Source organism: Pseudomonas sp. B14(2022), from assembly GCF_012030485.1.
In the GTDB taxonomy this organism is placed as follows: domain Bacteria; phylum Pseudomonadota; class Gammaproteobacteria; order Pseudomonadales; family Pseudomonadaceae; genus Aquipseudomonas.
In genome coordinates this window covers 343098-455523 of sequence record NZ_JAAUVM010000002.1, presented here as the reverse complement: position 1 = coordinate 455523, position 112426 = coordinate 343098, and the positions used below count along the sequence as shown (strand labels likewise).

At 54.4% G+C, this 112426-nt stretch carries 112 protein-coding genes and 6 pseudogenes (2 of these 118 only partly in view); 47 read left to right on the top strand and 71 right to left on the bottom strand.

What is annotated here, in order from left to right:
* On the bottom strand, positions 1-73 hold the 5' end (the start) of the coding sequence (gene mobH, locus HCF10_RS05625; RefSeq protein ID WP_167655018.1) for a MobH family relaxase. Its footprint begins 1655 nt before the window's first position; only the first 73 of its 1728 coding nucleotides appear in the window; its start codon is at positions 71-73; its stop codon lies off the left edge, out of view.
* Between the two features lie 222 nt (positions 74-295).
* Here mobH and HCF10_RS05620 point away from each other — a divergent pair, with 222 nt between their 5' ends.
* Positions 296-493, top strand: a complete 198-nt coding sequence (locus tag HCF10_RS05620) for a DUF7740 domain-containing protein (RefSeq protein WP_007901093.1) — start codon at positions 296-298, stop codon at positions 491-493.
* A 132-nt stretch (positions 494-625) separates the two neighbouring features.
* On the opposite strand, the gene HCF10_RS05615 is transcribed toward HCF10_RS05620, so the two are convergent.
* Positions 626-1585 carry an ArdC family protein gene (locus HCF10_RS05615; RefSeq protein ID WP_167655017.1) on the bottom strand — a complete coding sequence of 320 codons (960 nt, stop codon included), beginning with the start codon at positions 1583-1585 and terminating at the stop codon, positions 626-628.
* 130 nt (positions 1586-1715) lie between these two features.
* On the bottom strand, positions 1716-2045 hold the full coding sequence (locus HCF10_RS05610; protein ID WP_167655016.1) for a hypothetical protein: 330 nt from the start codon (positions 2043-2045) through the stop codon (positions 1716-1718).
* Positions 2046-2501: 456 nt separating this feature from the next.
* Here HCF10_RS05610 and HCF10_RS05605 point away from each other — a divergent pair, with 456 nt between their 5' ends.
* Positions 2502-2909, top strand: a complete 408-nt coding sequence (locus tag HCF10_RS05605) for a DUF3742 family protein (RefSeq protein WP_167655015.1) — start codon at positions 2502-2504, stop codon at positions 2907-2909.
* On the opposite strand, the gene HCF10_RS05600 is transcribed toward HCF10_RS05605, so the two are convergent.
* The 5 genes from HCF10_RS05600 to HCF10_RS05580 form a co-directional block, all read right to left on the bottom strand.
* Positions 2902-4440, bottom strand: a complete 1539-nt coding sequence (locus HCF10_RS05600) for a conjugal transfer protein TraG N-terminal domain-containing protein (RefSeq protein WP_167655014.1) — start codon at positions 4438-4440, stop codon at positions 2902-2904. The two genes, HCF10_RS05605 and HCF10_RS05600, sit on opposite strands and share 8 nt — an antisense overlap.
* A gap of 52 nt (positions 4441-4492) precedes the next feature.
* A complete protein-coding gene (locus HCF10_RS05595; RefSeq protein ID WP_167655013.1) occupies positions 4493-4759 on the bottom strand; it encodes a hypothetical protein in 267 nt (88 codons plus the stop codon).
* Positions 4760-4762: 3 nt separating this feature from the next.
* Entirely contained in the window at positions 4763-6145 is a 1383-nt protein-coding gene (locus HCF10_RS05590; RefSeq protein ID WP_167655012.1) for an integrating conjugative element protein, read from the bottom strand.
* On the bottom strand, positions 6142-7098 hold the full coding sequence (locus HCF10_RS05585) for a TIGR03756 family integrating conjugative element protein (protein WP_167655011.1): 957 nt from the start codon (positions 7096-7098) through the stop codon (positions 6142-6144). Before HCF10_RS05585 ends, HCF10_RS05590 begins: the two co-directional genes overlap by 4 nt.
* Before the next feature lie 105 nt (positions 7099-7203).
* Entirely contained in the window at positions 7204-7458 is a 255-nt protein-coding gene (locus HCF10_RS05580; RefSeq protein ID WP_167655010.1) for a helix-turn-helix domain-containing protein, read from the bottom strand.
* 168 nt (positions 7459-7626) lie between these two features.
* On the opposite strand from HCF10_RS05580, the gene HCF10_RS05575 reads away from it, so the two are divergent.
* A complete protein-coding gene (locus tag HCF10_RS05575) occupies positions 7627-7881 on the top strand; it encodes a LasR-specific antiactivator QslA (RefSeq protein WP_074844878.1) in 255 nt (84 codons plus the stop codon).
* A 44-nt stretch (positions 7882-7925) separates the two neighbouring features.
* Here HCF10_RS05575 and HCF10_RS05570 read toward each other — a convergent pair whose 3' ends face one another.
* Genes HCF10_RS05570 through HCF10_RS05530 form a run of 9 tightly spaced genes read right to left on the bottom strand, consistent with a single transcriptional unit; the run spans position 7926 to position 15408 of the window.
* Positions 7926-10679 carry a conjugative transfer ATPase gene (locus HCF10_RS05570; protein ID WP_167655009.1) on the bottom strand — a complete coding sequence of 918 codons (2754 nt, stop codon included), beginning with the start codon at positions 10677-10679 and terminating at the stop codon, positions 7926-7928.
* Complete coding sequence (locus tag HCF10_RS05565; RefSeq protein ID WP_167655008.1) at positions 10679-11095, bottom strand: TIGR03751 family conjugal transfer lipoprotein; 417 nt, start codon at positions 11093-11095, stop codon at positions 10679-10681. Before HCF10_RS05565 ends, HCF10_RS05570 begins: the two co-directional genes overlap by 1 nt.
* On the bottom strand, positions 11058-12584 hold the full coding sequence (locus HCF10_RS05560; protein WP_167655007.1) for a TIGR03752 family integrating conjugative element protein: 1527 nt from the start codon (positions 12582-12584) through the stop codon (positions 11058-11060). The genes HCF10_RS05565 and HCF10_RS05560 overlap by 38 nt, the downstream gene beginning before the upstream one ends.
* On the bottom strand, positions 12574-13386 hold the full coding sequence (locus tag HCF10_RS05555) for a TIGR03749 family integrating conjugative element protein (protein ID WP_167655006.1): 813 nt from the start codon (positions 13384-13386) through the stop codon (positions 12574-12576). Before HCF10_RS05555 ends, HCF10_RS05560 begins: the two co-directional genes overlap by 11 nt.
* Entirely contained in the window at positions 13383-14024 is a 642-nt protein-coding gene (locus HCF10_RS05550) for a PFL_4703 family integrating conjugative element protein (protein WP_074844893.1), read from the bottom strand. The genes HCF10_RS05555 and HCF10_RS05550 overlap by 4 nt, the downstream gene beginning before the upstream one ends.
* A complete protein-coding gene (locus HCF10_RS05545; RefSeq protein ID WP_167655005.1) occupies positions 14021-14434 on the bottom strand; it encodes a TIGR03750 family conjugal transfer protein in 414 nt (137 codons plus the stop codon). Before HCF10_RS05545 ends, HCF10_RS05550 begins: the two co-directional genes overlap by 4 nt.
* Positions 14435-14441: 7 nt before the next feature.
* Positions 14442-14813: a TIGR03745 family integrating conjugative element membrane protein gene (locus HCF10_RS05540; protein WP_020300904.1), complete on the bottom strand. Its 372-nt coding sequence runs from the start codon at positions 14811-14813 to the stop codon at positions 14442-14444.
* A 17-nt stretch (positions 14814-14830) separates the two neighbouring features.
* The gene (locus HCF10_RS05535) at positions 14831-15070 is read right to left on the bottom strand and encodes a TIGR03758 family integrating conjugative element protein (RefSeq protein ID WP_029290855.1); all 240 of its coding nucleotides are present in this window, start codon (positions 15068-15070) and stop codon (positions 14831-14833) included.
* Complete coding sequence (locus tag HCF10_RS05530; protein WP_029290858.1) at positions 15067-15408, bottom strand: integrative conjugative element protein, RAQPRD family; 342 nt, start codon at positions 15406-15408, stop codon at positions 15067-15069. The genes HCF10_RS05535 and HCF10_RS05530 overlap by 4 nt, the downstream gene beginning before the upstream one ends.
* Before the next feature lie 307 nt (positions 15409-15715).
* On the opposite strand from HCF10_RS05530, the gene HCF10_RS05525 reads away from it, so the two are divergent.
* Complete coding sequence (locus HCF10_RS05525) at positions 15716-16087, top strand: histone-like nucleoid-structuring protein, MvaT/MvaU family (RefSeq protein WP_029290860.1); 372 nt, start codon at positions 15716-15718, stop codon at positions 16085-16087.
* 287 nt (positions 16088-16374) lie between these two features.
* Here HCF10_RS05525 and HCF10_RS05520 read toward each other — a convergent pair whose 3' ends face one another.
* From HCF10_RS05520 to HCF10_RS05465, 12 genes and pseudogenes are all read right to left on the bottom strand, one after another.
* A complete protein-coding gene (locus HCF10_RS05520; protein ID WP_167655004.1) occupies positions 16375-17106 on the bottom strand; it encodes a TIGR03747 family integrating conjugative element membrane protein in 732 nt (243 codons plus the stop codon).
* Positions 17107-17196: 90 nt separating this feature from the next.
* Positions 17197-19302: a type IV conjugative transfer system coupling protein TraD gene (gene traD, locus HCF10_RS05515; protein WP_029290864.1), complete on the bottom strand. Its 2106-nt coding sequence runs from the start codon at positions 19300-19302 to the stop codon at positions 17197-17199.
* Between the two features lie 9 nt (positions 19303-19311).
* Complete coding sequence (locus HCF10_RS05510; RefSeq protein WP_167655003.1) at positions 19312-19827, bottom strand: integrating conjugative element protein; 516 nt, start codon at positions 19825-19827, stop codon at positions 19312-19314.
* Complete coding sequence (locus HCF10_RS05505; protein WP_029290868.1) at positions 19824-20372, bottom strand: lytic transglycosylase; 549 nt, start codon at positions 20370-20372, stop codon at positions 19824-19826. The genes HCF10_RS05510 and HCF10_RS05505 overlap by 4 nt, the downstream gene beginning before the upstream one ends.
* Positions 20354-21073, bottom strand: coding sequence for a TIGR03759 family integrating conjugative element protein (locus tag HCF10_RS05500; protein ID WP_029290870.1), 720 nt, complete (start codon positions 21071-21073; stop codon positions 20354-20356). The genes HCF10_RS05505 and HCF10_RS05500 overlap by 19 nt, the downstream gene beginning before the upstream one ends.
* Positions 21074-21082: 9 nt before the next feature.
* Positions 21083-21754, bottom strand: coding sequence for a chemotaxis protein (locus HCF10_RS05495; RefSeq protein ID WP_029290872.1), 672 nt, complete (start codon positions 21752-21754; stop codon positions 21083-21085).
* A complete protein-coding gene (pilL2, locus tag HCF10_RS05490; RefSeq protein ID WP_029290874.1) occupies positions 21751-22293 on the bottom strand; it encodes a PFGI-1 class ICE element type IV pilus protein PilL2 in 543 nt (180 codons plus the stop codon). The genes HCF10_RS05495 and pilL2 overlap by 4 nt, the downstream gene beginning before the upstream one ends.
* A gap of 133 nt (positions 22294-22426) precedes the next feature.
* Positions 22427-23141 (bottom strand): annotated as a pseudogene (locus HCF10_RS05485) (DUF5983 family protein).
* Between the two features lie 52 nt (positions 23142-23193).
* The gene (radC, locus tag HCF10_RS05480) at positions 23194-23688 is read right to left on the bottom strand and encodes a RadC family protein (protein ID WP_029290876.1); all 495 of its coding nucleotides are present in this window, start codon (positions 23686-23688) and stop codon (positions 23194-23196) included.
* A 100-nt stretch (positions 23689-23788) separates the two neighbouring features.
* The gene (locus tag HCF10_RS05475) at positions 23789-24046 is read right to left on the bottom strand and encodes a hypothetical protein (protein WP_029290878.1); all 258 of its coding nucleotides are present in this window, start codon (positions 24044-24046) and stop codon (positions 23789-23791) included.
* A 69-nt stretch (positions 24047-24115) separates the two neighbouring features.
* Positions 24116-24697, bottom strand: a complete 582-nt coding sequence (locus tag HCF10_RS05470; protein WP_167655002.1) for an STY4534 family ICE replication protein — start codon at positions 24695-24697, stop codon at positions 24116-24118.
* Positions 24698-25600: 903 nt separating this feature from the next.
* Entirely contained in the window at positions 25601-25942 is a 342-nt protein-coding gene (locus HCF10_RS05465; protein ID WP_029290882.1) for a helix-turn-helix domain-containing protein, read from the bottom strand.
* Between the two features lie 209 nt (positions 25943-26151).
* Between HCF10_RS05465 and HCF10_RS05460 the strand changes: the two genes are divergently transcribed.
* Entirely contained in the window at positions 26152-26409 is a 258-nt protein-coding gene (locus HCF10_RS05460) for a hypothetical protein (protein WP_029290884.1), read from the top strand.
* Positions 26410-26453: 44 nt separating this feature from the next.
* On the opposite strand, the gene HCF10_RS05455 is transcribed toward HCF10_RS05460, so the two are convergent.
* The 11 genes from HCF10_RS05455 to HCF10_RS05405 all read right to left on the bottom strand — a co-directional run bounded on the left by HCF10_RS05455 (position 26454) and on the right by HCF10_RS05405 (position 36094).
* Positions 26454-28421 carry a DNA topoisomerase III gene (locus tag HCF10_RS05455; protein WP_029290885.1) on the bottom strand — a complete coding sequence of 656 codons (1968 nt, stop codon included), beginning with the start codon at positions 28419-28421 and terminating at the stop codon, positions 26454-26456.
* A gap of 221 nt (positions 28422-28642) precedes the next feature.
* Entirely contained in the window at positions 28643-29113 is a 471-nt protein-coding gene (locus HCF10_RS05450) for a single-stranded DNA-binding protein (protein ID WP_029290887.1), read from the bottom strand.
* Positions 29110-29628: a DUF3158 family protein gene (locus HCF10_RS05445; RefSeq protein ID WP_029290889.1), complete on the bottom strand. Its 519-nt coding sequence runs from the start codon at positions 29626-29628 to the stop codon at positions 29110-29112. Before HCF10_RS05445 ends, HCF10_RS05450 begins: the two co-directional genes overlap by 4 nt.
* Positions 29625-30380: a PFL_4669 family integrating conjugative element protein gene (locus tag HCF10_RS05440; protein WP_029290892.1), complete on the bottom strand. Its 756-nt coding sequence runs from the start codon at positions 30378-30380 to the stop codon at positions 29625-29627. Before HCF10_RS05440 ends, HCF10_RS05445 begins: the two co-directional genes overlap by 4 nt.
* Before the next feature lie 146 nt (positions 30381-30526).
* Positions 30527-31717, bottom strand: a complete 1191-nt coding sequence (locus HCF10_RS05435; RefSeq protein ID WP_029290894.1) for an STY4528 family pathogenicity island replication protein — start codon at positions 31715-31717, stop codon at positions 30527-30529.
* The gene (locus tag HCF10_RS05430) at positions 31714-32262 is read right to left on the bottom strand and encodes a DUF2857 domain-containing protein (protein ID WP_029290896.1); all 549 of its coding nucleotides are present in this window, start codon (positions 32260-32262) and stop codon (positions 31714-31716) included. Before HCF10_RS05430 ends, HCF10_RS05435 begins: the two co-directional genes overlap by 4 nt.
* Entirely contained in the window at positions 32259-33845 is a 1587-nt protein-coding gene (locus HCF10_RS05425; protein WP_029290898.1) for a ParB family protein, read from the bottom strand. Before HCF10_RS05425 ends, HCF10_RS05430 begins: the two co-directional genes overlap by 4 nt.
* 14 nt (positions 33846-33859) lie before the next feature.
* A complete protein-coding gene (locus HCF10_RS05420; protein WP_029290900.1) occupies positions 33860-34069 on the bottom strand; it encodes a hypothetical protein in 210 nt (69 codons plus the stop codon).
* Between the two features lie 85 nt (positions 34070-34154).
* Positions 34155-34997 carry a ParA family protein gene (locus tag HCF10_RS05415; protein WP_029290902.1) on the bottom strand — a complete coding sequence of 281 codons (843 nt, stop codon included), beginning with the start codon at positions 34995-34997 and terminating at the stop codon, positions 34155-34157.
* A gap of 4 nt (positions 34998-35001) precedes the next feature.
* Positions 35002-35232 carry an AlpA family transcriptional regulator gene (locus tag HCF10_RS05410; RefSeq protein ID WP_029290904.1) on the bottom strand — a complete coding sequence of 77 codons (231 nt, stop codon included), beginning with the start codon at positions 35230-35232 and terminating at the stop codon, positions 35002-35004.
* 112 nt (positions 35233-35344) lie between these two features.
* The gene (locus HCF10_RS05405) at positions 35345-36094 is read right to left on the bottom strand and encodes a hypothetical protein (protein ID WP_029290906.1); all 750 of its coding nucleotides are present in this window, start codon (positions 36092-36094) and stop codon (positions 35345-35347) included.
* A 1677-nt stretch (positions 36095-37771) separates the two neighbouring features.
* On the opposite strand from HCF10_RS05405, the gene mexE reads away from it, so the two are divergent.
* From mexE to HCF10_RS31925, 4 genes and pseudogenes are all read left to right on the top strand, one after another.
* Complete coding sequence (mexE, locus tag HCF10_RS05400; protein WP_029290909.1) at positions 37772-39025, top strand: multidrug efflux RND transporter periplasmic adaptor subunit MexE; 1254 nt, start codon at positions 37772-37774, stop codon at positions 39023-39025.
* A 15-nt stretch (positions 39026-39040) separates the two neighbouring features.
* On the top strand, positions 39041-42220 hold the full coding sequence (locus HCF10_RS05395; RefSeq protein WP_167655001.1) for an efflux RND transporter permease subunit: 3180 nt from the start codon (positions 39041-39043) through the stop codon (positions 42218-42220).
* On the top strand, positions 42217-43638 hold the full coding sequence (locus HCF10_RS05390) for an efflux transporter outer membrane subunit (RefSeq protein ID WP_029290914.1): 1422 nt from the start codon (positions 42217-42219) through the stop codon (positions 43636-43638). Before HCF10_RS05395 ends, HCF10_RS05390 begins: the two co-directional genes overlap by 4 nt.
* A gap of 173 nt (positions 43639-43811) precedes the next feature.
* Positions 43812-45018: pseudogene (locus HCF10_RS31925) on the top strand (ISL3 family transposase).
* 121 nt (positions 45019-45139) lie between these two features.
* Here the strand turns inward: HCF10_RS31925 and HCF10_RS05380 are convergent.
* Entirely contained in the window at positions 45140-45427 is a 288-nt protein-coding gene (locus HCF10_RS05380; RefSeq protein WP_029290919.1) for a c-type cytochrome, read from the bottom strand.
* Positions 45428-45913: 486 nt separating this feature from the next.
* Between HCF10_RS05380 and HCF10_RS05375 the strand changes: the two genes are divergently transcribed.
* Entirely contained in the window at positions 45914-47302 is a 1389-nt protein-coding gene (locus HCF10_RS05375; protein ID WP_029290921.1) for a PepSY-associated TM helix domain-containing protein, read from the top strand.
* Between the two features lie 464 nt (positions 47303-47766).
* Here the strand turns inward: HCF10_RS05375 and HCF10_RS05370 are convergent, their stop codons facing one another.
* From HCF10_RS05370 to HCF10_RS05335, 9 genes and pseudogenes are all read right to left on the bottom strand, one after another.
* The gene (locus HCF10_RS05370; RefSeq protein ID WP_029290923.1) at positions 47767-48693 is read right to left on the bottom strand and encodes an AEC family transporter; all 927 of its coding nucleotides are present in this window, start codon (positions 48691-48693) and stop codon (positions 47767-47769) included.
* Positions 48690-49856: a pyridoxal phosphate-dependent aminotransferase gene (locus HCF10_RS05365; protein WP_104912564.1), complete on the bottom strand. Its 1167-nt coding sequence runs from the start codon at positions 49854-49856 to the stop codon at positions 48690-48692. Before HCF10_RS05365 ends, HCF10_RS05370 begins: the two co-directional genes overlap by 4 nt.
* A 104-nt stretch (positions 49857-49960) precedes the next feature.
* On the bottom strand, positions 49961-50836 hold the full coding sequence (locus tag HCF10_RS05360) for a LysR family transcriptional regulator (RefSeq protein WP_029290928.1): 876 nt from the start codon (positions 50834-50836) through the stop codon (positions 49961-49963).
* Between the two features lie 43 nt (positions 50837-50879).
* Positions 50880-51028, bottom strand: a pseudogene (locus HCF10_RS31250) (FMN-dependent NADH-azoreductase); the annotation flags it as partial.
* A 22-nt stretch (positions 51029-51050) separates the two neighbouring features.
* Positions 51051-51371 (bottom strand): EamA family transporter, encoded by a 321-nt coding sequence (locus tag HCF10_RS31245; protein ID WP_223271412.1) that lies wholly within the window; start codon positions 51369-51371, stop codon positions 51051-51053.
* A gap of 12 nt (positions 51372-51383) precedes the next feature.
* Positions 51384-51740, bottom strand: a complete 357-nt coding sequence (locus tag HCF10_RS31240) for a hypothetical protein (RefSeq protein ID WP_236321053.1) — start codon at positions 51738-51740, stop codon at positions 51384-51386.
* A gap of 490 nt (positions 51741-52230) precedes the next feature.
* Positions 52231-53324 (bottom strand): annotated as a pseudogene (locus HCF10_RS05345) (IS630 family transposase).
* A gap of 290 nt (positions 53325-53614) precedes the next feature.
* Complete coding sequence (locus tag HCF10_RS05340) at positions 53615-54289, bottom strand: hypothetical protein (RefSeq protein ID WP_135196259.1); 675 nt, start codon at positions 54287-54289, stop codon at positions 53615-53617.
* Between the two features lie 86 nt (positions 54290-54375).
* On the bottom strand, positions 54376-54687 hold the full coding sequence (locus HCF10_RS05335) for a hypothetical protein (RefSeq protein WP_135196258.1): 312 nt from the start codon (positions 54685-54687) through the stop codon (positions 54376-54378).
* A gap of 586 nt (positions 54688-55273) precedes the next feature.
* On the opposite strand from HCF10_RS05335, the gene HCF10_RS05330 reads away from it, so the two are divergent.
* From HCF10_RS05330 to HCF10_RS05315, 4 genes are all read left to right on the top strand, one after another.
* Positions 55274-55669, top strand: a complete 396-nt coding sequence (locus HCF10_RS05330) for a DUF2946 domain-containing protein (protein WP_081041709.1) — start codon at positions 55274-55276, stop codon at positions 55667-55669.
* A 73-nt stretch (positions 55670-55742) separates the two neighbouring features.
* The gene (locus HCF10_RS05325; protein ID WP_029290932.1) at positions 55743-57902 is read left to right on the top strand and encodes a TonB-dependent receptor; all 2160 of its coding nucleotides are present in this window, start codon (positions 55743-55745) and stop codon (positions 57900-57902) included.
* Between the two features lie 99 nt (positions 57903-58001).
* Positions 58002-58493 (top strand): copper chaperone PCu(A)C, encoded by a 492-nt coding sequence (locus HCF10_RS05320; RefSeq protein WP_159994898.1) that lies wholly within the window; start codon positions 58002-58004, stop codon positions 58491-58493.
* Between the two features lie 161 nt (positions 58494-58654).
* Positions 58655-59281, top strand: coding sequence for an SCO family protein (locus tag HCF10_RS05315; protein WP_167655000.1), 627 nt, complete (start codon positions 58655-58657; stop codon positions 59279-59281).
* 214 nt (positions 59282-59495) lie between these two features.
* Here the strand turns inward: HCF10_RS05315 and HCF10_RS05310 are convergent, their stop codons facing one another.
* Genes HCF10_RS05310 through HCF10_RS05300 form a run of 3 tightly spaced genes read right to left on the bottom strand, consistent with a single transcriptional unit; the run spans position 59496 to position 62078 of the window.
* Complete coding sequence (locus tag HCF10_RS05310; protein ID WP_167654999.1) at positions 59496-59990, bottom strand: copper chaperone PCu(A)C; 495 nt, start codon at positions 59988-59990, stop codon at positions 59496-59498.
* The gene (locus HCF10_RS05305; RefSeq protein WP_159994902.1) at positions 59987-60592 is read right to left on the bottom strand and encodes an SCO family protein; all 606 of its coding nucleotides are present in this window, start codon (positions 60590-60592) and stop codon (positions 59987-59989) included. The genes HCF10_RS05310 and HCF10_RS05305 overlap by 4 nt, the downstream gene beginning before the upstream one ends.
* Before the next feature lie 13 nt (positions 60593-60605).
* Positions 60606-62078, bottom strand: a complete 1473-nt coding sequence (locus HCF10_RS05300) for a di-heme oxidoreductase family protein (protein WP_159994904.1) — start codon at positions 62076-62078, stop codon at positions 60606-60608.
* 251 nt (positions 62079-62329) lie between these two features.
* On the opposite strand from HCF10_RS05300, the gene HCF10_RS05295 reads away from it, so the two are divergent.
* The 8 genes from HCF10_RS05295 (at position 62330) to HCF10_RS05260 (ending at position 67812) form a co-directional block, all read left to right on the top strand.
* Positions 62330-62713: a DUF2946 domain-containing protein gene (locus HCF10_RS05295; RefSeq protein WP_159994906.1), complete on the top strand. Its 384-nt coding sequence runs from the start codon at positions 62330-62332 to the stop codon at positions 62711-62713.
* A gap of 209 nt (positions 62714-62922) precedes the next feature.
* On the top strand, positions 62923-63306 hold the full coding sequence (locus HCF10_RS05290) for a DUF2946 family protein (RefSeq protein WP_237234973.1): 384 nt from the start codon (positions 62923-62925) through the stop codon (positions 63304-63306).
* 213 nt (positions 63307-63519) lie between these two features.
* The gene (locus HCF10_RS05285; RefSeq protein WP_029290948.1) at positions 63520-64101 is read left to right on the top strand and encodes a putative natural product biosynthesis protein; all 582 of its coding nucleotides are present in this window, start codon (positions 63520-63522) and stop codon (positions 64099-64101) included.
* Positions 64102-64490: 389 nt separating this feature from the next.
* On the top strand, positions 64491-64670 hold the full coding sequence (cydP, locus tag HCF10_RS05280) for a cytochrome oxidase putative small subunit CydP (RefSeq protein WP_237683054.1): 180 nt from the start codon (positions 64491-64493) through the stop codon (positions 64668-64670).
* The gene (locus HCF10_RS05275; protein WP_167654997.1) at positions 64667-66241 is read left to right on the top strand and encodes a cytochrome ubiquinol oxidase subunit I; all 1575 of its coding nucleotides are present in this window, start codon (positions 64667-64669) and stop codon (positions 66239-66241) included. Before cydP ends, HCF10_RS05275 begins: the two co-directional genes overlap by 4 nt.
* 10 nt (positions 66242-66251) lie before the next feature.
* Positions 66252-67394 (top strand): cytochrome d ubiquinol oxidase subunit II, encoded by a 1143-nt coding sequence (gene cydB, locus HCF10_RS05270; RefSeq protein ID WP_167654996.1) that lies wholly within the window; start codon positions 66252-66254, stop codon positions 67392-67394.
* A gap of 21 nt (positions 67395-67415) precedes the next feature.
* Complete coding sequence (gene cydX / locus HCF10_RS05265) at positions 67416-67532, top strand: cytochrome bd-I oxidase subunit CydX (protein WP_029290954.1); 117 nt, start codon at positions 67416-67418, stop codon at positions 67530-67532.
* Positions 67525-67812, top strand: coding sequence for a cyd operon YbgE family protein (locus HCF10_RS05260; protein ID WP_029290956.1), 288 nt, complete (start codon positions 67525-67527; stop codon positions 67810-67812). Before cydX ends, HCF10_RS05260 begins: the two co-directional genes overlap by 8 nt.
* A gap of 163 nt (positions 67813-67975) precedes the next feature.
* Here HCF10_RS05260 and HCF10_RS05255 read toward each other — a convergent pair whose 3' ends face one another.
* The 4 genes from HCF10_RS05255 to HCF10_RS05240 all read right to left on the bottom strand — a co-directional run bounded on the left by HCF10_RS05255 (position 67976) and on the right by HCF10_RS05240 (position 70671).
* Positions 67976-68395 carry a DUF6691 family protein gene (locus HCF10_RS05255; RefSeq protein WP_029290958.1) on the bottom strand — a complete coding sequence of 140 codons (420 nt, stop codon included), beginning with the start codon at positions 68393-68395 and terminating at the stop codon, positions 67976-67978.
* Between the two features lie 2 nt (positions 68396-68397).
* Positions 68398-68832 carry a YeeE/YedE family protein gene (locus HCF10_RS05250; RefSeq protein WP_029290960.1) on the bottom strand — a complete coding sequence of 145 codons (435 nt, stop codon included), beginning with the start codon at positions 68830-68832 and terminating at the stop codon, positions 68398-68400.
* Positions 68833-69133: 301 nt separating this feature from the next.
* Entirely contained in the window at positions 69134-69679 is a 546-nt protein-coding gene (locus HCF10_RS05245) for a cysteine hydrolase family protein (protein ID WP_029290962.1), read from the bottom strand.
* A 101-nt stretch (positions 69680-69780) separates the two neighbouring features.
* Positions 69781-70671, bottom strand: coding sequence for an MBL fold metallo-hydrolase (locus HCF10_RS05240; RefSeq protein ID WP_167654995.1), 891 nt, complete (start codon positions 70669-70671; stop codon positions 69781-69783).
* 236 nt (positions 70672-70907) lie between these two features.
* On the opposite strand from HCF10_RS05240, the gene HCF10_RS05235 reads away from it, so the two are divergent.
* On the top strand, positions 70908-71897 hold the full coding sequence (locus tag HCF10_RS05235; protein WP_029290966.1) for a GlxA family transcriptional regulator: 990 nt from the start codon (positions 70908-70910) through the stop codon (positions 71895-71897).
* A gap of 12 nt (positions 71898-71909) precedes the next feature.
* On the opposite strand, the gene HCF10_RS05230 is transcribed toward HCF10_RS05235, so the two are convergent.
* The 3 genes from HCF10_RS05230 to HCF10_RS05220 all read right to left on the bottom strand — a co-directional run bounded on the left by HCF10_RS05230 (position 71910) and on the right by HCF10_RS05220 (position 75979).
* Complete coding sequence (locus HCF10_RS05230) at positions 71910-72872, bottom strand: GlxA family transcriptional regulator (RefSeq protein WP_029290968.1); 963 nt, start codon at positions 72870-72872, stop codon at positions 71910-71912.
* A gap of 545 nt (positions 72873-73417) precedes the next feature.
* Positions 73418-75469 (bottom strand): TonB-dependent receptor, encoded by a 2052-nt coding sequence (locus tag HCF10_RS05225; RefSeq protein WP_081041711.1) that lies wholly within the window; start codon positions 75467-75469, stop codon positions 73418-73420.
* Positions 75470-75691: 222 nt separating this feature from the next.
* The gene (locus HCF10_RS05220) at positions 75692-75979 is read right to left on the bottom strand and encodes a c-type cytochrome (RefSeq protein WP_159994924.1); all 288 of its coding nucleotides are present in this window, start codon (positions 75977-75979) and stop codon (positions 75692-75694) included.
* A 304-nt stretch (positions 75980-76283) separates the two neighbouring features.
* Between HCF10_RS05220 and HCF10_RS31235 the strand changes: the two genes are divergently transcribed.
* From HCF10_RS31235 to HCF10_RS31215, 5 genes and pseudogenes are all read left to right on the top strand, one after another.
* Entirely contained in the window at positions 76284-76802 is a 519-nt protein-coding gene (locus HCF10_RS31235; RefSeq protein WP_167654994.1) for a TonB-dependent receptor plug domain-containing protein, read from the top strand.
* Between the two features lie 5 nt (positions 76803-76807).
* Positions 76808-77116: a hypothetical protein gene (locus HCF10_RS31230; protein WP_167654993.1), complete on the top strand. Its 309-nt coding sequence runs from the start codon at positions 76808-76810 to the stop codon at positions 77114-77116.
* A gap of 61 nt (positions 77117-77177) precedes the next feature.
* Positions 77178-78428: pseudogene (locus HCF10_RS31225) on the top strand (TonB-dependent siderophore receptor); the annotation flags it as partial.
* A 10-nt stretch (positions 78429-78438) separates the two neighbouring features.
* The gene (locus HCF10_RS31220; RefSeq protein WP_237234976.1) at positions 78439-78720 is read left to right on the top strand and encodes a hypothetical protein; all 282 of its coding nucleotides are present in this window, start codon (positions 78439-78441) and stop codon (positions 78718-78720) included.
* A gap of 6 nt (positions 78721-78726) precedes the next feature.
* Positions 78727-79260 (top strand): DJ-1/PfpI family protein, encoded by a 534-nt coding sequence (locus HCF10_RS31215; protein WP_237234977.1) that lies wholly within the window; start codon positions 78727-78729, stop codon positions 79258-79260.
* Positions 79261-79397: 137 nt separating this feature from the next.
* Here HCF10_RS31215 and HCF10_RS05190 read toward each other — a convergent pair whose 3' ends face one another.
* Entirely contained in the window at positions 79398-79997 is a 600-nt protein-coding gene (locus tag HCF10_RS05190; RefSeq protein WP_159994926.1) for an FMN-dependent NADH-azoreductase, read from the bottom strand.
* Between the two features lie 350 nt (positions 79998-80347).
* Here HCF10_RS05190 and HCF10_RS05180 point away from each other — a divergent pair, with 350 nt between their 5' ends.
* Positions 80348-80980 carry an RNA-directed DNA polymerase gene (locus HCF10_RS05180; RefSeq protein ID WP_237234978.1) on the top strand — a complete coding sequence of 211 codons (633 nt, stop codon included), beginning with the start codon at positions 80348-80350 and terminating at the stop codon, positions 80978-80980.
* 260 nt (positions 80981-81240) lie between these two features.
* Here the strand turns inward: HCF10_RS05180 and istA are convergent.
* A pseudogene (istA, locus tag HCF10_RS05175) lies at positions 81241-82634 on the bottom strand (IS21 family transposase); the annotation flags it as partial.
* Positions 82635-82945: 311 nt separating this feature from the next.
* Here istA and tnpA point away from each other — a divergent pair.
* From tnpA to tnpC, 3 genes are all read left to right on the top strand, one after another.
* Positions 82946-83278 (top strand): IS66-like element accessory protein TnpA, encoded by a 333-nt coding sequence (tnpA, locus tag HCF10_RS05170; RefSeq protein ID WP_054096639.1) that lies wholly within the window; start codon positions 82946-82948, stop codon positions 83276-83278.
* Entirely contained in the window at positions 83275-83610 is a 336-nt protein-coding gene (tnpB, locus tag HCF10_RS31205; protein ID WP_042561913.1) for an IS66 family insertion sequence element accessory protein TnpB, read from the top strand. The genes tnpA and tnpB overlap by 4 nt, the downstream gene beginning before the upstream one ends.
* Positions 83611-83671: 61 nt before the next feature.
* Positions 83672-85198, top strand: a complete 1527-nt coding sequence (gene tnpC / locus HCF10_RS05160; protein ID WP_167654992.1) for an IS66 family transposase — start codon at positions 83672-83674, stop codon at positions 85196-85198.
* A gap of 25 nt (positions 85199-85223) precedes the next feature.
* Here tnpC and HCF10_RS05155 read toward each other — a convergent pair whose 3' ends face one another.
* Positions 85224-86186 (bottom strand): arsenic resistance protein, encoded by a 963-nt coding sequence (locus HCF10_RS05155; RefSeq protein WP_159994928.1) that lies wholly within the window; start codon positions 86184-86186, stop codon positions 85224-85226.
* A gap of 91 nt (positions 86187-86277) precedes the next feature.
* On the opposite strand from HCF10_RS05155, the gene HCF10_RS31655 reads away from it, so the two are divergent.
* Together HCF10_RS31655 and ltrA are read left to right on the top strand one after the other, a co-directional pair.
* Positions 86278-86712, top strand: coding sequence for a MerR family transcriptional regulator (locus HCF10_RS31655; protein WP_003425026.1), 435 nt, complete (start codon positions 86278-86280; stop codon positions 86710-86712).
* Positions 86713-86924: 212 nt separating this feature from the next.
* Positions 86925-88691 carry a group II intron reverse transcriptase/maturase gene (gene ltrA / locus HCF10_RS05145; RefSeq protein ID WP_342792459.1) on the top strand — a complete coding sequence of 589 codons (1767 nt, stop codon included), beginning with the start codon at positions 86925-86927 and terminating at the stop codon, positions 88689-88691.
* A 271-nt stretch (positions 88692-88962) separates the two neighbouring features.
* Here ltrA and HCF10_RS05140 read toward each other — a convergent pair whose 3' ends face one another.
* Positions 88963-89952: a 2-hydroxyacid dehydrogenase gene (locus HCF10_RS05140; protein ID WP_237234979.1), complete on the bottom strand. Its 990-nt coding sequence runs from the start codon at positions 89950-89952 to the stop codon at positions 88963-88965.
* Positions 89953-90846: a DMT family transporter gene (locus tag HCF10_RS05135; protein ID WP_257792325.1), complete on the bottom strand. Its 894-nt coding sequence runs from the start codon at positions 90844-90846 to the stop codon at positions 89953-89955.
* A 413-nt stretch (positions 90847-91259) separates the two neighbouring features.
* Between HCF10_RS05135 and HCF10_RS05130 the strand changes: the two genes are divergently transcribed.
* From HCF10_RS05130 to HCF10_RS05100, 7 genes are all read left to right on the top strand, one after another.
* Positions 91260-93248 (top strand): acetoacetate--CoA ligase, encoded by a 1989-nt coding sequence (locus tag HCF10_RS05130; RefSeq protein ID WP_167654991.1) that lies wholly within the window; start codon positions 91260-91262, stop codon positions 93246-93248.
* Positions 93249-93310: 62 nt separating this feature from the next.
* Positions 93311-94402, top strand: a complete 1092-nt coding sequence (locus tag HCF10_RS05125; protein WP_237683053.1) for a thiolase family protein — start codon at positions 93311-93313, stop codon at positions 94400-94402.
* Positions 94324-94839 carry a Zn-ribbon domain-containing OB-fold protein gene (locus tag HCF10_RS31920; protein ID WP_443200899.1) on the top strand — a complete coding sequence of 172 codons (516 nt, stop codon included), beginning with the start codon at positions 94324-94326 and terminating at the stop codon, positions 94837-94839. The genes HCF10_RS05125 and HCF10_RS31920 overlap by 79 nt, the downstream gene beginning before the upstream one ends.
* 2 nt (positions 94840-94841) lie before the next feature.
* Positions 94842-96014 (top strand): acetyl-CoA C-acyltransferase, encoded by a 1173-nt coding sequence (locus HCF10_RS05115; protein ID WP_167654989.1) that lies wholly within the window; start codon positions 94842-94844, stop codon positions 96012-96014.
* A gap of 3 nt (positions 96015-96017) precedes the next feature.
* Positions 96018-96482, top strand: a complete 465-nt coding sequence (locus tag HCF10_RS05110) for a MaoC family dehydratase (protein ID WP_167654988.1) — start codon at positions 96018-96020, stop codon at positions 96480-96482.
* Between the two features lie 210 nt (positions 96483-96692).
* The gene (locus HCF10_RS05105) at positions 96693-98036 is read left to right on the top strand and encodes a short-chain fatty acid transporter (protein ID WP_159994940.1); all 1344 of its coding nucleotides are present in this window, start codon (positions 96693-96695) and stop codon (positions 98034-98036) included.
* Positions 98037-98348: 312 nt separating this feature from the next.
* A complete protein-coding gene (locus HCF10_RS05100; protein ID WP_150758336.1) occupies positions 98349-98954 on the top strand; it encodes a TetR/AcrR family transcriptional regulator in 606 nt (201 codons plus the stop codon).
* Positions 98955-99153: 199 nt separating this feature from the next.
* Here the strand turns inward: HCF10_RS05100 and HCF10_RS05095 are convergent, their stop codons facing one another.
* Entirely contained in the window at positions 99154-99843 is a 690-nt protein-coding gene (locus HCF10_RS05095; RefSeq protein ID WP_150758335.1) for a GntR family transcriptional regulator, read from the bottom strand.
* 182 nt (positions 99844-100025) lie between these two features.
* Between HCF10_RS05095 and HCF10_RS05090 the strand changes: the two genes are divergently transcribed.
* The gene (locus HCF10_RS05090) at positions 100026-101216 is read left to right on the top strand and encodes a mandelate racemase/muconate lactonizing enzyme family protein (protein ID WP_159994942.1); all 1191 of its coding nucleotides are present in this window, start codon (positions 100026-100028) and stop codon (positions 101214-101216) included.
* A 165-nt stretch (positions 101217-101381) separates the two neighbouring features.
* Positions 101382-102749: an MFS transporter gene (locus HCF10_RS05085; RefSeq protein WP_167654987.1), complete on the top strand. Its 1368-nt coding sequence runs from the start codon at positions 101382-101384 to the stop codon at positions 102747-102749.
* Positions 102750-102934: 185 nt separating this feature from the next.
* Here the strand turns inward: HCF10_RS05085 and HCF10_RS05080 are convergent, their stop codons facing one another.
* The 4 genes from HCF10_RS05080 to metC form a co-directional block, all read right to left on the bottom strand.
* Positions 102935-103384, bottom strand: a complete 450-nt coding sequence (locus HCF10_RS05080) for a DUF1641 domain-containing protein (RefSeq protein WP_150758332.1) — start codon at positions 103382-103384, stop codon at positions 102935-102937.
* A gap of 35 nt (positions 103385-103419) precedes the next feature.
* Positions 103420-104610: an NAD(P)/FAD-dependent oxidoreductase gene (locus HCF10_RS05075; protein WP_167655038.1), complete on the bottom strand. Its 1191-nt coding sequence runs from the start codon at positions 104608-104610 to the stop codon at positions 103420-103422.
* 96 nt (positions 104611-104706) lie between these two features.
* Positions 104707-106122, bottom strand: a complete 1416-nt coding sequence (locus HCF10_RS05070; protein ID WP_272954101.1) for an amino acid permease — start codon at positions 106120-106122, stop codon at positions 104707-104709.
* A gap of 187 nt (positions 106123-106309) precedes the next feature.
* Positions 106310-107500: a cystathionine beta-lyase gene (gene metC / locus HCF10_RS05065; protein WP_167654986.1), complete on the bottom strand. Its 1191-nt coding sequence runs from the start codon at positions 107498-107500 to the stop codon at positions 106310-106312.
* A gap of 117 nt (positions 107501-107617) precedes the next feature.
* On the opposite strand from metC, the gene HCF10_RS05060 reads away from it, so the two are divergent.
* The 4 genes from HCF10_RS05060 to HCF10_RS05045 all read left to right on the top strand — a co-directional run bounded on the left by HCF10_RS05060 (position 107618) and on the right by HCF10_RS05045 (position 111897).
* Positions 107618-108133, top strand: coding sequence for an Lrp/AsnC family transcriptional regulator (locus HCF10_RS05060; protein ID WP_237683052.1), 516 nt, complete (start codon positions 107618-107620; stop codon positions 108131-108133).
* 69 nt (positions 108134-108202) lie between these two features.
* The gene (locus HCF10_RS05055) at positions 108203-108904 is read left to right on the top strand and encodes a GntR family transcriptional regulator (protein WP_167654985.1); all 702 of its coding nucleotides are present in this window, start codon (positions 108203-108205) and stop codon (positions 108902-108904) included.
* A 414-nt stretch (positions 108905-109318) separates the two neighbouring features.
* Complete coding sequence (locus HCF10_RS05050; RefSeq protein ID WP_337782109.1) at positions 109319-110524, top strand: mandelate racemase/muconate lactonizing enzyme family protein; 1206 nt, start codon at positions 109319-109321, stop codon at positions 110522-110524.
* A gap of 68 nt (positions 110525-110592) precedes the next feature.
* Entirely contained in the window at positions 110593-111897 is a 1305-nt protein-coding gene (locus HCF10_RS05045; protein ID WP_150758406.1) for an MFS transporter, read from the top strand.
* Positions 111898-111966: 69 nt separating this feature from the next.
* Here HCF10_RS05045 and HCF10_RS05040 read toward each other — a convergent pair whose 3' ends face one another.
* On the bottom strand, positions 111967-112426 hold the 3' portion of the coding sequence (locus HCF10_RS05040; protein ID WP_167654983.1) for a c-type cytochrome. The gene runs 107 nt beyond the window's last position; 460 of the gene's 567 nt are visible here — the last part of the coding sequence; its start codon lies beyond the right edge, outside the window — the gene reads right to left on this strand; the stop codon is at positions 111967-111969.

Genomic DNA, 112426 nt, shown 5'->3' with positions numbered 1-112426 from the left:
GGTAACCTTCGGCGACGTTGACGGTCAGTAGCGGAGAGGGCTTCTGCCTTTTGCGGCGAAACAGGGTGAGCATCGTGACCTCCGGGAAGTGGCTGGTTCAGGGGCCTTTTAGCCTTTTCGGATAGGGCTCTTACCTTTGACCCCCCATTCCTTTCCAACCCTTACCGTCCTTTTGGCGCGTGTCCCTTTGCGCGGCAATCGGAATATGGATACTGCTAGACATCGTTTTGTTAGGGGGCTGGTACGAGAAAGAAAAGAGTCGGTACACTGCGGTGCATATTTTTTGGGTCTTGCCATGAACCTCACTGACGCTACGCTCGTGCTGCTGCTCGCGGCACGTATCCATGGGACCGACGAAGCCGTCAGGGCCTCGGCGAAGAGCGTGGTCAAGAAATTGCCGCGCAGTAAGCGCGATCTGATCTACAAGGTGATCGACAGCCGGAGTCCGCTCGAGCTGGTGGATTTTCTGGCGCAGAACCTGGATGCGGAATGACAGGCTGGGGGTGTGTGCCCATCTCTGATTCTTTTCATCAGTGCCCCGCGGTATGGGGATTTTTCTGGGCGCAGAAAAAAGGGCCCGACTCGCGTTGGGCCCTGTGATGCGATTGCAGCGGTGAGGTAACCATCAAATTCCATCGTTCATGTATCGTGAGTCATCCATTGCCATCTGCTTCAGTTGCTGCTCCAGGTTGAGTACATACTCCGAGGCGCTTCGGGCCTGACCACTGGCGCGAAAGATCGCGCGTTTGTCAGCCTTGAGCAGGCTGAGCCAGGAGTCGATGTAGCCCTCGTGCCGCAGCTCCCCCTGTATACCGGCGTAGGCACATAAAAAAGCAGCGCCCATCTCGGCGATCAACTCCTCAAACGCATAGCCTGGCGAGCCGAACGGACAGGCTGACGTCACGCCTTCGCGTTGTAACCGAGAGTGATGCCCGGTCCAGTGCGTCAGCTCATGAAGTGCAGTGGCGTAGTACCCGCCTTCATCGTGAAATTGTTCTTTTGTCGGCAGTTGGATGAGATCCCTGATCGGGTGGTAAAAGGCTTCGTCGGCAGGCCGATGAACGATGCGTGCACCTGAACTTAACAGCAGATTTTCCGCGGCGCTGTTGGGCTGGAAGGGATCACTCTGTTCCGTCTCGAGCAGGGTGTCATTGAGCATTTCGAGCCCCTCCGTTTGCTTGATGTTGAACAGAAAATGCGTCCTGAGAACACCGAAGTGAGCGACCTTGGGCTGACCGTTTTCATCGAGTACGGGTTGGCCTGACTCCGTCTGTTCCTCGCGCTCCATCGGCTTGTAGAGCACAGCCAGAGTGCTGTGCTCACCCTTACGGATGTGCCCACCGGCCTTTTTAGCTTGGTTGAAGGTCAGCCAACGATCTTGAGTGAACCCCTGCAACCTGGCCTCGGCCCAGAGCAGCGGTAAATTGATGCCCGAATACGGACGTCGCGTGATGGCATTGATGGGGTAGGGTTGATGGCCGATGTAAGCGGAGCCACTTGAGGACCAGGGTTTGATCCAGGGAGCAACGCCTTGGTCTAACGCGGTAACGATCTTGTCAGTTACGTCTTGGTAGATATCGCGCATGGCAATTTCCTCGAGAGAAAAATGGAGGAACGCCTTGCCCGCCGGGGGAGGGTTCCCCGGTGGGTGATGGGCTGGATTGATGCAGGCCTGCATGCCGTCCGAATGTGGAGGTGGGCGCCGCCAATTGCGCCTAGCGCTGGTGTTCTTCTGCAAGCGCTATCAGTAAGGCGCCAGGCTGACCCCGTTCTTGGAGTAGGCTGAGACTCAATTGCAGCAACGAATCGTGGTCTAAATAATCGGTTGGTTCAATGTGGACTACCTCGAACAGCACATAGAGCTTTTGTGGATTGGCGAGGTGGGCTTCGAAGGCTGCGCGCAATACGTGGCTCAAACGATCGATCTGCACCTTCCCAGCGTGATCGGAACGCTCGAGTTGTACTGCGCGTTGCCATGCGCCAGGTGTGAACACGATGGGCAACCGAAGGGTGTTCAGTGCTTCCGGTGTAAGTGAGTCGGGCATGGTATGTCTCCGTTGAAAACGCGAAGAAACCTGTCCCGTGCGGGAAAAGATTTCCCCGCAGTGGGTTGAAGAAAATTAAGAGGGTTTTCCTGACGAGCAGAGCTCGAAAGGCGCTCAGGAGAGCAGTAGGCGTTCATCACCGTAGAAACGGTCACCGTGCGAGCTACCGATCGCTAATCGCAATTGGGGAGAGCCATCATCGAAGTGACGTAGCCTTGAAGGTTCTGGCTACCTGGGCGGGGTGCTGTCGATAACAGCGATCCGTACCTTGTATTTAGCCGGACGATTTGTATGGGTCAATGACTGTAGAGACGCTGTTTCACGGGGCTTGTCTTCTGTCTTCCAGCGAAGATTTTTCGGCTGGGCAAACTGATAAACGGTCAGGCACGGACCGTTTTCAGTAGTAGGCTGTTACTCCTGTCTCAAACATGAAAACGCTCAGAAGAGGGCGAGACCATGCCGACTCAGAACCCTGTTCAGAATTCACGTGCCCACCGCTGGGCATATACCTGTGGCATGTCGATAAAGCGCGGGTATCGCAAGTTGAAAGCGTTTGAGTCCCGCGTGGCCGAGCGTGCGGTGACGGCAGGAATGCCCGCAGGTAAATTACTTGTTCGCGGGAGCTTTCTGATTGCCAAACTGGCAATGATCGGAGGGCTGCTCTTTATCGGTTTCTGGCTGGTCGCTTCTGTTGCGCTGGTGATCGCTGTGATTGCCCTTCTGCAGTCCAAGGCTGTCATCGACACGGATTTTGAAGAGGACAATCCAAGTCCTGACTACCTTGGGGCTAACTCCTATCTTGGCAACTACGATGACAATGGCCATTACATAGGTCATTTCAAATCATCTGATGACGTCAGGTAAGCTTCTTCGTAGCACCCATCAACTGATCCGTTCCTTTGCCCGCTGCACCATGCGCGGCTTTGCTTGCACCACCTAACATCCCCTCAAGGCTGTTGCCGATTGAGTAGCCAGCCCAGCTCATGGCGACCAAAAACAGTCCAGGCAGCACCAAGAACATCGCCCCCATCACATACTCGATCACCTGCGCGGTGACAGTCCCATCCATAAACCCGGATGTGGGCAGCGACAACAGCACCTGATTGGACGCCGAAACCTGGTTGTACAGGGTATCGAGCATGCTGGAGTCGACCCATCGGGCCAACTCCCACCAAAAACTCAACATGTGCAGCGTGAACAGCGCGAACGTCACCGTCATGACGGTCTTCAGCTGGTAGGTACTGACCAGCAGAATTAGCGGCAAGCTGATGATGACGCCCATGATCAGGAAAGCCTGCACCATCGGCAGAGCGGCGCGTAGCGCATTCATCGCCGGGAAGTTGCTGAAGGAACCCAGTGCCAGCCCGGTATTGGTAGCTAGGTTATTGAGCCCCTGATTGAACGAGCCGCCGCGGGCACTGGAGCCATAGTCCTGGTACACCTGTCCGGGTGACATGGACATCGATTGCTGGCGCGGGCTGACCAGCTCACGCAGGGTGGCATCCTCGATCTCGTTGCTCGAACGGCCAGTCAACCAGCCTTTCAGCTGAGTCAGCAGCGAAGGATCGACTTGCTGGATCAGGCGCTCGCGCAACCCAATACCGCTATCGCTCCACCACTGCTTGCAGGTGGGATAACCCGCGCCATTCTCCAGCCGCGGCAAGGAAACATCGCGGCTGTCGTCATACGGCCAACTGACTCGCGGAGTTCGCGAGCGATCGGTGTCGTAATAGCCGGGCGTGTCGAGAAAATAGCTTGAGCCGATCCAGGACGCGTCGTGACTTTGTACCTTGTCCAATTGCGGACGGTTGGTGAACAACCGAGAACGGGAATAGCCATAACAGTCGCGGGTGAAGTCGGCGACTTCCTGCAGCAGTACCTGGCTGTCGATGCGAGAGCTGTCGATCTCCATACGCATCTGCCGGATATCCGGTGCACAGGGGATGGAGGCGGTGGCCGCCGCGGTCACGCCTTTGCTCAAGGCATGCACCAGAAACCACCAGATCGGTACGTTGGCGGAGCGTTCGCCGATGGTATTGAAGGTGGCACTCCAGGCGGTTTCCGTCGGCTTGGCCACACTGACACCGCAGCGCTGACTCGCCGCATCATCGAACGTCATTGACGAGAGGCTCAACGGAAAGACCGGCGCGCAGCCGAACAATACGACGATGTAGGCCAGCCACAACCGGTTCTCGATCCGCGGCACCGAGAGCAATCCCTTGTTTCCCTCATCCGCGCCTTGCTGACGGGCTGACAGCCATTCCTGGAGGATGATCGCGCCGAAGGGCGCGGCAAACAGCCCGGTGTCGGACAGGACGCTCCAGAGTCTGTTGTTAATGATCCAGGCCAGCAGGGAGAGGTAAAATTCCAGGTAGCTGTTGGTGCTCAGGAGCATGGTGGTGACCTCACAGTCGGGTGAGTTCGACGCAGGTAAAGAGCACGAGCCCTTATGACCCGATGCGTTTCACGCGCAGTCGATCCTGGGGGCGATGTCGGTAGCGCTGAAGCAGATCCCACCAGAGCGCAAAGAGGGCGCCGTAGAGCAGGGCACGCCACCCCCGCAGATAGGGTCGTACGGATTCGAATGCCTGCTGCCAGGCCTCGAAACTACCCAGCGCAGTGCGGCCGATCCATGCGATCAGTGCAGCGGTCAGAATCATCACCGCGGCAATCCCCAGATCTGAAAGCAGAGTGAATAGCGGTGAGCGTTTCATGGCTCACTTGCGCCTAGCGTCAGCATCTTTGAGTCGACCGGGCTCGGGGTCGCCTTGCTCGACAGTACGCGATGCGTCGGCACCACCGGTATGCCGGTCGAGCACCAGGCTGGCGGTGTTGGTGGCCAGCATCTGCCGGACCTGCAGTTCGGTTTGCAGCAGGCGTATTTCGCGCTCCAGGGTGTCGATGTTTTTCGTCAAGGCGCTCTGTGCCGGCTCGGCGGAGGCGATGTTCGGCTCGTGACTGCCCGCCAGCAGGGTGCGCAGTAGCAGCAACGCTTTGTCGAGTACGCTGGACAAGGCCGTCTCGCTGGCCAGACGCCGTGCCAGCAGATCCTGGTCGGGATCGTCGCGCAGGGCTTCGATCACACCACGGGTCACCGGCAGCATCGGGCTGGAGGCTTTCGCCAGGTTGTCAGGGGTAGGCGGCAGAGAGCCAGACAACAGCCCTTGCAGGGCCTTGAGGCGCTCGTTATAGGCCTCTTGGATCAGCGGCGTCAGTCCGCTGCCAGCGGTCGCACGCAGGGTTTCGCAGCTGTCGCAGGTCGCGACTTCGCTCTCGCCCAACACCCGAACGGCCCATTCGGACTCCTCTTGGGGAGAGGCCCATGTCTGACAAATAGCCCCTCCCAGGCAATCACTACTATTGATCGAGGCACTGTCATCCACCGTACGGTTATGCAGCAGGTTGTAACCTGCTCGCACCACGTCGGAGGTCACCCGGATGGGCGACTGCCCGCTGCCTCCAGCCTGCGAGCCGCCAATCCAGGACACCCCATTGTTGCCGTTATGGGTCTCGGTGTTTTTCACCGCGGCCACCGCATCACCGCCGGTTTGCTCGAGATTGCCCTGCATCTCCTGGTTCTTGGCCAGCGCGCCCCAGCCTGCTTGACCGACCTTGTCCGCCATCTTCTCGGCCATGGCTTGGCAGGTCAGTTTGGAGCGATCGAAGTCGATACGGCCCTGCATCACCCCGTTGCTGAGCAACTCATAGAGTCCGGGGTTGGCGCGCTGGATGATCAATGCTGGCAGCGACATCACGGCTTGGGTCGCGTTCTGCACAATGCTGCCCATGATCTGCTGGAAACCTTCGGTGGCACCGTTCAGCTGGTTTTGCAGGGTATTAGTGAGGCTCATGTTTCCGCACATCATGTTCGCTCGCCAGGACCCGCCGACACCGAGACCACTGGGTCGGTAGAGCGAGCTCGGTGAGCCGACTGCCGAGCCGCCACCGACGGTGTACATTATCCGGTCGTCGAGCACTTCGCCTTGAGTACCCAGGCGGTAATCGCCCTCGGCGGCGTGGGCATGAGTGGCCATAGCGAGTAGCCCGTAGAGCAACAGACTCATCACGCCCAACCAGGGGCGCGCGAGAAACTGGCTCATGAAGCACCTCCTTCGAAGTCGATGCTGAACAGGAAGGTCTGCCCCTCACGTTTGCAACAGCTATAGGGCCGCCACAACGACCAGGCGTAGCCGCCATCCGCGCTCTGGACCGGATCGCTGGGGAAGATGGCGCACGTGGGCTGAACCTGGGGGTAGAGTAACTGCCATTTGTGGGTTGAGGTGTCGTTTTCAATAATCGGGCCCGGCGGCCAGTAACCGTCGCGTTTGGCCGGCGTGAGTGGTACATACACATGCGGTTGCCCGTTACGGGTGATGACATCGCCGGCCCGTTGCGCCATGACTGCGGCGGCTTTGAAGTCGTCAGGCTGTACCAGAAAACCCTGCCGGGGATAAACGTTGCCCCACATGTTTCCCGAGGCCTGACTACCGATTTCACGGAGCCCCGGCATGAGCGACTCGGGGTAGAAACCTTCCGGGATGCCATGGCGCCAGGCCAGTGAGTCCAGGGTACTCAGGAAGTAAGGCATGAATGCAGTTGCGCCGCTGGCGCAGGCGTAGCCTGATTGCGAAGCCAGTTGCGTGGCGATCCTGCCACCGGGGTGGCCGATACCGTCGACGTTCTTGAAGCGGGGCAGGTTTTCGCGGCGGGTGTTCGGGGTGATCAGGTTGCCGCCACCCTCCGCGCCGCTGATGGGAGCGGAGAGGGCAGCCATCTCGGTCCAGGGGTTGTTGCCGGTGTTGGCGTAGCTCGAGACCACCAGTTCAGGAATGAAATGACGAACCTTGGTCGAGGTTTTGACTGTGCAGCCGAAGGGGGTGCAGAACAGCCAGAAACAAATGCCGACGACCCTGTAGTCGAGGCAGTTTTGCGAAAGCACGGAGGACGTGATGCTGGCGGTGTCCAGCGCCACGCTTGGGCCGCACGCCAGCAGGATACTCAGCGCCAGGGGCCGTAGCTTTGTGGGCGAGATTGACGAGCAGGCAACAGGCATGATCCAGGCTCTCGGTGTATGGCCTGGGCAGGTTCGATTACAGACTGAAGACTGTCAGTGGAAATTATGAAGGCGGATCTATCGGATTTGTGAGCCGTGAGACTATTATTTGACGTGAAGGGCGCTGCGCAGAGTATTGGGTTCTGCAAGTAGCTGATCTGTGGTGATTTCGAGAATATTGGCGAGCTTGCATAGGACCAACAGCGACGGATTGCCCGTGCATCGTTCGATTTGACTGACGTACGTGCGATCCACCTCGGCCATGAGCGCGAGCTGCTCTTGGGTAAGGTTTTTCACGCGTCGCATCAAGCGGATGTTTTCCGCCAGCTGAAGACGAAGCTGTTCGTAGTCTTGAGTCATGCGCGCAAATTGCGCCTTGAGGGACTCTCAATCCACGGGATATAGTCTACATTGGTATTGATCTAGGCCATTTGATGCACATACCTGTTATCCAGTGTTCATTTGGTTTCGTTATGATTCGAGGCTGGGTCCAGTGTCTAACAATAAAATCAGAACTTTAGGGTGTGTATGGACGAAAACTACATTTCAATTCCTGCGGCGGATGGTTGCTCAAGTCTTCTGACCCCTTGGGGCAACGAATTTGCTCAGATGATCGAACGTGGCGTGCAATGCGCCCAGGCTTGGCTTGATACGCCCGGTGAAATTCCACTGTGGTGGGAGCTGGCGCAAACACGCAAAACCTTTCCTGTCGGTGACTGCCAAGATGCTTTTGAAGCCGGATTCTTGTTGCGGATTCAGCAGCGGCTTCGAGGCGCATCGTAATAACCGGTCACTCGCTTTAGAGCGCGATACCTGAATACATTCCCCTATGTGGGTTCTATGCCTCGCGCTCTATCGATCCGGTCAGCTATCCGATAAGCCGCTTCCAACTCTGAGCAGCCATTCTCCTGCATCAGTGTCCAGCGCTCGGCTTTTTCCTCGGGCTCTGTCATCGCCAGGGCGAGGTAAAGACTGGGCGGCACGGCCCGGAACAGCGTTTCGAGCTTTTTCGACAGCACCACTCCTTCGGTGTATTTGCCCGGCTCCTTGCTGGCGGAGAGCAACAAGGCTTTCTGTGCCGGCGTGAGTTTCTTGAACCGTGCGATTTCTTCGATTTCCGCCGGTGGCATGTTCAAGCAAATCCACCACTCGATCATGTTGAGCATGGTCTGCGCGGCAGTGGGGAAGTCGGCAAGGTTTTGCGTCGCCAGCCAGAACCAAGCGCCGAGCTTGCGCCACATCTTCGTGCCCTTGACCACGAATGGCGCCAGCAGCGGGTTTTTGGTGATGATATGGCCTTCGTCGGTGACCATGATGATTGGCCTCCCCAGGTACTGGTCGCGTTCGGCTAGGTTGTTCACGGTGTTCATCAGGCTGATGTAGCTGATGGACATCTGCGCCTCGTAGCCTTCGCGAGCGTAAGTGGCGAGATCGACAATGGTCACATCGCTCTCGGGCCAAGACGTGCCCTCGCGATCGAACAACTCACCCTCGAAACCCTGGCAAAACAGGTCGATGGACTCGCCCATTTCCTGGGCACGCTCGCGACGTTTCTCCGGTAAGTGCGGGTCAGCGGCGACGCGTAATAAAGCGTCGCGCACGTCGCGGGTCAGTACCTGGTGACCCGCCGCGATACAGGTCTGCGCCGCATCCAGGATGCACTCGCGGATCAGGCTGCGGTCGGCTCGACTCAGGCGGGCTTCTTCCTTGGCCTCGCCGCCGGTGATCATCAGTCGAGCGGTGATTTCCAATTCGCCGAGAACATCGCGTTGGTCTTCGCGACTGGCTACCGCCTCATCGTCCAGCTCATCGATCGACAGACTCGCCACCTGATCCGGTTGCTCGACCAGGCGCCAGGCATCGACAAAGGGCGCGAGAGTGACCAAGGCGCCAGGTTTCAATTGGACCTTGTTGACCGACAGGCCCTGTGTCGCGAAGTAGTCGCCCTGCAAGCCAAACGAATTGCCTGCCTCGACGATAAACAGGCGAGGGCGGTACACGGCCATGACCTGCATCAGTAGGGTAACCAGAGTGGCCGACTTGCCGGCGCCGGTGGGGCCGAACAACAGCAGATGACCATTCATAGCTCGGTCCAGGCGTGATAACGGATCAAAACTCAACGGCGAACCACCACGATTGAACAGGGTGATACCTGGGTGGCCGGTGCCGGTGCTGCGGCCCCACACCGGAATCAGATTCGCCAGGTGCTGGGCAAACATCAGGCGGGTGTACCAGTTGCGCGTGTCGCGGGCCGGGTTGTAAGCCATCGGTAACCAACGCAGGTAACTGTTGCAGGCGGCGACTTCATCGCCTTCGCGTACCGGTTGTAGGCCCGCACCCAGTAGTGCGTTAGCCAGGCTGACCGAGCGCTGGTGCAATTGCTGTTCATCGTTACCGCGCAGGTAGAACGCCAGGGTGCCGCGGTACAGCTTGTGCTGGCGGCCGATGATTGCACGAGCCTCTTCAACATCTTGGCGGGTCTGGGTCGAGGCCAGGTTTTCACCGATGGCTTTGCGCGCCAGGCGGTTCAACTGCTCCTCAAGTACATCCTGCGGTTTGACCACCAAGGTTAGACTCATGACTGTACCTTCGGGTAACTGGTCGAACAGTGCATTCACCGCGTCACCTTTGCGGGTTTCTCCGGTGAGTTGACCAATCAAGGGCGCTCGGCGCAGCTTGTCCACCACCATGATCCGATGGGGTTGATCATCGAAAAACCAGAGCCCGTGCTGGACATCCGAGCGCGGTTCGTTGAAGAACAGCCGCTCGGCGAAGTCATGATCGAAGGGCAGTTCCAGCGACTCGCCGTCGCCCGACTCCGGATAGGTCACGCGGCGGTAGAACTCCTCGGGCGCTTCATCGGTGAGCCTGGGTGCCGGATTGAACCAGGGCACTAACCAGGCATACAGACCTCGGCCATCGACTCGCGTTGTTTGCACCCCGCATGCCTGCAACGAAGCAGCAATACGTTCGCAAGCCTGATGCAGGGATTGCACCGGGTTGAGTCCTGTCTCCTCAGCGTCAGACTCAAGCCAGCGATAGACCACCAGTCGCACCCGACGGTTATTGCCGCGCCAGGGCAGGCGCGTCACCACCTTATCCTCAAACAGACCACCGGGCTTGGCGATGGTCTTCAGATGACGGCGGCTGAGCTCTAAATACGCCTCGGTGAAGACCGTGGCTCGCGCGCTGTCCTGGATATAATCGGTGAGCCGGGTCAGGTAGGGGGTGAAGTCGTTGTCGTCCTGACAGAAAAACTGCGCCACCCACGGCGCTTGGTCCAGCTCGTCAAAGCTATCCTGCAGGGCATCCTCGAGGGCATCGCGGGCGGCCATCAACCAATCGGGTTCGCGCCCTTCAGTGCCAATGGGCAGCAACTCGAACACGGCACCCACCGAGCGGTTGTCATCCAGTAGAAAACACTGCTCGGTGTCGAGGTATTCGACCCATGGCAGGTGATCGGTGAAGCTGGGGTTATGCGCATAGAGTGCAGCTTCATCGGCCAAGGTGGCGCGAGGGCGCAATGGGTGGCGCCAGGCTTTCCATGCAGAAGTGCGGTTTCCCGCATCGCTGGTACGCACTACAAGTCTTCCTGACGTTCACCGGGTAATGCGTACTGCACCCGTTGGTAGAACGGAAAGACGGTCGAGTAACCCGGAACCGGTGCCTGCTCGGTACCACTCAAATGCGGATACACGTACAGCACCAGATCGGGATTGGGCAGGCGCGGGAACAGATTGTGGATCTCGTTCGCTGCGGTGCGCGTATACGGTTCCGGGAGAGACGCGGAGACATCTGCCTGAGCCAGCGGGCGGCGTAGCTGCTGCCGAGCCTCCAGCAGTTGCTGCTGAGTGCCTTGCGAACCGGCGCCGTTCCAGATGTCCAGCATGGTTTGCTCGCCATGGGGCAGAAGCGTGTCCTTGTCGGTGGAACACCCTGCCAGGCCCCAGCAGAACACGCTAATCCAGATCAGGTAGGGAGGCATGGTCTTTTTCATGGCGAACGCTCCGGCCCTTGGGCTCGTAATCGATGGTGATCTCATGGTCGAGGTGCAGGGCGACCTGTGCCGCCGGTGGTACGTACACGGCCGCAAAGGCCTCGCCATACAGCTTGTTGACCCACTCGCGGATGTCGCTGACCCCACCACTGAGGATTGAATTCAGCGCACTGTTGCCTGTGCTGTTGGTGATCCCGAAGGTACTGCCGCCCGAACTGATCACGCTGCTGTTGTTCTGCTCATCCCCGAGCAAGGTGGCGACACCGGCGCCGGCCGCCGTGATCAGGCTCTGGCTGCCGAGGTATTGCTGGGCATTCGAGCGGCGCTCGCCGGCAATGCATGGAATGCCATACGGATCGGACAGGTAGCCGAGTCCACCGCGGATCTTGTCGATGTTCGAGCTCTGGGTGGAGGCATTACGGCTGGCTACCGCCTTCGGCTGAGGCACCGTACGGATGGTGCCATCGGTAAACACAAAGGTGATCGACTCGACCTGTCCGCGTACGCAAGACAGGGTCCAGTCACCGGACGCCGTGCCGCTCATCACGGCCCCCGCGACGTCCGGCAGGTCGATACCGTTTGCAGTCAGGTTCTCCGGACCGACCAGCACCTTGAAGGGGTAGGGGTCGTTGACCGTGCCATCCACCGGGACACGGCCGATCAGCGCGGTCATGGCAACCGAGCCCATCAATGTCGCGTTTTCAGGAACGGTGTAGACCGGCTTCGCGCCTTCGGTACGATCAACGGATCGCGTCAGGTCACGCTCACCCTCACCCTCACCCTGGGTGACTGCACGTAGCTGTTTCTGGCTGCGATCAATGGCGTTGTCTTTCAAGCCTTCCAGTGAGTTGAAGGCGGTAGGCAGACTCAGTGCGGAGGCGGTCTTGGTTTTGCCTCGGGCGTCGGTGGGCGGAGCATCCGAGGGTTCAATCCACTGCAGCGCATCAGTGGCAGAGTGTCGTCCTTCGAACTGAGCCCCATCGCCCGGCTCTAGCCCCAATCCGATCGGCATGTCCTTGCTTTTGCCAGTCATCCCCGACAACTGCTCCTGCAATTGCGTCAGCAGACCGCGAGCTTGGCGACTGTCTTGTTCCGCTTTGAGCCGGGCCTCGTTGGCTTGTCGGCGGCCTTCGTCGACCTGTTGGGTCACGCTGCCCAGTGCCGTCTGGATGCGCGAATCGACACTGTTTTCCCGCTCACGCAGGCGGTTGTTTTCCGTCTGCAGCAAATCGTTGTGTTTCTTCAAACCAAGCATGTCGCTGCGCATGGCCTTCACCTGGCCGACCAGGGTGGCGACCGTGTCGCGTGGGGTATCGCCCGCAATGCCGAGCGACTTGGCTTGCTCGGCGGATAATTGAATATTGCCCTGATCAACTGGGTGCTCTGGAAAAGGTGTGCTGCCACCCGGGACCCAGGTTTTCAGGATGATCAGCACCACGCCCAGCAGCGCAGCCGGTACCAGCCATTTGAGCAAGGCGTTAGCTTTCATCGTCAGCACCTCGCGCAACGGGCGGGAGCAGCACAGCGTGTTCGAGGCCGGCACCGCGAGTGACGAGATAGGCGATCGTAGTGTCTTCGGCACTGCCGACCGGCCCGAGGAAAGCATGCTGGAAGGCCGCGGCGAACAGCTTGGCCTGAAGCCGACGCGGATCGAGTTGCACCGTCGCTGGACCACGATTGCGCAACTTCACCGCCGTCACCCAGTAATCACCGAGTCGCCAGGCGGCGATGGGCGTGCTGGACACGTTTTCGGTCGGCAGCAAGGTCGGCAGTTCGCTGCGCAGCTTGAGCGGGACGCGGCGTACACCGGGCAGGGACTCCACGGTGCGCAGCGGCGCGTACAGGCTTTGCGCGGCGTAGCGCGTCAACGCGACCGGGATCGGTGTGCGTTCTGGAACAGGGACGGCGCTCGATTCAGCCTCGGTAGCTTGCCCCTGAGCATGCTTGAGAATACGCACCGGCTCCAGCGGTTGATCGCCGGGCGTGGTCGCGATATCCAGCAGGATGATCTCACCCGTCGCGACCGATTGCAGTTGCAGTCGGGTCGGGGCAATGGCTTCCGACGCGCGCAGGTACAGAGTGCCGCCGGTGGATTGCACGCGCAGCTTGCCCGTCAAGGTTGAGGGCACGCCGACGCGAACAGCCTCATCGACAAATACCACTCGCTCCTGATTGATCACCAGCGGGACCGCGAGGGGGAGGCGTTCCCAATGCATCAGCTCGACGGCCTGTGCCGCGACTCCCCACAGCGTTAGTGCGACGGTGAGTCCCAGGGTCGACATCCGCTTCATGGTTCACCTCCAGGCAGGAAGATTTTTTGCGGAGTGCCCTGGTAGCAGTCCAGAGCCAGCCCCCACTTGTTGCGCTCGGGATCCAGGTCAAAACGCACCACGCGCAATGGATAGCGCACCACCACCCGTTTTACCGGTTCGGCGGCGTAATACTCATCGGCGTTGAGGTCGAGCGTGACCAGCCAGCTGTCGCGGTCGAGTTGCTTGACCCTGAGTTCCGGATCTTCGCTGTAGCCGCGGCCCAGAATTTCGTAGACGCCACGCACCCGCTGGCGCAACTCGCCGGCGGCCTTGCGGTACTCGTAGTCACCGTCGAGGAAGGCCTTGCAGGCGGGTGTCAGGTAGGACTGCAAGCCATAGATGGCGCGGCGATAGTCCTGCTCGCCATCCGAGGGCCAGCGGTTGAGCTGACCAAAGATGTACAGGGCAAAGGCATACACATTCTCCGAGGGGATATCCCACCACTTGCGCGTGCTGCCCGAGCGCAGATCTGGCGGTACATGTACGGTCAGATCGGTCGGTGCCGAGCGCCAGCCATACCAGAGTCCGGCACAGAGCAGAGCAAGGATCACTACCGCCAGACGCAGGCTGAAGATGTGTGCCTGTTGGGCATCGACCTTGTTCCGAAATCGGCTCATGGCTGCCACCGTGACAGGGCAGGACGCAGCCGACGTGAACGGCCGACCGTCCAGGCACCGGAGTGGAGGATCAGACTGCCGCGACCCAAGCGCCAACGGCTGGCGAGCATCCATTCGAGTTTGCGGTACAACCAGGTCTCGGGGCGAGCCCGTTTGGCCCGGCGCAGTAGCGTGCCACCGGCCAATAACACCAGCGCCATGCCGGCGATCATGCCGGTCGGCGCTATGGCAATGGAAGCGGTGGCAATCGCTAGAGGGACGCCCAGCAGCAGGCCAATGACGGCGCCAGTGCCGAGTGCTACCCACATCTCATCATTGGTCAACCCTCGCAATACGGCGGGATCACGATTGAGTCGCTCTGGAAGAAAGACCAAGGTGCCGTCGGCAAGGCGTTCGATAGTGTCGTTCATACCGACCTCACAGAATGGCGGCCGCCTTGGTCAGGAACCAGATGATGATCACCACCAGCAGGGCACCGATGCCGACCACTGCACCCAAGTCCTTCCAGGTCTTTCGTTGGTTTTGCACGTCGGCGTACACGGTCAACGAGTGCCACGCCACCCCCAAGAAAGCGAGTAGGGCGATCAGCAGACCGAGCAGGATGCCGCCGTCGTAGGCATAGTTTTTGATCGTCTCGATCAACCCGGAGCCTTCGCCGCGCGAAGGGGCTTCCATGGTGGGGAGCTCGGCAAAAGCCAGGCTTGGGCCGAGCACCAGCAGCAGTCCGATCAAGCGCTGGCTCGCACGATCACGCAGGTTGTTTTTCAGAGGGGTAAAACACTTGAGCATGGCGGCGATCTCCTGGGTTAGGACAGGGTGAAGAACATCAAAACCAGCAAGGTGAGCAGCACGCGTGCGGCGCTGCCGCCGAAGGCTCCAAAGCGCACGCTGCCGCTCGCCCAACCCCGGTAAGCCGTCCACATCACCCAGGCGCACCACAGCAAGGTCAGGACGAGAACCAGGGACAGCCACAGCGTCGAACTGCTCTGCGGTGCGAAGCCGGCGGCGTTTTGGAACGCAGCGATCTGAACGTCAGTCATACTCATGGCGAGGGCTCCGCAATCGGAGTGTCGAGGCGGTAATCACCGACCAGTTCACTGGGGTCGCGGGGTTGCGCACGGGAGGGGTACAGATAGCTCTGCACCCCTTGGCGGATGCGCTGAATGTCCTGGGTCAGTCGGGGGTAGTCGAATCGATAGCGTTCGATTGGTTCAAGGGTACGGGCTGCCTCCGCTCGCGTCGCAAGGCGTTCGAGAGTGTCGAGTTGCTGCTGGACTAGGCTGAGCTGTTCCTGTTCCTGCTCATGAGTCGATGCGGCATAGCCGCTGACATGAGCGATGGCCAGTGAAAGGAATAACAAGCAGCGAAAGACGGTAGTCGACATGATGCTGGTCCATGTGGAGATGGCGCCAGCATCAAGATAGGGGTTGAATTACTCAGTATGAAACGCGAGATGGGATGTATCGCTTTTTTGGAGGCGAGCGGAAGAAACTTACTCACAGATACACGAGCAATCGATTGGGCGAAAAAGAGAGCACAGTCTAGCAATCCTTCCCCATTAGTAATGTGTTGCTCATAGGGCAATGAGTGAATTCACTTCTGCTTGAAACGCGTATGGGTGACGAAGAGTCAATCATCGCTTAGCATGAGGGCGTTCACTTCTCATTTCCCTAACCTGAAGGAAGTTTCACATGTCTCGTTTGGCTGAATTTCGCAAGCTTGAACAACAACTGGCTGAACAGCTCGCAGAGCTCGAGTCGATGAAAAGTGACTCCGGTCTGAAAAAAGAAATGGAATTTGAGAGCAAACTACGTGCGTTGCTTGGCGAGTACGGCTTCAGCTTGAAGAACATCATTGGCATCCTGGATCCAGAAGCTGGTCGTCGTACCTCGACACCAATAGCTGCCCCCGTAAAGGCAGTCCGTAAGGCTCGCGAAGTGAAGATTTACAAGAATCCAAACTCGGGTGAGGTGATCGAAACCAAAGGTGGAAATCATCGACAACTTAAAGAATGGAAAGTCGAGTTTGGCGCAGACGTTGTTGACTCGTGGCGTACTCAGTAAGATCGGTTTGATGATCAGGGGGCCTGTAAAGGCCCTTTTTTATTGGTGAGAATTATAAGTCAAGAGTGCAAGTCTTGACCCAGTCCTGCACCAGTTTAATTGCTGGTTAGATCCTTGAATTCCGCCCAAATCTTGGAAGCCTACATTTCATCTGATGCTCTAATCCATAGTGGGAGTCGAGGACGACCTCTAGCAGCTTTATTTGCATCCGTATGGTGTGTCAGTTTTCGGCCGCTGGATAACTATCCTGGCATCGGGACATGTAAAAAAAAACTGGTTTTTCCGAATCAGAGATACTTCTTGAATGTCGTTGCCGTGATTGCCGTAATGATGCCGAGCATCACAGCACAAGGGAAAAACACAGCCATGGGATTGAGTGAAAAGGGTAGAGACAAGTAGATAACCCAGGGCACGATCAGCAGTGGTAACACGGCTCGTTTAGCTCGATGGTAGACAAAGCTACTTTCTCTCCCTGCGCCAAATTTACGTAGGTCCCGGCGTATCAGTCCATCGACAAAACCAGTGAATATGGCCAGCAGAAACAGGGGGATGGCCAGGACCAGAATGGTCAGGCGCACCACGAAGGTTAAGGTCACATACACTGCAGCCAGTACGAAATCCTCGATGCTCACGTATAGCTGATTGGTCCAACTCCAGAAGCCGTTGCCCTGGCTCGACACCCGAGCCTGCCGGGCAAAATCCGCAAAGCCAGTCTCGACCAGCAGCCACTGATTTAGAAAATCCAGTACTTGAACGATCGTTTGCCCGGGTTGTTGGAGGATGAGTGAAGCTTTGAAGTGCTCGCCGAGCCATCCCAATTCGCTATTCAACATGGCCTGGCTGTGTCGCCAACCCTGATCGCCCCAGAACAGTAGCAGACCTGCGAACTCGATGAGGATCGAGAACAGCAACGAGGCGATCAGCAATCCGATGATGCGGAGAACCAGGCTGATCGCCGAGATGATCAACCCCGGGCGCTGGACCGATTGTGGCGGCGTGTTCTGGACGGAAGTCGCCATCGTTCACTCCATTGCGCACTGCAGAGTTGAGTTGGGCACGACGTCTTCCGGATCGCTTTCTGTTGAGTCGAAACCTAGGTCAGGGTAGGGCTACCCCACCTGATCTAAATCGAAGTTTGTTGTTGGGCCGCCACCGCTTGCGCTCCACCACTGACCCGCCTGCGCGTTGTAGGCCGCCCGCATCCGTTGAGTGAGTTCCTGTAGGTCCTTGGGCATGGCGTCGTCGTTGGAGGGTTTTGGCAACGGCATGCGGACTTTCCAGAGCTGCCCACCGGCCTGGAAGGAGAACATTTGCCCCTTGGGCAAACTGACGATATGAGCAGGCTCGATCAACGGCACACTGGTGCTGCTGACACGGTCCTGTGAGGACGAGGTGAAGTCCGTGTTGGCCTCCGGATCGGAGGTGTCGGTCGCACCCGACACCAGGGTCTTGGTCAGCACGTTAACCTTGGGTATCTGCTGGGTGAGCAGTTCAGCGGTGGCGGTTTCGCGCACGCGGAGCATCTGCAGGGTGTTGAAGTTGCCAATCACCTGGCCAGCTTTGGCGCGGTTGCCGATACGTGCTTCGATATCGCTGAGGGTCTGGGTGTAGGCGGTTACCTGGATACCGGCGCCGCCACCTTTGTTGATCAGGGGGATGAACTCATCGCCCATCAATTCGTTGAACTCATCAGCGTGCAGGTTGATCGGCAGCTTGTCACTGCTGCTGCCTGATGGGGGCAGGCCATGGTCAATGCCGTGTTTGTAGATGTGGCCCGCGACCGAGACCAAATCAGCAAACATGGAGTTGCCCACAGCGGCTGCGACTTCGGCGTCGGTCAGCGCATCCAGGCCGATGTAGACGATGCCGCGTTTGCGAATGATCTGCATCCAGTCGAATATTGGTCGCGGGTCATCTAGGTCGGTGTAGTTGGGGGCCAGCAGTTGGGCGGTCTTGCCGGTGGTGAGTTTCTCCAGCAGCGGCAGCAGCGAAGCAACGATTTTGTCGAAGTAGGTGCGGTCGTAACGTACTGCCGAGCGCAGTCCATCCAGCACCGGATCGAATACCCGTTTCACCGCCAGGTACTGTTCGATGGCCACCACACGCTTTTCGCGTCCCACCATATGCCGGGGAATGTTCTTCTCAGTGAGTTTGCCTTCCAGTTGGACGATCACTTCCCAGGCTTTCGGATCGGTTTTGGCGAAAAACTGCTGAGCGTATTCGACGAACAGCGCGTCGATATTGACCACATGTCGCTGGATCTGCAGGTAGTCCGGACGCCGGCCGAGCTCGATCAGGGCACGGGCGATGATATTGACGAAGCGCCAGGCGAACTCACGGAAGGCCGCAGAGTTACCTTCACCACTGAGCTGCCCGGCGATGCGTGACGCCACTTCCGAAATGCGTCCGAAACGTCCCACCGCGTTGTAGCGCGCGGAGATCTCCGGCCAGCCCAGATGGAAAACATAGAATTCCTTTTCCCGACCGGCCCGTTTGGCTTCGACATACATCCGCTTGAGCAAGTCAGCATCGCCTTTCGGATCGAAGACGATGACTACCTCATGTTCGATGCGATGAATGTCCTGGGTGATGTACACCTCGGCGAGTCGCGTCTTGCCGACACGGGTAGTGCCGAGCACCAGGGTGTGTCCGACCCGTTCGCCCAGCGGCAGACTGACTTCCGTTTCATCGGGCTCGACCCCATGCAATAGTGGCGAGCCACCTACCGGGGGCAAAGGGCGCATCGGATTGAAGGCACTGTCCCAGGCCGTGACACGGGCCAGTATCGAGAGTGGAAACGGTGCATGCTCCAGGCGCCGTTCGAGACCACGGGCCAAGCGGTAGCTGGTCGGTTGGTCGACATAGTGGGCGACCGCCGGATCCTGGGCCTCGACCAAGCGCTGGGTGTGCAGGCGGGTCCAGCGAAAGCCGCGACCCATGAACAAACGCTTACGGCTGACCGGAATCTGGCGACTGGTCAGTTCGTAGCGGGGCAGCCGACGGATATTGCGCCGATAGCGCAACACCTCCCAGGCTTGGCGCAGACGAATCAGGCCAAACAGGGCATAGGCCAACGCTGCAACCAGACCGATCTCGGGTGACAGGGCCACGGCCCAGGGCGAGTACACACACAGCACAACGGCGGCGATGCAGATCGCCACGGTGTACAGCTCCACCGCTGGCCGGAGCTTGGACTCCATTGCATGGTCGGCCATGGCTTGGACTCACTGTTCCAGTGATGTGGCGGTGATCAATACGGGGTAGTGCTCTATCTGCAGGCGAGTGGCGATGTCGTTGCCGTTGACCGGCAGGATGGTGATGCTCGGAGCGGCTGCTCGAATCCGGGCTAGGGCTTCATTATCGGCCACTTCGACGGCGAGGCCGGCCGCGCCCATTTCCTGCAGTTCAGCTGCGCGTTGACGCAACCAAGCCAGTGATTGGGGATCCTCACCGACCAGGAAAAATGGCCGCAAGCCCGGCATGTTCAGGGCGCGAGGCGTGATTTTGCCGGGGCTCAACTGAGAGCTGCGGATGGGCAGTATCCAGGCTTCATCGGTAACCGTGGACAGGTCCGCATGCATGGCCCGATCAGGCTGGGTCCTGTTGTTTATTGGCGGTCTGGAAACTTGAAAATGGGGCCGGGTGAAGTCGCTGGGCTGATCCCCGGCTACGCTCAGTTCCGGCTGGGCGAAAGGTGCCAAGAGCAGGGTGAAATAGTAGGTAAGGGGGATTCGCTTCATGGTGGTGTGCCCTGTTCGAAGGAAATCAGCAGCTGTTCGAGTCTCTGGGAAAAGCCAGCACGGTAGCGTGCTGCCGGCGCGCCTCCTGCCGGACGGTGATAGCGCCCGGCAGCCAAGACCCAATCACCGGTGGCAGCGTGATGCTCCTGCAGCAGTGCGGCGGTCACCGCGAGATTTCGGTAGGGATCAAGGGCTTCGCAGGGACTGGAAAAGCGTTGTCCGTGGTAACCCAGGTTGGTTTGCCCGAGACCGACATCGACCCGCTTGGCGTCATGTCGGGCGAGTGCCTGAAGTAAGGCGTGACAGGCGGCCTGGCGAGTGGCGAAGCGGTAAGGGCTACCGGCGATGTTCAGGGTCCAAGGCCAGGGCCGCAGGCGACCACGGACGCGGATACCACTCTCCTGCAGGGCAATCGCGAACAACACCGTAGAAGGAATGTCGGCGTCATGCGCCGCCAGTTGGTAGGCAGGAGGCGGCAATTCGTCAGCTTGGACGGCGAGCATCGTCAACAGGAGCGCAATAGCACTCAGTCGAGGCGTTGCCATTGTCCGTTCACCTGTTGAAATGTGGCAGGCAATGGCCCCGGGGCACCCAGGTTGAACCAGCGACCACGGTCATGGTTCAGGGTGATCTGCCGACGTTGGACCCTTGCCGGATCGATGTCCGCTTGCCGAGCCCAGCTACGGATGCGTTCATCCTGGCCTTGGCTGCCCACCAGATAGATATCGAACGCCGTGTCACTGCTTTGCAGACGCTGCGCTTCGGCGGTGCACGCTGGGCAGTGGTCCTCGACAAACAGAGCTTGGCGCGGCGCGACCGCTGAGTTGGTAGGGGATGGGGATGCCATGCCCTGGATCGGCAGCAGCCCGGGAAACAGCTTGGCCCAGGCTGCGGTGTAAGCGTTCTGGTAGGCCAGTTCGCGCTCGGCGCGTTTGGCTTCCAGCGCTACCTGTAATTCGGCATAGCGCTGGCGTTCCTGGTCGGTCTGGGCCTCGACCCCGAGCGCGGTCAACGGATCGAGGTTCGGGCTCCAGAACCCGCGCGGGCCGGCTTGGATCTGTTCGAAGCGCGTCCACTCCTGCTCCGTCAGCCCCCAACTCGCCGCCTGTTCAGAGTCAGAGCGCCCCAGCGGAGCAGACTGCGTGTCCTGGGTCCGAGACTGTGTCGTGACGGGGTTGCCCATCGCAGCGCCCATGGCCAGTAACGAAGCGAGACAGACAACGGTGGGCAGTAGCGCTCTGTTCATGATCACTTCTCAAGGGAGGAGCACGGTCTGATCTGACTGAGCGGCCACCGCGAAGATGGCTGAGTTCGGCTCCAGCACTTTCAGGTGCCAAGTTCCGAGATGCTCGCCGCTATGCAGCAGTCGAACATCCATGAGAGCGCGACTGTCATGAGGTGCGATCGCCAGAAAGCGCTCACCCCCGCGGGACTCGACACCCAACACCGAGAACGGGGGGGAGAGCGGGACGGGCTTGGGGCGAGCGGCTTTTCTCGGTTTGGTTACGGAAGACGTCAGCGGTGGGTGGGATGACTGGGTCCTGAGGTCCAGAAGCTGCTGCTCGACGTGCTCAAGGCGTGCGTGTAGCGCTGTTATGTCTGCTGCGTTGGCGCGGGCTGCCAGACCATCGCGCAATTCCTGTATCTCTTGCGCCCACTGATCCAACATCGGATCAAGGGTATTGACCTGTTGCTCACCAGTATCGACCATCTGCTTCAGGTCTTTCAGCGCGTACTGCAGCTTCTCCTGTGCATCCTTGAGGGCGTTTGAATCACGTTGCAGGATGTCCAGGGTTTGTAGGTGTTGAGTGTTCGTGCTCTGCAGTTCGGCCACGCGTTGATACTGGTTATACAAACCACCACTCAGGCCGGCGACCACTAGGCATAGCAGCCCAATGATGAGGGTTTGAAACGTCGAGGCTTTCATGGGCGTAACTCCGACTGATCGGGCGAGACGGGTGTGATCAGAGCGATGCCGGCATCAGTTTTTTTCTGTTCGAAGCAGACCGAACGGCTGACATCATCGGTCGTGAGTTGCCAGGCGGGGCCAGCGAGCACTTGCAGCGCGCTGTGCAACGGGATTGGGCCAAGCCGGTAATGGGCCGCGGGCAGAGGGCGGGTAAACAGCACCTTCACCGACGCGGAAACAGGACAGAGCGCATAGCCCGAGCGTTGCAATACATACTGCAACGCATCCTGCACTGAAGGGCTCAGGCTGGATGGGATGTTCACGTCAATAATTTGGGCAAGAAGATCGCGTTGTTCCATGGTGGGCTCGGTGCTGACCAGTGTGTAGCGGCCATAACGAAGTTCTGCCGGATGCCTTTCGTCGGCTGTGGCCCTCGAGTGCTGGGCCCGATTGGAGCCACTGTCTATCTCTGGATTGGTCGGCAAAGGGTCGGGGATTTGCGCGGTACAGGCGCTCAACAAACCCAGCAGGCAGACAGGCGTGAAAAAACGCTCCATGGAAGAAACCTCATGTCAGATTCAGTGCAGAACCTGACATGAGGTGAAGGAGCGATTCAGTGAGAAAGTTGATTCAAGGTGGGTCGTGTTAACACTGAACACGTTGCTATTCATCGAAAATGGCGAGCCCATCCTAGACGGCAGCGTCGGGGTCGAAGATCAACAATCGCACATCCGTCAATGCCGCCAGATACAGTACGTTGACCAAGGCTTCCGGTGTGCCTGCGCCGAGTTGTTCTTGTCTCAAGCTCGAATAACGATTGCCCTCAATGTTCAACAAGTTCTCGTCCGTCCATGTCATGCCGATCAGTTTGCAACCGATACCGCAGCAATCTGGCAGCGTAAAAAGCTCGAACAAAAGGCCGGTTTGCCGCAGAGCGAAGTTACTGACCCACTCCTCCAGATAAAGCATCGATTCTTCGGGAAGGTGCGCGGTACTGATTTCCCAGGCTCGACTGTAGTGTCCCGATTCGAAGCTCAAGCCACGAACCATGGCTTTTGCCTCTTCCAGGGAGTACAGGTCGCCGACGTGATACGGCTCGTTGAGCATTTCGCCCATCACAGCGTAGATCACTTGGCGCACCAGTCCGGTGGACTGACAGCGTTCATCCAAATCATCCGGAATGGATTGGCCTTCGCTGATCACGGCGAAATCGTCATTGAACAGGCAGGGGAACAGTTGCAGCGTCGGGCAGATGGGTCTGTGCGTCGTGTACGGGTCGAAAGCAGGGAGTGCAGTCGTCTTCGTAGGTGATCAGTAGCAGCCGTTCGATATGAAGGTTGTCGTAACCGCGAGCAAATGGGTTGGAGGCCGTCAGCAGGGCTGCAGCTTGGTGCGTGGGGTTCATGAAGGTTCTCCAGAATGATAATGGACAAGGCGCCCGAAGACGCCTGTGAGGGTTAAAGCCAGCCATGTTCGGCAAGAGAAAGTGGACGACCTTCACCCACGATGAAGTGATCCAGTACGCGCACTTCGATCAAGGCCAAGCCCTCTTTCAGCCGTGCGGTCAAGACGTGATCCGCCTGGCTGGGTTCTGTACAACCTGAGGGGTGGTTATGAACAAAAATGGCGGCCGCGGCGTTATGCGCTAGGGAACGCTTAACGACTTGGCGGGGGTAAACGGCGGCGCCATCAATGCTGCCGTGAAAGAGGACTTCGAACGCCAACACCCGGTGCTGGGCATCGAGAAATATCACACCGAAGACTTCATGCTCTTGTTGCACAAGATGCAGTTTTAGGTATGAAGCCACGGCGTCAGGCGACATCAGGTTAGGGCCGCGGGCGAACAGCCGACGATCCAGAATATGCAGTGCTTCGTCGATCACCTGGTTTTCTTGGACGATACGATCAGCCTCGAAATCCGAGGTCTCAATCAGTGTGAGTTGTGTGCTCATGGTGGTACCTCCGAAGGGAACAATCAGGGGTACACGCCCGAGGGGTGTGTTGTCCCCGAGGTGGGTGTGGAGTCGCGGGCGTTAGCAGATGGCGCGCTGTTTACAGCCGCGTGAATCGGTGGCGTTGACCGTGTAGGGACGAACCACAACCGTCGCAGGGCAATGGGGAAAAAGCTTTTATTCCCCAGCCAGTTTCGGGATCGAAGTCGGCACTGATGGGCATTAACCGAACCAGTCCTCGATGGATGCCGGCGATGCGTTTCTCAATTTCATCCGTCGTGTAATAGAGCGATAACGTGCTGTAGTCCTCGTAAACAGTAGCGAACAGGCAGTCGTCGCAAAGCCAGAAGGATTCCATGTGGTTCTCCTGTGCGGATTGAAGAAAAGGCGCTCCAGGAGCGCCTTGATGAGGAACATCGTGGACCGTTCAGGCGGACTGAACGGTACGGGTGGCATCACGGCGAGTCGTGCGGGGAGCGGGTGGAGAGTCAGGTTCAACCCGAGCCTCTGTTGGGATGTCGGTCTCCTCAGCTTCGGCATCAGCCGATGGTGGGGAGGGCTCACTGGTGGGCGCATGCTCAGCAGGTGCTGTTGCTTCCTGCCTGGCGGGCGCTTTGTACTCGAACGTGCCGTCGACCTTGATCCAGTCGATGAACAGCAAACGACCTTTCAGACTGGCGCCTGGTTGACCTTGTTTAACGCCTTTCTCGTAGAGAAACGGATCGATCCAGAGATCGCCGATACGGAACGACAGCAAGACCTTTTTCTCGGCGTTGACGGCGTCCATATAGAGACGAATCAAGCGTTCAGCTTCATCCCCTGCAACTTTGCAGTCGAAGCGGGTGTACTCCACCGCATCGGTGGCGCCGTGCAGGGCTGCGATATCGCAGGCCATGAATGGCTGGCCGCGGCGGACTTGGACTTCACGAACACGGTTAAGGTAACCGATACCGATGGTGTGCAGGTTGAAGTAAGTGGTCGCTTCTTGGGAGTGGTTGGCGTGGGCCATGGTGGTTCTCCTGTTTCAAGGGAAAACGGCGACACACAATCCCTGAAGGGGAAGTGAGCCCCCGTCGGGTGGATAAGGTGAAGGCGAGCGATGAACGACTCGCCACCGGCAAGCCGATGGCAAGCAAGACGATGTGTCTGGAGGAATAGCGGTGCAACTGAGGAACGTCTGCGGTAGTGGTCCGCAAACATGGGGTAGTGGGCATTCATCACCGCTGAAGCGGTAACCGTGCGAGCTTCCGAACGCTGATCGCTCTTGGGTAAACCACCACGAACGTGGCGTAGCCTTGAAGGTTCTGGCTACCTGGGCTGGGCTGTCAACGACAGCAAACCACGCCCCTTGTATAAGCCTGTCACAGGGGAGCGTCAAGACGCTGCAACCGGATTTTTTAAGGCCGGAATACAATGGCAGTCACTGGATTGAAGAAAGTGAAGAGCGGGCCTGGCGGGGTGCCAGGCGAGGAACAGAAAAGCCACCTTTGGCGGTCTTACGCAGTCGACAAGCTCCTCGCAAAACTTGGTTTAACTGCGCCATGATTCGCCAACCGACCCTTGTCGTGGCCTGGGTCGGAAGCTGCTGGCACGCATCCGCGCACAAAGGGTGCCCAGTGTTTCCCCGGCGGGCTCCGGGACTGAATACGATCGTCGAAGCGGATGACCGCTATTGCCTGGCAGAGGCAACAGTGGTCATCCGCCACCACAATCAGGTCGAGCACAAAATGGGAGTGAAATTCCGCAGAAGAGAAGGCTCCGAACTCTAGGAGTCCGACCGAGCTGCCCGGAGCGAATCGGTCTTGGGTCGCCGTTGGCGGTGATCCTGAGGCACTACAGCAGAGAGGGTGGGACGACGTCAAGACAGAGGGCGTCCCTCAGAGCCCCCTATATCGAATGCGAGCGAAGGAGCTCACTTGTTGGCGAGATGAGCGGCTAATTGTTCGACGGTTGCCAAGATATAGGCACGGTCGCTTTCTTTCAGTCCACTCAGCAGACCTGCGATCATCTGGCCCTGGTCATTGGGACGATTGCTCGACTCCGTCAGCAGTTCATCCATTCGGCAGTCGAAAATGTCCGCCAACTGCATCAGCTTGACCACGGAAAGCTCCACTACACCCCGCTCCAGGCGCGATATGGCTTCACTGCCGATCCCCATGCGCTCAGCCACCTCTTCCTGGGTCAGATTACGCTCGGTCCGGTGTTTCGCGATCATGCGCCCGATTTGGGCTTGGGTTGGATGTTTATGTGCCAAGTGATGAGTTCTCCAGTTCAACCCGAATGGTTGAGCAAAGACCCATTGACATGAACATCCTTAACGGTTGAGTATCGACTTATTGGGTTGCTATATTGGCTGAAATCGCTGTGTAATGCGACGTGGGTTCTATTCCTCCAGGAATCAGAGTCCAGGGTGGCCCGTGAGAATGAATGGTCTGATAGGGCCAAGCTGAGGAATGGTTGAGCATGGAAGAGCAGAGCGAGAACGTCATGGATCTGATCTGGGATCGAACACTGGAGCTGTTCATCAAGATTCATGATTGCCCTGATAACCACGAACACTTCGACAGCCTTGTCCGTTGGCTCAACGAAAATCCTGCTCACCTGAAAGCGTTCAACGAACTAGGGCAGATATGGATTTCGACAGGCATCGCCTTGGCGCGTGAAATTGGACAACCACTCAGCGACTTAGAGAGGTATCAGCCGCCGTTGATGATGCACTGACCAGTACATCGCCTCCAATATTCATGTTGATCTTCAATGGCGCGTCATGGGCGACACGAATCTTTTCTGATGGGCACAGTGCCTTTGCAGTCTGGGTAGTGGGAGCACGACCAAAATGGCCCTGATTTCCCCTTTCGTCTGAGTGTTGAGGCATTGCATATGGGGCACGCTGGACCGGCTTCGACAGGTACCGCCAAGGTGAGCGTTCCGCAGTGTTCGACCAATTGCGCAATCCAAGTCGCCTGCTTGGCGACGAACGCATCCAGGGTCAGACGTCCCACTTCGATTTCGTCCAGAGCCTGTTCCCAGATCGCGGTCATACCCGGATCCGCGACCGCAGCAGGTACCGCCTCGATCAGGGTACGGGCCGCTGCGGAGGCCATCAAGGCGCGTTTTTTCTTCAGCAAATAACCGCGATCAATCAACGCCTTGATGATACCGGCTCGCGTGGCTTCGGTGCCGATACCGGTGGTGTCCCGAAGTTTTTGTTTCAGGCGTGGGTCGTTGACCAGCTTGGCCACATTTTTCATGGCCTTGATCAGATCGCCCTCAGTGAGTGGTTTGGGAGCGGCAGTGCGCATGGACTTGAGTTCGACATCGTCCACTGCGCACTGAGTACCTTGTTGTAAGTCTGGTAAGACTTGAGACTTTTGACTGGGCGCATCGTCCTCGGTGTTGTCGGAGAGCAAGCCTTTCCAGCCCTGGACCAGGATCTGTTTGCCAACAGCGGTCAATCGTTCTTCGCCACACTTCAGTTCGACCTGGGTCCGATCAAACTCATGATGCGGAAGAAATTGCGCGAGGTAGTGGCTACGAATCAGTTCGTAGACTTGGCGTTCTTGTTTGGACATCCGCGCCAGGTTCGCCGGCTCGATGGTGGGGATGATGCCGTGATGCGCTGTGACCTTGGCATCGTTCCACGCACGGGAGTGCAGTAATCGATCGAGTCCTCCCAGTGGGGGCAGCAGTGCGGGATCTGTTTTGAACAGGGCATCGAATACTGCGGGTACCTCGTCGAACATACTCTCAGGCAAATATCGGCAATCGCTGCGCGGGTAGGTGGTGGCTTTGTGGGTTTCATACAGAGCCTGGACGATGTTCAGGGTTTCCTGAACGCCGAGTCCCAGCTTGCGTGAGCAGACTTCTTGCAGTGTGCTCAGGTCTAAGGGCAGGGGCGGCGGTTCTCGGGAATGCTCAGTCTGCAGCGAGAGTACTGTGGCGGTCTTACTGCTAGAGATCGCTTGGACCGCGTGACGGGCAAGCGCCTGCTGCAGGCAACGACCGGCCTCATCTCGTCCTGAGCTTGGTGGTAACCACGATGCGATGAATGGTTGCCCCATTGAGGACAGGTGCACATCCACGTCCCAGTAGGGTACCGAGACGAAGCTGGCAATCGCGCGATCCCGATCGACTACCAGACGTAAAGTGGGTGTCTGGACGCGTCCAACCGACAATACGCCGTCGTAGCCCGCCCGCCGTCCGAGGAGGGTAAACAAGCGACTAAGGTTCATACCGATCAGCCAGTCGGCGCGGCTGCGGGCGAGGGCTGAATGATAGAGCGGGAAGGTCTCCTGGCCGGACTTCAGCGAGGACAATGCTTTGCGAATCGACGCCTCGTTGAGTGCGGATAACCAGAGGCGCTGAACGGGGCCTCGATACTTGCAGAGCTCCAGTAACTCGCGGGCAATCATTTCACCTTCGCGATCGGCGTCGGTGGCGATAACGACGGTGGAGGCTTCGCTGAGCAGGTGTTTGATGATTTTGAACTGCGCGGCAGTCTTGGGTTTGACCTCAACCTGCCACTGCGTGGGAATGATCGGTAGATGATCCAACGACCAGGATTTGTACTGATCGGCATAGGCTTCAGGTGGGGCTGTCTCGAGCAGATGTCCGATACACCAGGTGACGGTTGAATCGGTGCCGATCAGGCAACCATCACCGCGTCGAGTGGCTCCGAGAACCTTGGCGATGTCACGACCTTGGGAAGGTTTCTCGCAGAGGAAGAGACGCATGGAACTACTCCGGATTGAGTTCGGAGCAGCGTTGTTGGAAACAGCCGTTGCGAGATATGAGAAACCTGAATGGCAGGTTCCTCATATTAGTCGGTGAGGACGGGCATAAATGGTCCGAGGCCGCTAGCCGATTGTAGCGTGGACGATAGTGTGGATCTTCACGAGCAGCGAGTAATAACAACCAGCTACTTCGCGCAAAGGCGCAATTTTTATGCCTGAAGTCAGTCCGTAGATGGCTGTCCTCTGCGCTTTCTGGGTTTGGACGTAGCTGAACTGGCCTGCTCTGTATTTTGCCCGACGTGCGTCGCAGATGCCGCCGGTTCACTGGAGCGTTCCCGCATGACCACACTGTGCACCCGGCGAGGTAGGATGCCGACTCGACGGGCCTCGATCTTGAAGGTCACCCGCGCATTGTCTTCGCTGTCCTCCCACTCATCGCGTACGGTGCGGCCTTCGACCAGCACACGCATGCCTTTCTGGTACAGCGTGCTCCAGTGTTCAGCCTCGCGGTGCCAGAGCTCAACCGGCGCCCAATAGCCGCCTCGATCTTCATAGCTGCCCTCGCGTGGCACGGGGTTGTCGAAGTACACATTCAGCCGTAGCAAACGCCGTGGCTCGTCATTGCCTGAGGCGAATTCCTGGAACTCTGGCGCACTGCCGATGTTGCCTTCGCCGACGAAAAAAGTACTCATCGTGATACCTCCACTGCGGTTGTGAACTGGCGCAGCAGCCGTTCGGCACTGTCCATTTTGATCGCACAGGTCGTGGCCTGGCGGTAGAGCGAATGCACCACACTCATCTGTAGATTCAGTGCGATGCGATTGCATTCGAAACGGCGCAATCCCTCGCGTACTACCTGCGTCAGGGCTTTGTTGGAGATCTGGCGTTCCCAGACCGCCACCCCCATACGGGTGAAGTCACGGGTGCGCCAACGCAAAAAGGTGCTGCCAGCGCTGGTGTTCTGCAGCACCAATCGGATACCCAGCAGTGAGTAAGGGGGCTGTCCGGCTTGCTGCACCACAGCCTCCATCAAGTCACATAACTGCGCCTCGATTTCCCTCGCCATCTGCGCCAGCTGCTCCAACTCCCCCTTACCCTTAAAAGGTTTTAAAAGGCCTTTTAGGGAGGCCGCGTGTTCGAGCTGCCGATAAGCATCCGGTGTCAACGCTTCGAAGGGCATTGGTTGAATCGGGATCATGGGATTCATGCTTCGTCCTCCGACTCATCCACTGTCGCAGATGGCTCTCCGGCTTCCTCTGCCAACGCGTCAGCATCATCCACTGCTACCGCACCACGACGAATGATTGGCGGCGCGAACTGGGAGCGACGAATACCTTCAAGGATGTCCATCGGGGGCAAACCCAGTTTCTCAATGGCCGCAATGGCACGGGCGTTGTTCGCCGCCATGTCGTCGCGGGTGACGCCAGCATGCCGATAGCGTTGCGCTTGGCCGAACAGGCTGCGCAGCAGATGGGCACCGTCGTCGATCCAGGCTTCCATGTCTCTGCGACCGATCAGGGCGGTGTGATGGGCCAATAGGGTACGACGCACCAGGGTGTCGTAATCGGTCAGCAGGTAGACCGCCAGAAAACCCAGCTGGCTGCCGATATACAACGGCAAGGTCACGGGGTGGATATTGAGGTTGTCGCCCATATCGATCTGCGTCGGCAGGTCTTGTCTGATCCGATCTAGCTGTTGGGTCAGTTCCAGCATTCCGATCTTGGCTTGCGTCAGTTTTTCTTCGAGTTGCACGATGGCCCAGTCGGCATAGGGATCATCCTGGGCCGCGGTTTGTTTGATCAGGTTGGTGGCACTGATGTAACCGGCCATGCCCATGATCGAGTGGACGCCTTCGCGTGCGGTCCGACCTTGCCAGATACGGGCGGCGTGGTGAGTGTGCAGGGTCAGGGTAATGCTGCTGCGCAATGAACCCAGATTGAGTTGATAGTGATCGGCCACGGTGATGTCCTCGCATTCGCTTGGAGGGGAACGTTGCGACAGATGAGAGGTAAAGACAGCCAAAAAGCTGAATGCGGTCTGTTCGGTTTGGTTTAAGAGTGCTAACTATGTAGACGTCAGTAGATTTGATGCCAGTGGCATCAAATCTACTGACGTCCACCGCGTTTGCCACGCAGTTGGCGTAGCTCATTCAGGCACGCTAGTGCGAGGGCGGATGCGGGTTCGCCCTGTTGTCGCGTTGATCGCGAGGTGGCCGGTAGGGGCGGTTCTGCAATGGGTAAAGGTTCTGCCTGACCTGCCCAAGGACGAAAATCGCCTTTCAGCGCACGCTGGATTAGACCCATCAGATAGGCCGCTGGCTTGCGGATTCCACCGGCCGCACAGCGTGCCCCCGCTTCGTTGAGCACCGCCTGCCGATCCGCTGGTTTAAGTTTGTTCAACGCCACGGTGACGGCCTGATGCTCGCTTGGGCTCAGGTGCAGTGGGGTGGGCCAGAGCAGGTTATCCACCGCCGGGGTCGCGCGCGGTACAGTACAAATACTTTCTTTTAATACAGTACAGGCGGCGTTCGGATTCCGAACGGTGCCGGAAACGCTGGTGTTCAAGCCTGGTTCGGATTCCGAACGAAGGTCTGCACGATTCCGAACGCGGTGATCGCCACCCCGTTCGGAGTCGCGTAACGCGTCAGCGGTTGCCCGATCCAATCCTTGCTGTGTCCAATGTTCGCCCCAACTGTCGAGCCGCGTCGGTAACCGATCCCGATCGATATTCGTGTCCTGGCGGACCTCCTCCACTACGTGCTGGGCGACAATACGCACCGCTTTGGTGGCATGAGCGAGGGCATGTCCGACCAGCTCCAGGTAATCCTGATCCAGTTCCATGGCCTCTGCGGGGGTTAACGGCTCATCGTGTAGAACATACAGAGAACCTTGATGACGTCCGCTGATCTGATCGCGGGCGCGACTCACCAAGCTGAGCCAGCGGGTCAGTCTGAGCATCGTCAAGACGCGGGCGATGGTTTCACGGGAAGCTGATGCACCGTAGGGCACGCTCGAAAGGTACGGCTGCAAATCTTCATAGCGCGGCGTGACCACGCCCTGGCCTTGCAACATGAGTCGAAATACTTGCCAGGCATTACGTTCCAACGGCGTCAACCGACTATCCAGCAGCAGTCGACGCGGCACGACTTCGTGTGATTGACCACTGAACAGAAAACCAGCTTGCAGAGCCTGGTAAGAGGGCTGTTCAGTGGTAGGGCGTGCTGGCCAGCGTTCACTCAGCTGTTGGGTGCATTGCTGCAGGACACGCTGCCAGCGACTGGAAGGGGCGGTGTTCATATTTCGTTGATGTAATGGTCGATCTGCTGCCACACGATGGTCAAGCTGATCTGTTGTTCTTCGGCCAGCATCATCATGGCGTCGAGCTGATCCTCGGTACCGTCCTGCGCGCGTAGCTGGCACCATCGCTGCCAGAGCGCATGTTCCTGGGCTTCGCTCAAATGCTGAGGACGGCCCTTACGGGTTTCTATCTTGAGCAGGCGTCGACGCAGGGCGGTTTCCGAATGCGCCAAGCCGAAGCAGCGATACATGATGGTGCTGCTGGCGCCCAGCTTGAGCGCTCGATTGATCAGCCGTTCGTTCTGCTCGTCGCGTTCGGCTTGCTCGATCAACCGATGTAGCACCGGCGAGTCAATCTTGACCTCAACCCAAGGTACGGTGGCATGGGCCAGGCGCGACAGCGTGGTGGGCGGTAAGGATTGCAACAGGTAGATGTCGTCCTCACCCAAGCCGAGTGCTTTGCAGCGTTGCAGGTTACCCAGGCGCAACTCGTGAAGGACCTGGGTCAGCATGGCCTGGTTGAGCACATTGAAGGATAAGCTCATGGCAATTCCTTCGGTGAGTTGACTTCATGGGGAAGCGTTAAGTCGATCAGGCGACGGGCTAGGCGGATCAGGCGATACAGTTTGATGAGCAAGCCGTCGGGCAGTCGCTCCAGTCCCACATCCACGGCGGGACGATCTGTCAGCGGGAGTTGGTAGACCCCCAACAACAACTGGCCGAACAGGGCTGAGGGCAGTTGCTTGCGGTCCTCCCAGTTAACGTCGTCTTGAGCGCGTAGCAGGGCCAGGAGCAGTAGGTGAACGCCGGTCGCGCGAGGCGCTGCAAGATCAAGTGGCTCGATGTTGAGGGCAAAACCCAAGCCATGCGTCTGATCGATGATGCTCTCGGGATGTCCGGCATAGGTCGCCATTTCCCGCGCCAGTCCGGCAATGGCTAAACGCAGTTCTTCGGGGCTATCCAGTGTGGGTGCGATGATCCAGATGTCGTCGATCGCGCATGCCTCGACGGTCGGTGCTGTATCGATTGAGATCTCGCGCTCGATCTGTTCACGAATCTGTTGAACACGTGACGTAGGGCTGACCTCTGAAACGACATTCGTTTCGTGCGGTGTGAGCCGTTCCTCTCGCGCTGTTTCGGTCAGGGACTTGGTCTCAGTTGATTTGGGATGCTGCTCGGAGGAGAGAGGTTCTGCCGCGGCTTCATTAACGCTCGGCAGAGGGGTGTTCTCTGAGGGCGTGGTGATGACAATGCCAGGCGTCGAGATGACTCGTTGGGTATCGCTCAGCTCCAGGGCCAACATACGGTAGGACTGTCCGAGTAAACGGCTCATGCGTTCAAGCAGTTCATCCTGGAGCTGCTCAAGATCGAATGACTCGGGGTCGGTGTCAAAGTCGCCCAGGGTATCGAGCCAAAACTCGGCGAACGCAACAGTGACGGTTGGATAATGGTTCCAGGTTCGTTCGGCCTGGCTACGCAGACCGATTAGTCGTTCGATCTGTGGTTTACCCAATCCGGCATACAGGGTTTGTGGAATGGCGGGCAGTACGTGTTCAAGGGTGTCCAACATACGGCTGATGTGTGATTGCGAAATCGGATAGCCTCCAGCGGCAAGACGTCGTGCCAGCTCACGTTGTGATAGCACAGCTCCCTCTCGTTCGAGCATGGCTTTGAGTTTGGCTACCGCCAGAGCCCGTTCGATGAACGTGAGTTGGCCATGTAGATCGCTTTCAGCCAGATGGCCGAGTAGGGCGGTGATTTCATTGCTCCAAGGCCGGAACAGGCAATGAATGCGAAAGAAGCGCTCGTCGCGGGTTTCCTGCCACAGCTCGCCGAGAATCGCCAATCGCGTATTACCGCCGTTGCGGATGATGAAATAGGTCTCTCCGGGGCGGCGGGTAATCGGTGGCGGTTGATCCAGCCCGCGTTCACGGATCGAAGCTTTGATATCGTCGTATAGAGGATTACGGATGAAGCGCGGGTTGTGTTCGTACGGCCGCAACTGCTCCAGCGTCACCAACATAGGCGTGTCAGCAAGTGGATCGGACAGCCGCTCCAGTTCTGAAGCTCGAGGAAAATGGTCCTGATGCAGCTTGTCGGTGACTTCCTCCTGACTGAGCTTTTTCATCTGAATAACCTCAGTTAACGGCGGTTGTGCAAATGATCACCGACCTCGAACTTGACGATCTCGGCAGTCCCTGAACCTTCGAAGTGTCGGGAAAGTTCTGCGAGGAACCAGTTCATGGCCGAACGCCCACCCTGCAGGCGAAAGACCACAGTGCAGTACTCCTCACAAGGTCGGTGGTGGGGTTGAATGGAGGGTGGAACGATGATGGGCAGTTGATCCAACATCAGAAGACTCCTAGCCAAACATGGTTGGTCTCAAGGTCGATCAAACTCAATGACGGGGTGAGAAATGCCAGTTGGGTGATTTGTCTCATTGAACATCCGCGCATCTGTTCACCGTAGATATCGCCTCGCGCCATTCCGGAAACAACTCAATGGCCAGCGCTTGCATAGTTTCCAATGCTGGTGGCGAGCGTCGTTCGCGTGACCGGCGCGTCTCGATTCGGTGGACTGGTAGGCCGAGGGAGGCGGCATTGAGATACGCCACTCGGTCTGGAACTATGGTTTCTAGAACCGAGATGTTGGTAGCCCCAGCGAAGGTCTCGCGCAGGCCTCGGATGATCATTCGCGTGTCTACTCGGATGCTATTTACCTGGTTCAGCAGCAGTCGCAACGGTGGCGGCGTAATACCCAGGTGACGAAATGATTCGAGATCACTGAACAGCCTCAAAGTGCCGCGGCGTAGTTCGCGGGCGGCTAGCATTTCCGGTGAGATGGGGGAGAGGGCGATATCGCAGGCGAGGATGGCCATCTCTACTAGCACGCTACGTGCGCCTTGGGTGTCGATCAAAAGCAGGTCATAACGGGGGCGAAAATCGTCGAGCAAATTGCGCAGCCGTAATCTCCCGTCAGGGGCGTGCAGCAGTAATGTACTCAACTGGCCCTGAGCGTCGTTGGAGATGATGAGGTCGAGCCCTGCAATCACGGTCCTGGAAATAATCTGTGCAGGCGTTGTTAACTTGAGTGCAATGAGCTCGTGAGCGCCAGCAACAGCTTTCTGGCTCAAGGCGTAATAGCTGGAGAGGGTGGGTTGGCTATCCAGATCGAGCAGTAGAACACGTAGACCAGCATCCGCCAGCAGACCGCCGAGATTGGCGGCTACTGTGGTTTTGCCTACGCCACCTTTGGTGGACACCACTGATACCACGCGCATGGCATCAGGCCTGCTGCGCCAAACGTTCATTGATCCATTGCTCGATCTCCAGCGAGTCCCAGCCAACTGCGCGCAGCCCAATGCGTTTGGCTTGAGGGAATTTACCTTCCTTCATCAAGTTGTAGATGTGCGCGCGCTTGAAGCCGGTTTTACGCTCCACCTCCTCACGCCGCATGATGTGACGTTCGAGCGGCGGTTGGAGCAAGTCTGCAATAGGTGAAAGCTGATTGGACATGATGGTCACTCCTCGCGTCGATTGGCGCGTAGTGGGAAGTGACCTGAATTGAATAGCAGAAACGGTAGAGAGTCATTGCACTGCAATTGGGATGATTGCGGTGCAATGGGACTCAGCGCTTCGAGAGACTTCGTTTGGCAGCAGCGAATTTTTCATCCAAGGTGCGCTTGGAAATGCCAGACAGGTTTTTATGGTGAGCGGTCAGCGCGTCGACAATGGCAGCTTGGGATCTGAAAACTGAATGAGGTTTTCCCGAGGGGGAGTGATCTAGGAAAAGGCTGACCATTGCACCGATGATGTGGAGGTACGCGGTTTCGCTCCGGTCGCTAACCTTACTATTGGTCTTGAGCAGGTGATGTATGTTCTCCTTTTCCAATCCGATACTTTCAAGTTCATTTAACAACTGCTGATAGGCTATTTCTATATTTTTTAACTGTAGTTGCAAGGCGTCCCGATCACATTGTAAGGTTAAATATGCACCTATACTTATAGTATTCTGCTGCTTGAGTGAGCCTTCAAAAAGAAACGCCGGTCGCTGGTCAGGATAGTATCGCGACATCCAGAACCTAAGATCAGTATGACGCACGGTTATTTGGTTGCAGTCAATGGGTGTTCCAGTTGCGACTGGCACGCCGAAGCAACCGTAGGCGAGTTCTCCATGTTGAATCCCATCCAAAATTTTTTCGGTATTTGCATGCAAACATGGCCACTGTGGGAAGGCGATTTTGAGCATGGTGGTGCAATGCCGCCCTGCCTCAAGAATTTCCCTCTCGAAGGCCATTAAGTTACACCAACGTAAGGCCGCATCAATGGGCCGATAAAAAATCTTCGCGTTGGGATGGCAGCTTCGAGTTGCGTACATAACAGTTTCTCCTCCTTGAAATCCGTTGCTCCTGAAGAGTTTATTTTTGAGTGTTTTCTTGAAAAATTTAGGCTTACTAAATTTAGGGGGCATCCAAACGAGCTTTGATGGAACCAACGGCTTTAACTGCTGCGCGAGCTTAATTCAGATCGGCTGAAAAAAAATGACAAAAAGTTGATGATTTCCGCCAATTTTTTTGCTGATTGACCTTTGGAGGCTCTTACGTAGTTGATAATTTCTCTGTTGTCAAACGATCAACCTATATTTTCATGCTCTGAAAGTGAGTTGAAGCAGTTGAACACCTAGAGCAGTTATCAATCGTCATAACGGTCTTACTGCGTCCGTTTTCGCTCAGCCGCTAATAACAGCCTGACGCCGGAAGAGTTTGATATACAAACCTTTTCCTCGTTTGGCGAGGCTGCAGGTGCCAAAGTATTTGGCGGGTATTAGGGAAATGTTATCGGCGTATACTACGCCGATCGAGAAACCTAATAGTGAGGAAACCTTTTAAGGAGTCATCCAACGGCTAATATTTCTTGCATGACTGACGGCGGATCAGATCAAAGGCGGCGGGATTGGAGACTGAATATTTTTACATTTGGGACGAGAAAACTTGACTCTCACTGGTTCGCTACTTTCATACGGCGAGAGTAATAAGAAAGGCCGAATTGCTGGGCGTGATAAAAGTCTGGAGGCCTATTCAGTAAAAACTTCAGATGAACGTAAATGTTCCCTGTAGGCCGGTGCTGCGGGCAAAACTGTATTAGCCTTCTGCGTTCTACGCGTGGTCGCGTCTCTAAATCTTGAAAGGATAATTGATACAGCATTTACTTCTTCGTAGTTGCAAAAGAAAATCTGGAATGGAAGAGGTTGGGCTCCTGTTGATAGGGGCACGTATTGGGAGGCTTTGGCTTGGCAGTTCTCTTTTTCGTAGACGGAAAAATTCGTGGTTTAATCTCAGTGAGAACTTCTAAGTACCGTAAAAGTGAGCGAGACCTATCGACACTGGTGCGTGAGGCTACTGGAAAGATAGAGCGTCTTTCTTCTTCGGGTATTATAACAATCAAGTTTCTTTGTTTGGATTCAAGAATTCGCCAGCATTAGGTTTGTTTCAGCTTGCTTTAAAGAAAAATACGATATTTTATAAGCGTAAGAAAGAATTTATTATTAGACTCCTAATAATTTAGATTCATTCGTCGTGCTTAGAGTGTGTTCGGTGTTTTCGCTGCGTGTTCGGCTTTTTCTTGTTGGCAGTTGGAGGAGGGGCTGATCAGTTTGGCTGAAATCGTCAACGTTTTGTCTCTTTTTAATTTGAGCGTTCAGTTACAGTATTTCGTAAGTAGATGCGCTGCTTGACGCATTAGTTTGTTGGCTGTGGGGAATGTCTAAAAAGGTTTTGGTTATAGGGTGTCGTCTTTATTTTTTTGACGGGTTCGGAGTTGACTATATGTCGGGCGCCATAAAAAGTGTCATGGAGTTTGAGGAGGAAATGGATGGCACTTTTAATTCTGCAGTTATAGGTTTTCTTGATCTCCTGGAATATCACCACCAGAGCTCTGCAAGGTGGGGGTTGAGGGGGCAGGAGTTACAAATGGTTGGCTGATTGAGTGTTGCTGGATTGATAAAAAGTTCAAGGATGATCATGTTCAACTAATACAATTACAGGGCTTATGAACCATGGACCAGTCACTCAAACTCTTGTGGTATACACTCGCGGCTCTTGCCGTGCTGGTCATAAGCGCTTGCGGTAAAGCCCCGGAAACCGCCGCCAGCATGCCGGCCGCCAAAGTCAGCGTGGCCAAGGTGCTGGAACAACCGGTGAATGAATGGGACGAATTCACCGGGCGCCTGGAAGCCCCGGAAACCGTTGAAATCCGCCCACGGGTTTCCGGCCAGATCGATCAAGTGGCCTTCACCGAAGGCGCCCTGGTGAAAAAGGGCGATTTGTTGTTCCAGATCGACCCACGTCCATTCCAGGCTGAAGTGCGCCGCCTTGAAGCCCTGGTCGCCCAAGGCCGGGCCAACGCCACCCGCAGTGAAAACGAAGCCCAGCGCGGTGAGCGCTTGCGCACCAGCAACGCGATCTCCGCCGAACTGGCTGACTCGCGTACCAGTGCGTCCCAGGAAGCCCGTGCCGCCGTTGGCGCAGTCCAGGCGCAACTGGACCTGGCCAAACTCAACCTGAGCTTCACCCGCGTCACCTCGCCGATCAGTGGCCGTGTCAGCCGTGCGGAAATCACCGCCGGCAACCTGGTCACCGCCGATACCACGGCCCTGACCAGCGTGGTTTCCACCGACAAGGTCTATGCCTACTTCGATGCCGACGAACGTGTGTTCCTCAAGTACACCCAGCTCGCGCGCCAAGGCCAACGCGGTGTCACCACCCCGGTATACCTGGGCCTGTCCAATGAAGACGGCAACCCGCACCTGGGCCAGATGAACTTTGTCGACAACCAGGTCAACCCGAAAACCGGCACCATCCGTGGCCGCGCGGTGTTCGACAACAGCGACGGCACCTACACCCCAGGCCTCTATGCTCGCCTGAAGCTAGTGGGCAGCGGCACCTACTCCGCCGTGCTGATCAACGACGAAGCCGTGGGCACCGACCTGGGCAAGAAGTTCGTGCTGGTGATGGACGGTGACAACACCGTCTACCGCTCCGTCGAGTTGGGGCCGAAGATCGAAGGTTTGCGCATCGTGCGCAGCGGCCTGAACAAGGACGACACCATCATCGTCAAGGGCTTGCAGCGGGTGCGTCCAGGTTCGCCGGTCACCCCTGAAGTCATCCCCATGGCCAGCAAAGAAACCCTCGCCGCTCTGGCGCAACAACGACAAGCACTGGAAGCCAGCAACCTGCCTCAAGCCACGCCCGTCAAAAGCGCGCCTGGTAGGGCAGTGAAACTGGCCAGCACTGCGGCTCCACGCGGTTAAGGGACGACAACTCCGATGAATTTTTCCCAATTCTTCATTTCACGGCCGATCTTCGCCGCGGTGCTTTCGCTGCTGATTTTGATCGCTGGTGCGATTTCGCTGTTCCAACTGCCGATCAGCGAATACCCGGAAGTGGTTCCGCCCACTGTGGTGGTACGCGCCAACTTCCCGGGGGCCAACCCCAAAGTCATCGGTGAAACCGTGGCGGCGCCGCTGGAGCAGGCCATCACCGGCGTCGAGAACATGCTGTACATGTCCTCGCAGTCGACCGCCGACGGCAAGCTGACCCTGACCATCACCTTTGCCCTGGGCACCGACCTGGACAACGCTCAGGTGCAGGTACAAAACCGTGTAACACGGACCCAGCCGAAACTGCCTGAGGAAGTGAGTCGCATCGGTATCACTGTGGACAAGGCCTCCCCGAACCTGACCATGGTGGTGCACTTGACCTCGCCGGACAAACGCTACGACATGCTCTACCTGTCCAACTACGCGATTCTCAACATCAAGGATGAGTTGGCCCGCCTTAGCGGTGTGGGTGATGTGCAGTTGTTCGGCATGGGCGACTACTCCCTGCGCGTCTGGCTGGACCCGAACAAGATCGCGTCGCGTAACCTGACCGCTACCGATGTGGTGACCGCCATTCGCGAGCAGAACCGTCAAGTGGCCGCTGGTGCCTTGGGCGCCCAACCAGCCCCGAACGCGACCGCCTTCCAGTTGTCGGTCAATACCCAGGGCCGTCTGGTCACTGAAGAAGAGTTCGAGAATGTCATCATTCGTTCCGGCGATAACGGTGAAATCACTCGGCTGAAGGACATTGCGCGGGTCGAGCTGGGCTCCAGCCAATACGCGTTGCGCTCCTTGCTTAACAACCAGCCGGCGGTGGGATTGCCGATCTTCCAGCGTCCTGGCTCCAATGCGATCCAGATATCAAACGACGTTCGTGAAAAAATGGCTGAGTTGAAGAAAAACTTTCCGCAAGGTATGGATTTCGCCATCGCCTACGATCCAACCGTCTTCGTGCGTGGCTCTATCGAGGCGGTGGTCCACACTCTGTTTGAAGCCTTGATTCTAGTGGTGCTGGTGGTGATCCTTTTTCTGCAAACCTGGCGCGCCTCGATCATTCCGTTGGTGGCCGTGCCGGTGTCGCTGATTGGTACCTTTGCGATCATGCACCTGTTCGGTTTCTCGCTTAACGCGCTGTCATTGTTCGGTTTGGTACTCGCTATCGGTATCGTGGTGGACGACGCCATCGTGGTGGTGGAGAACGTTGAGCGCAACATTGAGCTGGGCCTGGAGCCCCTCCCGGCCACTCAAAAGGCCATGAGCGAAGTCACTGGTCCGATCATTGCCACGGCACTGGTGCTGTGTGCGGTGTTCATTCCAGCGGCCTTTATAAGCGGCTTGACCGGGCAGTTTTACAAACAGTTCGCCCTGACCATTGCGATTTCCACGGTGATTTCGGCGTTCAACTCGCTGACCTTGTCCCCTGCTCTGGCCGCCGTGTTGCTGCGTAGCCATAACACGCCGAAGGATCGTGTCTCAAAAGCGCTCGACAAACTGTTTGGTGGCTGGTTATTCCGTCCGTTCAATCGCTTTTTCGAGAAAGCCAGCCATGGCTACGTCGGCGCCGTGGCGCGTGTAATCCGCAGCAGCGGTATTGCCTTGGTGCTGTACGCGGGGCTGATGGTCCTAACCTTCTTTGGTTTTTCCAACACCCCGACCGGTTTCGTACCTGGCCAGGACAAGCAATACCTCGTGGCCTTCGCTCAACTGCCGGATGCGGCGAGCCTTGATCGCACCGAAGACGTGATCAAGCGCATGTCCGACATTGCCTTGAAACAGCCGGGAGTGGAAAGCACCGCGGCGCTCCCAGGCTTGTCGATCAACGGCTTCACCAACAGCACGAACAACGGTGTGATATTTGTCACCTTGAAGCCGTTCGACGAGCGTAAAGACCCAAGCATGTCCGCCGGCGCGATTGCCGGTGCGTTGAACGGAAAATTCGGCGAAATCCAGGAAGCCTACATGGCGATCTTCCCGCCGCCGCCGGTACAGGGCCTGGGCACCATTGGCGGGTTCCGCCTGCAGATCGAAGACCGGGGCAACCTGGGCTACGACGAGCTGTACAAAGAAACCATGAACATCATCAACAAAAGCCACGGCGTGCCGGAACTGGCTGGGCTGTTCACCAGCTACACGGTGAACGTGCCCCAGGTCGATGCCGCCATCGACCGCGAAAAAGCCAAGACCCACGGCGTGGCCGTCAGCGACATCTTCGACACCCTGCAGATCTACCTGGGTTCGCTGTATGCCAACGACTTCAACCGCTTCGGTCGCACTTACCAGGTCAACGTCCAGGCTGAGCAGCAGTTCCGCCTTGAACCGGACCAGATCGGCCAGCTCAAAGTGCGCAACAACAAAGGCGAAATGATCCCGCTGGCGACCTTCATCAAGGTCAGCGACACCTCGGGCCCGGACCGCGTGATGCACTACAACGGCTTTATCACCGCTGAAATCAACGGCGCCGCCGCGCCCGGCTACAGCTCTGGCCAGGCCGAAAAAGCCATCGAGAAACTGCTCAAGGAGGAACTGCCCAACGGCATGACCTACGAGTGGACCGACCTGACCTACCAGCAGATTCTCTCGGGCAATACCGCGCTGTTCGTGTTCCCGCTCTGCGTATTGCTGGCGTTCCTGGTGCTCGCCGCCCAGTACGAAAGCTGGAGCCTGCCACTGGCGGTGATCCTGATCGTGCCGATGACCCTGCTCTCGGCCATTACCGGGGTGATCCTGTCGGGGGGTGACAACAACATCTTCACCCAGATCGGTTTGATCGTACTGGTGGGCCTAGCGTGTAAGAACGCGATTCTGATCGTCGAGTTTGCCAAGGACAAACAAGAGGAAGGCCTCGACCCGCTGGCTGCGGTGCTGGAAGCCTGCCGCCTGCGTCTGCGGCCGATCCTGATGACCTCGTTCGCCTTCATCATGGGTGTGGTGCCCCTGGTGTTCTCCAGTGGTGCCGGTGCCGAAATGCGCCACGCCATGGGTGTTGCGGTGTTCTCCGGGATGCTCGGGGTGACCTTCTTCGGCCTGCTGCTGACCCCGGTGTTCTACGTCCTGATCCGCAACTATATGGAACGCGGTGAGGCTCGCAAAGCGGCCCGCGCCCCGAAGTTGGAGGCGCAACAATGAGCCTGAAAGTCTTCCTGCCGAGCCTGTTGGCCGTGGCCCTGAGCGCCTGCGCCGTGGGCCCGGACTACAAGCCCCAGAACCTGGAGGCGGCCCATATCACGGCCGCCACCGATGGCGCCGCCGGGCAAAAGAACTTTGACCGAGCACGCTTTGAAGGCATCTGGTGGCAGCAATTCGAGGACCCGATCCTCAACCAATTGGTGACCCAGTCGTTGCAGGGCAACCGCGAACTGCGGGTCGCCTTTGCCCGGCTGCGGGCGGCACGGGCGATTCGCGATGACGCCAGCAATGACGCCATGCCCACCATCACCAGCCGCGCCAGCAGTGACCAGGCCAAGGGCCAGATCCCTGGGCAAACCACCCGGCGCGTGAAAAGTGAACGTTACGACCTGGGCCTGGACATGGCCTGGGAGCTGGACCTGTTTGGGCGTATCCAACGCAACCTGGAAGCCAGCGACGCCGACCAGCAGGCCGCCGAGGCCGACCTCTACCAACTGCAAGTCAGCCTGATTGCCGAACTGGTGGACGCCTACGGCCAACTGCGCGGCGCCCAACTGCGGGAAAAAATCGCCCTGGCCAACCTGAACAACCAGCAGGAGTCACGCAAGATCACCGAAAGCCTGCGTGATGCCGGGGTCGGCGATCAGCTCGACGTGGTGCGCGCCGACGCGCGCCTGGCCTCGGTTGAAGCCAGCGTGCCGCAACTGCAAGCCGAACAGGCACGCCAGCGCAACCGCATTGCCACCCTGCTCGGCGAACGCCCGGACAAACTCACGGTGGACCTGAGCCCGGCGCAGTTGCCTGCAATTGCCAAGGCCTTACCGATTGGTGACCCGGGCGAACTGCTGCAACGGCGCCCGGACATTCTCAGCGCCGAACGCAAACTGGCTGCGTCCACTGCGCGCATCGGCGTGGCCAAGGCCGACCTGTTCCCTCGGGTCAGCCTCAGCGGCTTCCTCGGCTTTACTGCTGGGCGCGGTTCGCAGATCGGCTCCTCGGCCGCCAATGCCTGGGCGCTGGGCCCGAGCATCACCTGGGCTGCGTTTGACCTGGGCAGTGTGCGGGCCCGCTTGCGCGGCGCCGATGCTGAAGCGGATGGCGCCCTGGCGACCTACGAACAGCAAGTGCTGCTGGCCCTGGAAGAGTCGGAAAACGCTTTCAGCGACTACGGCAAACGCCAGCAGCGGCTGTTCTCGTTGATTCGTCAAAGCGAATCCAGCCGCGCCGCCGCCGACCTGGCCGACATTCGCTACCGCGAAGGCACGGTGGACTTCCTGGTGCTGCTCGACGCCCAGCGCGAACGCCTGGCGGCTGAAGACTCCCAGGCCCAGGCCGAAGTTGACCTGTACCGCGGCATCGTTGCCATCTACAAAGCCTTGGGTGGCGGCTGGTCACCGGAAACAGTCGCCAGCAAGTAACCAACAGAGCTCCTTTGGTTGGCCGCATCCAACCAATGTTTTGTCCCGTGACCTATTCGGTCGCGGGGCTTTTTTTTGGTTCTTCACGGAATCCCGAGAAACACAGAAACAAGAACGCCGATTTGATTGATGATGTTCGTGCGAGCAAACACATCTAAAAAACCGGCGTTCTTATGCACGATATTAATACGTTCCTTCCTTTTTGGGAGGGCTTTTCTGTTGTCACGATCAGGCCTGATGGCGACGCGATTCAGATCGACCTGATTCCCCACGTCACCCGTTCCCTTCCTGTAGCGGCGGCCAAAAACGCTGTTCAACCACGCCTGAGTATTGCGAGCGAACTGTCCGGGATTTACCAATTCTCGGGCGGACGCTGCGCCTCAGCGTGTTGCTCAGGCGTGTTGGCTGTCGTGACTGCGGTAAACGTATGGAGGCCGTCAGTTGGCTGGACCGCTATGCCCGCATGACGCGGCGTTTGGCCGAGGCGGTCATTCAAGCCTGCGAGCGCCTTCCCACACTGCACGTGGCTCAACTGTTTCGGCTGCACTGGGGCACCGTTCGGTTGCTGGAGCGTCGAGCCTTGCAAGCGGCGTTGAGCGTTTTGCCAAAGGTGCGACCGCGACGTCTGGTGATGGACGAATTCGCCCTGTTCAAAGGTCATCGTTACGCCAGCGTGGTCCTGGATGCGGATACACGACGCGTGCTGTGGGGCGGTGAAGGCCGCAGCCGAGCAGTGGTCAGGCCTTTCTTCGAGCAACTGGGGCCAGAGAGTTGCGCTCGAATAGAAGCGGTGGCGATGGACATGAACACCGCTTTTGACTTGGAGGTTCGTCAGCAATGCCCTAACGCGCGAGTGGCCTACGATCTGTTCCATGTGGTGGCCAAAAATATGGCCGAGAGGTGATTGATCGGGTCCGCGTCGACGAGGCTAACCGGTTGCGTCACGACAAGCCTGCCCGCAAGGTCATCAAGGAGGCGCGATGGCTGTTGCTGCGCAATCCGCAGAACTGGAAAACGCCGGAACAACAGGTCCGACTGGAGGATCTGCTGGCGGCTAACCAAGCGTTGATGACGGTCTACTTGATGAAATCTGAACTCAAAACACTCTGGACGCCGAGTACTGCATGGGGTTGGCGATCGGCCTTGAAGCAATGGCTGCGCCATGCGCACGAAAGCGAAATACCAGCTCTGATCCAGTTCGCCAAATGGCTAAAGGGTTACTGGCGGGGAGTGGTGAGCCGGGTTCGTTGGCCGATGCACACCGTTCAGTTGGAAGGAAGAAACAATCGAATAAAGGTCATCAAGCAGATGGCGTACGGTTACCGGGATAGCGAATTCTTTTTCATGAAGATTAAGAGCGTCTTTCCCGGTAATCCGTGAGGAACCTGATATTAGGGGGGGCCACATCGCGACTACTTTTTGCAGCGCTCGCGCAGGCTTGAGCGGATGTACTGCTTGGCCAGCAAACTGGGCAGTTCAGAGGCGGCTTCAAGCGCCACACTTACTTCGACATCCAGTCGATCACTGCCTTGTAATCCTCAGCAGTGCAGTTCATGCACAGGCCACGCGCCGGCATGGCGTTGAACCCTTCGGTCACATGCTTGACCAGTACATCATTGCCTTGCTCCAGGCGCGGTTTCCAGGCCACCTTATCGCCTTTTTTCGGCGCCATAGGCAGTTGGCCGCTGTGACACATCGTGCAGGAGCGATTGAAGACCGCCTCAGGATCCTGTGCAGCATGGGCAGTAGAAAATGCGAATACCAAGGCCGCAGCCAATATTTTTTTCACGGTTGACCTCAACGAGTATTTTTATAATAAGAAAGCTCGCACTCGAAGTGGCGCATGCCCTCCGTGGCGTATGAAACGTGCTGCCGCTTGCTCTCACGGCAGCCGCGATCCAAGTCTATTGAGAGGCTTTGAACAGTCAAAGTGCGACGTTCTGCCGCAGTGTGTGGCTGGGGCTTGAATACCATCGAGTTTGGGCGGCGATGCTTTTATATGTGGCGGATTGTCGCAGCCTCGCCCGTCATCGGCTGCGTGCTAAATTTGAGGATGACGCGATGATTTCTCTTGGCAGGGTTAGAGTCGTGTTATCAAACGCCTGTGCCCTGAAATGGGATAGGCGTTTTTTTGTGGTGCGCCAGGCATGGCGCATCGCGCCTTGACGGGGGTGTTGGCGCTCGCCTCTGCGAGTAGTTCCACAACCCAGAATTCTGAAGTGCTTGCGCGATTCATTGATCGCGCTGTGCAAGCATGTCTACGTGGTGAGTCCTGATGTCCAAACCAACGGGAAACCCAGCGCCAGGTGCGCTGCATGCTTTAATCAGAAGACTGCATTTTTATATTGGTTTTTTAGTCGGTCCGTTTTTGCTGGTGGCAGCGGTCAGCGGCGTGCTGTATGCACTCACACCGCAAATCGAAAGCCGCCTTTACGACCATGCTCTTCATACCGATTCTCAAGGGCCGTCCTTGAGCCTCGCGCAAATAGTCCAGTCAGCTCAGGTAGTGGTGGGGCCTTCCGCGGCGGTGACAGCGGTGCGCCCCGCCCCTGCTCAGGGCGATACTGCGCGCGTGTTAGTTGCGATGCCTGGGCTGGGGCCTTCCGAATACCGTGCGATATTCGTTGATCCCGTCAGTGGGCAGGTGCGTGGCGACATGAAGGTGTATGGCACCAGTGGCGTGCTGCCACTGCGGACCTGGATCGATCAGTTCCATCGTGGGCTGATGCTGGGTGATATCGGCCGCATTTATAGCGAACTGGCAGCCTCCTGGTTGTGGGTCGCCGCACTAGGCGGTTTGCTGCTGTGGTTCGCACAACACCGCAAAAAGATGCCTGCAACGAGGCCAGCGAAAAAAGGCCTGCGCCAGCTTCATGCAACGCTTGGACTTTGCCTGCTGCTGGGGCTGCTGTTCTTCTCGGCGACCGGGTTGACCTGGTCCCAGTGGGCGGGCGACAACATCGGCATACTGAGAGCCTACTGGGGTTGGTCCACTCCCAGCGTGTCTACCACGCTGGGGCAGACTCACGCGACGAACAGGCCGTCGGATGAACATGCAGGACACCACATGGCCGGCGTGACGATGCTCACATCGACCCTGGACCTCTCTCTGTTTGATACGGTGCTGGCCAAGGCGCACGCTGAGGGGATTGATGCCGCCCGAGTCGAAATACGCCCGTCCTCGGCACCGGACAAAGCCTGGACCGTCACCGAGATTGACCGCCGTTGGCCAACCCAGGTCGACGCCGTGGCGATTGACGCCGCCACCCTGGCCGTCGTCGACAAGGTTGTGTTTGCCCAGTACCCACTGGCAGCCAAGCTGACCCGCTGGGGCATCGATGCCCACATGGGCGTGTTGTTCGGGCTGGCGAATCAGTTGGTGTTGATTGTGTTCGCCACTGGGCTGGTGGTGTTGGTCGTCATGGGTTACCTGATGTGGTGGCGCCGTCGGCCTACACGAGCACTGAGCGGGGGGAGGGCTGCCACGCTGCTCAGCGCTTGGCGTACGTTGAGCCGCGGCGCGCAAGTCGCGGTAGTCAGCGTCGCGCTGTTGCTGGGTGTCGCACTGCCTGTATTGGGTTCCAGCCTGTTGGTGCTGGTCGCTTGGGATGCATGGCTGACCGTCATGCGCAGCCCGGTCGCGCTTGCTGAAGACAAGGTCTGACCGCACCGTGATCGCCTGATGGGAAACCGCCGCCGGATTGGAGCATGGCTGAGTATGTTCGCCATGTTGAGATCTATATCGGTTCGCTGAAGAAGGCAATGATCCAGATGGCTGTAGATTTCACGAGGAGTGCAGAAACACTTGCTGGTATGACGAAAGGTTGAATCTCCAAGACTTACTGCGCGTTCCATTTCAGGGGCGCGCCGTGAGCATTCATTCACGGCGAATGTTATGAGTCAGCGTCCAGTGAACACACCTTTGCTTTCTGGCATTCGAGAGTATGGTGCCGGTCTGTGTTGAGTAGGCATTACTCCGTTCAATGTTAGGGTGCCGATGCCACCATCGAATGGCTATCTCTTCACCGCGACTACTCTGACTCAAGCGTTACAAATTTACCGGATGCGTTAAATTTTTAGGTCAGTCTTCGCATCAACTCCAGCTTTCCAGGCTGAAGACCATGAACATCAGACCCAAGGAATCAAAACGATCACTGCAATGGGAAGTGCTAGTGCTGCAAGCAAAGTTTGACTAGCAATTATCCCCGCCATGAGAGGTGCGTCTCCACCTAGCTGTCTCGCCATGATGTAGGACGACGAGGCTGTAGGCAGTGCCTGGAAGAGCAATGCCGCTATAGCTGCTTTGCCGTCTAATCCAAACACATGACATGCGCACAGCGTGGTTAGTGGCATGATCATGAACTTGACCACCGATGAATATGCGACGGGCCGAATCCAGCTGCGCACAGAGCCAAACTCAAGTGCTGCCCCTACACACAGTAAGCCCAGTGGTAAGGATGCCTGCCCTAAAGCCTTAATCATCGGCTCAATGCCAGCAGGCAGGCCCAATCCTAGTGCCTGAAGCAGTATCCCTCCGAAACAGGCGAGTACCAGTGGGTTCAGTGCCAACTGCTTGGCAACATTGCCCGCAGACATCCTGCCACCTGTGCCGTAACGCGCGAACACCAGTACGCACAGAATGTTCACGGTCGGCACTATGGCCGCATTGGCTACGGCAGCCAGAGCGATGCCCTGAGCACCGAACAAGCCGGCCACCACTGAGACGCCCACGTAGTTATTAAAACGCACCCCTCCCTGGAAGACGGAAGTGAACGCTGCGTCGTTACCCTTAATGATCCCACGGGCGCCGACCATCAGCAGTGCGACCATGATCGTCGAGAGTACAAGCGCCATGATCATCCCTTGGACTGGCACGTTGTCCAATTTGGCGGTCGCCAGACCATGCAAAAACAGCGCGGGTAGGAGAACGTAGTAGCCTAGGCGCTCTGCCTGTGCCCAGAAACTGTCTTCTAGAAACCGACTGCGCTTGAGCCAGGCGCCCATGGCAATCAGCAGGACAATAGGCGCGAGGGCAATCAAAAGTTCGGCAGTCACGAGTACGCCTCGAGCGCACGAACCAACCGTTTACACCCTTCAACCAGGGTAGCTTCGTCCGTAGCAAAAGAAAGCCGAAGGTGGCCAGGCAGCCCAAAAGCACTTCCGGGAACCGTTGCGACGCCGACTTCGAGCAGATCAAGCGCGAGAGTTTGATCGTCTACACCCGTTTTGATCTGAGGAAGTAAATAAAACGCACCCTCTGGGCACGATACCTCCAGTTTATTGCTCGACCGGAGGACATGAAGTGCAGCATCTCGGCGCTGACGATAGATCGCATTGCGCTCAGCTAGAAAGTTTCGTGGCCCTTCAAGTGCTGCGACCGCAGCGAGTTGGCTCAAGGTGCTGGTCTGCGTGCAGTTTTGAGATTGTACGGTAGTGATCGCCGAAATCAGCGACCTCGAGCCGCACCCCCAACCTACACGCCAACCTGTCATGGCATAGGCTTTAGATACGCCATCGACGATGAGGATACGTTCTGCCAGGTCTGGCGCTACCGATGCCAATGTCAGATAAGGGTCTTGGGTGAATCGAATTTCCGCGTAGATATCGTCTGACAGCACCATCACATCTGGGTAATGGCGCAGAACTTCAGCCATCGCTTGCAACTCGGTCTCAGAATACAAAGAGCCGGAAGGATTACCAGGTGCATTGAGAATTACCCACTTTGGCAATTTAGCCAGGCGCAGACCTGCTGCCAAGTGCTCCGCTGTCAATCTGAATCCTTCCGAAGCGGTAGTCGGAAGAATGATCGGTTGCGCACCGCACATCTTGATCATGGCGGGATAGCTGGCCCAGTAAGGGGCGGGGAGAATAACGTCATTACCGGGCTTAAGGGTCGCTTGGAAGGCGTTAAAGATGATCTGTTTTGCGCCACACCCAACCGCGATTTGATCATCACCGAAATCTAATCCTCGGTCTTCACGTGCCCGCATACGGATAGCCTTGCGAAGCGGCTCAATACCGTTTGATGGGGAGTAGGTTAGACGGGCACCTAGCGCTAGGTGCGCTGCATCCAGCACGTGCTCAGGCGCATTGAAATCAGGTTCGCCAAGCGTTAAGTCAATAACATCCCGCCCCTCAGCGCGCATGGTGGTAGCGCGTTTGGCCATGAGTAGAATGGGTGACTGGAAAGCGCTGGTTGGAGTTTCGTTGCCGTGCATGATGCCCTTCGAAATGCGATTGGATGGGCACTACGATAAGGAATCGATACCTAAAGTAAAAACGATATAAAATTCATGTTTCGACAAGATTTACTCATTAGTCGTTACATGGGGGCGTGCTTTTTGACAGCCTCCGCCAGGGCCGCTGCCAGCCGACCTAATGGCCTTTCTTCTTGCTCCAAAAGCACAACACAACGCGTTTTTTGCGGTGATCCGAATGGCTGGACTTCCAGGTGTTTGAGTTGTTCGAGGTTCTGGCTGGAAAGTGGAACCACTGACACCCCCAGACCACTGGCAACCATCTGGATGATCGCATCCTGACTGTCTAACTCCATACTGGTTTGCACGCGAAGGCGCAGCCGACGAAGCTCCCGGTCAATGGTACGCCCGGCCCAAGCCCTGCGGTCAAAGCGGATAAACGGTAGTTGCTGAAGTAGCTGTCTAAAATCTAAACCTGCGCATGAGCCCGGAGCAATGATCCAAAAGCCTTCTTCGTAGAGTGTTGTACTAACCAAACCGTAAGGGTGCGGTTTCACAGGTTCTGTGGTGAGTGCGACATCCAACTCACCAGCCTCTACGCGCGTGGCCAATTCGGCAGACATGCCTGAGGCTACGTTTATGCGTAGATGTGGGTGCTCGGCAGCTAGCGCGGCCAGGGCCAAAGGCAACGCACTGGCCAGTGCAGTCTGGATGGCACCAATTTTCAGTCGACCCCGCAGCTCGTGATCACCTCCAATGTCCGAAGCAATGCTGTCGTAAAGTGCAACGATCTCGCGCGCCCGCTCCACCGCTAAGTGGCCTGCGTCGGTTAATACGGGCGATCGACGCGAGCGGTCAAACAACGAAGCGTTGAACTCCTCTTCAAGTGACTTTATATGCAGGCTCACTGCTGATTGTGTGAGATGAACTGTGTCTGCGGCTCGCGCAAATGAACCGTGCTGAGCGATAGCAATTAAGGTACGAAGCGCGCGTAATGACATAGTGATCTCTCATGTGTTGCGGCCGGCAAGCACACCTCAGCGGCAGGAGCTCGTTGGTAAGCTTATTGGAGCGTTCCAAGCATGGCTGTTCGTTTTGCTACATTGTCCAGCAGGTATCATCCAGCCACCCAGCAAGTTTGCGTCCATGTGAGGTATGGGATTGAGGGCCACGTCACGAATGATGATCTGATCTGCTAGCAGTCATTCTCCTTGATCAGCGACCTGTTGTCGCATAGCACGGCAACAAGGCCAGCGTGACACCGCCAAGTACGACGGCTGATATCATCAATAGGTACAGCGATATCGGCTCGTTCAAAATTCGTACGCCTGCCAACAACACAATGATTGGAGCGCTTAACTGAAGAGTGGCGGCTTGCTGGGAACTGATATGTCTGACGATGCGGTACCACAGCGCAGAGCCAAAACCTGATGTCAACACACCCGATGCAAGCGCGTACATCACTCCGGGAAATCTCATGTGAAGGCCACTTCCGAACACGGTTGCTGGAGCCAGTAAAGCAGAAAGGTGAGGCATCTCGCAAAATTGTCAGCGGTTTCCGCGAGTGGATTCACGGCTGATTTTCCGAACACTGAATAGGCGCCCTACGCCACGCCGGAAATCGTCATTAGCAATGCGGCTACCCAAGGGAGATGAACTGGCGCTTGGTAGCAACAACACGAACAACCCGCAGGCTGCCACCAGCATTCCGATTACCACGTTCTTCTGGAAGTGTTCACCTTGCGTCCAGGATAAAGTAAACATTGTGACTTGCACCGCGCCGAACAAAATCAGAAGCAGAAACAAGCCGCCGCTGGCTAACAGTATCGCCGTGAACGACTCGGTATCGATTTGACCCTCCATTAATTCCTGCCGACAAAAAATTGAATTTGCCGTAAATGCCATTGAACATAAGTCACTTAGAATATCCAGCATGGGCGGTTAGAACGGCCTCGCTCAGCATTTTTATTTATGATTATTGCCAAAAACCATGTAAATAGCAAAATTTTACCGTACTGGGTAGGTGATTACGCAGTAGCACTGAAAATATTGAATAAGTTCTATGCTTGTCCAAATTTGAGCTCGTTTAGAACAACGATCTTCTATGCTGATCGGGTCTATGTTCAGCGCTCCGAAGCGTGATGAGTTGTCACGACACGATTCATCAGAAGTCGTTCATAGGGAGCGTTTTTTGCGTTGAATACCCTGCGTTAGTAAGCGGACGCTCAACATTCCTTTACAAGGCTTTCACGTTATTCGGTTTCGATGGCAGCTTCTTCCCCAATGCTTCTTGGCCTGCCTAAGAGCAGCAGCCAGAGTGAACCCCAGCAGCAGGTTCGAACAGTTACTCAACAATCGGGTATTTTGGAGTGTTTGAAACGAATGGCCTGAGCGGTTAATCAATTAACTTATTTTTTATCACGCTCAGTTTTGCTTTATGCGCCGAACTGATGATGGCCTCAGCCGTTTTCTTCCATTTGAAGGGTTTGGCTGAATGCTCGTTATGAGCTTCGATAAATTGACGGATAGCTGTTGTCAAATCGGCCACGCTGGTGAAGGCGCCCCGGTACAGCGCTCGTCTTTCCACTTGTGCAAACCAGCCCTCCACGGCGTTCAGCCAGGATGCGCTGGTCGGGATGAAGTGCAATTTGAAGCGTGGATGCTTTTCCAGCCACTACTTGATGAAGGCAGTTTTATAAGTTGAGCTGTTATCCAGAAGCACATGCAAGTCCATTCCAGTTGGCGTGTTGCGATCGATCTGTTGCAGAAAGGCCAGAAACTCCTTGGCGCGAAGGCGCTGGGTAATCCGTCCGATGACTTAGCCGGTCATGATGTCGAGGGCTGCGTACAAGCTCGCTGTTCCATGACGCTTATAGTCGTACGTGCGGCGTTCGATCTGACCTAGGCGCAGCGGCAACATCGGCTGAGTACGAACCAAAGCTTGGATCTGAGTTTTCTCGTCAACCGACAGCGCCAGCGCGTTATCCGGCGGGTTCAAATAGAGCCCAGCCACGTCGACCGACCTTGTCCGCGAAATGGGGATCATTGCTGATTTTGAAGATCTTCAGACGATGGGGTTTGAGGTCGGAAGCCGCCCAAAGCTGTCGAACCTGCCACGTGCTGACCCCAGCATATTTGGCCATCAAGCGAACGCTCCAATGTGTGGCCTCTTTAGGGACGCGCTTGGTCGTCAGCCTGAGAATTTCGTTGATTTTTTCCGGCCACAAGCTTGAGTGATTGACCGCTGCGCGGCAGATTCTCCAGTCCCTCAATACCGGCTTCCAGATAGCGCTTTCGCCACTTAAATACCGTCGGCCGTGTGACCTGCACCTGGTCGATGACGGCCTTGGGTGTCATTCCATCACCCAACAGAAGTAGGATGCGAGTCTGCTCAACAAGGGCCTTTCCCAGGGTACTCATCCTCATCCAATCTTGCAGGGTAATGAGATCAGAAGGCGTTAAAGCGAAGGGAGAATCTGGCCGAGGCATATGTATAACCAATCCATGACATTCGGCGCTTAGGATATCGTCGTTTGTAGGGAAATAAATTAACCGCTCAGGACACTAGAGTTTTAGTACATGGGTATGGCGACCTTGAAGCTGGCATAGTGGACGACTATCTTTCGCTCGGCGCCATCGATCGCATCGATGCAATGTATTCAGAGCGCGGCTGTATTTAAAGCAATACTCCATCTAGGCAATTTTATTTTTGTGTAAATAATGTGGCTGCCACGCAAAGTGACTTAGGCCGCTATTGATTTTTTTACAATGCACCACATCTACTCTGTGGGTATTTTGCTCAAGCGCTGGTCGAGTAATTCAAGGGCTTGTTGTTGGATTTCTCTCTGTTGTCGTATTTCGGCGACGATTTCCTGCTCACGCTTATTGTTTGTCCACAAGGGTGTTAGTGAGCGTTTAATGTTGGAGTCAACCGTTCCCAAGTAATGCCCGCCTGGTGTGTAGAACTCCAGTGAAAGAAACGACTCCGGTTCTGATGCGCGGTTGTTGATAAGCCGCGTTTTTATATCCAATTTTGCGATGAGTGGCGAGTCGCTGCGTGAAGCTTGTTCAATTGATTGATAGTTATGCACTTCGCCGAAGCGTTTTTTAAGTGCCTGGGTGACGCCGTTTAAACTCAAAGCAGGATCTGAGGTCTCTACATATGCTTGGCGTATGGAGTCCATGTAAAAACGAGCGGTCCAGCTATTTTTATAATGGTTGTTGTAGGTGCTCAATTGTCTGATCGTTTCAGTTGCTGAATCAGAGATGATAAGGGCGATAGGACCGTGCGGTAATTTTGTTGGGGGCGAAGATTTATGGTCAGTTTCTTCGTAATGTTGTGTTTTTGCACAGCCTGAAATAACCAAAAACAAGATTGCCGACAACATCGGCTTCAGTAGGTTGAGTGGCTTCTTTGAGCGTTGAGCGCGCAGATAGTTGTATGAGATACACATGGCAGTACTCAAATATTGATATGGGGTGAAATGGCTGAAGGATGCATCTATTTGCAAGTCGCTGCCCGGAGGCTATTTTTTTACGGTTACGCTGAGGCAGCGCAGCTTAATGTGGCGGTATTTGAAACCTCTCCGAAAGATAGTCTGGAACACCTGGATGCTAGGAGTTTGAGAAGAACCTGCAATGACTTGGAGGAGAAATGAGCTAGCATGGAGGCCGCATCATACCAAACTAACTCTATCAGCCACTCGCCGGAGCTTGGGTTCTTTTTAAATGTGCCGCCAGCACAACGAGGAGAATTCTTTTTAATGTTATTCAAGAGCAACAGTATTTCAAGATGTAGGCTCTCATCCATTTGAGTTTCAAGCTCGATGATGCTGCGTACTAATTTTGCCATGGTGAAGTTCTCTGAGGAATTACTCGCGCAGAATGAGTGTTGAGTGTCTAACTAGATTAATGATATGACATGAGATCAACTAGGAATCTTTTGCGAGTTGTATGAAGACTTCACTCGTTGGGTGTGCATTTTTCAGGCTGTAAAATAACTATAAAATAATCTGGGTTCTTAGGAATGCCAAAACGTTGATCATTTCCGCCATTTTTGACGATTTTTATGTTTGGCCTATTCCTTGCTATGCGTAACGGTTTCGCTACTACTGATCAGTCGGCCTTCAAGGTTTTGACCTCAGAGCCTGCGACAATCTGCCTCAGTCATCGAGTTAGGCGTTGTTGCAACCTGTAATACGGGTGAATGCTTTTTGGTGTGGCAAATTGTCGCAGTGCAGATTGCCTATAGGTGAGTGCTACCTTTGTGCATGACAGGCGATTTCTCTTGGCAGGGTTAAAGCGTTGTCATCAGGCGCCAAGGCTTGAAAAAGCCTTGGCGCTTGTTCTTATGTTCGAAGTTCAGGATTTGGGCTCGGTGCGCAGACTAATACCATCTGATCTGTGCGTCTTACCTTACTGTGGTGACGTCTTGCCTTATGAAAATCGCGCGCAATGAACGCTCTCTCGTCGCATGGATTCTCTATGGATGCATCCTGTTCAGCGCGTTCACCTGCGCCATCAGTCATGGTCAGATGGCCGGGTTGCAACTCGCTGGCCTTGATGGCCCGTCTTGTTCCATGGGTGGCAACTTCAACGCGGATGATCAGCTTGATGATTCCGGCCTAGTCACGCCGATTACTGCCACAGACTCCACGTGCGTGCTGGTTAGCCTGTTCGGTGCCATTATTCTCGCCGCGTTTTTTTGTCTATGGGGCTTACTTCTTGCCGACCAGACACGGCCTCTTCCCAACGTGCAACTCTCGCGACTAAATCGGTATTGCTGGCCTGCGGCCAATCCTCGCGCATCCCCCTTGGGACTTCCCTCGCTCTGAAATTACCCGTTCAGTTTGGCTGTCATGCCAAGCAGCGTGCGGATTTATCGAATAAAAAGTCTGGAAGTTCTCTATGTTTCGCATGACTACTCTGACGCTGCTCGTCGGTAGCAGCACCCTTGCGTGGGCGCAAGATGACGCCCTGAAACTGCCTGCCGTCAACATATCCGCTGTTGCTGCCGAGTCTAAAGAGGCAACCGCTCTTAGTCTGGACAAGACCATCGACAGCGGTTCGCGCCTCAACCTGAGTGCACGTGAGAACCCCGCATCAGTTAGCGTGGCCGACCGTCAGACAATGGAGCGCATTGGGGCGCGCAACTTTCAGGACGCGGCCAATGCGCTGCCTGGGGTGAATGCCTCTGCACCTCCCGGCTGGGGAGGTTATGTCGCCTATCGTGGTTTCAACGGTGCGCAGATCGGCCAGCTATTCAACGGTATCAATCTGCAATCTGGCGGCGCGGCCCGTCCTGTCGGCGCCTGGATCTATGATCGAGTCGAGCTGCTGGGCGGGCCCTCGTCCTTTCTCAATGGCAGCGGGGCAGTGGGCGGTAGCCTGAACTTCATTACCAGGCTGGCCAGCCGCGATAAGGATAGTGTCGAGGGGCGGGTGAGCTATTCGCGATATGACACGTGGGAAACTGCCATCGGTGTCAATCAGGCCCTCAACCAGGGAGATGGGCCTCGGCACTATGCGCGCCTGGACTACAGCCGCACTCACACCAATGGCTACATCGATCGTCAGGAGAACGGAGCCGGTAATCTCGCGTTTTCACTGTTGAGCGACGTCAACGACCAGCTATCCCACACACTCGCCATTGAGTATCTGGAAGAGCAGGAAGACAGCCCGTATTGGGGGTCGCCGGTGTTGCAACCGCTGACTGGCAAGCTGCATATCGATAAACACAACCGCTTCAACAATTACAACGTTGATGATGGGCGTTACGAACAACGTACGCACTGGCTGCGCTCAATCACCAACTACCGTCTGGATGATGCTACCCAACTGCGCAACACCTACTACCACTACGATGGCCAGCGCGATTATCGAAACCTGGAGGTGTATCGCTACAACAGCGACAACACTGCCGTGTCTCGTTCTGGCGCCTACCGCCAGCGACATGACCAAGAGGTAAACGGTAATCGCCTGGAATTGACGCATACAGGCGAGTTGTTCGGTCAGGCCAGTGACTGGGCCTTCGGCTTGGAATACAGCCGCAATAAACAGTTCGTCTATCCGCTGTCTATCAATAGCCAGTTCGGGGCGGCGGTAGATCCGAATGGCTTCGATCCAGGTAACTTTCTCGACATTCCAGGCATGGATGCCCCCCGTACCAAGAGCCGTAGTACCTGGACGGACACTTCGTCGACATTTGTGGAAAACCGCACCCGGCTGACCGATCGCCTGGCGCTGGTTACTGCGTTGCGCTACGACCATATCGATTTCGAAGTGGTTGATCATACGGCTCGAAATACGCTGAATCGCCGGTGGGACGCCTTCACCGGTCGGGCTGGATTAGTCTACGACGTGAGCGATACCGCCAGCGTCTACACCCAATACAGCACGTCCGCCGAGCCACCGGGCGGAAGCCTGACCAGCGCCAGCATCGGCCAGGTCGGTAACTTTGACCTGAGCACAGGCCGACAGGTCGAGGTGGGTAGCAAACTCGACTTTCTCGAGGGGCGTGGAGCGGCCACGGCAGCGGCCTATCGGATCGTGCGCAAGAACATCTCCGTACCATCTTCCACCCTGCAGAACACCACGGAGCAGGCGGGTCAACAGACCTCCACCGGTATCGAGTTGGCGGCATCGTTCAAAGTAACGCCGCAGTTACTGGCTGCCGGCAACTTCGCCTGGGTGCGTGCCGAATACGACGAGTTCAATGAAACCGTTGGCGGGGTGGTGCATTCACGCAAGGGCAAGAACCCGGTGAACATTCCGGACCGTGTCGCCAACCTCTGGCTGACCTACGATTTGACTCCGGCGTGGCAAGTCGGGGCTGATGCGCGCTACGTCTCTTCGGTCTACGCCAACACGGCCAACACCATGTGGGTGCCGTCTTACACCGTTTACGGACTGTCCATCAAGCACGACCTTGACGCTCATACCGAGCTGAGCGCACGCCTGCGCAACCTCACCGATGAGACCTACGCGCGCTTCATTCATCAGACCAACACCCAGTATTACCTGGGTGAGCCACGCAGCCTGGAAGTGGCTGTGCAGTGGCGTTACTGATGCTGTAACAACGCTGGGTGAGCGTTAACGCTACCCCACTTAGCCAACCCGGTAGTCGTCTATTTCAGGTACCGCCTGCCTAACTGAATAGGTAACCCCATGTTCCTGAAAAAATTCTTGCTGGCGTTCTCGCTCCTGTCTCTAGGGCACATTGCTCATGCACACGAGTTTCAGTCCGGCGACATTACAATTGTTCATCCGTGGTCACGTGAACTCCCTGCGGTGGCACCAACAGCTGCTGCGTATTTCGTTCTCAAAAATCAGGGTAGCGAAGCTGATCGCCTGCTTTCTGCAACTACTCGTGTCGCTGGCAGAGCAGAGTTGCACGAGCATGTACATGCGGGTGGTGCGATGAAGATGCAGCAGGTAATGAGCGTAGAGATTCCTGCTGGCGGTGAGGTGAAATTCGAGCCCATGGGCTATCACGTGATGCTGCTCAATCTGAAACAGCAAGCCAAAGCCGGTGAGCACTTTCCTCTTACATTGATATTCGAAAAGGCCGGTGCGCTAGAAGTCGACGTCGTCGTACAGAAGGACGCCCCTACGGAGCATCAACCTGACCATAGCCATAGCGAAGGCCACCAACACTGACACTCAGGGTGGCAGGGGGGGCTTTTGGTGTGCCGCGCAGCCCCCTCGTTGTAACGCGCAAGAATATGTGCGTCGCGTGGAGACATGCCCTGAACGCATATTTTATAGCATTCTCACTAACGAGCTCGCATCGAGTTCTGATTGCAATTTCTGGAGTGGAAATGCGTCGTTTGCTGATGTTGGTGACCACTGTATGTGCAGTGGGCTCAGGACTTTTCTATTGGGTTATGAAGACAGAACTGTTGGATGAGTCGGCGCTGGCGAGCGCCGGTATTGTGCTGCTGCCCAGCCCGCATGTGCTACCAGATGTGCGATTGGCAACGGTAGATGGCCAGGCTTTCGACTCAGAATTCTTCGCCGGAAAGTGGACATTGGTACTTTTCGGCTACACCTTTTGCCCAGACATTTGCCCTACTGCCCTCAGTGAATTGCGGCAGGTGTATCTCGCTCTGCCGCCTGATGCGCGCAAGCTCATGGGGGTAACAATGGTCAGCGTGGATCCGCACCGAGATACACCCGAGCGTACCCAGCAGTACGTGAGTTTTTTCGACCCAAGCTTCACTGGCATGACCGGCAATCTTGCAGCGGTGCAGCAAGCCTCCAATGACATTGGTCTGCCATTTGTGCCAGGGGACATTGATCAGCCTGACTACACAGTCGTACACACCGGAAACCTTGCGCTGATAGATCCAACAGGCAGGCAGGTCGGTTTTGTCAGAGCGCCGCTCAGGGTGAAGGAGCTGATTCGGATTCTGCCTGGGCTTTTTGCTCATAGCGTTTCGGAGTGATGCCTAATGTAAGCGTCAGGAGTGGGAGTGATTTAAAAGGGCGCGCGGAGAGGGCGGCTACTCCGTCATTGGACGCGGAGCAGAACTGACCGCCCACGCCGTTGAGGCTCGGTCGGTCATCTGCCAATACTGCAAATGGACTGAACAGGATGCAGGCGTAGAGCACCCAGGCGCTCAGCGAGCGGTGAGTGTGGACTACTTCAATAGCAACTCGTCAATGCATCTTGCTATGTTCCGGGGCGCCCAAGGCTCGGGCCGGGGCCTCGACCTGGATCGACTGCTTTTCACCCTTGGCGTCTTCGACGGTCAGGGTCAGCGGTACCTTGTCGCCTTCCTTAACCTGAGCCACCAAATCGATCAGCATCACATGGTAACCGTGAGGGCTCAGGCTGACCGCTTTGCCTGCCGGCAGCTCCACCGACTCCACTTGTTGCATACTCATCACATCGTTTTTCATGCTCGACTCATGAATTTGTACGATCTTGGCCGCTGGCGAGGTCGCGCTGATCAGCTTGCTGTCGCTAGTGGCGGTGAGCGTCATGAACGCCCCGGTCGCTTGCTGACCGGCTACCGTTGCCCGAACCCAGGGCTCGCTGATATTGACCTGGGATTGCGCCGCTGCCTGTCCTGCTAGCGTCAGCAGGGACACGCTCAAGAACAGCTGTTTCAGGCGTTGGTTGTTGATTTTTTTTGCATGATTAGGGTTCATGAACGAACCTCCATGACAGTGAGTAAATCTTCCGCACATTCCTGTGCGGTCAGTGAAGCGGACAAACTCAAGCGCAGTCTGCCCAGGGAGTCATAGACATAACTGGTGGCAGTATGAGACAGGGTGTAGGTGTCTCCACTTGGGATTTTTTCATAAAACACACCGAACTCTTTAGCCGTGGCCGCAGTTTGCTCCAAGGTCCCATAGAGCGCCTGGAAGCTGGGGTCGAAGGCTTTGACGTATGCATCCAAGACCTTGGGCGTATCCCGTTCGGGATCCAGGGTGATGAAGATCACTTGCAGCCGGTCACCGTCACGGCCCATCAGTTTCTTGATTTTTACCGCCCTGGCCAAGGCGGTAGGGCAGACCGCCGGGCACTGGGTGAAGCCGAAGAAGATCATCACCACCACGCCTCTATAGTTGGTGAGCATCCGTGTTTCACCTTGTGGATCCTTGAGCTTGAAAGAGCGGCCCATGATCGTGTTGCTGAGATCCTTTGCGTATTTGAAGGACGGCTTGTTGCTGTCACATCCCGTCAACAGGCCCAGTCCAAGCACGCTCAGGCTGCCAAGTACTGCGCGCCGTGAAAATACCGATTTCATGGGGGCATCCTTTCTACAAAGAGTTCAAGAAACTGATCAGTGCTTCGCGTTGCGCCTGGTCAAACTGCAGTACAGCGTTACGCGAGCCTCTTGCTTCCCCGCCGTGCCAGATGATGGCTTCCATCAGATTTCGCGCGCGCCCGTCATGCAGGTACAAGGTATGCCCGCTGACTTGTTGCGTCAGACCGATGCCCCATAAAGGCGGCGTACGCCACTCATTGCCGTCAGCCAGGTATTCGCCACGTCCGTCGCCCAACTCATCGCCCATGTCGTGCAATAACAGGTCGGTGTAAGGGTAGATTTTCTGTTGGCTCAACTCGGGTTCTGCCGCCTCTGCAGTGACATAGGAGGGCACGTGGCAGGTCGCGCATCCGGCTTGGTGAAACAGGGCTTTGCCCCTCAGTATTTGCGGCGTATCCACGTCTCGGCGCATCGGCACCGCGAGGTTACGTGTATAGAACAGGATGCTGGCCAAGATGCTATCGCTGACCTCAGGGGTGCCACCGTTCAGGGCTTGCTGGCAGGCGACCTGATACTTCGTGCAGTCGTCCTGGTTCAAAACACGGCTGGTCAGCCCCATGTCGCCGGCAAAGGCATGGGCATTCTGCTGGTTGAGATTGGGTTGGCCGGCCTTCCAGCCAAAGCGCCCGATGACGGTTTTACCCTGGACGTCATCCCACACCAGGTTGACCTTGCCGCTGACGCGTCGTGAGCTTTCGGCTTGCTGCACTGCATTGGCGCGGATGTCGTTGTCGCTAATAGCCTCCAGCAAGCCCAGACCGATCATCGGTGGGGCGATGCGGGCTGAGAGTTGGGTCTCTGGATGCATCGGGCCATAGCCGAGCGAGTCGATGTGCATGTCTGGTTTACGCAGGCTAATCGGGCTGCGGTCGGAAAAAACCATGGGGATCTCGGTGTATTCGACCCGCACGCTACCTTCAGGCAAGTAGCCTGCTATCGCGGCATCCTGCAGTTGCCCGCCGTAGGTGGGCTCTGGCACCACGCCACCACGCTGTAACTGGTAGGCGTCCGTGGCGCTGGGCTTGATCGAGAGCCGGACCAACATCGATACCGCGGGGCCGTTGGCACCGGTCGGTGGGTGGCCGCGTCCATCCTTGATGTGGCAGCTCTGACAGGTGTCGGTATTGAACAGCGGGCCCAGGCCGTCACGTGCGTTCTGTTGCGTGGACGCAACCTTCCAGGGATTGCGGAAAAAGCCGTTACCGACAAAAAAATCCATTCGCCTAAGGGGCGACAGGTTGGCAGAGGGCATGGAAAACCCATTACTGTCTGTTTTGTCAACACTGGTCGAACCGCCAGAGAGCTTTTCACCAGGCTCCGGGGTGGCGAACTCCTCTGACGGCTGGCAGCCGCTTAGGGCGATCCACAATGCACACGCCAGCAGGCCACCGCTGGAGGCACGCCAGGGTTTTTGAGTGGTTGGCGAGGCTGTTGGGAAAGTATGCCAAAGGTGCCTTTTGAGCATTGCTTAAGACCGGGCCGCAGGAAGGGCCGTAAGTCTAACGACGCTATTTATTCTTAATAACCTGCGACATTCTGGCACACCTGTGATGTGCCGCTCGCGAGCGTTGGCTCTGTTGTCGGGGTGTGGCAGGTTGTCGCAGGATGGGTTGCCCTGATAGGGCGCCGCCCCTGATGGCCGATGCTTTGTGTAGCAGTTTACGCGACCCTAATCGCGCTTCAATCCACGTGCTGTTCGGTGTTAGAGTCGTCGCCATGAAACTGACCCGCTCAGACCGCTCGCTCATTGCATGGACGTTATATTTTTGCGTCCTGTTCAATGTGTTCGCCTGCGGGTTGGCTCATGGGCAGATGATGGGCCTGGAGCTCAATGGTGTAGGCGGGCAGTTCTGCTCGTCCCTAGGCAGCCCTGCACCGGCATCGAAAACGGATCTCACCGATCTGTCCGTCAGTGGTTGGTCAGGTAGTTTTTCCTGTCCGATCTGCTCGGCCTTGACCTTAAGCATTGCCTTGCTGTTTTGTCTTGGCTGGTTACTGCGCATTGGCCAAGTACGCCGGCCTGACCGCGAACAACGCTGCAAAGCCCCCCCTCGTTATTCCTGGCCCTCTGCCAACCCTCGTGCATCCCCTCTGATCTGACCTATGTAAACGGTTAGCTGTAATTAGCTAAACACCGCTTGTTTGCTGCCGCCCGTTTTTTACTCTTGCTATGCAGGTGTGAGCGGGCAGTCGCTATTCAATAGTGATTATTCAGAGCGTTGCCGTATGCCTTTCTTGTGTTGCCTGCTGACAGTGCGCCTTGGCGCAATGTGTTATCTGAGCGGGCTGGCCTGATGCGCTGGGGTGGAATGAGTCGCGCCAGCCATCAGAATGCCTGGGTCGCAGCGTTCTTGGCGATTGTACTCAAACTCATGGCGCTGCCGATGGCCAGCGCCTTTGGCACTCTGAGCCTGGAGCAGTTGCTGACGGGCAGCTTTTGCTCGTCGGGTGGCGTGCAGCAAGTCTCGCTCACGCTGGAAAAAAAAGAGCCATCGCTCTCCGCCAAGGCGGATCAAGCCCATTGCTGTTGTTCCCAGTCCGTCGGTGCAGTACCGATTCCGGCGCAAGCGCTCGCGGTGCCAGAATTTATCGCCGCGTTCGTGTTGCGGCCGACCGAACCCTTGCGCTGGCTCTCGCCCCGAAGCCGCTGGCCATCGATCAACCCTAGAGCCTCTCCAGCACCTTATGTATGACCGCGTTTATCTAAGCCCTCTCTTGCCGGTGGTAACGCAGGCATCGTCGATGCATTCCGGGGGGCTCCACGGTTAAAGGTGACATTGGAGAAGCACAAAAATGGCTCATGTATGTGAAAGTCTGAATCGCCTGTTAATGCCAGGTTTTGCAGCGCCTGATGACTTAAAACGCAATTCGACACGAACAGCGAAACCGATTAGCTGGAGGTCACTATGCGCGTGCTAGCCGTTCCATCCGGTGTGTCTCGATTGCTTAGCAAATCTTCGCGGCTACGCACTCAGGGCGAGCTTTTACTGCCCTTTCCGGATTACCCCGGCAACGCGCGCAGCTTCGTGCACCTCGATACCAGGCTGCTGCCTTACTGGCATACCTTGTTCGATGTGTGCCCGGGCTTACTCAAGCTCGATCCGCCCGACGGCCTGAATATATTTCGCGGTTTCATGACCTGGGCCTATCGCAATCACCCACCGCTGAACTGGACCTATTACCTGAGCGTGTGTCGCTGGCTGCTGGGCTCCAAGTATCAGGCACGGATTAATGAGGAGCATATCGAGGCCTTTATGAGTGCTGCCGCGGCACGCTGGGTCAACAGCGATGACAGCCAGGCACGAGGGTTGGTACTGGCCTGGCAAGACTCGCCTGAGAGGGTGTTCGATTGGAAGTTGGCGCCGCGTCTTGTGGCCGGGTATGAATCTGATCTGGAGGAGCTTCCGCCAGTACCTTGGGACTTTGCCTGGTGCCCTTTAACCGGAAAAGGCGGTGTCGGGTTTCGCCGGTGGTTGCCGATTCCGTGATGGAACGTACCCTGGGAATCCGTCCGCCGAGACTGGTGATCTGCGACAAAACACCACGTCTGATCAGGCCTTTATACAAGCGCCGCCAGGCGCGTGGATCGGACCGAAAAGAGAGGTTTGTGCGTCCGTTTGTCGCAGTTGTTGCCTGCAGGCTGCCCACATAAAGTGTGCGGGCTTTGAGCGGAGGCAGACACTTCCACGGTAGCTCGAGGCTTCGCAATTTAACCAGTGCACGTTCTGGTTGCTCCGCCCTCTGCCCAGGGGGCTTTTTTTTATCTGAAAAACCAGGTCATCACTCCAGGGTTAACCCTGGCTCTTATGAAATGACCGGCTTGCCTTGTGCGCATCACAGGGGCAGGTGATTGGGTCCAGCAGACAGGGGATACATGATGTTCAAGGATTCACTGAGCAAGGAAATCACCGCCATCTTGGTGATCAAGCTGTTCATAATTTTACTCATCAAGTTCATCTGGTTTGCGCACCCCACACTTCCAGCCCTCGATACCCAACCCATCGTTGAGCGTGTGTTGGGCTCTGGTGAAAAACCATCTGAAGGAGAGCCGAGATGATCTCGGAAAGCGTTGTTGATCTATCGCGCTTGCAATTTGCAATGACCGCGCTCTATCACTTTCTATTTGTGCCGCTGACGCTGGGGTTGTCAGTGATCCTGGCAATTATGGAGTCGGTCTACGTAATGACCGGAAAAGAAGTCTACAAAGACATGGTTAAGTTCTGGGGCAAGTTGTTTGGTATCAACTTTGCCCTCGGCGTGACCACTGGCCTGACTATGGAGTTTCAGTTCGGCACTAACTGGGCGTATTACTCACATTACGTCGGGGATATTTTCGGAGCGCCACTCGCTATTGAGGGCTTGATGGCGTTCTTTCTCGAGTCGACGTTTATCGGCTTGTTTTTCTTCGGCTGGGATCGGCTGTCGCGACGTCAACACCTGGCGGTAACTTGGTTGGTGGCACTGGGCTCAAATCTATCGGCGTTGTGGATTCTGATTGCCAACGGTTGGATGCAAAACCCAGTGGGGGCCGAATTCAACATTGAAACCATGCGCATGGAGTTAGTGAGTTTCAGCGCACTGCTGTTCAACCCTGTGGCCCAGGTCAAGTTTGTACACACCGTGGCTTCGGGTTATGTCACGGGCGCTGTGTTCGTGTTGGCCATCTCTAGCTTTTATTTGCTGAAAAAGCGCGATCAGGGTTTTGCCCGGCGTTCATTTGCCATTGCATCGGCGTTTGGCCTAGCGGCTATTGCATCGGTGATAGTGCTCGGCGATGAGTCTGGTTACGAGATCGGTGATGTGCAAAAAACCAAGCTGGCGGCCATTGAAGCCGAATGGCACACCGAACCTGCACCGGCAGCGTTCACCTTGTTCGGGCTACCCAACCGCGAAACCATGCAAACAGACTACGCGGTAAAAGTACCGTATCTGTTGGGGCTGATTGCTACCCGCTCGCTGGATAAACATGTCACCGGTATCAGCGATTTGTTGGTGCAGCACGAGGTGCGGATTCGTAACGGCATGATCGCTTACGGATTGTTGGAACAAGTTCGTGGTGGCGACAAGTCAGCAACCACCTTGGCTGCGTTTGATGCGGTCAAGCAGGACCTGGGTTACGGCCTGCTGCTGAAGAAATACACCACCCGTGTGGTGGATGCCAATGCTGAACAGATTCGGCAGGCAGCGCAGGACACCATCCCTAATGTGTTCAGCCTGTTCTGGAGTTTTCGCCTGATGGTTCTCTCTGGCGTGCTGATGCTGGGCCTGTTTGTCTGCGCGTTCTGGGCCTCGGCGCGCAAAAACGAAGAGCGCAAACCCTGGTTGCTGAAGTGGGCCCTGTGGAGTCTGCCGCTGCCATGGGTAGCGACTCAGACCGGCTGGTTTGTGGCTGAGCACGGTCGGCAACCCTGGTCGATTGCCGAAGTGCTGCCGACCCATTTGTCCGCCTCCAGCGTGCCCAGTTCGGATGTCTGGGGCTCGCTGCTGGCGCTGGTGGCGTTCTACAGCGTGCTGCTGGTTATCGAAATGTATCTGATGATCAAGTTTGCCCGGCTTGGCCCAAGTAGTTTGCACACGGGGCGCTACCACTTTGAACAGACGCTGATCCCACAGCCGGCCCACGCTTGAGGAAATAAGCATGTTTGATTACGAAACACTGAAGCTGATCTGGTGGGTACTGATAGGCGTGCTGCTGATCGGCTTTGCCCTCACCGACGGTTTTGATCTGGGCGCTGCCGCACTCATGCCCTATGTGGGCAGGAGCGACGACGAGCGGCGCGTAGTTATCAATACCATTGCACCGCATTGGGATGGCAACCAGGTGTGGTTCGTCACGGCAGGCGGGGCGTTGTTCGCCGCTTGGCCCATGGTGTACGCCACCGCATTTTCTGGTTTTTACTGGGCGTTGCTGTTGGTGTTGTTCGCTCTTTTCGTACGGCCCGTGGGGTTCGATTACCGCAGCAAGCTACAAAACCCCCGCTGGCGCGCCAGTTGGGACTGGGCCCTGTGTACAGGGGCGATCGTGCCTTCGCTGGTGTTCGGCGTGGCGTTTGGCAACCTGTTTCTGGGGGTGCCGTTTCACTTCGATGGCGACTTGCGGTTAACGTTCCAAGGCAATTTCTGGCATTTACTCAGCCCCTTTGCGTTGCTCTGCGGAGTGGTCAGCCTGAGCATGTTGTGCCTGCATGGCGGTACTTGGTTAATGATGCGTACCGAGCAGGCTTTGGCCCAGCGGGCCCGACGGGCCGTGCAATGGGTGTTGCTGGTTTATGTGGCGAGCTTTATCGCGGCCGGCATCTGGCTAGCTGTTGGCAATATTGAGGGGTTTGCCATTCGCTCAGCGTTTGATCCGGGAGCGGTTCTCAATCCCCTGGGGAAAACCGTTGAACAGAGCAATCACGGTTGGTTGGTCAATTATTCGCGGTATCCGTTGACTCAACTGGCGCCTGTTATTGCCTTGCTGGGCGCTGCGTTGGCCTTTGTTGCCGCGGCGGCGCGTCGTTCCGGGCTTGCCTTTCTCGGCTCCAGCCTGGTAGTGGTCGGCACCCTGTGCACCGCCGGTTTTGCCCTGTTCCCGTTTATCCTGCCGTCCAACCTGGATCTAACTTCGAGCCTGACGGTATGGGACGCTGTGTCCAGTCAAAAAACACTGGGCATCATGTTGGTGGCCGCGAGCATTTTTGTGCCCTTGATCCTCTGCTACACACTCTGGGGTTACTTCAAAATGTGGGGCACCCTCAACTCGGATCACATCAAAGCCAATGAACATGGCCTTTACTGAGCCGCAGAGGAGACGATTGTTATGTGGTATTTCGCTTGGATTCTCGGTGTATTGCTGGCCTGCAGCGCGGGAATCATCAACGCATTGTGGTTGGAAAACTACCTGGACTTGGACGCGGAGCCCGAGGCCGATGCCTGACCTGAACGGATGGACACAGCATGGCGCCTGCCGGGCTGTGTCCTTGGCGCTGGCGGCGCCGATGGGGCTGTTACTGCTGATTCATCCGGGCTCTATGGTCGGGCCCGATGGGCGTTACAGCCATGGCCTGCTTATGCTGGTGATGCTGGGGATTTGCACGGGGTTTGTGCACGGCGTAGGTTTCAGCGTCACGTCGCATTGGGCGCGCTGGCTGACCAATCCGCTACTAAGTTGGTTCTTGTTGGTCGGGGGCTACCTGATGCTGCTGCAGGTGCAATAGCTGACCGCAGCTTCCTGCCTCAACCGCCTCACACGCCTGCCCGGGGTTAATCTGCAACCGTAGGGCAGGTCTTCAGGTGAGTAGGGTAGGTGGCGTTACTGGCCCCAAATCTGGGTCGATTCAGTCAGTTGCTCCGAGAGTGGTTTTCATGCAGATATCTCGATCAATGGATAGGCTTGGCCTCCAGAGCGGCAAACAACAACATTCCGGCCAGCATCGCCAACATGAACACGATTGCTTGCCAGTGGCCTGCCAGAAGTATGACCATCGCAGGGCCAGGGCAAATGCCTGCCAATCCCCAGCCCGTGCCAAACAGCAGGTTGCCGCCAATCAAGCGCGGGTCCAACTTACGTTCGGTTGGTAACTGTATTGTTCTTCCCAGCAACGAACGGGATTGTTGGCGTGCCCAGGTAAACGGGCCTATGGCGACGGCAATCGCACCTATCATGACTAGCCCCAGTGAGGGGTCCCAGGCGCCAGACAAATCCAGGAATGCCAGTACTTTTCCTGGGTTGACCATGCCCGCCAAAAGCAGGCCAACGCCGAACAGCAGGCCAGCGATGAAGGAAGATACTTTGATCATGTTCATCCCTCCAGCACATGACGCAGGACGTACACCGTCATGAAGCCGCTGAGCATGAAACACGCAGTGGCAACCATTGAGCGCGGCGAAAGGCGCGATATACCGCAGACTCCATGTCCACTCGTACATCCTGAACCATACCGTGTTCCCATCCCGACCAATACGCCGGCGACGATGAGTTCGAACCCACCACCTTGGAACTCGATTAGTGGCAACGTGACAAACAGACCCCATAGCAGTGGCGCGGCGAGCAGGCCAAAAAGAAACAATGCCTTCTCACTTTTTCCTTCGCTATGACGTTGCAGAAGGCTGCCAATCAGACCGCTGATGCCTGCGATCCGCCCATTGGCGACCGCCCACAGGCCGGCTGCCAGGCCAATCAAAGCGCCGCCGGCAAGGGATGACCAAGGTGTGAAGTGAATCCAATCAATTGTCATGAGGTTGTTCCGCGCAAGACTGTTGATACGGGTTTTGGAGCCTTATTAGGGCAGCAGGGTTGCTGATGCTAGGTATGCTTCCACTCGCGCAGGCAAAACTGGTACAGGACGATCAAACGACCCGGATTGGTGAAGACCTTTCAAGAATCGGCTGGGGGTATAAAAAACAAGCGCCCCGAAGCAGTAGGGGCGCTTGTTCGGCTCACTCTCGGTGCGTTTATCACACCTTCTGCCTAAGGCCCTTGGCGATGTGTCTAATCGCCTGAACATTCAGATGAAGCACAAACTGAGTCTCATGAGCTTATGCCGAGAGGTACTCGTCTACCGCTTTAACGGTGGCGTAGCCGAACTCAAATGCTGCCATCATCGTCGCATGCGCGTGAGCTGCGGGCACGGTCACGCCGCCAAAGGTAAGATCCAGGGTGGCGCAAGCGTCATGCAGTACGGTTACTGGATAGCCCATGTCTGCTGCAGCGCGTACCACCGCGTCGATGCACATGTGGCTCATTGCACCTATGACGACGATTTCTTGGACATCGAAAGTATCCAACTGCTGTTTGAGATCAGTATCTCTGAATGCATTGATGTGTTTTTTTACAATCACGGGTTCTTGAGCATCAGAGGCGACAGCTGCCTGAGTTTCTGCTCCGGTAGTTCCCTTGGCGAAGAATGGAGCCCCCTCATCATCGAATTCATGCCGTATGTGAAAAACTGGAATACCTTCATTTCGCGCGTGACTGATCACCCGGCTAGCATTCGCCACAGCCGCTTCGATGCCGGTCAAAGGCAATTTGCCAGTGGGCAGGTATTCGTTTTGCAGATCAACTACTACAAGACCTTGTTTCATGAACGATCTCCAATCAACTTATCAAAGTGATGCTGTCCTGAAGGCTGAAACGGCTTTTGGGTCAGCAAGCTGTCTTCTGCCATGGCGCAGCGGGGTTTGAATCAGAATTCCAGTGAGGCGCCGTCTTCTGGAATATCGACGCGAGTCTCGATACCTTGCTTCTTGACATAGGTGCGCAACTCTTCACGTGTCAGGGACATGTGATTGACTGCGTCCATGTGTACCGCGACGATTTTCGCGTTTTTCGCGGCCTGTGAAGCGCGTAGGACGTCTTCCTCACCCATGATGATTGCACCCTCGAACCCGTTCACTTTTGCTTTCCCTGCGTTGAGCACGATGACTTCAGGGTGATATTTCTCAATGGTCTGGTCTACTTCTTTACGCCAAATAGTGTCACCGGCAAGGTAGAGGGTCTTGTAGCCTGGAGCCTGAAACACAACGCCCATGGCTTCGCCCAGAAGCTTTGCGAGCGGGGCCGCAGCATACATTTCGTCTGTGCCATGCTGACCACCGGCTTTGGTGATTTTGACGCCACCGAATTCAGCTTCATCCGTCAGCACGCGCACATTTTTAAAACCTTGGGAGCGAATCAGCTGCGCATCCTCTTCGTGCTGAGTGAACAAAGGGATGTCTTTAGGTAGCGCTTTTTGTGCGGCATCGTCCCAATGGTCAAGATGCGTGTGAGTGACGATGACTGCGTCGACCCCTGCGATCACTTTAGTGGGCGACTCAGTTAGAGCGACCAGGGGATTACGCAGGTTGCTACGGTAAGTATTTTCAAACCCTGGGTAGGTTCCCTTTTTGGCCAGCATCGGGTCGATCAGGAAGGTCGTGCCGCCGTAGGAGATTTTCACCGTTGCGTTACGAACTTGCCGCAAGTCTACTTTATGGGAGGCGTCCGCTGCGTTGGGGGTGTTTGAACCCGCACATGCTGATGTGGCTGCCACAGTGCAAGCAATGCTAAGGGCAAGAGGAAGAGTTCTAAATTTCATCGGATTAGTCCAGCTGATAGATCGAGGATTCTATTCTTGCCGAATGCTCTGGGGCCTGACAGTGGCCTGAATGACATATTTCGATATAATTGGGCCAAGCGGCCAGGGGGTTTTAGGGATGTGGAGGAGGGTGATGTATGCCTTTCTTCGGTGAGAGTTCGTACGCCTGAGCGATCGACCATAATCCCAGTAGGCGATAGATATGAGCCAAAACAGGGCTAATCCGAGGTTGCCTGATGCCATCCATACGCGTTGCTGTTCTAGCTTTTAACGGCGTAAGCCTGTTCCATCTTTCTGTGCCGGGTGTGGTGCTGGGTGCGGTTCAATCCGCACCAAGTGAACCTCAATACGAGGTCAGTTACTGCGCAGAAGTACCGGGAATGGTGAATAGCGACCAAGGCATCGGGCTTGCGGTAACTCAAGGTCTGGAGCTGATGGAGGTGTCTGACGTAATCATCATTCCCGCGTGGGGCGATCAATCGGTCGCTGCATCTGCGCGACTCGTGAGCGCTTTGCAAGTCGCCAATGCCCAAGGCAAGCTCATCGTTGGCTTATGTTTAGGCGCATTTGTGCTCGGAGATGCCGGGCTACTTGATGGGAAAGAAGCAACCACTCACTGGTCGGCTCGTGATGAGTTCGCGCGACGTTTTCCTGATGTTCGCTTCAGGCCCGAGGTGCTCTATGTCAGTGCCGACAATATTATGACCTCTGCAGGAACCGTGGCGGCAATCGATTGTTGCCTGCATCTGATCCGCCAACGACTCGGTGCGGATGTGGCGAATCGCACCGCGAAGATGCTGGTGACCCCCCCACATAGGCAGGGAGGCCAGGCGCAGTACGTTGAGCGCCCTGTGCCGCAACTGTCCAGCGAGACTCATTTATCTGATGTACTGGCGTGGGCTCGAATGAACCTGAGCAATGACCTGTCGCTCGACGTGCTGGCGGACATGGCGAAAATGAGTAGACGCACGTTTACTCGGCGCTTCAGGGAAGCAACTGGCAGTACCGTCTCAAAATGGTTGAACGCAGAGCGCGTTGTCAGAGCACAAGAACTGCTGGAAACGACGGACTTACCTATCGAATGTGTTGCCGATGAGGCAGGTTTTGGAACGCCCTTATCGCTAAGGCAACAGTTCGGCATTCATCTCGGCACGTCACCTTCTGAGTATCGGCGAACGTTTTTTCGCGAAATGAATCCGGGTCGGGAGGTGAACACGAGTAAATGAGGTATCGACTGCTTATCGTTGTGAGTTAAACCGTGCACGATATTCCTTGGGGGTAATAGCGAATTTTTTTATGAAACTCCTTATGAAAGTTGACTCATTGCCCAGTCCGCAGCTTTGGGCTACTTTTTTGAGCGGGCTGTTGGATGTGGCGAGTAAATGCCGTGCGGCTTCCAGGCGGAGCAGTTCAACCGTCTTGCTGGGAGTTTTTCCAGTGTTTTCACTGTATTTGCGTGTGAATGTTCTCTCGCTCATGTTCATGAAATTCGCTAGCGCAGGAATCGACAGGTCAGCATTAAGGTTGTTGTTTATCCAAGCGTGAAGATCTGAAAACTGGCTACTTTTTGATTGCAACGTCAAGGATGAACTGAATTGATTTTGATCGCCAGGGCGCTTTAAAAATACTATCAGATGACGTGCGATTTCCAGTGCAGCAGAGTGTCCGAGGTCTTCTTCAACTATTGACAGCGCCAAGTCAATTCCAGAAGTGACACCGGCCGACGTCCATATGTTTCCATCATTAATAAATATAGGGCCGCGCCTGATCTTAATTAAGGGGAAGTTATGCTCAAGCTCATCATATGAAGACCAATGTGTAGTGGCTTCTCGATCATCTAGCTTTCCGGCAGCCGCTAGTGCGAAAACCCCCGTGCAAACTGAAACCAAGCGGGTAGCTTTGTCAGCATGGTTTACAAAATGTGAAAAAAACTTCGGATCCTTGCAAAAGTTATGTATGCCGGGCCCGCCGGGCACGATCAAGGTATGCGCTGATAGCGTTTCCGGCTGTAACGTTTCGGCACTAACTGAAAAGCTTGAAAGAATTTCATTAGTCGGGTTTAACGCATGAATAGAGATCGAATACGGTTTCTGATCAGGGGGCGAAAGATGATTAGCGGCGATAAACACATCCAGAGGGCCAGCCAAATCCAATAGGCTTACCTGAGGGTACGTAATAAATTGTATGGATTTAGCAAGCATATTCGATTATCCCTAAAGACCATTGGCTGAGATTCTGATCATTTTGGCTGAAATCGTCAATGTTTTGTCGTTTCGTATTTAGCATTTCAGTTATCTTACTTTCTTAAACTCATAGCGAGTAGCGCAAGTCAGAATGTTCAGTATTGGCTTAGGTGCAAGTGCTGCCTCAGTTGAATGTTTTTATGGGCCTTGTCGTCTTTTCTGCTCTCAGGTATGGAGTTGACGTTATGTCAGATCTTATAAAAAACGTGATGGAATTCGAAACCAGAATGAACCTTTCTCTTAAGGCTGAGATATCGGTATTGCTCAGCTTGATAGAGTACCAATCTCGTGGTTGTGCAAGATGCCAGTTGAGAAAGGCTGAGGGCTTCAATGGCTGGGTGGTCGTGTGCAATTGGTCGGATGAAGAATAAATGCGCACTCATTTTCAATCGGCGCCATCGCAAGACTTGATATGGGTTATAGCGTGCAGATCGCGCAGCATTAGATTTCAGTCATGGTTGGCGCTGTTGCCGGGGCCTATCAAGCCCCGGCAGGTGGTTTGATCAAAAATCCACGCTAACGCCTGTATACACCGCACGCCCATCACCTGGTGAGTGGAGAGAGGCTCGGGCTCCGTCCGGGTCGTACCAGGCATATTCGTAGTAACGGTTGGTGAGGTTTTTCAATTGCAGGTCAACGCTAACGGCCTCAGTCACTTGGTACGTAGCGCCGAGGTTCATCAGAACATAGCCGCCGTAAGTACCCTTGGTGTTCTCACGTTCCAGGTAATAGTTGGTCTGGCCGTTCATCCATGCCGTCAACTGCAGCGCCGGGGTAACCTTGTGGCTAACACCTGCGCTGTACAGATGATGTGGGATATGGTCGATTTCCTGGCCTTTACTGTTGGGCAGAGACGAGCTTGGCTGGAGTATTTTCGAATACTGCCAGGAGTAGGCCAGCCAGATATCTGTGCGTTCATCTGGGCGTAGGTTCAACTGCAGGTCATAACCCCAGCGCCGGGTTTCGCCGACGTTATCCGACTCGCCACTGGGGTCGTTTAGACGCCGACTGACTTCACCGCTCGCTTCTTGTTGCCAGTAGGCTACTCGGCCGTCGACCCAGTCCGCCGGTGTGAACTTAATTCCCGTTTCCCAACCTTCGTTGATGGACGGTGCAAGGTCCGTATCCCTCGGTGGAATTTTATAGGCCGCAGCACCGGTACCCACCTGGAACGTGCGCCCCCAGTTTGCGTAGATGCTGGCCACGTCCCACGGGGAATACACCACGCTGAGCTTGGGTTGTTTGATTAACCCATAGTCATTGATGTCGTAGTCTAGGCCAGTCATTTCATTGGTGAAATCGCCCTGGATCTTGTCGACGCGATACGCCGGGATGATTTTGAGCGATTCAAACGGTTTGATCTCTGCCTGGACGTAAGCACCGTAGGTGTCGAAATCAAATTGCTGGTCACGGGTTTGAGCTTGGCGTGCGCGGTCCTCGGTTCGGTAACGTTCGCTTTGGTTTTGTTGGCGCTGGATGTCTGCGCCACCTTCCAAAGCGAAGTCGTACAGCCAGCTTACTTCGGGGCGCCAAGTCAGGGAGGTGAGAGCGCCATATTGGGTTTCGTAAGCGTCACGCTCCTGTTGAGAACTGGTGCGCCAGTATTGCGTCCAGCGCCGGTCATCAAAGGTGTTGAGGTAGGTTTTTGCAGACCAAGCGAGTGTCTCGGACACTTCGGTATCGAAGTGCACGCTGACCTGGTTCATCCGCCGAGTGCCTTTGTCGGTGGCGTTATAGCTGTTGGTCATGGATGGGTGGTGGCGAGCATCCTCTTCACTGAGATAACCAGGCTCCTGCGCCTCGGTTTCATAGTGACGCGCGATCAGGCCGATGCGATAGCTGTTGTCGTCTGGGGTATAGAACCATTTTCCGGACATCGAAAATTTGTCAGCCTCGGAGTGATCGCGGTAACCGCCGGATTTTTGGTAGGCGAAGAAGTAGTTCTGCGTCCAGTTGCTGCTTTCGATGCCTGCGGCGAGCTGAGTTTCCCGCGTGTTGTAGCTGCCATAGCGAATTCGCGCCTTGCGGTAATCACCCCCTGTACGTGTGAGCATATTGACATTGCCGGCGATATTATTGAGGCCATAGCGGGCATCGCTGGTACCGCGCACCACTTCGATGCTGTCCAGTTCCATCGGAAAAATCATGTCCATAAACGGCATATTGCCGTCATTGCTGTTGCTGGGAATGCCATCGATCAACAACTTGACCGCGTTGACTTCGCCTTCACCATTAAAGCCGCGAAAGGAGATTTTGCCGGAAGTGGTGCCTTGATTGAATTCGGTGAGCATCACCCCGGGAGCCCGACTGAACAGTTCCCAGCTGTAGTTGACCGGCATGTTTTCCAGTATGTCCGCGCCAAGAATATCCACTGAGCTGAGCACGCGGCTGGTGCTCAGCGGACCACTGCCCGCGGTGTTGCCTTGCACTGTCACGGTGCCCAAGGTCAGTATCGAGTCTTCTGATTTTTTGGCTTCAGCCAACGCTGAGGACAATGGATTGAGGGCGAAAAGACTAACTGACAGTAGGGGCCATATAGAGATAGAGCGGGACATGGGTTTACGCTTTGCGCTAGGCAAAATTAGGGGAGAAGGCATGACATACATTTCCTGAAACCGAAACACTTTAAGGACGTTTAACCAGCCACCCCAGTTACGTGAGATTTTCGTTAGCTCACGTACAAGGCAACTCGCTTATTAGAATGCTTTTAGGTATTAAGAATTATTATGTTCAAGACTAAGTTAAATATAGTTCAAAAAAGTCTGCCAAGTGGATAACTATTTTGACATCCAGTTAATCACGGCTTGATAATCTTTCGCGCTGCAATCCATGCAAAGGCCTCGCGGCGGCATAGCACCAAAGCCTTCTGTCACGTGTTTCACAAGTGTGTCCATGCCTTTATCCAAGCGTGGTTTCCAGGCAGTCTGATCGCCTTTTTTCGGAGCCATGGCTAATTGGCCACTGTGGCACATCATACAACTACGCTTGAATATGGCCTCGGGTTCCTGAGCGGCTTCTACAGAGCCAAGTAGAAAAAAACAGGCAGCAGCGACAATCTTTTTCATGATTCACCTATTATTTTTTATGTTTAGGTGTTGGCGGAACTAGCCGAACTTATCCATGACACCATTTCCCAAGTAGCATAATGAGCGCGCAGTTAGGCACCAAGTGCGACAGGTTGACGCGGTCTGTAGGTAGAGGCGGGCGACCATCTTCAAATAAAAGCGTCAGGTGTGAGGGTGGTAGGCTGAACTTATCCGGGCGAGCGCATGGGCGTGTCAAACTGTCGCAGTTTCGGCGTTGGAACTCAGGGCTATAGAGTCTGGTCGTCTGCCTCTGGACGCACCACTGACCGAAAAGACGCCCCTCATGATCAGCTCGTTAGGTTTCATTCGCCTTCACCCTCTGCGACATTTCGTCTGCCTTGCCGCAGGTTTTTGCTTGCATAACGGCGCCTACGCGCAACCTGATGCAGTATCTGATCCTTCGCTTCGGTCGTTGAGCTGGACCTTGGAGCCGATCAACGTTTCCGGTACTGGTGAGAGCTATAGCGCGCCCAGTTCTGCTTCGGCCACACGGACTGAAACTCCCTTGATCGAAGTTCCGCAATCTGTGCAAGTCGTTACTCGTGCGATGCTCAGGGAGCAGGGCAGTCATTCGCTTGCCGACGCTCTGGTAAACGTCTCGGGTGTAAGGGCAACCAAGCCTCAAGAGGCGCTGTTCACGCAGCCTATCGTGCGCGGTTTTCCGGCGGAGATTTACGGGCTGCCGGCCTTCGGCGGCACTGCGGCGAGCATTGACCCGACGAGTCTCATCGGTACCGAGCGTATTGAGGTGCTTAAAGGCCTACATCTGTACTATACGGCGGGGGAATTGGTGCGCCGTTAGGTGGCTTGATCAACGTCATATCCAAACGCCCAGAGCCTGAGCCAAGCGCTTTGCTCTCGATTCGCGCCGGCAGTTTTGGCACGATAAGTCCTGCAATTGATCTGAATACACCAATCGGGGAAAAGGTCGCGGCGCGAATATCAGCCGACTATCAGGAAAACGACAGCTGGATTGACCACGTCAATGGCCACCAGTGGTCCATACAGCCGAGCATCGCGTTTCAGCTATCAGAAGAAACCGAGCTGTATTGCGCGGCCAATATGAGGATCGCAGCCAGCTCGAATTTTCCGGCCTGCCAGCCGCCCAGGCATTGAGTGGTCAGATTGATCGCAACGCGTTCCCAGGCTCGACCAGAGGGCAGCCTCAGACCACCATCGAGAATCGACCACCACCGCCGAACTCAAGCATGAGTTTAGCGACGACACGCGAATGACCGTCACCGCCCAGTATTACGAAGGCAAAATGCGCGACAACGGCGCCTTCATATTTCCTGAGCTTCTTGGGGCGAACCCTGCGACACCCACGGTGTACCCAATATTCAAGCTTTACCTGCCAACAAACATCCGGGAGAGCACGCTGGATACCAACCTGGGCTCCAGATTCGAAGCGTTGGGTGGCACCCACGAACTGTTGGTGGGCGCCAGCTATGACCGTACCGACTTCACCTCAGGTGTTTCCAATGCCGAGCTGATCGGCGAGCTTGACCTGGCCAGTCCCAGTTATGGGCTTTCTTACGGAGCGACGCCAGAAACGATTGTGACCCAGACCAACCGCTACGAGACGAAAGCCCTCTATCTTCAGGATCAGGCGGCCTATGGCGGCTTCCACCTGTTGGGGTCATTGCGTCTCACCCAGCTCAACCTTAAGCAACAAGAGCAGGGCGTTGATACCTCCTATCACCGTGTGACACCACGGCTGGGAATCACCTATGACCTGACCCAGAGCCTTGCACTCTTTGCCGCATATTCCACCGGTTTCAGGGGGGCGTTCAACTTCAACGGCCGGGAGACACCTAAGCCTGAGCTTTCTCGCAACTATGAGGCTGGCGTCAAACTGGCCTTCAAAGATCTTGGCCTAACCGGCACTCTCGCAGCGTTCGAGCAGTGACGCCGCAACGTTTCCACCCCTGATCCCGATCCTACAAACGCGATCTTGGGGTATTCAGTACAGAGCGGTGAGCAACGCGCTCGCGGTGTAGAAGCAGACCTGGTTTGGGAGCCGACTCAGGCCCTTTCATTGCTGGCCAACTACGCCTACACCCAGGCTGACGTGACAGACGACAATTCGATTCCGGTGGGTGACGGATTGCCGCGCGTGCCTTGGCACAGCGGTCGCTTTGCCGCTCGCTATCGGATACTTGATGGTGCCGCCAAGGGGCTGGGATTTGGTGCCGGCGTCACTGCGCTCAGTGCGCGTGAGCTAACCCTGCCGAATACCGTCTCTGTGCCGGGGTACGCGCTGCTTGATGCACAGGCCTCCTACGATTTCGACCGTTACACGCTCTCAGTCTCGGCGGTCAATTTGACGGGTCGCACGGTCTTCGAGACCTATCAATACCTGGGGTCTCCAGTGGAATTGCCCACCCAGCCGCGTTCAGCTTATTTGACGCTGACTGCCAGCTTTTAAGGAATTCATTATGATCGATAACCAGCGTCGTAACCTGGTCATTGGTGCGCTCCTCGCACCCTTGGCTGCCAGCATCACCATCAGAGCATCGGCTGCCGAAAAGTCCATGCATGACCACAACATGCCTGATATGGGCCCCGACATGGCCAATATGCCTTGGATGGGAGAAGAGCAAATCGCAATGCTGGTTTACCCATGCATGACGGTGATGGATCTTGTCGGGCCGCACTGCATGTTTGGTTCCCTCATGGGGGCCAGATTTACATTGTCGCTAAATCTCTGGATCCAGTAACCAGGGTTGACCGTTATACCGACCGATACTTTCGAAACCTGCCCTCGCGATTTGACTGTGTTGTTTACTCCGGGTGGCACGGATGACACCTTGGCAGCGGCTTCGGACGCCGAGACACTGGCCTTCATGGCTGATCGCGGCTCAGGTGCGAAATACGTGACCAGTGTCTGTTCTGGCTCGCTGATCCTTGGTGCGGCGGGGCTGCTAAAGGGCTTTAAGGCAACTTCGCACTGGTCGTGCCGGGATGCTCTGGCCGGGTTTGGTGCAATTCCAACCGAAGCGCGTGTTGTACGCGACCGTAACAGGATTACGGGTGCTGGGGTGACGGCGGGGCTGGATTTTGGCCTGAGCATGGTTGCTGAGCTGCGCGATCAGACCTATGCCGAGTGTGCTCAACTGATGAGCGAATATGACCCAGATCCATCGTTCAACGCGGGTTCTATGAAAACTGCTCCAGCGTATGTAAAGACTGCCATGGTCGACCTGGTTGCAGATTTCACGAAAAAAGCGGATGTACTTGCGGGCCTCACGAAGGGCTGAAGTCCACAGACTCAAAGCGCTCCATCGCATGGGCGCGCCGTCGGCGTTCATTTCACAGCAAATGTTTCGCGACGAGTCGGTACTTCAGTAAGCTTCCACGCGCAGACCAACTGGAGTTGGATTCCGGACGTAAAGGCTCAAACAATTCGTGCCAGCAATGTCGTGGCGTGCCTGATACCTTTTTCACGGAAAATACTGCCGAGGTTGAGCCCTTCGGCATGGATAAAGGTGATGTCGTGTATTCCAATAAACAACAGGATCTGACGTAGGTACGGCTCTTGGTGATCCGAACTGTCATCAGCATGAATTCCGCCTCGGGCAGTTAGGACGAAGGCGCGCTTGCCGATTAATAAACCTTGAGGGCGTTCGGGAGTGTATTTAAACGTCACGCCAGCACGGATCACATGGTCTAGCCAAGCTTTAAGCGTGCTGGGGATAGTGAAGTTATACATCGGTGAGGCTATAACTAACACGTCGGCGGCCATGAGTTCGTTGGTCAGTTCGTTGGATCGTTCCAAGCAGACCTGCTCTTTTTCGCTGCGCTGTTCGGCAGGCTTCATCCAGCCACCGATCAAGTTTGCGTCCATGTGGGGTATAGGATTGAGGGCCACGTCACGAATGATGATCTGATCTGTTGGATGGGCAGTTTGCCACTGGTTGATAAATTGTTGGGTCAGTTGACGAGATACTGATTTCTGTTGGCGGGCGCTGCTTTCGATGATTAGAACACAGGACATGATTTTTTATTCTCTATCGGCTTGAGTCGATACGGTCGAGATTAATCCCTTTCACATTCTAGAAAAGCGCAAAAAACCGCTGTTACTTATCTATAAAATCGTTTAATAGCTGTACAGGCTGAGCGGATCAAAGAGCCATTCACCTGGCGATTAGCGACCTCTAGCCCAAGAGCTCGGCAACAATGCTAGCGCGACACCACCCAGTACGGCCCCTGATGTCATCAATAGGTGCAGCGATATCGGCTCGCTCAGAATCAGTACGCCCGCCAGCGAAGCAATTATCGGAACGCTTAATTGAAGAGCCTCGCTCAACGGTGCAACGCATCGTAGGCGCGCTCGAAGAGCAGGGAATGATTCGTACTGAAGGCGCTGGAGGAATCAGTCTTGGCGCGGGTTTGTTGAGGCTTGTCGCGAATGCACCTGTCGACCGCATGACTATCGTTCGCCCTTGGCTGCGTAAGCTGGCCAAGTTCGGTTTATCGCTCAACGCCTCGAAAACACGACTGATTGAGTTCGGTCGTTTTGCTGCGAGAAATCGTAGGAAGCGAGATTTAGGTAAACCGCAGGCCTTTGACTTCCTGGGCTTCACACACTGTTGTAGTACCAACAGAAACGGTGGCTTTCAAATACTGCGACTGATGGTCAAGAAGCGAATGCGTGCGACACTGCTGGCCATTCGGGATGAGCTGAAACGTCGACGTCATGAACCCATCCGGGTTCAAGGGCGATGGCTCACTCGGGTGGTGAGCGGTTACTTCAATTACCACGTGGTGCCGGGAAACCTGATACGTCTGGGTGGTTTTCGTTCGGCGGTCTGCCGTCTATGGCGGCAAGCCCTCAAACGTCGTAGCCAGCGTAATCGGCTTCAATGGTCACGCTATGGACGCCTTGCTGACTTCTACATACCTAGACCCAGAAATGCACATCCTTACCCTGAGGATCGCTTCGCGTCACATACCCGAGGCAGGAGCCGTATGCGGTAGTTCCGCACGTACGGATCTGTGCGGGGGGCGGCAGGTAACTGCCGTCCCTACCGCGACCTACGAGCTCACACCTTTGGGCAATGAATTACGAAGTGTTTTGGAAGCAATGGCTGCCTGGGGGGATTCAGTGCCCGAAAAATCAATTGAATGTAATGAGACTTTTGGGTAGCCGCAGAGGCATGCGGGTGTGGATTGCTGGCTGACAGAGTAAGCGTAGCCCGTCAGATAGATATCCATCGGCCCGAGAAGTGTGGAATGTGTGGTGCAGTAGCGGTGAGTCGGGCGAGAACATTTAAGATGTGATCGGCGCTCAGACTTCCCGACTCAAGCACCAGTTCTACCGCTACCAGCACCGGGTCAAGAGGGCGATGGGCACGGCAGCGAGCACCTGCGTCATGATTCGATCACCGTTGCTGTGACGTCTCAGGCCCCGTTTGAGAAGCCGCAACGGATTGGGCAGATCGGCAAACGGTGCGCCATTGCGCAGTGCACCCGGCTTGCGTTCGATGAGTGGGATGTAATGCTGCCAGTCAAAACTGACCTGATCTCGATCAAAGAGGTGCTCGTGGCTGGCAATCATTGCGTCATCGGCGATGACCACGATCCGGGATGGGTAAAGACGGCTGCTGACCCACTGGCCGCCTCGTTCACAAGGCATCGAATAGCGATTTCGCGCCACGCTGATCAGGCAGGTGCTGGAGACCCGTACGGTGCGCTCGACGTAGCCATCAAAGGCCGTCGGCATCGGCATCATTTCGACCTGCTTCAGCTCCAAAACTTCCGCCACCGTAAGTCCGTTGTACTGCGGATGCAGCAGCTCGATCCAGAGCGCACGACAGCGTTGGCCGAGCCAGGCATTCAGTTCCTCGAAGGTGTGGAACATGCAGTTTTGAGTGTCAAGCCAAATGCGTCGTCGACTGTCTTGAACGTTCTTCTCGACAATGCCCTTTTCCCAGCCAGAGGCTACGTTGCAGAAATCCGGATCGAACAGGTAGTGCGCACACATCACGGAAAACCGGGCATTGACCGTGCGGCCCTTGCCTTTATTGACCTTGTAGACAGCCGTTTTCATGTTGTCGTAGATTCCGCGACGCGGCACGCCACCTAACGCTCCGAACGAGCGTGTATGTGCATCGAATAGCATCTCGTGACCCTGGCTAGGGTACGCAACCAACCAGCATGCGCGACTGGCGCACAGCTTCATGTGGGAGACCTGGATGCGTCGAAACAGGCCTCCGATCAGCAGCCCTTCTTCGCTCCAGTCCAATTGAAAAGCTCCACCGAGCGCAAACGTCAGCGGTACAAAAGCGCGTAAAGACTTGCCTTGTTCACCTCGCCACGAGCGTGCAAACGCCGTGAGCTGGCTGTAGCCGCCGTCATAACCCTCGGCCTTGATCTGCTGGAAAAGTGCTTTGGCGCTTCTGCGATTGTGCTTTGCCCGGAACGAATCGGCTTTCAGCGCCTGTTCCAGCGTCTCGCGGAAAGGGCTGAGTTTGCTGAAGGTTGCGCACCGCTGGTACGCCGGCTGAGTAGCTTCGGGCGCTCTGACCCATTTTCGGATGGTGTTTCTCGACAGCCCGGTACGCTTGGCTATCTGGTGCAGCGAGAGCTTGTCGCGGAAGTACATCCGCCGGATTTTTCCCAACATTTCCATGCTGATTCACACCCTGTGTTCTCCTGCTCGGAAAGTGAGCAGAAGCAGTTGAACACCTGGGTCAGTTTTCAGTCGGCAGAACAGCCTTTACTGGGTCAGTTTTCGGTCAGCGGCAACACACCAGATCTAGCTTGGCAACGTACAGGTCAATGACGCGAACGAGGTGATCCTCGGGGATCAACTCTTCCAACGAGACCGGGAATAGGCTGTAACCGTCCGGTCAAGTCATCTACCCAGCCCTGCAAAGCGAAGACATGGTGTGCACTTAAATTAAGTGGACACCAGTTCTAGCCCTTTTAAGCGGGTATTTCATGCAGCCAACACGCCGTTCCTATTCCAAATCCTTCAAAGCCCAGATCATTCAAGAGTGCGCCCAACCGGGCGCTTCGATTGCCAGCGTCGCGCTCGGTCATAGCCTCAACGCAAACCTCGTCCACAAATGGATTCGGCTGCAAGCGCAGAAAATCCCGGCGCCGCCACCTGCATTTATTCCGTTAGCCATGCCGCTGGCCGGGGCGAACTCCCATCCAGCATCATCGAATATCTGCGTTGAAATACAGCACCCGCGCGGCATCATCAAAGTGAACTGGCCCACTGAAAGTGCTGCCGCCTGCGCGACTTTTCTTCGAGATATTCTGCGATGATTCGCATCGACTCTATCTGGCTCGCCACCGAACCGATGGACATGCGCGCAGGCACCGAAACGGCGCTAGCCAAGGTGATCGCGGTGTTCGGTGCGGCGCAGCCGCACTGCGCTTATTTGTTCGCCAACCGCCGCGCCAATCGCATGAAAGTGCTGGTGCATGACGGCTTCGGAATATGGCTGGCGGCGCGCCGGTTAAACCAAGGCAAGTTCCACTGGCCTGGCATTCGCCATGGTTCTGAGATGGAACTGGATGCCGAGCAACTTCAAGCATTGGTGCTGGGGCTGCCATGGCAACGCGCAGGTTCTGGAGGCTCGATCATACTGCTTTAACGGCTGCCATTAGCCTATCGGTCTATCGTCGCGAAACGCCTGCTCTGGCAAAGTCCGGCGTATGACTTCTTCGCCCAATCTCGACCAACTGTCTCCCACTCAACTGCGCGTCCTCGCAGTGCAGTTGCTCTCGCAAGTCGACAATATGGGCAAGAAAATCAACCGTGATCAAACAGTCATTGAGAAACTGACCCATGAGATCGCCCAGCTCAAGCGTTTGAAGTTTGCCAAGCGCAGCGAGCAGATGAATCCTGAACAGGCCAGCCTGCTAGATGACCTGATCGATACTGATATCGCGGCGATTGAGGCCGAGCTTCAGGCGTTGCAAATAGCACCAACGGCGACCGAGGAAAAGCAAAAGCCCAAGCGCACGGCATTGCCGGCAGAATTTCCGCGAACGTTGATCCATCACGAACCGGACAACACTCACTGCCCATGCGGCTGCGCCCTCAAGCGCATCGGTGAGGACGTTAGCGAGAAGCTGGACTACACGCCCGGCGTGTTCACCGTCGAGCGCCATGTCCGTGGCAAGTGGGTCTGCGATAACTGCGAAACGCTGATCCAGGCACCGGTTCCGGCGCAGGTCATTGATAAGGGCATCCCGACTTCGGGCCTGCTCGCACAGGTCATGATCGCCAAGTTTGCTGACCATCTGCCGCTTTACCGTCAGGAATCGATCTTCGGTCGAGCGGGCCTGGCGATTCCACGTTCAACCTTGGCTCAATGGGTTGGCGTGACCGGAGTTCAGTTGCAGCCGCTGGTCGATGCGCTGCGCGAAGTAGTGCTTGGGCAACAAGTCATCCACGCAGATGAAACACCGGTGCAGATGCTCATGCCGGGAACAAAGAAAACCCATCGCTCCTATGTGTGGGCCTACGCTACCAGCCAGTTCTCGGATGTGGCAGCGGTGGTTTATGACTTCAGCTCCAGTCGCGCCGGAGAGCATGCTCGCAACTTCCTTCAGGACTGGAAGGGCAAGTTGGTCTGCGACGATTTTGGCGGCTACAAGGCCAGCTTTGAACTCGGCGTGACAGAGATCGGCTGCATGGCCCATACACGGCGCAAGTTCTTCGAACTGCACGCTACGAATAAAAGCACGCTCGCCGAGCAAGCCCTGCGCTATATCCAGTTGTTGTACGAAATCGAAAGAGAAGTCAGAGACCTGGAGCCGGATTTACGGCGCCGAATACGGCAAGAAAAAGCCGTACCGGTGATGGATAGGCTGCATGCCTGGATGATCGCGCAGCGTGATCTTGTGCCCGAAGGTTCGGCCATCAGCAGAGCACTCGATTACAGCCTTAAACGCTGGGCAGCGCTGTCGCGCTACCTCGATGACGGGGCGGTTCCCATTGATAATAATTGGGCGGAGAACCAGATCCGGCCATGGGCTCTTGGGCGCAAGAACTGGCTCTTCGCCGGGTCGCTACGCAGCGGAAAACGGGCTGCGGCGATCATGAGCTTGATCCAGTCAGCGCGGCTGAATGGCCATGATCCGTACGCCTATCTAAAGGATGTTCTCATGCGCCTGCCGACGCAGCGCGCGAGTGAGATTAACAAGCTGCTGCCGCACATGTGGGCGCCTGTTTAATCGCGCAGGGTGTCTGCCCTGGCATCTACATTTTGCGCCACACCAAAGCAGGAATTGCTCGGATGTAAATTAGTTCGCTGACCAACTCAATCAGCGTTTGAGTAATGACTGCTGCCGCAGCGAGCCCTCTGATTCCCTCGGGCAAGGCCAATGCCAATGGCAGAACCACTAATGAGTTTCGTGTCGAGCTGCTGAAAGCGACTGATCTTGCCGTGCTGGCCGGTAACTTAAACGCCCGAGCCACCAGCGCACCTACCACTGGTGCCAAGAGCATGAAACCAATGTAGGCGGGAATAACAGGCAGCAGCTTGTCCATGTCTCTGACCACCGTTGAAATCTGAGAGCCGATCACTACGACCAATACAGCCGCCATAGCCGGTACAGGCATCCAGGCCCATGCGTTGTTCCAGCTTTCAACGATGCGTGATCTCTTTGCCCCGGCAGCTGTTGCTACCGCTAAGACCAAAGGCAAAGCGATCAGCATCACAAAGGCCTCAACAAATGGGCCTATAGAAATGACCACTGCTGAGTCGTTACCCAGCATGAAGGTCAGGTACACCGGCAGCAGCACAAGCTGCATCAAAAGAAGCAATGGGGTGGCCGCCAGAGTGAGTTTGGAGTCGCCTTTACCGATGTGGGTAAAAACCACCACATAGTCGATACAAGGCGTCAGCAAGACCAACAGGGCACCCACCAAAATCGCCGGGTGATTGGTTATCCCCATCGTCAATGCCCAAACCAGCAAGGGGATGGCCACGAAGTTGGCTGTGAGCAGCGCCGCCATGAAACGCTTATTTGCGAGGCCATTACGGAGATCCAAGAACGGGATCTGTAGAAACATGGCGTACATCAGCACTGCGATGGTGGGTGTCACCGTCGACCCTAATGCTTCAGACGCATTGGGGGCGAGCAGGCCTCCGAGGGCCGCGACAATGACCGCGATGAAGTAAATGGGAATCTGGTTCGTCTCTAGCTGTTCTCTGTCCACAAAATGCCCTTCAAGCGCGTGAAATTATTTTCTGAAGACAGGTTAATATCTGTAGCTACTACAGGTTCAAGAAAATGCTTGGAGAGTTTGCATGTCAGGAATCGGGGCGCTGTCGAAATCAACGGGTTGCCACATTGAAACGATTCGCTACTACGAGAAAATAGGCCTTCTACCTCCCGCCCTGCGGTCGACTGGGCGGCATCGAATCTATACTGAAAAGCATCGATCAAGACTCGTCTTCATCCGGCAGAATCGTGAATTGGGTTTCCCGCTCGAAGATATCCGAGAACTCATCGCGCTCGCAGCAGATGCTGATCGTCCGTGCGCTGACGCGCTTTCGGTGGTCAAAAAGCACCTAGCGGAAGTAGAGTCGAAGGTAGCAAAGCTTCAGCAAATCCGGGTAGAGCTGCTCTCAATGGCAGGTATGTGTGAGTCAACATGCCTAGGTTCAAACACTCCAGACTGCACGATTGTTGAGTCACTTTTTGAACCTGCTGCTGGGGTTCGCTCTGGTTGCTGCTCCTAGACGAGTCAAGAGCATAGGGGGAGCAAGCTGCCATCGAAACCGAATAGCGCGATAGCCTCGACAGGGTGTTTCGAGCGTCTGTCTACACCAAACGGGCTGGTACAAGATGTGTTCGGCAGACGCTTAGTGCGCCAGTTAAAGCTGGCGGAGGATAGTCGATGAAAGTTCGATACTGGTAAGAAATGGCGAATCAACCAGGCCCCGAGTCATGCATGTTGCACCGTGAGGTGCGGGGTGAAGCGTTGACAGGGGAAACCGATGGGCCAGCCATTGAGCCGCGTAATCAGGAATTCGGGATGCCGATGCTGTTAAGCGAAGCAGAAGGCAATACGGAGCATGGCGTTATACGCCAGTCATGCTCTGATCCCGCGCGGTCGGAGACCCTGTGCACGTCGGGAAGTCCTTCGCACGGAAACTGGGAGATCTCAGCGGCGCCCGGTGCGCAAGCACCGGGCGGAGCAGGAAAGGCCAAAAGCCGTAACCCTGCTGTCTACGCCGCCGAGAAGTCGGATACGTCCGTAGTACCTGAGAAGCCATCGAACAAAGGGCTTGGCCCTGCGGAGATAGTGGAGGAAAGGGACGTAGCCAAGGGAAACACCAACAAGCCTCCCGCGCCCCGGACACTGAGCCGGATCAGTTGCGCGTCGATGGGACTTGAAGGTGTACGTGAAGCAGCCCGAAGGAACAAGGGCATGCAGTTCACGGCTTTGCTGCACCACATCACACCGCAGTTATTGGCGCAGAGTTTCTATGCCCTGCGCCGCGATGCAGCGGTAGGCGTGGACGGCATGTCGTGGCGGGATTACGAGGAAGGTCTTCTCCAGCGGGTAACCGATTTGCACGCAAGGCTCCACGGTGGAGCCTATCGAGCAACGCCATCGCGGCGGGTCTACATTCCCAAAGCCGATGGCAGGCAACGCCCGCTGGGCATTGCCTCTCTGGAGGACAAGATCGTACAGCAGGCAGTTGTTACTGTTCTGAATGCGATCTATGAAGAAGACTTTCTAGGATTCTCGTACGGGTTTCGGCCGGGACGCAGCCAGCACGATGCGCTGGATGCTTTAACGGTCGCGCTCAAAGGCCAGAAGGTGAACTGGATATTAGATGCGGATATCACGTCGTTCTTTGATGAGATCGATCATGAATGGATGCTGATGTTTCTGGGACACCGGATTGCAGACCGGCGCCTGCTCGGGCTCATCTGCAAATGGCTTCAAGCGGGTGTTATGGAAGATGGCCGTAGGGTGGCTGCGACCAAGGGGACTCCCCAGGGCGCAGTGATATCGCCATTGTTGGCGAATATCTATCTGCACTACGTGTTGGATCTGTGGGCAAGGCAGTGGCGCCAGCGGCATGCCCGTGGCGATGTGATTGTGGTGCGTTACGCGGACGACAGCGTGGTGGGGTTCAGGACGAAAGTGCAGGCTCAGCAGTTTCTGGTGCAGTTGCAGGAACGGTTGGCCAAGTTCGGTTTATCGCTCAACGCCTCGAAAACACGACTGATTGAGTTCGGTCGTTTTGCTGCGAGAAATCGTAGGAAGCGAGGTTTAGGTAAACCGCAGGCCTTTGACTTCCTGGGCTTCACACACTGTTGTAGTACCAACAGAAACGGTGGCTTTCAAATACTGCGACTGACGGTCAAGAAGCGAATGCGTGCGACGCTGCTGGCCATTCGGGATGAGCTGAAACGTCGACGTCATGAACCCATCCGGGTTCAAGGGCAATGGCTCACTCGGGTGGTGAGCGGTTACTTCAATTACCACGCGGTGCCGGGAAACCTGATACGTCTGGGTGGTTTTCGTTCGGCGGTCTGCCGTCTATGGCGGCAAGCCCTCACACGTCGTAGCCAGCGTAATAGGCTTCAATGGTCACGCTATGGACGCCTTGCTGACTTCTACATACCTAGACCCAGAAATGCACATCCTTACCCTGAGGATCGCTTCGCGTCACATACCCGAGGCAGGAGCCGTATGCGGTAGTTCCGCACGTACGGATCTGTGCGGGGGGCGGCAGGTAACTGCCGTCCCTACCGCGACCAATAGGCTGGTCTGGCGGCGGGACTCACCTTGGATGTAGGCCATAACGAAAAATGCTCCGTATCTTTCGATACGGAGCATTTTCTTGGAGCGCTGCGCAGATTGCTAGGTTTTCACACAGTCTGATAAGGGCCTTTTTCTAGGAGGGCTGTAGCCAGGTAGATGCGATCATGAGAGCGATCCATTAGGGCCAAATTCATTGGATCGTGCTCTTTCAGTTTACTACACGCAGAATCTCTCCTTTCGAGAACGAGTCAGCGTTCTCACCTAGCTGAGAGAGAATTCGTTGTCTTGCTTCCTTGCTTCCCCACGCGCAGTGAGGTGTCAAAATCAAGCGCGGTATATCAGCCAGCAAAGGATGTTCAGCTGTTGGGGGTTCGACTGTGAGAACGTCAGTAGCTGCACCGCCAAGATGACCTCGTCGTAAAGCGTCGGCAAGGGCTTGCTCATCAATGAGTCCGCCACGGCCAGTATTCACAACGAACGCACCAGGTTTCATTAGCGCTAACTCTGTTGCGCCAATTAGGTTGCGGGTTTGCTCGTTGAGCGGGCAGTGTAATGTGAGAGCATCAATACGCGGAAGCAACTCAGCTAACGGATGACGGTCAGATTGTTCTGGCCGATTGGGAAGTTGACCAATCAGAACGGTCATTCCAAAAGCTTCTGCAAGGCGAGCCACAGCTTTGCCTAGTTCGCCGTATCCGATTAAGCCCAGAGTTTTTCCCTCCAGTTCAATAATTGGGAAGTCGAGAATGCAGAATTGACGGGCTTCCTGCCATTTTCCAGCAACTACTGCCGAGTGATAGCGAGGCAGATTGGTGGCCAAAGCGAGCAGAAACATCATGGTATGTTGGGCTACTGAGGGTGTACCGTATCCTTGGCAATTACAAACAGTGATCCCGCGAGCTTGTGCCGCGTTTAAATCGATGTGGTTGGTACCAGTTGAACCAGCGAGTATTAGTTTCAACTGAGGATTAGCAATCATCACCGTTTCGTCGATCACGACTTTTACGCTGATAGCCACTTCAGCGCCTTCGAGACGTTCGACGGTCGTAGACGGTTCAGTAAACTCATAAAGCTGCAGTTCGGTAAACGCAGCGCGTAATGATGTCGAATCAAGGTCTCCGAGGTCGATGGATCTATAGTCAAGAAAAACAGCACGCATCAATTTCACCTCATATGTAAATTTTTTGATTGAAAGCATTCACGTAGGCTGCCGGCCGTTTGCTGAGCGCTTGTCGCTGAGTACCAAGCCAATTCCACCTAATACTGCTAGGGAAGTAAGTGCTAGGCGTAGAGTGAGGTGTTCACCCAAAATTAATATTCCTGCAATGGACGCCAAGACAGGGACACTCAATTGGACAGTTGCTGCTCGAAAAGAGGACAACGAGCGAATCGCTGCGTACCAAATCGCATAGCCAACACCAGAAGCAATCGTCCCCGATGCCATGGCGCAAAGTACCCCATAAGCATCCACTGAAAACTTATCAATGAAAGGGATCGATGCCAGAAGCATTATTGGAATGGCTCGTAGAAAATTACCAGCCGTTGCAGCGAGTGGATCATTTGATTGCTTACCGATTAAGGAATATCCGGCCCACGCGATACCAGATAAAAGCATAATCCCAGCACTAGCAAGTGGTGGTGCGCTCGCGCCAGGTAGTAACAATGCTATAAGACCACCTAGAGCAAGCAGTAGCCCCACAAGCGCTAAGCCTTGCATCCTTTCCCCTTTGCAATAACCGTAAAGAAACATTGTTAACTGCACTGCGCCAAAAAGTAAAAGAGCACCTGTGCCAGTTTCTAAGTTCACATATGCGTAAGAGAAAGCAAATGCGTATACGAATAGACTAAATGCCCCAAGCCATGTTCCGGAGGAAGTGCGTGGAGTGCCTTTGATTACTAGAAGCCCCCAAAGAACGATGGCTCCGCTCAAAAGACGAATTAATGTGAAAGAAGTAGGATCGATTTCTGTGTGACGCAGTGCAAGTCGGCACAATACCGAGTTGGCTGCAAATGCAAGCATTGCTACAGCAGTGAGAGAAACTACGGTTTTGGCCTTATTGGCGGCCGATACTTCTAGTGTGCTCTGTCTCACTTGCAGTTCTCCAAAATTATCTGGGTGTAGCGCTTCAGGTTTAGCAAGCATTTTTAATCTGAGCGTTATGTTTGTTTGTATTAGATTTAAATGGCATCTCATTAATATGGATATGTTGTATTAAATAAAACGCTACCATTCGGTTGGTAGGTGTGCAACAGAAATATTATCCTCTTGCTTTCATCGTATCGATTCCTGAGGGCCATGCTTGGTGCCGCTCGGAATCCAGGATCCCTAGCTATGGGCTTTGTTCGATCGCTCTTGATCAAAAAAAACCGACCGATCGGTACAGGTAGTATTGACCGATCGGTACAGGAGGGCTATAAATTTTTTGCACCCGGCTGGCTCGGCTGGGAGTGAAGCCTCTACTCAGGGCTTCAGCTGTTGTTCGTTGACTGTCGAGGAAAATAAGAATGAATCAGACCGCAACCCAACCGGCTGTACTTTGGCGTCCCACTGCAGAAACCATTGAGAACGCGCAGATCACAAGATTTGCGCGGTCGATAGGGATGGAACCGCTACCTTACGAACGGCTTCATCGTCATTCGATTTCCAAGCCTGGAGACTTCTGGGAAGCATTTTGGAATTTCAGCGGCATGGTCGGGGAGGGTGGTGGCCCAGCACTGACCCCAAGTATCTCTGCGCCAATGACGGACGCAGAGTTTTTCCCAGCGCGTCGTCTCAATTTTGCGGAAAACATGCTGGTAGGAGGGGCGGAAACTCTCGCTGTAATCGAGGCCAATGAGGGTGGTATCACCAACAAGGTGACCTTAGGTGAGCTGCGGATACGTGTTGCACGAGCCCAATTGGGTCTCAAAAACCTAGGGTTGGAGAGTGGCGATCGCGTTGCGGGAATGCTACCAAACGATCTGAACGCTTTGGTAATGCTACTGGCTGTAACATCTCTAGGCGCGGTCTGGTCATCGTGTTCTCCAGAGTTTGGGTACGCTGGAGTGATCGACCGCTTCGGCCAGATTTCGCCGAAGCTGTTTGTAGTAGCCAGTGACTATCTTTACAACGGCCGGCGCCACGATATCGCCGGTAAGTCCGCAGACATTGCGCGCTGCCTCCCGGGCCTTCAGCAGATCATTGTGATCGGTGATGCCGAGGTGGTGGATGCGCAATTTCCAGTCCATCGTTTTGCCGATATCTGCAACAACGACGCCTCTGAGCCAAGTTACAATCGTGTTCCTTTCAATCACCCGCTCTACATCGTGTTTACCTCGGGTACTACAGGTTTGCCGAAGTGCATCGTGCACCGCACAGGAGGCACTCTGCTAAACCTGCGCAAGGAGCACATGTTGCACTGCGATATCAAACCAGGTGATTGCATGCTTTATTACACGAACACCGCCTGGATGATGTACCACTGGCTCATTACCGCTCGTGCGAGTGGCGCCACTATTGTTCTCTACGATGGTTCCCCTATCCCCAAAGTGGATGGGCAACTCGATCACGGTGCTTTGTGGCGTGTTGCTGAAAAAGTGGGTGCAACCCATTTTGGGATTAGCCCCAAGTACCTAACTCTCCTGCAGCAAGATAGCTATAAGCCTCGTCAGAAGCATGATCTGAAGTCACTTCGGATGATCGTTTCATCTGGTGCACCGTTGACCGCCGAAAACTCGGAATGGGTGTATCGGGAAGTTAAGGATGATCTATGCCTTGCTTCGATTTCTGGTGGTACTGAGATTCTCGGTTGCTTCGGTATCAGTAACCCCACGCTGCCTGTGCGAGCAGGGGAGATTCAGGTAATGGCACTCGGCATGGCAGTGAACGTGCTTGATGAGCGAAACGCTCCTGTTTGGGGGCGTAAGGGTGACTTGGTCTGCACTGAGCCATTTCCGTCTATGCCTCTCGAGTTTCTAGGAGAGAACGGTCGGCAACGATACTTGGACACATACTTCGCTGATCGGAGCGAAATCTGGACGCATGGCGATCTTGCGGAAATCACCGAGACGGGCGGGCTGATTATTTCTGGTCGGACGGATACGACGCTCAAACCAGGCGGCGTGCGTATTGGGACAGGTGAGATTTACCGTGTTATCGACACCATTTCGGCCATCGAAGATTCGCTAGTGATCGGCTATCCAGTCGATGACGATATGGAGATTTGGCTGTTCGTCGTAACGAAGCAGGGCATTGAATTAGACGAAGATTTAGAACGGATCATTGCTAGGACTCTTAAGCTCAGCGCATCTCCTCGGCACGTGCCCCGCCGGATTTTTTCGGTACCTGAGGTTCCTTATACCTTGAGCGGTAAGAAGGTTGAAAAGGCAGTGCTTCAGTTCATCACGGGTTGTGAGGTGAAGAACAAAGGTTCTTTGATGAACCCTGATTGTTTAAGCGCATTCCTGGTTGCAGTTAACGAGCGAGCGCCACAGATGTCGGGAGTGGCGCCGTGAGAGGGTGGGACGCTGCCATTGTGGGGATCGCGGAGTTGAAGCCTGTAAGACGGACGGAGGGGTTGACCACGCTCGGAATGATTTTCGACGTTGCCGCACTCGCTGTACGAGACGCTGGACTGCGCCCACAGGACATTGATGGTCTTCTCGTTGGGCCTCAAGTAGGAGAGACCCCCCAACATATTCCAGCGACAGTGGCTGAGTATTTGGGTTTGAAGCCTGCTATGGCCGGTGTGGTGGATCTTGGCGGCGCATCCGCTGCGGGCATGGTGTGGCGAGCTGCCGCTGCCATTGCATCCGGTATGTGTCATACGGTGCTCTGCGTTCTTGCGAATACCTTGGAGACCGCATTGCGCTCTCCAAATCGAAACCCGATTCGTGAAATGGACGTGCCTTATGGGGCTTCTGGAGCAAACGTTGCCTACGCGTTGATTGCACAGCGACATATGCAGCAATTCGGAACCACCTCTCGTCAATTAGCTAAGGCAGTTGTAGATCAGCGGCACAATGCACAGCTGAATCCCCAGGCCATTTTTCATGGTGTGCCATTGACTGTGGAAGAGGTACTCGCGTCTCCGCTGGTGGCTGATCCCTTGCATCTTCTTGAGGTGGTCATGCCTTGTGGTGGTGGTGCGGCCTTTATCGTAACCAGTGCGGCTCGAGCTCGCGAGATGACTCATCCCCCAGTCTTTCTCGCGGGAGCCGGAGAAAAAGTAACGCATCGTGCTATTGCATTTGCACCAGACCTCACAATGAGCCCGTTGAAGAGCGCGATAGAGCAAGCGTATAGCCAAGCGGGAGTCGGCCCGAAACAGATAGATGTCCTCTCGTTCTATGACTGCTACAGCATCATGTTGGCGATTACCGCTGAAGATGCCGGGTTCTGTAAGAAAGGGCATGGAGGATCATGGTTGGCCGAAAACGACCTCACATGGGAAGGGAATTTTCCACTTAATACTCACGGCGGACAGTTGTCGTGTGGTCAAGCGGATCTAGCGGGAGGCATGTCGCATATCGTTGAGGCTGTAAGGCAGTTGCGGCAAGACGTGGATGGAAGACAAGTGAAGAACGCCGAATGGGCTCTGGTTACTGGAAATGGGGCAACCATGAGCGAAGCAACAGCTCTCATTTTGAGGCGTGGAGATCATTCATGAGTACCGTCTTAAGATCCATAAATAAGCCTGAACCGATTCCCACTTCAATTTCTCAGTATTTTTGGGAGCGAGCGCGACAGCAGGAACTGGTAATTCAGAAGTGCCAAGCATGTGGTACTTCGGTCTTCTACCCCAGAAATCGCTGCCCTGTATGTTGGGAGAATAGTCTTGAATGGATTAGTTCACGCGGGAAAGGTGTTCTTGCGTCATTCACGATTGTGCGCAGACCTGGGCATAAGGCCTTCCAATCGGAGGTGCCTTATACGGTTGCTCTTGTTGATTTGGACGAGGGCCCGCGATTGTTGACGAATCTAGTGGGAGAGTTCGTTCAGAGTGAGCTAAAAATCGGTTCGGCAGTTGAAGTGGCTTGGGTAAAAGAAGGAAATTACACCTACCCAAAGTTCTACTTATCTAACCCGTTTGGGTCTGGAGTATAACCATGAGTGATCATACAACCCCTGTGCTTTTGGATGGCCTGAGAACTCCATTTGGCAAATATAAAGGAGCCCTTTCCGGCTATAGCGCGCGAGACCTAAACGCGATTGTGATTAAAGCACTGCTTGCGAAAGTGCCTGAGTTAATGCAATCCGATGGCGTCCTACTTGGACAAGTACTCCAAGCCACTCAAGGGCAAAACCCTGCAAGGCTCGCTGCAAGCGATGCTGGCCTGCCGCTGACCATACCGGCTGCAACTTTTAACAGCGTGTGCCTCGCTGGATTGTCCACGGTTGCGGATGCGACGAGACGAATCCATCTCGGGGAAGGGCGTGCCTACATCGTCGGAGGCGGAGATTCGATGAGTCGCGCCCCGCATGCCGCTCTTATGCGCACTGGGATTGTCAGACCAGGCTCCCTGGAAATGATCGATGTCATGATACGCGATGGCTTGTGGTGTTCTATTTCCAATGAAGGTGTGGGAGAGATCTCAGAGCGTGCTAATCGGGAGTTACGAGTATCGAGGGAAGCGCAGGACGAAATTGCTGTACGTTCACATCAGCTAGCTGCGCAGGCCTATCAACAGGGATTGTTTGGTACTGAAGTCATCTCTGTACAGTTGAAAAATGAGGCGTTTAGCAGCGATGAAGGCGTAAGAGGTGAGAGCAGCCTGGATAAAGTTTCTAAACTGTTACCAGCATTCAACGAATTTGGCACGATCACAGCCGGCAATGCATCGCAAATGTCCGATGGTGCATCAATTGGAGCAGTGACATCTTTGGCATTCGCCAAGGAAATTGGCAGAGCACCACTGGCAAAAATAATCTCCTTTGCCGAGGTGGCAGGCCCGGATACATCCCTCCATCTCAAGCCAGCTTATGCCATAGAGCTTGCTCTAAAAAAAGCTGGGCTGAAAGTTTCAGACATCGACCTGTTTGAGATTAATGAAGCGTTTGCCGCAGTAGTCGCGACAACCTGTACACATCTAAAAGTTCCCTTAGATATAACCAATGTTAATGGCGGTGCCATCGCAATCGGTCACCCGTTGGGTGGAACAGGTTTTCGGTTGTTACTGACATTAGCCAAAGAGTTGCAAAGGCGCAACGCCCGTTATGGGGTTGCATCAATGTGTGGTGGTGGTGGACAAGGTTTTGCAGTCATCATTGAGAGGATTTAAAGAATGAGCGAGAACAACAAAAAACAACCTAATGGCTGGGTTGATACTCGATTCGGTATGCCGTCGGTAGGCTCCACAGCAGAGAGAAGCAAAAATGTAACACTCGCTGATATTGAGCTCTTTAGCGCTATGACAGGCGACCGCAACCCACTTCATACCGATAAGAAGGCCGCAGAGTCCTCGCGCTTCGGCGGACTTATTGTGCAAGGTGGTGTTACCAGCGGGATGTTGAATGCGGTAGTAGCGGAGGAGCTTCCTGGGCCAGGTACGGTGTTTTTGAGCGTTGAATGGAAGTTTATCAAGGCTACCTATGTCGGCGACACGATCACAGCGTGCGTGAAAGTTCTAGAGCTCCGTGAGGATAAACCCATCTGCACTTTAGAAACAGTTGTCAAGAATCAACACGGAGAGGTCTGCCTTGAAGGTAAGGCTGTGACTTACACTGCTTCGCTAACACCAGTTGAGTAGCTATTGAATTTGACAATTGGTTAATTAAAGTTCTCGCGCTTGCGATATTGACGCGCAATTCATAGTTGCGAGCGTGAGAGTTTTTTTCGTTGATGTAGGAGGCTGCAACGGATTTAGTTTTTGCGATACTTCGTTTTAGTAGTTGTAGTGTTGCAGATAAATTATTAGCTTTTTGGACTACCCAGCTCACAACAATAAAAAGGTGCCTCCATGCTAAATAGTATTGTTTCATTTTTCACCGAGCTTATGCGTCGTTTCCTTCCAGACCCGTTTGTCTTTGCAATCGGCCTCACCCTATTAACAATGCTACTTTCTTATGTGGTTGAAGGCCTGGCGCCGATCCATATTTTAGAAAGTTGGGGGGAGGGGTTCTGGAGTCTTTTGGCATTCACGACTCAAATGGCAGTAATTCTTGTAATGGGATACGTAGTTGCTACGGCTCCATTTGTAGATCGAATGCTAGATAAACTGGTCAGCCGTATTAAGTCACCTCGCGCTGCGGTGGTGGTTGCAACGGTTGTGGGCGGCGTTGGTTGCTACCTCAACTGGGGTTTTGGACTTGTAATCGGAGGACTTGTAGCACGAAAGCTGGCAATGAGTATTAAAGGAGTACATTATCCTCTCATAATCGCGGCAGCCTATAGTGGATTTACGTTGTATGGATTTGGGTTTTCCGCGACTATCCCGGTTCTAATTTCAACAAAAGGGCATCAACTGCAGGAGCAGATGGGTGTTATAAGCTTGAGTGAAACAATTTTTTCGTTACCAATGATGCTCACTGCATTGATTGTTCTAATTACCATGCCTATCCTAAACGCTTGGTTACATCCGAAAAACCCCGATGATATCGTAGAGATTGATCCGGCATGTTTTGAGGATAAAACCCACAAATCTGAAACTCATCACCTTCTTGCGGAAAATACCTTTGCAACACGATTGAATAATAGCAAAATTCTAAGCTATGTAATTGGTGCTCTCGGCATCGCCTATTTGGTCATGTTTGTGTACAAGGGCGGAAGTTTCGATTTAAATAAAATCAATTTTTTACTTTTGTTCCTTGGGGTATTGCTTCTCAGGACTCCCGCAGAGTATATGAGTAAGCTGAATGAAGGGGTGAAAACTGTATCTGGGATTATTTTGCAATTTCCGTTTTATGCGGGAATCATTGCAATGATGCACGCGTCAGGATTAGTCGATACCATTTCTGCAGCATTCATAAGCATTTCTACAACCCAGAGCTTACCTTTTTGGGGGGTTATAAGCTCATTTATCATTAATTTCTTCGCACCTTCAGCGGGTGGGCACTGGGCGATCCAAGGGCCATTCATGGTCGAGGCTGCTCGGGAACTGAGCACCTCGCAAGCTCAAACAGCCATGTCGGTTATGTTGGGTAATGCATGGAACGATTTAATCCAACCCTTCTGGATATTGCCTGCTCTCGCCATGTCTCGCTTGAAACTTAAGGATATCATGGGCTACACAGTGGTGATTATGTTGTGGGTGGGAGCTATTTACATCTCATCAGTTTTGATCTGGTCTTATATGTCACATTGATCATTAGAGAATGGCGTGCATTGAGCCGAATAGACCTCAATGTGCGCCTTCCAGGACGACGGGCACCAAAGGCTGCAAGAAGGGGTGTTTCTACAGTTGTGCAAAATCTTCTGCAATTGCCCCGCGGCGTTATAGGATTTTTCGTCGTTGACGCTGAGTGATCTCAAGGCACCCTGCCTGTGGTATAACAAGTGTACCGACCGGTCGAGGTGCTGATCGTGCTGAATTTCATCAGTCGGCCGGGAAGACTCGTTTGACAGATCTCGGCAGGCCAGGCTCTGACGAGGAAATTGTTAGCAGAAGGAAATTTGCATGGCAGAGGCTAAAATTGCTGAAAAATCATCCGTCGTCGAAAGTGGCACGAAAGAGCGCATTCTGCGTATAGCGGCCGAGCTGTTTTCTACTCGTGGCTACCATGCGACTGGAATGGCTGAGCTTGAAAAAGCGACTGGTTTAGGTCGAGGCGCGCTGTACCATCATATAGGGAGTAAAGAAGAGCTACTGTTCGAAATCACGAGCCGCTACCTAAGGGTGTTGATCGCGGCAGGTGTTCCGTTGAGCGAAACTGACCTCCCAGCAGAGGAGAAATTTAGGCGCTTCTCTTCGATAGTCATGCAAGCGATTGTCAATCACCTGGCTGAAATGACCGTATGCTTCCGTGAAGTTCATTCGGTTACTGGTGAGCGCCAAATGGAGTTGCTTGACCTTCATCGCCGATATGAGCAGATATGGTCAGCGATATTGAAGTCTGGCGTTCAGGAAGGTGTATTCGGTACTGCGGATTCTTTAGCTGTAAAAGGGATCCTTGGTATCCACCACTACAGCTACCTTTGGATAAAGCCTGGTGGCCCGCGTACGCCAGAAGCGATATCAGATTTTTTCTGCCAGATGCTGCTTCCTGGTTTGAAGTATCAGTAGCAATAAGCCGAAGGGCGTTGCCGATAAGACGCCCGTATGACATTCCGCCGGAGCCCGACCCCATCGCGCAGTGAAAAAAAACTGCGATCCTGATGACCAAAGCGTCTTGGCTCGTGCCAAGCGCTAGATTCAAGTCCACTTGCAAATCAGGTACAGGCCCGCCAATTACCATTCAATGGGCGGGAAATGGCGCGAGCTATCAATGGCCTGTGTCTCGTAGGGATTCTGTGAGACGTTGTCCGTGAACTGTCACATGCTCTGAAGCCAGCTGCTCCGAGAGTGCCGCGTCGCCACTGATAATGGCATCTACGAGCGCTTTATGTTCCGGGTAGATCGACGCAGCGCTTCCGACCATACGATTGGTACTGAGGATGTAGAGAAGTACGGTATCGATGATCAGAGCGTACTGCTGTAAGAGCCTTCTGTGATTTGCGATGCTGACAATAGTCTTGTGTACAGCCAGATCTGCCTCAGCAATTGCCCTCCAATCATTCCGTTGCGTGGCAAGCTTAAGCGTCTTCAACGCTGCGGTTAGCGCTTTCTTGCCTTCGCTATCAATGTTCTCCGCAGCTAGTCGAGCCGCTAGTCCCTCCAGGCAACTGCGTAACGTGTACAGCTCTCTTGCATCATCCGATGAGAGGGAAAAAACCTCCCAGCCTGTATAGGCGTGCTGCACCACAAGCCCTTCGCCTGATAGGCGCTGCAATGCTGCCCGAACAGTTGATCTCGACAGCCCGACTTGAGCTGCAAGCCCAATCTCAGTGAGTCGAGAGCCTAGGGCAAGCTGGCCGGATATGATCGCGTCGCGGATGCAGTCCGCAGCCTTACGGTCTAGGCTGCGGCGGTCGATATTCTCGCCCGCTATAGATAGGAGGTTTTTCTGGGTCATGCCCACATACTGAAGCGGTAAAAATCCACTGTCAACAGTTAACAATCAGACAGAGGAACTCCAGAAGGGTAGGCAGCGAACCGCTGATGATTGGCTGTTGACCGGTTGGAGCAATGGGGATAGATTCGCCATTGTCGATTGTTAACAATTAATCTAAGACAATTAACAGAGTGGAGAGAAAAATGCGTATTGAGCACGTTGAAACGATCGCATGCGATGCAGGATGGCGGAATTACCACTACCTGAAGATCGTGACTGACAATGGCATCGTTGGCTGGGCCGAGTACGATGAGGCTTTCGGGCCTTCCGGGCTGACAGCCGTGATTGAGAAAATTGCACCGCGCCTAATCGGTAAGCCAGTGAATGGTCACGAATCAGTTATTGGGCCGATAGCTGCCACCCTGCGACCAGCACCGCACGGCCTAAGTGCAGAGGCATTAGGCGCGATCGAAAATGCCTTGCTGGACATCAAGGGGAAAGCGCTAGGTGTTCCTTGCCACGAAATCCTTGGCGGCAAGCACCGGGACACCATCCCGGTTTACTGGTCACACTGTGCTACATGGCGAATCAACCATCCGAAATTCTACAGTCCGGTGATTACTGATCTAGAAGGCGTGAAACGGGCGGGGCAGGATGCGCGTGAGCTCGGTGTTCCTGCTGTGAAAACGAACCTTTTTTTGAATGACGAAGCAGGTATGCGCCAATGGATGCCTGGTTTCGCGGCGCCCTACGATCCCTCACTAAATGTGGACAAGAAACTTGTAAGAAGTGTGCGCGCTCATCTGGATGCTCTGAAAGAAGGCGCAGGCCCCGATACTGAACTGATGATTGATTTGAATTTCAACTTCAAAACTGAGGGTTTTGTTAAAATCATTCAAGAGCTACGTGACTATGATTTTCTCTGGATAGAGCTTGATAGCTACAATCCACAAGCACTTGCATATATTCGAGAACGTAGCCACTCACCGATCGCAGCATGTGAAACTCTTTTCGGAGTTCGCCAGTATCTGCCTTATCTCCAGAGTCAGTCTGTGGACGTTGCGATCATCGATGCTGTCTGGAACGGAGTTTGGCAGTCTATGAAGATTGCTAATGTTGCAGACGCCTTTGATGTGAACGTGGCACCTCACAATTTCTACAGTCACCAAGCAACAATGATGAACATCCATTTTGCCGCCGCAGTACCAAACCTTCGTATCATGGAACATGATATTGACCGGCTAGCTTGGGATAAAGATCTATTTACCTATGTTCCTGAAATCAAAAATGGTTCGATTGTCGTCCCTGATACGCCCGGTTGGGGATGCGATCCGATTGAGGAGAAAATGAAAAATCACCCACCACGTGTATTTAAGGGTTACTTAGGTTTGTAAATTTCTATATTTCACTTGAGGAGCGGGGGGGAGTCCCTCCCGATTCTTTAATCGACGGGAGAATAAAAATGACAACCTCTCAAGGTAATGCGTTAAAAAAAGTTTTTGCTGCATTGAGTGAAGGCTCCTCCTTTCTTCTAACTGATCCTGCGCAGGAGAAAGGTAATGAATAAGGGCGATTTTAAAGACTGCCAAACTGTGAATATTCGTGAAAATGAATATGAGAAGCGAAGAATCTACAAGAAAATCACACTGAGATTAATTCCATTTCTGTTCATATGCTATGTTTTTGCTTATTTGGATCGGGTAAATATTGGCTTTGCAGCATTGCATATCAAGCAAGATCTCGGGTTTTCCGAAGCGGTATATGGGCTTGGTGCGGGAATGTTTTTTGTTGGCTACTTTCTATTCGAGGTTCCGAGTAATCTAATATTAGAGAAGGTCGGTGCACGATTGACTCTGATGCGTATCATGATAGTTTGGGGGCTGATATCAGGAAGTTTTGCATTCATTCAAACCCCGATGCAGTTCTACATTGCCAGGTTTCTACTCGGCGCATTTGAGGCTGGTTTCTTTCCAGGAATCGTACTCTATTTGACTTTTTGGTACCCGGCAGCTATGCGCGGACGGATTATCGCGATGTTTATGTCAGCGATCGCTGTAGCGGGGATCATCGGCGGGCCAATTTCCGGCTGGTTGTTGTCAAATATGGATGGCGTTTATGGCTGGAAAGGTTGGCAATGGATGTTTGTGGTAGAGGCCATTCCAACGGTACTACTAGGTCTGGCTGTCTATTTTGCACTCGCTAACCGTCCTAGTGAAGCTAAATGGCTTTCAGAGAAAGAGAAATACGCCGTCATTCATGCCTTAGAGGAAGAAAATTCTGCCGATGGTCAAAAGACGCATCACTTCAAGCAGGCCTTGAGCGATCCCCGTCTATACATCTTGGGAGCTGTTTATTTTTCAATATCAGCCAGTCTATATGTTATTAGCTTCTGGCTTCCTACTTTAATACGCGAGCATGGCGTATCCGACTCTGTAGAAATTGGAATGCTAACAGCTATCCCTTATTTAGTAGGTGTCTGTGGCATGATTTTAATTAGTAAGCACTCTGATAAGAAGCAGGAACGACGCTGGCATGTCGCACTTTGTATGCTCGGTGGATGCATCGGCCTTCTGGTTACTGGTTTATTCGGTGAGAGCTTAATAGTTTCAATGCTTGCTCTAACGCTGGCAGCGACCTGTATTCTTACAACGATGCCGGTTTTCTGGACAATTCCTACGTCTTATATGTCCGGTTCTGCAGCAGCGGGAGGCATCGCTGCTATCAATTCAATAGGGCTGCTCGGAGGTTTTACCAGTCCCGCTCTTATTGGCTGGATCAAAACGTCTACGGGATCTATTGATTATGGGCTCTACATATTCGCCGGAGTGTTGATTGTAGGGGCTATAGTGTTACTCAAGGGGATACCCGCTTCTTTATTGAAGGGCCGAAATACAGAGGTAAAGAAACTTAATCCTATTACTGTTTGAGATGCTGACAAGCAAATAGGATAATAGTTATTTTAGAAAGGGTGCTAAGGCAGTCGCCGCAGTTGTAAGCGGCGGCGATTGCTTTCAATACATGAGTAGCGGCTTTACTGGCTAGGCTGTTCTGAGTTTAGTGCATGGATCATGCAAGTTTGAATTTCAACCGACTCTTTTCACCTTGGTTGGGATCAGTCCTCGCAATGATCTGCAATACCATGATTCAGCTGGCGCCCTAGCGCTCCGGCAAAAGACAACGCAAAAGCTATACCTCGGCGCACATCAGGTTCAGAAGACATACGCAGCAATGCCATCAAGGAAGGGGGGTCTTTCAATTCACCAACGCGATCACCGGCCACCCGAGCTGCATTACCTGTCATCCAGGCAGCTGCGGTCACTTCTTCAAAGACATTTGCTAGCTTTTCAACCATATAGGCATCGCTCATGTCCACCACGTCAGCTGCAACCGATGCGATATCAACTATTCGAGATAGACGACCCCCTGCTAGCAGAGGCTCTAGCTTTGATAGTAAGTCTTTGAGACCTTCAGTCGCGGGTTCACTTAATTCAAAAAAAACGTTAGTGGCAGACGATGCCAAAACTTGTTCCTTATCTGCATTATGTTCCGATTTAATATTCATAATTGTTACCTTAATGATAGGTGGTTCAACGGCGTTTAAATAAGGCCTTTAGCGACTGCCCAATAAATACCCCGATTGAAACCTTTACGCATCAAACCACCAATCTTTGTAGGTGGGGTTGGCTTTACATCATTTTCATAGTCATACCAAAGTGGCATACCAGCTTCTAGCCCCATTTGTGCAATAGCAACGACTTTACCTTCATAACTATCACATGTACGTCCAAAGCGGAATTCGGAAGCAATGTTGTTCACCACTACCGGAGATTGACTGTGGCATGAACCACCGGCCTTACTAACGGGCAAATCTACGGTGTCACCAAGGACATACACGTTATCTAGACCATACACCTTCATAGTTTGATAGTTTGTTGGGAGCCAACCCTCTCCGTCAGCTGCTTGAGAGAGGCCTGAGTTTCGGACTGCTTCTACTGCTCTAATCGGTGGCGTGGCCATGAGAATATCAAAATCCTCGCTATTTCCCTCTTCTGAATAAGCGATCTTATTTTCATGATCTACGCCGTTTAGCGTGAACGCTCGTTTATGAAGAATGCCACGTTGCTCGAAAATAGTGGGGAGCACTTCACATGTGTCTTTTTGGAGAAAGAGGCAGTTTCTCAATAATTGAGACACTGTTGGGTATGTGTACACGATTTCAATTTTTTCTCTTACGCCTCTTTTGCGCAGTAAGTCGTCTAGCATTAAAGTTGTTTCTATGGGAGCTATTCCGCATTGATGGGGGACATTAGGCGTTTTAGGAAAAGTTACGGTAACCAGGATTCGTCCTTTTTCAATTTTTTTTAGTTTGTCTGCCAGTAGTCGCGCGGGCTCATGTTGGTAAAAATGATCGCCGCCTTGTTTCAAACCTTCAATGCGTTCGGGGCAGGGAATGCACCCAGTAGAAATTACGAGCTGATCATATTCAAAATATTTTCCACTCCTGCATTTCAATTTGCTGCGGTCATATTGGAACTCTTCTACTTCCTCAACATAAAAGTCGATTTCTGGTCTTAATAGGCTTCTTTGAGGTCTTCGAAGCTCGTTTTTGAAAAAGCTATCAAAAGCGACATACATGAACGCAGGTTTATAATAATGCCATGGTGAATTTGAGATCATAATGATCTCTACTTTTCCGGATCTGATCTCTGGATATAACTTTGTAACCATGTGGTTAGCAGTCATAGTTCCACCGATTCCACCACCTACGATAATTATGCGATGTGCCATAACGATACCTGGTTGAATTAAATATGCGGAGAATTTCAGCGTTTCATTGGACAGTTCACCGCGTCGGCGCACTGTCCTGTAGTCATTCATGCCTTACTAAGTCTGCTGTGACTCAGGCAACGATGTTTCTGCTTGGGTGAGTGATGCGTTACACTTAATTTCGTTCAAAAGCGAATTTTTGCGTGAGTAGAGGAAATAAATGCACGCCCCTATTAACAACCATATTGCGAAGGCAACCCAGGTGTGCCACTGCAAATATGTCATTAAAGTTATGCAGAAAATAATAGACAGGATCGGAACTAAAGGAACCAAAGGACATTTAAAAGCACGGGGTGGTTCCGGCCTTTTTTTACGCAAAACAATAACCGCAAATGCGACGAGACAGAATGCTGCTAATGTGCCTATATTCATAAGCTCTGCAAGAACGTTGAGTGGTACAAGCGCAGCAATTACGCCGAAAATAATTCCAATTGTCCATGTGGTAACGAAAGGGGTACCATATTTAGGGTGAATTTTAGAGAGTCGCGTAGGCACCAAGCCATCTCGAGACATTGCAAAGATGATTCGAGACTGCCCGTATAGCATTACGAGTATTACAGTAGTCATACCCAATATGGCGCCCAAATCAACGAATCCAGCTACCCAAGTTTCACCAGCGTATTGGAGTGCTAGAGTAACAGGGTGATCGACGCCGAGAAACTTTCCAAAGGGAACGATACCAGTCATGATCAATGAAACGGCTACATATAGTATCGCGCAAATACTCAGGGAGCCGATGATCCCGATTGGAAGGTCACGTGCGGGATTTTTAACCTCCTCGGCAGCGGATGAGACTGCATCGAATCCAATAAAGGCAAAAAAAACCAATGCAGCAGCGCTGAGAATTCCACTAAGGCCAAATGGCGCAAATGGTTGCCAATTTTCGGGTGTTACATGCCTTGCTCCGACGACTATAAATAAAATAATAACAGCGATCTTTATACCCACCATTACATTGTTGATTTTTAGCGATTCACGAATACCTATTGATAAGAGCCAGGTAATGGCTACCATTATGACAAGTGCAGGAAGATTGACCCACGTCGTCACTCCTGGTATTGCCCCAGGTGCAGCTGTTAAGGCTGTTGGTAAGCTAAATCCAAATCCACTGAGAAGGGATTGGAAATAGCCTGACCAACCGACTGACACGGCTGCGCTTGCCAAGCCATATTCAAGTATAAGATCCCAGCCAATCATCCACGCTACAATTTCTCCTAGCGTAAAGTAGCTGTATGTGTAAATTGATCCTGCAACAGGAATGGTTGAAGCAAACTCGGAGTAGCATAGAGCAGCAAAAGCACACGCCAGTGCCGCAATTATAAATGAGACCGTCAGTGCCGGCCCTGCGGTAAGAGCGCCAGTTCCTGTCAGTACGAATATACCCGTACCAACGATTGCACCAACTCCAATGAAAACTAAATCAACGGGCCCTAATACCCGTTTTAATCCACCAGTCGTACATCCTGACTTCAATGCTTCATCTAAATTTTTTGTTCTAAATAGGCTAACTATTGCCTCCGATATTATTGTTTGCGGCAGTCAGTGTTTATGGTTGATAACGGTCGTCATCAGCTAAATATTTAAGTCTTTTAATCAAGATCAGGGTTTTTTATTTCAATTAGCTGTTTGTATCCGGCGTGCTAGGTTTAAGCACAATTCCCTAGTTTGATGACTTGCGAAAATGTTCAAATCCAATATTTAGGTCTGCAATAAGATCATCGGGATCTTCAAGGCCTATATGTAGTCGTACCAGATGTCCGTCGTCTTTCCACGTAGTGGTGGTACGTAGCTTGCGTGGGTCAACAGTCATCGCCAGGCTTTCAAAACCGCCCCAAGAGTAACCCAGGCCAAACAGGCTCAAATTGCCGAGCAGTGATTTGACGGCCTCTATTGGTGCTCTCTTAGTAACAAAAGATAGGAGTCCAGTCGCGCCTTTGAAATCTCTTTCCCAGAGCGAATGGTTCGTATGTGACGGTAGGCCCGGATAGATGACTCTAGAAACGTTCTCATGGGTCTCGAGCCAGTTAGCTATCTTCATCGCACTTTTATGATGTCTCTCCAATCGAACATGAAGCGTTCGAAGACCACGCAGGGCAAGATTAGCGTCATCAGGGCTAACGTATGTGCCGGATTCGAAATGGTAGGACTTAAGCTGTTGCCAAGCTTTCGGGGAGGCCGCGACAGTGCCGATTAGGGCATCAGAGTGTCCCACGATGTATTTTGTTGCCGCCATGATCGATAAGTCGACACCGTGCTCGATGGCTTTGAAATATAGAGGAGTGGCCCACGTGTTATCTAAAAGAACCAAGGCCCCATGCGCGTGAGCAACCTTGGCGATTGCGGGGATGTCCTGGATTTCGAAGGTGTGAGAGCCCGGGGACTCTGTAAACACCGCTTCTGTATTGCGTTGAAACAGCCGTTCTATACCGGCTCCAATCTGAGGATCGTAGTAGGTAGTTTCGATACCAAATCGCTTGCCGGCAGTATTCAGGAAGTGACGAGTCGGCGCATAAACGCTATCAGGAACGAGGATATGATCGCCGGAGCCCACTACGGACAAAATTGCAGTCACACACGCAGAAAGGCCGGAAGGGCATAAGACAGTGCCCGCTGAACCTTCAAGCTGGGTAATCGCCTCGCAAAGTGCTTCGGTAGATGGATTATTCCAGCGGCCATACTGGTAGCGTTGATCGCCGCTTTGCATGACGTCGACTGTGGGAAAGATGACTGTCGAACCACGATAGATTGGAGGATTGACGAAACCGAAGTGATCCTCGGGATGACTGCCTGAATGGGCAATCACGGTAGCATCAGATGTGGATAACTGTTTGTTTTTCAAGGCTTTCTCCATTGGCATTCAGGAAATTCTCGGGGGTAGTTAAGTATATTTATTATTGATAGAAATTTTGTTTCCAATATTTCTTCCGATACCGCATTTTGGTTAATATCGTTACCTAGGTAGGCTCGTATGGAAGGCTTTTCTTCCGTACGCTGCCCTGGTCATAATAATTCTTGGAAAGCTATGATGATTGAGCTAGATAAGGTGGATCGGTTGATCCTGGAAATTGTGCAACTGAATGGTCGCTTAACTAATGCGGAGATTGCTTCGCGAGTATCGTTATCGGCTCCAGCGAGTTGGAAGCGCTTAAAACGACTTGAAGATGAGGTGATCGAGGGTTATCACGCTCACTTGAACAGGAAGGCCTTAGGCCTCGATGTGTTCGCCTTTATCAGTATCACTTTGGATACTCATTCGGAGGAAGCGATGGATCATTTTGAGAGAGGTATAAACGAGTTACCTAGCGTGCTGGCCTGCCATAACGTTTCCGGGAAGTATGATTATCTTTTGCAGGTGGTAGTGAAAAGTATGGATGAGTTTCATATTCTGGCCATGCATAAAATACGTAGGCTTGGAAATATAAAGGAAATGTATACTGGTTTTTCATTGAAGGAAATTAAGCGATGCCCAATCTTGCCGATTTAAAAATTCAGATCGCTTGATTGGATCGGTGTGGAATATATTTGTGCGACCGTTTTTGGGGGCGTGATTTGAATGTCAAAGAATATTGGGTCTTTAGCGCAGCTTGCAGAACATAAAATAATAAATATGATTGTCAGTGGCAAACTTGAGCTAGGTTCGCGGATTACAGAGGCAAATTTGGCAGAGCTACTTTCCATAAGTACAGCTCCAGTACATCAGGCACTGCAAGCCCTGAGCAGGCTCGGTATTGTAATAATAAAGCCTAGGAAAGGGACGTATGTCTTTAATTTTACAATCGACGATATTAGAAAGATGGCGCTTGCTCGATATACTATAGAAAGCGAAGCTGTTCGCGAGGCGTATTCGAATAACTCAAGTCGTTTCTGCTTGGAGATGTCTAGACTGATTTCTAGAATGGAGCATCATTTGCTAGAAGGTAGTTGTGAGAAATATCTTAAGCTAGATGCGGAGTTTCATGAGTTATTCTTTGCTTATGCGGATAATGAATTTTTAAAGATGGCGTCCAATGCAATCACGATAAAGGTGACGGTACTCTGGCATCTGACGGCTCTGGAGTACTACACGCTTGAGGATATGAGGATTTCATTTCAAGATCACCGAAAAATTTTAGATTTTCTAATGATGGATGATGTGGATTCTGCTTGCGGAATTCTCGCTGTGCATTTGAAAAGACTTGAAGAGATTTTTTCCAGAAATTGCTTGAAGCCCTGCCAATTAACCTCAGGCGCGACTGGTGTTGGTGTCGTAAATTAAAGTAAATTAACTTTTGTTACGGTTGCATTTATTCGCATTACTTTGAACCAGCTGACAACCATGGAGCAGGCTATTTTAGGCTTGTCTCCGCACGGTTCTGCCGTCAGTGAAGCATCTCATGCTTCGCATAAGATGATCGCGCGAAAAAAAATGTGAAATTTCACAGTGAGGCTTACGAGTTCTGATATTTCACAGATGGCTACTCCTTCTGCTAGTCACTCTGGTAATCAATGACTGGCGTCCAAGTTTCTTAAGCAGATCAGCTGTGAAATTTCACTGTGGCTCGGAAACTTGAGAGATTGCGAGGGTTGAATGTCAATCTGCATGGTGATTTTATGAGTGGGTGCGCTGAATCAATCATGGATTGATTGCATGTTTATAAAAAAAACCAAGTACTCACCGAGATCTAATTTTGTGAAGATTACCAGTGTAGAAATATTTGACTGCAATGTTCGTGAGAAAGACCCAGCATTAAATTATTTTAATCCTATTATGATTAGAATTAATACTGATGAAGGTATCTCAGGGGTCGGTGAGGCAGGCCTGGCTTATGGCTCTGGTTCGAATGCAGCAATTGGGATTTTAAAGGATCTGGCTCCTCGTATCATTGGAAAAAATCCCATGAATATTGAATCTATCTGGGAGGATTTTTATCGTGGCACTTTCTGGGGAATGGGCGGTGGGCCGGTATTCTATGCTGGCATGAGTGCTATTGATATCGCCCTGTGGGATATCAAAGGCAAAAAATATGGAGCTCCAATTTATGAACTCATTGGTGGTAAGACCAATGAAAATTTACGGACTTATGCAAGTCAGATTCAGTTCGGTTGGGGCGCTGAACAAACGGCGCTGTTTGATCCAAAAGATTATGCCGAAGCTGCGTTGAAGGCCGTAGCAGAAGGTTATGACTGTCTGAAAGTCGACCCTATTCAATTTTACGGCGAAACCAAAGACGATAATGCACTGAGTAAACCGAAGCAGAGCTATTACGGTCTTCTTCGTACTGAGGATATTGATCGCGCGTACGATCGTTTGAAAGCTATAAGGGACGCTGTTGGCAAGGATGTGGACATCATCCTTGAAATTCATTCGTTACTCGGTGCCAATTCGGCAATTCAGCTTGCCAGAGCGGTGGAGGATCTCAATATTTATTATTACGAGGAACCCACCAATCCAATGAATGCCGATGCGTTTGCAAAGGTTTCTAATAATGTCAATATGCCTGTGGCAACGGGTGAGCGAAGCTACACACGTTGGGGTTACCGCGACTTGCTCGAGAAGCAAGCAGTAGCTGTAATCCAACCGGATGTATGCCTGGTAGGTGGGATTACCGAGGCTAAGAAAATCTGTGATTACGCGAACATTTATCACGCTACCGTTCAAGTACATGTTTGTGGTGGCCCAATTTCGACAGCTGCTGCCTTGCATATCGAAACTGCAATACCTAATTTTATAATTCACGAGCACCATACACTTGCACTAAAAAAAGATATTATTGATCTTTGTGAATACAACTACCAACCTGATAACGGCTTCTTTAAAGTGCCCGAACTTCCAGGTCTTGGGCAAGCCTTGAATGATGATGTTGTTCATGAGTATCTCGTCGCTACTATAAAATAATAAATGAGTGGCGCTGGGTTGCTGCCCAGCGCCCCAATACAAGTGTGGAGGGTGATATGGAGTCAATCATGCCTGTGGTGGCGGCTGAAGATTTAAAGACTAAGGTGCTTTATAGAAAGGTGATATTAAAGATTATTCCGTATATTTTCGTATGTTATCTTTTTAATTATCTTGATCGTGTGAATGTTGGCTTTGCCAAGCTACACATGTTAGACGCTTTAGGTATGAGTGAGGCTGCTTACGGTCTGGGTGCAGGTATCTTCTTCATCGGTTATTTGTGTTTTGGCTTGCCGAGTAATTTGGCTATACAGCGATTTGGAGCCAGGCGTTGGATCGCTATTATTATGATCCTATGGGGGGCGTTATCGTCCTGTCTAATGTTTGTTAAAACGGCAGAATCGTTTTACGTAATTAGGTTTTTCACAGGGGCAGCAGAAGCTGGTTTTTTCCCGGGCCTTATACTGTATTTCACTCGCTGGTTCCCGGCTTCCGTGCGGGGACGAGTGATGGCATTGTTTATGTCAGCGATTCCTTTGTCGGGTGTATTAGGTGGGCCGCTTTCAGGATGGATTCTTGACGTGTTCTCCACACACCCAGTTGCAGGATTGGCCGCGTGGCAATGGCTTTTTTTAATCGAAGGTATACCGACGATTTTCCTGGGAGTTGGTGTGTACTTCATACTTGATGATCGAATTGAAGACGCTAAATGGCTGACTACCAATGAGAAAAGCATCCTTCTTTCAGAATTGGCTCAAGATGAATTGAAAAATTCAAAAGTTAAGTCGGATGGCCTTAAGGAGGTCATGAAAAGCAAGACTGTTTGGCTGCTTGGATTGATCTACTTTTCTTTTCAAGGTGGAGTATATGCCATTAGTTTTTGGTTGCCGACTGTTGTGAAGGCGGGTAACTGGGGAAGTATGTTGATGGTTGGCGTTATAACTGCCATTCCTTACGCGGCTGCCACGCTGTTCATGATTTTCATGGGCAAGTCGGCTGACATTAATAACGAGCGTCGCTGGCACTTGGCTGTTCCAATGATCATGAGTGCCGTTGGATTAATGATAGCCGCCAACTCCGGAGGCTCTTCTTTGTTAGCTTTGTTTGGTCTTACAATAGCAACTATGGGTGCGTTTACCGCTCTGCCAATGTTCTGGCCGCTCTCGAGTTCTTATCTCAGCGCATCCGCTGCCGTGGCGGGGGTAGCCATTATAAACTCTGTTGGGCAGATTGCAGGTTTTGCTAGCCCATATTTTGTCGGGTGGATCAAGGATACAACGCACTCGACGGATTTGGCATGGTATTCGTTGTCATTGCTTACGCTTGCCGGCGCAATCGTCATGCTGCTGATGTCCAGGCAAAGAAAAGCACAGTGACCCTTCAATTTACGTCAGCTTCTACTATGTAGAAACTGACGTATTTTTTTGCCCGCCAGTGCAGTTTATTTACTTACAATCCTTATAGCAGGCGGTTACTTTCACGTCTGGTCTATCATCTACGTAGAATGCGTCTCTATTTGGCATTTTGACCTTTGTCAGGGTGTCTGCATTAACCGTGGCGTTCACTTCCAGCAACTCGTTTTTGTTCAAAATATAACCAACCACCGAGTACACCTGATCATTACTCAACGATTGAGGTTGTTGGAACGGCATAGCACGCCTGACGTAGTCGAATAATGTTGTCGCGTAGGGCCAATAACTGCCGACGGTTTTCATCGGTTTCCGAGAGGTAAGGGTGCCTTTCCCGCCCATTAGCGCTGGCCCCATTCCCCCCTCGAGGTTGACGCCATGACAGGCAAGACAGGTTGTTTGATAAATCTTCTCTCCCTCTATGACAGTTCCTTGACCGGAGGGCAGGTTCTTACCATCGGGGGCAACGTCTATATTCCAACTTGCGATTTGTGCC

Excerpts from the sequence above, each read along its gene's own strand:
- HCF10_RS05220 (WP_159994924.1), bottom strand. The coding sequence starts at position 75,979 with ATGAAAAAGATTGTCGCTGCTGCCTGTTTTTTTCTACTTGGCTCTGTA.
- tnpC (WP_167654992.1), top strand. The coding sequence starts at position 83,672 with ATGACTTCTTCGCCCAATCTCGACCAACTGTCTCCCACTCAACTGCGC.
- HCF10_RS05545 (WP_167655005.1), bottom strand. The coding sequence starts at position 14,434 with ATGAACGACACTATCGAACGCCTTGCCGACGGCACCTTGGTCTTTCTT.
- HCF10_RS31235 (WP_167654994.1), top strand. The coding sequence starts at position 76,284 with ATGATCAGCTCGTTAGGTTTCATTCGCCTTCACCCTCTGCGACATTTC.
- HCF10_RS05360 (WP_029290928.1), bottom strand. The coding sequence starts at position 50,836 with ATGTCATTACGCGCGCTTCGTACCTTAATTGCTATCGCTCAGCACGGT.
- traD (WP_029290864.1), bottom strand. The coding sequence starts at position 19,302 with ATGGCCGACCATGCAATGGAGTCCAAGCTCCGGCCAGCGGTGGAGCTG.
- HCF10_RS05055 (WP_167654985.1), top strand. The coding sequence starts at position 108,203 with ATGTCAAAGAATATTGGGTCTTTAGCGCAGCTTGCAGAACATAAAATA.
- HCF10_RS05255 (WP_029290958.1), bottom strand. The coding sequence starts at position 68,395 with ATGATCAAAGTATCTTCCTTCATCGCTGGCCTGCTGTTCGGCGTTGGC.
- HCF10_RS05535 (WP_029290855.1), bottom strand. The coding sequence starts at position 15,070 with ATGAGTATGACTGACGTTCAGATCGCTGCGTTCCAAAACGCCGCCGGC.
- HCF10_RS31240 (WP_236321053.1), bottom strand. The coding sequence starts at position 51,740 with ATGGCATTTACGGCAAATTCAATTTTTTGTCGGCAGGAATTAATGGAG.
- HCF10_RS05240 (WP_167654995.1), bottom strand. The coding sequence starts at position 70,671 with ATGAAATTTAGAACTCTTCCTCTTGCCCTTAGCATTGCTTGCACTGTG.
- HCF10_RS05045 (WP_150758406.1), top strand. The coding sequence starts at position 110,593 with ATGCCTGTGGTGGCGGCTGAAGATTTAAAGACTAAGGTGCTTTATAGA.
- HCF10_RS05230 (WP_029290968.1), bottom strand. The coding sequence starts at position 72,872 with ATGCTTGCTAAATCCATACAATTTATTACGTACCCTCAGGTAAGCCTA.
- HCF10_RS05405 (WP_029290906.1), bottom strand. The coding sequence starts at position 36,094 with ATGTACGCAACTCGAAGCTGCCATCCCAACGCGAAGATTTTTTATCGG.
- cydB (WP_167654996.1), top strand. The coding sequence starts at position 66,252 with ATGTTTGATTACGAAACACTGAAGCTGATCTGGTGGGTACTGATAGGC.
- HCF10_RS05305 (WP_159994902.1), bottom strand. The coding sequence starts at position 60,592 with ATGAAATCGGTATTTTCACGGCGCGCAGTACTTGGCAGCCTGAGCGTG.
- HCF10_RS05495 (WP_029290872.1), bottom strand. The coding sequence starts at position 21,754 with ATGAAAGCCTCGACGTTTCAAACCCTCATCATTGGGCTGCTATGCCTA.
- HCF10_RS05130 (WP_167654991.1), top strand. The coding sequence starts at position 91,260 with ATGAATCAGACCGCAACCCAACCGGCTGTACTTTGGCGTCCCACTGCA.
- HCF10_RS05315 (WP_167655000.1), top strand. The coding sequence starts at position 58,655 with ATGCGTCGTTTGCTGATGTTGGTGACCACTGTATGTGCAGTGGGCTCA.
- cydX (WP_029290954.1), top strand. The coding sequence starts at position 67,416 with ATGTGGTATTTCGCTTGGATTCTCGGTGTATTGCTGGCCTGCAGCGCG.
- HCF10_RS05075 (WP_167655038.1), bottom strand. The coding sequence starts at position 104,610 with ATGGCACATCGCATAATTATCGTAGGTGGTGGAATCGGTGGAACTATG.
- HCF10_RS05460 (WP_029290884.1), top strand. The coding sequence starts at position 26,152 with ATGGAAGAGCAGAGCGAGAACGTCATGGATCTGATCTGGGATCGAACA.
- HCF10_RS05580 (WP_167655010.1), bottom strand. The coding sequence starts at position 7,458 with ATGACTCAAGACTACGAACAGCTTCGTCTTCAGCTGGCGGAAAACATC.
- HCF10_RS05605 (WP_167655015.1), top strand. The coding sequence starts at position 2,502 with ATGCCGACTCAGAACCCTGTTCAGAATTCACGTGCCCACCGCTGGGCA.
- HCF10_RS05475 (WP_029290878.1), bottom strand. The coding sequence starts at position 24,046 with ATGGAATCCTTCTGGCTTTGCGACGACTGCCTGTTCGCTACTGTTTAC.
- HCF10_RS05510 (WP_167655003.1), bottom strand. The coding sequence starts at position 19,827 with ATGAAGCGAATCCCCCTTACCTACTATTTCACCCTGCTCTTGGCACCT.
- radC (WP_029290876.1), bottom strand. The coding sequence starts at position 23,688 with ATGAGCACACAACTCACACTGATTGAGACCTCGGATTTCGAGGCTGAT.
- HCF10_RS05505 (WP_029290868.1), bottom strand. The coding sequence starts at position 20,372 with ATGGCAACGCCTCGACTGAGTGCTATTGCGCTCCTGTTGACGATGCTC.
- HCF10_RS05180 (WP_237234978.1), top strand. The coding sequence starts at position 80,348 with ATGATTCGTACTGAAGGCGCTGGAGGAATCAGTCTTGGCGCGGGTTTG.
- HCF10_RS05395 (WP_167655001.1), top strand. The coding sequence starts at position 39,041 with ATGAATTTTTCCCAATTCTTCATTTCACGGCCGATCTTCGCCGCGGTG.
- HCF10_RS05365 (WP_104912564.1), bottom strand. The coding sequence starts at position 49,856 with ATGCACGGCAACGAAACTCCAACCAGCGCTTTCCAGTCACCCATTCTA.
- HCF10_RS05080 (WP_150758332.1), bottom strand. The coding sequence starts at position 103,384 with ATGAATATTAAATCGGAACATAATGCAGATAAGGAACAAGTTTTGGCA.
- tnpB (WP_042561913.1), top strand. The coding sequence starts at position 83,275 with ATGATTCGCATCGACTCTATCTGGCTCGCCACCGAACCGATGGACATG.
- HCF10_RS31920 (WP_443200899.1), top strand. The coding sequence starts at position 94,324 with ATGGGCTCTGGTTACTGGAAATGGGGCAACCATGAGCGAAGCAACAGC.
- HCF10_RS05425 (WP_029290898.1), bottom strand. The coding sequence starts at position 33,845 with ATGAAAAAGCTCAGTCAGGAGGAAGTCACCGACAAGCTGCATCAGGAC.
- HCF10_RS05575 (WP_074844878.1), top strand. The coding sequence starts at position 7,627 with ATGGACGAAAACTACATTTCAATTCCTGCGGCGGATGGTTGCTCAAGT.
- HCF10_RS05555 (WP_167655006.1), bottom strand. The coding sequence starts at position 13,386 with ATGAAGCGGATGTCGACCCTGGGACTCACCGTCGCACTAACGCTGTGG.
- ltrA (WP_342792459.1), top strand. The coding sequence starts at position 86,925 with ATGTTGCACCGTGAGGTGCGGGGTGAAGCGTTGACAGGGGAAACCGAT.
- HCF10_RS05595 (WP_167655013.1), bottom strand. The coding sequence starts at position 4,759 with ATGAAACGCTCACCGCTATTCACTCTGCTTTCAGATCTGGGGATTGCC.
- HCF10_RS05375 (WP_029290921.1), top strand. The coding sequence starts at position 45,914 with ATGTCCAAACCAACGGGAAACCCAGCGCCAGGTGCGCTGCATGCTTTA.
- HCF10_RS05095 (WP_150758335.1), bottom strand. The coding sequence starts at position 99,843 with ATGACCCAGAAAAACCTCCTATCTATAGCGGGCGAGAATATCGACCGC.
- HCF10_RS05090 (WP_159994942.1), top strand. The coding sequence starts at position 100,026 with ATGCGTATTGAGCACGTTGAAACGATCGCATGCGATGCAGGATGGCGG.
- HCF10_RS05550 (WP_074844893.1), bottom strand. The coding sequence starts at position 14,024 with ATGAGCCGATTTCGGAACAAGGTCGATGCCCAACAGGCACACATCTTC.
- HCF10_RS05585 (WP_167655011.1), bottom strand. The coding sequence starts at position 7,098 with ATGCCTGTTGCCTGCTCGTCAATCTCGCCCACAAAGCTACGGCCCCTG.
- HCF10_RS05245 (WP_029290962.1), bottom strand. The coding sequence starts at position 69,679 with ATGAAACAAGGTCTTGTAGTAGTTGATCTGCAAAACGAATACCTGCCC.
- HCF10_RS05560 (WP_167655007.1), bottom strand. The coding sequence starts at position 12,584 with ATGAAAGCTAACGCCTTGCTCAAATGGCTGGTACCGGCTGCGCTGCTG.
- HCF10_RS05085 (WP_167654987.1), top strand. The coding sequence starts at position 101,382 with ATGAATAAGGGCGATTTTAAAGACTGCCAAACTGTGAATATTCGTGAA.
- HCF10_RS05420 (WP_029290900.1), bottom strand. The coding sequence starts at position 34,069 with ATGTTGGATCAACTGCCCATCATCGTTCCACCCTCCATTCAACCCCAC.
- HCF10_RS05335 (WP_135196258.1), bottom strand. The coding sequence starts at position 54,687 with ATGGCAAAATTAGTACGCAGCATCATCGAGCTTGAAACTCAAATGGAT.
- HCF10_RS05615 (WP_167655017.1), bottom strand. The coding sequence starts at position 1,585 with ATGCGCGATATCTACCAAGACGTAACTGACAAGATCGTTACCGCGTTA.
- HCF10_RS05435 (WP_029290894.1), bottom strand. The coding sequence starts at position 31,717 with ATGAACACCGCCCCTTCCAGTCGCTGGCAGCGTGTCCTGCAGCAATGC.
- HCF10_RS05520 (WP_167655004.1), bottom strand. The coding sequence starts at position 17,106 with ATGGCGACTTCCGTCCAGAACACGCCGCCACAATCGGTCCAGCGCCCG.
- HCF10_RS05290 (WP_237234973.1), top strand. The coding sequence starts at position 62,923 with ATGAGTCGCGCCAGCCATCAGAATGCCTGGGTCGCAGCGTTCTTGGCG.
- HCF10_RS31220 (WP_237234976.1), top strand. The coding sequence starts at position 78,439 with ATGATCGATAACCAGCGTCGTAACCTGGTCATTGGTGCGCTCCTCGCA.
- HCF10_RS05590 (WP_167655012.1), bottom strand. The coding sequence starts at position 6,145 with ATGAGCCAGTTTCTCGCGCGCCCCTGGTTGGGCGTGATGAGTCTGTTG.
- HCF10_RS05285 (WP_029290948.1), top strand. The coding sequence starts at position 63,520 with ATGCGCGTGCTAGCCGTTCCATCCGGTGTGTCTCGATTGCTTAGCAAA.
- tnpA (WP_054096639.1), top strand. The coding sequence starts at position 82,946 with ATGCAGCCAACACGCCGTTCCTATTCCAAATCCTTCAAAGCCCAGATC.
- HCF10_RS05235 (WP_029290966.1), top strand. The coding sequence starts at position 70,908 with ATGCCATCCATACGCGTTGCTGTTCTAGCTTTTAACGGCGTAAGCCTG.
- HCF10_RS05600 (WP_167655014.1), bottom strand. The coding sequence starts at position 4,440 with ATGCTCCTGAGCACCAACAGCTACCTGGAATTTTACCTCTCCCTGCTG.
- HCF10_RS05295 (WP_159994906.1), top strand. The coding sequence starts at position 62,330 with ATGAAACTGACCCGCTCAGACCGCTCGCTCATTGCATGGACGTTATAT.
- HCF10_RS05470 (WP_167655002.1), bottom strand. The coding sequence starts at position 24,697 with ATGGCCCACGCCAACCACTCCCAAGAAGCGACCACTTACTTCAACCTG.
- HCF10_RS05325 (WP_029290932.1), top strand. The coding sequence starts at position 55,743 with ATGTTTCGCATGACTACTCTGACGCTGCTCGTCGGTAGCAGCACCCTT.
- HCF10_RS05140 (WP_237234979.1), bottom strand. The coding sequence starts at position 89,952 with ATGCTTTCAATCAAAAAATTTACATATGAGGTGAAATTGATGCGTGCT.
- HCF10_RS05620 (WP_007901093.1), top strand. The coding sequence starts at position 296 with ATGAACCTCACTGACGCTACGCTCGTGCTGCTGCTCGCGGCACGTATC.
- HCF10_RS05610 (WP_167655016.1), bottom strand. The coding sequence starts at position 2,045 with ATGCCCGACTCACTTACACCGGAAGCACTGAACACCCTTCGGTTGCCC.
- HCF10_RS05430 (WP_029290896.1), bottom strand. The coding sequence starts at position 32,262 with ATGAGCTTATCCTTCAATGTGCTCAACCAGGCCATGCTGACCCAGGTC.
- HCF10_RS05110 (WP_167654988.1), top strand. The coding sequence starts at position 96,018 with ATGAGCGAGAACAACAAAAAACAACCTAATGGCTGGGTTGATACTCGA.
- HCF10_RS05320 (WP_159994898.1), top strand. The coding sequence starts at position 58,002 with ATGTTCCTGAAAAAATTCTTGCTGGCGTTCTCGCTCCTGTCTCTAGGG.
- HCF10_RS05525 (WP_029290860.1), top strand. The coding sequence starts at position 15,716 with ATGTCTCGTTTGGCTGAATTTCGCAAGCTTGAACAACAACTGGCTGAA.
- HCF10_RS05060 (WP_237683052.1), top strand. The coding sequence starts at position 107,618 with ATGGAAGGCTTTTCTTCCGTACGCTGCCCTGGTCATAATAATTCTTGG.
- HCF10_RS31245 (WP_223271412.1), bottom strand. The coding sequence starts at position 51,371 with ATGCCTCACCTTTCTGCTTTACTGGCTCCAGCAACCGTGTTCGGAAGT.
- HCF10_RS05275 (WP_167654997.1), top strand. The coding sequence starts at position 64,667 with ATGATCTCGGAAAGCGTTGTTGATCTATCGCGCTTGCAATTTGCAATG.
- mexE (WP_029290909.1), top strand. The coding sequence starts at position 37,772 with ATGGACCAGTCACTCAAACTCTTGTGGTATACACTCGCGGCTCTTGCC.
- pilL2 (WP_029290874.1), bottom strand. The coding sequence starts at position 22,293 with ATGGAGCGTTTTTTCACGCCTGTCTGCCTGCTGGGTTTGTTGAGCGCC.
- HCF10_RS05330 (WP_081041709.1), top strand. The coding sequence starts at position 55,274 with ATGAAAATCGCGCGCAATGAACGCTCTCTCGTCGCATGGATTCTCTAT.
- HCF10_RS05225 (WP_081041711.1), bottom strand. The coding sequence starts at position 75,469 with ATGTCCCGCTCTATCTCTATATGGCCCCTACTGTCAGTTAGTCTTTTC.
- HCF10_RS05450 (WP_029290887.1), bottom strand. The coding sequence starts at position 29,113 with ATGAGTACTTTTTTCGTCGGCGAAGGCAACATCGGCAGTGCGCCAGAG.
- HCF10_RS05540 (WP_020300904.1), bottom strand. The coding sequence starts at position 14,813 with ATGCTCAAGTGTTTTACCCCTCTGAAAAACAACCTGCGTGATCGTGCG.
- HCF10_RS05340 (WP_135196259.1), bottom strand. The coding sequence starts at position 54,289 with ATGTGTATCTCATACAACTATCTGCGCGCTCAACGCTCAAAGAAGCCA.
- HCF10_RS05415 (WP_029290902.1), bottom strand. The coding sequence starts at position 34,997 with ATGCGCGTGGTATCAGTGGTGTCCACCAAAGGTGGCGTAGGCAAAACC.
- HCF10_RS05190 (WP_159994926.1), bottom strand. The coding sequence starts at position 79,997 with ATGTCCTGTGTTCTAATCATCGAAAGCAGCGCCCGCCAACAGAAATCA.
- HCF10_RS05105 (WP_159994940.1), top strand. The coding sequence starts at position 96,693 with ATGCTAAATAGTATTGTTTCATTTTTCACCGAGCTTATGCGTCGTTTC.
- HCF10_RS05100 (WP_150758336.1), top strand. The coding sequence starts at position 98,349 with ATGGCAGAGGCTAAAATTGCTGAAAAATCATCCGTCGTCGAAAGTGGC.
- HCF10_RS05500 (WP_029290870.1), bottom strand. The coding sequence starts at position 21,073 with ATGAACAGAGCGCTACTGCCCACCGTTGTCTGTCTCGCTTCGTTACTG.
- HCF10_RS05310 (WP_167654999.1), bottom strand. The coding sequence starts at position 59,990 with ATGAACCCTAATCATGCAAAAAAAATCAACAACCAACGCCTGAAACAG.
- HCF10_RS05455 (WP_029290885.1), bottom strand. The coding sequence starts at position 28,421 with ATGCGTCTCTTCCTCTGCGAGAAACCTTCCCAAGGTCGTGACATCGCC.
- metC (WP_167654986.1), bottom strand. The coding sequence starts at position 107,500 with ATGGAGAAAGCCTTGAAAAACAAACAGTTATCCACATCTGATGCTACC.
- HCF10_RS31655 (WP_003425026.1), top strand. The coding sequence starts at position 86,278 with ATGTCAGGAATCGGGGCGCTGTCGAAATCAACGGGTTGCCACATTGAA.
- HCF10_RS05260 (WP_029290956.1), top strand. The coding sequence starts at position 67,525 with ATGCCTGACCTGAACGGATGGACACAGCATGGCGCCTGCCGGGCTGTG.
- HCF10_RS05530 (WP_029290858.1), bottom strand. The coding sequence starts at position 15,408 with ATGTCGACTACCGTCTTTCGCTGCTTGTTATTCCTTTCACTGGCCATC.
- HCF10_RS05115 (WP_167654989.1), top strand. The coding sequence starts at position 94,842 with ATGAGTGATCATACAACCCCTGTGCTTTTGGATGGCCTGAGAACTCCA.
- HCF10_RS05565 (WP_167655008.1), bottom strand. The coding sequence starts at position 11,095 with ATGAAAAAGACCATGCCTCCCTACCTGATCTGGATTAGCGTGTTCTGC.
- cydP (WP_237683054.1), top strand. The coding sequence starts at position 64,491 with ATGTTCAAGGATTCACTGAGCAAGGAAATCACCGCCATCTTGGTGATC.
- HCF10_RS05390 (WP_029290914.1), top strand. The coding sequence starts at position 42,217 with ATGAGCCTGAAAGTCTTCCTGCCGAGCCTGTTGGCCGTGGCCCTGAGC.
- HCF10_RS05250 (WP_029290960.1), bottom strand. The coding sequence starts at position 68,832 with ATGACAATTGATTGGATTCACTTCACACCTTGGTCATCCCTTGCCGGC.
- HCF10_RS05300 (WP_159994904.1), bottom strand. The coding sequence starts at position 62,078 with ATGCTCAAAAGGCACCTTTGGCATACTTTCCCAACAGCCTCGCCAACC.
- HCF10_RS05410 (WP_029290904.1), bottom strand. The coding sequence starts at position 35,232 with ATGTCCAATCAGCTTTCACCTATTGCAGACTTGCTCCAACCGCCGCTC.
- HCF10_RS05445 (WP_029290889.1), bottom strand. The coding sequence starts at position 29,628 with ATGAATCCCATGATCCCGATTCAACCAATGCCCTTCGAAGCGTTGACA.